Source organism: Pseudarthrobacter sp. NIBRBAC000502772, assembly GCF_006517235.1.
Taxonomy (GTDB): Bacteria; Actinomycetota; Actinomycetes; order Actinomycetales; family Micrococcaceae; genus Arthrobacter.
On record NZ_CP041188.1, the window covers coordinates 3,531,649 to 3,646,991 of the forward strand.

The 115,343-nt window shown below is 64.3% G+C and carries 102 protein-coding genes, 1 other RNA gene and 1 riboswitch (1 of these 104 running past the window's edge); of the genes, 49 read left to right on the top strand and 54 right to left on the bottom strand.

Annotation, left to right across the window (positions count from 1 at the left end; translation table 11 throughout):
* The first annotated feature begins 40 nt into the window (after nucleotides 1–40).
* Nucleotides 41–364, top strand: a complete 324-nt coding sequence (locus NIBR502772_RS16345) for a protealysin inhibitor emfourin (protein WP_141140984.1) — start codon at nucleotides 41–43, stop codon at nucleotides 362–364.
* A gap of 12 nt (nucleotides 365–376) precedes the next feature.
* Here NIBR502772_RS16345 and NIBR502772_RS16350 read toward each other — a convergent pair whose 3' ends face one another.
* Nucleotides 377–1,345, bottom strand: a complete 969-nt coding sequence (locus NIBR502772_RS16350) for a GlxA family transcriptional regulator (RefSeq protein WP_141140985.1) — start codon at nucleotides 1,343–1,345, stop codon at nucleotides 377–379.
* An 81-nt stretch (nucleotides 1,346–1,426) separates the two neighbouring features.
* Here NIBR502772_RS16350 and NIBR502772_RS22465 point away from each other — a divergent pair, with 81 nt between their 5' ends.
* Nucleotides 1,427–1,594 carry a hypothetical protein gene (locus NIBR502772_RS22465; RefSeq protein WP_168223558.1) on the top strand — a complete coding sequence of 56 codons (168 nt, stop codon included), beginning with the start codon at nucleotides 1,427–1,429 and terminating at the stop codon, nucleotides 1,592–1,594.
* 206 nt (nucleotides 1,595–1,800) lie between these two features.
* Complete coding sequence (gene hrpA, locus NIBR502772_RS16355) at nucleotides 1,801–5,766, top strand: ATP-dependent RNA helicase HrpA (protein WP_141140986.1); 3,966 nt, start codon at nucleotides 1,801–1,803, stop codon at nucleotides 5,764–5,766.
* Nucleotides 5,767–5,845: 79 nt separating this feature from the next.
* On the opposite strand, the gene NIBR502772_RS16360 is transcribed toward hrpA, so the two are convergent.
* Genes NIBR502772_RS16360 through NIBR502772_RS16370 form a run of 3 tightly spaced genes read right to left on the bottom strand, consistent with a single transcriptional unit; the run spans nucleotide 5,846 to nucleotide 8,339 of the window.
* Nucleotides 5,846–6,274, bottom strand: a complete 429-nt coding sequence (locus NIBR502772_RS16360; RefSeq protein ID WP_141140987.1) for an HIT family protein — start codon at nucleotides 6,272–6,274, stop codon at nucleotides 5,846–5,848.
* Nucleotides 6,271–7,455 (bottom strand): NAD(P)-dependent alcohol dehydrogenase, encoded by a 1,185-nt coding sequence (locus NIBR502772_RS16365; protein WP_141140988.1) that lies wholly within the window; start codon nucleotides 7,453–7,455, stop codon nucleotides 6,271–6,273. The genes NIBR502772_RS16360 and NIBR502772_RS16365 overlap by 4 nt, the downstream gene beginning before the upstream one ends.
* Complete coding sequence (locus NIBR502772_RS16370) at nucleotides 7,452–8,339, bottom strand: sulfurtransferase (RefSeq protein ID WP_141140989.1); 888 nt, start codon at nucleotides 8,337–8,339, stop codon at nucleotides 7,452–7,454. Before NIBR502772_RS16370 ends, NIBR502772_RS16365 begins: the two co-directional genes overlap by 4 nt.
* A gap of 99 nt (nucleotides 8,340–8,438) precedes the next feature.
* Between NIBR502772_RS16370 and NIBR502772_RS16375 the strand changes: the two genes are divergently transcribed.
* The gene (locus NIBR502772_RS16375) at nucleotides 8,439–9,518 is read left to right on the top strand and encodes a PLP-dependent cysteine synthase family protein (RefSeq protein WP_141140990.1); all 1,080 of its coding nucleotides are present in this window, start codon (nucleotides 8,439–8,441) and stop codon (nucleotides 9,516–9,518) included.
* Nucleotides 9,519–9,522: 4 nt separating this feature from the next.
* On the opposite strand, the gene NIBR502772_RS16380 is transcribed toward NIBR502772_RS16375, so the two are convergent.
* A complete protein-coding gene (locus NIBR502772_RS16380; RefSeq protein WP_141140991.1) occupies nucleotides 9,523–10,179 on the bottom strand; it encodes an MBL fold metallo-hydrolase in 657 nt (218 codons plus the stop codon).
* Nucleotides 10,180–10,288: 109 nt separating this feature from the next.
* On the opposite strand from NIBR502772_RS16380, the gene NIBR502772_RS16385 reads away from it, so the two are divergent.
* On the top strand, nucleotides 10,289–10,771 hold the full coding sequence (locus NIBR502772_RS16385; RefSeq protein WP_246848815.1) for a Fur family transcriptional regulator: 483 nt from the start codon (nucleotides 10,289–10,291) through the stop codon (nucleotides 10,769–10,771).
* Nucleotides 10,772–10,815: 44 nt separating this feature from the next.
* On the opposite strand, the gene NIBR502772_RS16390 is transcribed toward NIBR502772_RS16385, so the two are convergent.
* From NIBR502772_RS16390 to NIBR502772_RS16410, 5 genes are all read right to left on the bottom strand, one after another.
* Complete coding sequence (locus tag NIBR502772_RS16390; RefSeq protein WP_141140992.1) at nucleotides 10,816–11,691, bottom strand: metal ABC transporter permease; 876 nt, start codon at nucleotides 11,689–11,691, stop codon at nucleotides 10,816–10,818.
* On the bottom strand, nucleotides 11,691–12,506 hold the full coding sequence (locus NIBR502772_RS16395; RefSeq protein ID WP_141140993.1) for a metal ABC transporter ATP-binding protein: 816 nt from the start codon (nucleotides 12,504–12,506) through the stop codon (nucleotides 11,691–11,693). The genes NIBR502772_RS16390 and NIBR502772_RS16395 overlap by 1 nt, the downstream gene beginning before the upstream one ends.
* Nucleotides 12,503–13,501 (bottom strand): metal ABC transporter solute-binding protein, Zn/Mn family, encoded by a 999-nt coding sequence (locus NIBR502772_RS16400; protein WP_141140994.1) that lies wholly within the window; start codon nucleotides 13,499–13,501, stop codon nucleotides 12,503–12,505. Before NIBR502772_RS16400 ends, NIBR502772_RS16395 begins: the two co-directional genes overlap by 4 nt.
* A 114-nt stretch (nucleotides 13,502–13,615) precedes the next feature.
* The gene (locus NIBR502772_RS16405) at nucleotides 13,616–14,686 is read right to left on the bottom strand and encodes a hemolysin family protein (protein ID WP_141140995.1); all 1,071 of its coding nucleotides are present in this window, start codon (nucleotides 14,684–14,686) and stop codon (nucleotides 13,616–13,618) included.
* The gene (locus NIBR502772_RS16410; protein WP_141140996.1) at nucleotides 14,683–16,017 is read right to left on the bottom strand and encodes a hemolysin family protein; all 1,335 of its coding nucleotides are present in this window, start codon (nucleotides 16,015–16,017) and stop codon (nucleotides 14,683–14,685) included. Before NIBR502772_RS16410 ends, NIBR502772_RS16405 begins: the two co-directional genes overlap by 4 nt.
* Nucleotides 16,018–16,517: 500 nt before the next feature.
* Between NIBR502772_RS16410 and NIBR502772_RS16415 the strand changes: the two genes are divergently transcribed.
* The 5 genes from NIBR502772_RS16415 (at nucleotide 16,518) to NIBR502772_RS23140 (ending at nucleotide 22,824) form a co-directional block, all read left to right on the top strand.
* Entirely contained in the window at nucleotides 16,518–20,318 is a 3,801-nt protein-coding gene (locus tag NIBR502772_RS16415; RefSeq protein WP_141140997.1) for a multifunctional oxoglutarate decarboxylase/oxoglutarate dehydrogenase thiamine pyrophosphate-binding subunit/dihydrolipoyllysine-residue succinyltransferase subunit, read from the top strand.
* Nucleotides 20,319–20,439: 121 nt separating this feature from the next.
* Entirely contained in the window at nucleotides 20,440–21,039 is a 600-nt protein-coding gene (locus tag NIBR502772_RS16420; protein ID WP_099093407.1) for a GDSL-type esterase/lipase family protein, read from the top strand.
* A 101-nt stretch (nucleotides 21,040–21,140) separates the two neighbouring features.
* Complete coding sequence (locus NIBR502772_RS16425; RefSeq protein ID WP_104061140.1) at nucleotides 21,141–21,983, top strand: DUF4097 family beta strand repeat-containing protein; 843 nt, start codon at nucleotides 21,141–21,143, stop codon at nucleotides 21,981–21,983.
* Entirely contained in the window at nucleotides 21,983–22,594 is a 612-nt protein-coding gene (locus NIBR502772_RS16430) for a PadR family transcriptional regulator (RefSeq protein ID WP_104061139.1), read from the top strand. Before NIBR502772_RS16425 ends, NIBR502772_RS16430 begins: the two co-directional genes overlap by 1 nt.
* Nucleotides 22,595–22,749: 155 nt before the next feature.
* Nucleotides 22,750–22,824, top strand: a complete 75-nt coding sequence (locus tag NIBR502772_RS23140) for a 50S ribosomal protein bL37 (protein ID WP_104061284.1) — start codon at nucleotides 22,750–22,752, stop codon at nucleotides 22,822–22,824.
* 165 nt (nucleotides 22,825–22,989) lie between these two features.
* Here NIBR502772_RS23140 and rsrA read toward each other — a convergent pair whose 3' ends face one another.
* Together rsrA and NIBR502772_RS16445 are read right to left on the bottom strand one after the other, a co-directional pair.
* A complete protein-coding gene (gene rsrA / locus NIBR502772_RS16440; protein ID WP_104061138.1) occupies nucleotides 22,990–23,250 on the bottom strand; it encodes a mycothiol system anti-sigma-R factor in 261 nt (86 codons plus the stop codon).
* The gene (locus NIBR502772_RS16445) at nucleotides 23,247–24,056 is read right to left on the bottom strand and encodes a sigma-70 family RNA polymerase sigma factor (RefSeq protein WP_141140998.1); all 810 of its coding nucleotides are present in this window, start codon (nucleotides 24,054–24,056) and stop codon (nucleotides 23,247–23,249) included. The genes rsrA and NIBR502772_RS16445 overlap by 4 nt, the downstream gene beginning before the upstream one ends.
* 316 nt (nucleotides 24,057–24,372) lie before the next feature.
* Here NIBR502772_RS16445 and NIBR502772_RS16450 point away from each other — a divergent pair, with 316 nt between their 5' ends.
* The 11 genes from NIBR502772_RS16450 (at nucleotide 24,373) to NIBR502772_RS22470 (ending at nucleotide 33,114) form a co-directional block, all read left to right on the top strand.
* Nucleotides 24,373–24,909: a DoxX family protein gene (locus NIBR502772_RS16450; RefSeq protein WP_056343291.1), complete on the top strand. Its 537-nt coding sequence runs from the start codon at nucleotides 24,373–24,375 to the stop codon at nucleotides 24,907–24,909.
* A gap of 6 nt (nucleotides 24,910–24,915) precedes the next feature.
* Nucleotides 24,916–26,316 (top strand): 3-phosphoshikimate 1-carboxyvinyltransferase, encoded by a 1,401-nt coding sequence (gene aroA, locus NIBR502772_RS16455; protein ID WP_141140999.1) that lies wholly within the window; start codon nucleotides 24,916–24,918, stop codon nucleotides 26,314–26,316.
* Nucleotides 26,300–27,415, top strand: coding sequence for a ribosome small subunit-dependent GTPase A (gene rsgA, locus NIBR502772_RS16460; protein WP_141141000.1), 1,116 nt, complete (start codon nucleotides 26,300–26,302; stop codon nucleotides 27,413–27,415). Before aroA ends, rsgA begins: the two co-directional genes overlap by 17 nt.
* 52 nt (nucleotides 27,416–27,467) lie before the next feature.
* Entirely contained in the window at nucleotides 27,468–28,280 is an 813-nt protein-coding gene (gene hisN, locus NIBR502772_RS16465; protein WP_058931973.1) for a histidinol-phosphatase, read from the top strand.
* 159 nt (nucleotides 28,281–28,439) lie between these two features.
* Nucleotides 28,440–28,553: riboswitch (SAM riboswitch) on the top strand.
* A gap of 35 nt (nucleotides 28,554–28,588) precedes the next feature.
* On the top strand, nucleotides 28,589–30,028 hold the full coding sequence (locus NIBR502772_RS16470; RefSeq protein WP_141141001.1) for an aminotransferase class V-fold PLP-dependent enzyme: 1,440 nt from the start codon (nucleotides 28,589–28,591) through the stop codon (nucleotides 30,026–30,028).
* A gap of 121 nt (nucleotides 30,029–30,149) precedes the next feature.
* Nucleotides 30,150–30,908, top strand: a complete 759-nt coding sequence (locus NIBR502772_RS16475) for a class I SAM-dependent methyltransferase (protein WP_141141002.1) — start codon at nucleotides 30,150–30,152, stop codon at nucleotides 30,906–30,908.
* 31 nt (nucleotides 30,909–30,939) lie between these two features.
* Entirely contained in the window at nucleotides 30,940–31,653 is a 714-nt protein-coding gene (locus NIBR502772_RS16480; RefSeq protein ID WP_141141003.1) for a metal-dependent transcriptional regulator, read from the top strand.
* A complete protein-coding gene (locus tag NIBR502772_RS16485) occupies nucleotides 31,654–32,088 on the top strand; it encodes a CrcB family protein (RefSeq protein WP_141141004.1) in 435 nt (144 codons plus the stop codon).
* On the top strand, nucleotides 32,088–32,483 hold the full coding sequence (locus tag NIBR502772_RS16490) for a CrcB family protein (protein WP_141142112.1): 396 nt from the start codon (nucleotides 32,088–32,090) through the stop codon (nucleotides 32,481–32,483). The genes NIBR502772_RS16485 and NIBR502772_RS16490 overlap by 1 nt, the downstream gene beginning before the upstream one ends.
* Before the next feature lie 43 nt (nucleotides 32,484–32,526).
* On the top strand, nucleotides 32,527–32,895 hold the full coding sequence (locus NIBR502772_RS16495; RefSeq protein WP_056343264.1) for a hypothetical protein: 369 nt from the start codon (nucleotides 32,527–32,529) through the stop codon (nucleotides 32,893–32,895).
* A gap of 81 nt (nucleotides 32,896–32,976) precedes the next feature.
* Entirely contained in the window at nucleotides 32,977–33,114 is a 138-nt protein-coding gene (locus NIBR502772_RS22470) for a hypothetical protein (protein ID WP_167349845.1), read from the top strand.
* Nucleotides 33,115–33,118: 4 nt separating this feature from the next.
* Here NIBR502772_RS22470 and NIBR502772_RS16500 read toward each other — a convergent pair whose 3' ends face one another.
* The 14 genes from NIBR502772_RS16500 to NIBR502772_RS16565 form a co-directional block, all read right to left on the bottom strand.
* Complete coding sequence (locus tag NIBR502772_RS16500; protein WP_141141005.1) at nucleotides 33,119–34,099, bottom strand: S1C family serine protease; 981 nt, start codon at nucleotides 34,097–34,099, stop codon at nucleotides 33,119–33,121.
* A gap of 203 nt (nucleotides 34,100–34,302) precedes the next feature.
* Nucleotides 34,303–34,671, bottom strand: a transfer-messenger RNA (tmRNA) gene (gene ssrA, locus NIBR502772_RS16505).
* Nucleotides 34,672–34,758: 87 nt separating this feature from the next.
* Nucleotides 34,759–35,229, bottom strand: coding sequence for an SsrA-binding protein SmpB (gene smpB, locus NIBR502772_RS16510; protein ID WP_056343258.1), 471 nt, complete (start codon nucleotides 35,227–35,229; stop codon nucleotides 34,759–34,761).
* Nucleotides 35,230–35,316: 87 nt separating this feature from the next.
* A complete protein-coding gene (locus NIBR502772_RS16515) occupies nucleotides 35,317–36,723 on the bottom strand; it encodes a M23 family metallopeptidase (RefSeq protein WP_141141006.1) in 1,407 nt (468 codons plus the stop codon).
* Between the two features lie 27 nt (nucleotides 36,724–36,750).
* Entirely contained in the window at nucleotides 36,751–37,665 is a 915-nt protein-coding gene (ftsX, locus tag NIBR502772_RS16520) for a permease-like cell division protein FtsX (RefSeq protein ID WP_104061128.1), read from the bottom strand.
* Nucleotides 37,662–38,456 (bottom strand): cell division ATP-binding protein FtsE, encoded by a 795-nt coding sequence (gene ftsE / locus NIBR502772_RS16525; protein ID WP_141141007.1) that lies wholly within the window; start codon nucleotides 38,454–38,456, stop codon nucleotides 37,662–37,664. The genes ftsX and ftsE overlap by 4 nt, the downstream gene beginning before the upstream one ends.
* A gap of 175 nt (nucleotides 38,457–38,631) precedes the next feature.
* Nucleotides 38,632–39,750, bottom strand: a complete 1,119-nt coding sequence (prfB, locus tag NIBR502772_RS16530) for a peptide chain release factor 2 (RefSeq protein WP_058931963.1) — start codon at nucleotides 39,748–39,750, stop codon at nucleotides 38,632–38,634.
* A gap of 63 nt (nucleotides 39,751–39,813) precedes the next feature.
* Nucleotides 39,814–40,227 (bottom strand): pilus assembly protein TadG-related protein, encoded by a 414-nt coding sequence (locus NIBR502772_RS16535; RefSeq protein WP_141142113.1) that lies wholly within the window; start codon nucleotides 40,225–40,227, stop codon nucleotides 39,814–39,816.
* A 64-nt stretch (nucleotides 40,228–40,291) separates the two neighbouring features.
* Complete coding sequence (locus NIBR502772_RS16540; protein ID WP_246848558.1) at nucleotides 40,292–40,795, bottom strand: hypothetical protein; 504 nt, start codon at nucleotides 40,793–40,795, stop codon at nucleotides 40,292–40,294.
* Nucleotides 40,776–41,198, bottom strand: coding sequence for a TadE/TadG family type IV pilus assembly protein (locus NIBR502772_RS16545; RefSeq protein WP_141142114.1), 423 nt, complete (start codon nucleotides 41,196–41,198; stop codon nucleotides 40,776–40,778). The genes NIBR502772_RS16540 and NIBR502772_RS16545 overlap by 20 nt, the downstream gene beginning before the upstream one ends.
* A 24-nt stretch (nucleotides 41,199–41,222) precedes the next feature.
* On the bottom strand, nucleotides 41,223–41,492 hold the full coding sequence (locus tag NIBR502772_RS16550; protein WP_141141008.1) for a hypothetical protein: 270 nt from the start codon (nucleotides 41,490–41,492) through the stop codon (nucleotides 41,223–41,225).
* A gap of 81 nt (nucleotides 41,493–41,573) precedes the next feature.
* On the bottom strand, nucleotides 41,574–42,515 hold the full coding sequence (locus NIBR502772_RS16555; protein ID WP_141141009.1) for a type II secretion system F family protein: 942 nt from the start codon (nucleotides 42,513–42,515) through the stop codon (nucleotides 41,574–41,576).
* Nucleotides 42,512–43,366 (bottom strand): type II secretion system F family protein, encoded by an 855-nt coding sequence (locus tag NIBR502772_RS16560; protein ID WP_056343669.1) that lies wholly within the window; start codon nucleotides 43,364–43,366, stop codon nucleotides 42,512–42,514. Before NIBR502772_RS16560 ends, NIBR502772_RS16555 begins: the two co-directional genes overlap by 4 nt.
* Nucleotides 43,366–44,589, bottom strand: a complete 1,224-nt coding sequence (locus NIBR502772_RS16565; protein WP_056343673.1) for a CpaF family protein — start codon at nucleotides 44,587–44,589, stop codon at nucleotides 43,366–43,368. Before NIBR502772_RS16565 ends, NIBR502772_RS16560 begins: the two co-directional genes overlap by 1 nt.
* 752 nt (nucleotides 44,590–45,341) lie before the next feature.
* Here NIBR502772_RS16565 and NIBR502772_RS16570 point away from each other — a divergent pair.
* Nucleotides 45,342–47,774 carry a GH25 family lysozyme gene (locus NIBR502772_RS16570; protein WP_371706689.1) on the top strand — a complete coding sequence of 811 codons (2,433 nt, stop codon included), beginning with the start codon at nucleotides 45,342–45,344 and terminating at the stop codon, nucleotides 47,772–47,774.
* 62 nt (nucleotides 47,775–47,836) lie between these two features.
* On the opposite strand, the gene rfbA is transcribed toward NIBR502772_RS16570, so the two are convergent.
* Nucleotides 47,837–48,706 carry a glucose-1-phosphate thymidylyltransferase RfbA gene (gene rfbA / locus NIBR502772_RS16575; protein WP_141142116.1) on the bottom strand — a complete coding sequence of 290 codons (870 nt, stop codon included), beginning with the start codon at nucleotides 48,704–48,706 and terminating at the stop codon, nucleotides 47,837–47,839.
* Between the two features lie 56 nt (nucleotides 48,707–48,762).
* Between rfbA and rfbB the strand changes: the two genes are divergently transcribed.
* The 4 genes from rfbB to NIBR502772_RS16595 are packed head-to-tail and all read left to right on the top strand — an operon-like array spanning nucleotide 48,763 to nucleotide 52,313.
* A complete protein-coding gene (gene rfbB, locus NIBR502772_RS16580) occupies nucleotides 48,763–49,761 on the top strand; it encodes a dTDP-glucose 4,6-dehydratase (protein WP_141141011.1) in 999 nt (332 codons plus the stop codon).
* Nucleotides 49,762–49,764: 3 nt separating this feature from the next.
* On the top strand, nucleotides 49,765–51,180 hold the full coding sequence (locus NIBR502772_RS16585; RefSeq protein ID WP_141141012.1) for a bifunctional dTDP-4-dehydrorhamnose 3,5-epimerase family protein/NAD(P)-dependent oxidoreductase: 1,416 nt from the start codon (nucleotides 49,765–49,767) through the stop codon (nucleotides 51,178–51,180).
* Between the two features lie 2 nt (nucleotides 51,181–51,182).
* Entirely contained in the window at nucleotides 51,183–51,914 is a 732-nt protein-coding gene (locus NIBR502772_RS16590) for a glycosyltransferase family 2 protein (RefSeq protein WP_246848559.1), read from the top strand.
* A gap of 9 nt (nucleotides 51,915–51,923) precedes the next feature.
* Nucleotides 51,924–52,313 (top strand): DUF2304 domain-containing protein, encoded by a 390-nt coding sequence (locus tag NIBR502772_RS16595; protein ID WP_141141013.1) that lies wholly within the window; start codon nucleotides 51,924–51,926, stop codon nucleotides 52,311–52,313.
* Between the two features lie 74 nt (nucleotides 52,314–52,387).
* Here the strand turns inward: NIBR502772_RS16595 and NIBR502772_RS16600 are convergent, their stop codons facing one another.
* Nucleotides 52,388–53,269, bottom strand: coding sequence for a glycosyltransferase (locus NIBR502772_RS16600; protein WP_141141014.1), 882 nt, complete (start codon nucleotides 53,267–53,269; stop codon nucleotides 52,388–52,390).
* A gap of 170 nt (nucleotides 53,270–53,439) precedes the next feature.
* Between NIBR502772_RS16600 and NIBR502772_RS16605 the strand changes: the two genes are divergently transcribed.
* The 7 genes from NIBR502772_RS16605 (at nucleotide 53,440) to NIBR502772_RS16635 (ending at nucleotide 62,229) form a co-directional block, all read left to right on the top strand.
* On the top strand, nucleotides 53,440–54,198 hold the full coding sequence (locus tag NIBR502772_RS16605) for a glycosyltransferase (RefSeq protein WP_058931952.1): 759 nt from the start codon (nucleotides 53,440–53,442) through the stop codon (nucleotides 54,196–54,198).
* Nucleotides 54,195–55,133 carry a glycosyltransferase gene (locus tag NIBR502772_RS16610; protein ID WP_141141015.1) on the top strand — a complete coding sequence of 313 codons (939 nt, stop codon included), beginning with the start codon at nucleotides 54,195–54,197 and terminating at the stop codon, nucleotides 55,131–55,133. Before NIBR502772_RS16605 ends, NIBR502772_RS16610 begins: the two co-directional genes overlap by 4 nt.
* A 39-nt stretch (nucleotides 55,134–55,172) precedes the next feature.
* Entirely contained in the window at nucleotides 55,173–56,213 is a 1,041-nt protein-coding gene (locus NIBR502772_RS16615) for a hypothetical protein (RefSeq protein WP_058931950.1), read from the top strand.
* Between the two features lie 504 nt (nucleotides 56,214–56,717).
* Nucleotides 56,718–57,479, top strand: coding sequence for a hypothetical protein (locus tag NIBR502772_RS16620; protein ID WP_141141016.1), 762 nt, complete (start codon nucleotides 56,718–56,720; stop codon nucleotides 57,477–57,479).
* Nucleotides 57,476–59,449, top strand: coding sequence for a DUF6541 family protein (locus NIBR502772_RS16625; RefSeq protein ID WP_371706691.1), 1,974 nt, complete (start codon nucleotides 57,476–57,478; stop codon nucleotides 59,447–59,449). The genes NIBR502772_RS16620 and NIBR502772_RS16625 overlap by 4 nt, the downstream gene beginning before the upstream one ends.
* Before the next feature lie 66 nt (nucleotides 59,450–59,515).
* Entirely contained in the window at nucleotides 59,516–60,586 is a 1,071-nt protein-coding gene (locus NIBR502772_RS16630; protein WP_141141018.1) for a substrate-binding domain-containing protein, read from the top strand.
* Between the two features lie 92 nt (nucleotides 60,587–60,678).
* Nucleotides 60,679–62,229, top strand: coding sequence for a DUF2142 domain-containing protein (locus NIBR502772_RS16635; RefSeq protein ID WP_168223560.1), 1,551 nt, complete (start codon nucleotides 60,679–60,681; stop codon nucleotides 62,227–62,229).
* 260 nt (nucleotides 62,230–62,489) lie between these two features.
* Here the strand turns inward: NIBR502772_RS16635 and NIBR502772_RS16640 are convergent, their stop codons facing one another.
* On the bottom strand, nucleotides 62,490–62,996 hold the full coding sequence (locus tag NIBR502772_RS16640; RefSeq protein WP_141142118.1) for a GtrA family protein: 507 nt from the start codon (nucleotides 62,994–62,996) through the stop codon (nucleotides 62,490–62,492).
* Nucleotides 62,997–63,245: 249 nt separating this feature from the next.
* On the opposite strand from NIBR502772_RS16640, the gene NIBR502772_RS16645 reads away from it, so the two are divergent.
* Nucleotides 63,246–64,640 (top strand): DUF2142 domain-containing protein, encoded by a 1,395-nt coding sequence (locus tag NIBR502772_RS16645; RefSeq protein WP_246848560.1) that lies wholly within the window; start codon nucleotides 63,246–63,248, stop codon nucleotides 64,638–64,640.
* 56 nt (nucleotides 64,641–64,696) lie between these two features.
* Here NIBR502772_RS16645 and NIBR502772_RS16650 read toward each other — a convergent pair whose 3' ends face one another.
* Together NIBR502772_RS16650 and glf are read right to left on the bottom strand one after the other, a co-directional pair.
* Nucleotides 64,697–66,598 (bottom strand): glycosyltransferase, encoded by a 1,902-nt coding sequence (locus NIBR502772_RS16650; RefSeq protein ID WP_246848561.1) that lies wholly within the window; start codon nucleotides 66,596–66,598, stop codon nucleotides 64,697–64,699.
* A 65-nt stretch (nucleotides 66,599–66,663) separates the two neighbouring features.
* Nucleotides 66,664–67,851 carry a UDP-galactopyranose mutase gene (gene glf, locus NIBR502772_RS16655; RefSeq protein ID WP_141141022.1) on the bottom strand — a complete coding sequence of 396 codons (1,188 nt, stop codon included), beginning with the start codon at nucleotides 67,849–67,851 and terminating at the stop codon, nucleotides 66,664–66,666.
* Nucleotides 67,852–68,097: 246 nt separating this feature from the next.
* Between glf and NIBR502772_RS16660 the strand changes: the two genes are divergently transcribed.
* Nucleotides 68,098–72,108 (top strand): FtsK/SpoIIIE domain-containing protein, encoded by a 4,011-nt coding sequence (locus NIBR502772_RS16660; protein ID WP_246848562.1) that lies wholly within the window; start codon nucleotides 68,098–68,100, stop codon nucleotides 72,106–72,108.
* A gap of 14 nt (nucleotides 72,109–72,122) precedes the next feature.
* Here NIBR502772_RS16660 and NIBR502772_RS16665 read toward each other — a convergent pair whose 3' ends face one another.
* Nucleotides 72,123–72,560 (bottom strand): hypothetical protein, encoded by a 438-nt coding sequence (locus NIBR502772_RS16665; protein ID WP_371706692.1) that lies wholly within the window; start codon nucleotides 72,558–72,560, stop codon nucleotides 72,123–72,125.
* 231 nt (nucleotides 72,561–72,791) lie between these two features.
* Between NIBR502772_RS16665 and NIBR502772_RS16670 the strand changes: the two genes are divergently transcribed.
* On the top strand, nucleotides 72,792–73,040 hold the full coding sequence (locus tag NIBR502772_RS16670) for a WhiB family transcriptional regulator (RefSeq protein ID WP_003804966.1): 249 nt from the start codon (nucleotides 72,792–72,794) through the stop codon (nucleotides 73,038–73,040).
* Between the two features lie 118 nt (nucleotides 73,041–73,158).
* Here the strand turns inward: NIBR502772_RS16670 and NIBR502772_RS16675 are convergent, their stop codons facing one another.
* Genes NIBR502772_RS16675 through NIBR502772_RS16690 form a run of 4 tightly spaced genes read right to left on the bottom strand, consistent with a single transcriptional unit; the run spans nucleotide 73,159 to nucleotide 81,516 of the window.
* Nucleotides 73,159–74,628 carry a sensor histidine kinase gene (locus NIBR502772_RS16675; protein WP_056343739.1) on the bottom strand — a complete coding sequence of 490 codons (1,470 nt, stop codon included), beginning with the start codon at nucleotides 74,626–74,628 and terminating at the stop codon, nucleotides 73,159–73,161.
* Between the two features lie 28 nt (nucleotides 74,629–74,656).
* Entirely contained in the window at nucleotides 74,657–79,510 is a 4,854-nt protein-coding gene (locus tag NIBR502772_RS16680) for an NAD-glutamate dehydrogenase (RefSeq protein ID WP_141141024.1), read from the bottom strand.
* A gap of 57 nt (nucleotides 79,511–79,567) precedes the next feature.
* Nucleotides 79,568–80,875, bottom strand: a complete 1,308-nt coding sequence (locus NIBR502772_RS16685) for a P-loop NTPase (protein WP_141141025.1) — start codon at nucleotides 80,873–80,875, stop codon at nucleotides 79,568–79,570.
* Nucleotides 80,872–81,516 carry a hypothetical protein gene (locus NIBR502772_RS16690; RefSeq protein ID WP_141141026.1) on the bottom strand — a complete coding sequence of 215 codons (645 nt, stop codon included), beginning with the start codon at nucleotides 81,514–81,516 and terminating at the stop codon, nucleotides 80,872–80,874. Before NIBR502772_RS16690 ends, NIBR502772_RS16685 begins: the two co-directional genes overlap by 4 nt.
* A 152-nt stretch (nucleotides 81,517–81,668) precedes the next feature.
* Here NIBR502772_RS16690 and NIBR502772_RS16695 point away from each other — a divergent pair, with 152 nt between their 5' ends.
* The gene (locus tag NIBR502772_RS16695; protein WP_104062208.1) at nucleotides 81,669–81,884 is read left to right on the top strand and encodes a helix-turn-helix domain-containing protein; all 216 of its coding nucleotides are present in this window, start codon (nucleotides 81,669–81,671) and stop codon (nucleotides 81,882–81,884) included.
* Nucleotides 81,885–81,896: 12 nt separating this feature from the next.
* On the opposite strand, the gene NIBR502772_RS16700 is transcribed toward NIBR502772_RS16695, so the two are convergent.
* Entirely contained in the window at nucleotides 81,897–82,469 is a 573-nt protein-coding gene (locus NIBR502772_RS16700) for a hypothetical protein (protein ID WP_141141027.1), read from the bottom strand.
* A 149-nt stretch (nucleotides 82,470–82,618) separates the two neighbouring features.
* Here NIBR502772_RS16700 and NIBR502772_RS16705 point away from each other — a divergent pair, with 149 nt between their 5' ends.
* Both NIBR502772_RS16705 and NIBR502772_RS22850 read left to right on the top strand, forming a co-directional pair.
* The gene (locus NIBR502772_RS16705; protein WP_168223562.1) at nucleotides 82,619–83,452 is read left to right on the top strand and encodes a LysM peptidoglycan-binding domain-containing protein; all 834 of its coding nucleotides are present in this window, start codon (nucleotides 82,619–82,621) and stop codon (nucleotides 83,450–83,452) included.
* 43 nt (nucleotides 83,453–83,495) lie between these two features.
* Nucleotides 83,496–83,963, top strand: coding sequence for an Rv3235 family protein (locus NIBR502772_RS22850; RefSeq protein WP_246848563.1), 468 nt, complete (start codon nucleotides 83,496–83,498; stop codon nucleotides 83,961–83,963).
* Nucleotides 83,964–84,086: 123 nt separating this feature from the next.
* Here NIBR502772_RS22850 and secA read toward each other — a convergent pair whose 3' ends face one another.
* The 7 genes from secA to mtrA all read right to left on the bottom strand — a co-directional run bounded on the left by secA (nucleotide 84,087) and on the right by mtrA (nucleotide 94,416).
* Complete coding sequence (gene secA / locus NIBR502772_RS16715) at nucleotides 84,087–86,825, bottom strand: preprotein translocase subunit SecA (RefSeq protein ID WP_141141029.1); 2,739 nt, start codon at nucleotides 86,823–86,825, stop codon at nucleotides 84,087–84,089.
* Between the two features lie 47 nt (nucleotides 86,826–86,872).
* Nucleotides 86,873–88,138 (bottom strand): winged helix-turn-helix domain-containing protein, encoded by a 1,266-nt coding sequence (locus NIBR502772_RS16720; protein ID WP_141141030.1) that lies wholly within the window; start codon nucleotides 88,136–88,138, stop codon nucleotides 86,873–86,875.
* Nucleotides 88,139–88,170: 32 nt separating this feature from the next.
* The gene (gene hpf, locus NIBR502772_RS16725) at nucleotides 88,171–88,896 is read right to left on the bottom strand and encodes a ribosome hibernation-promoting factor, HPF/YfiA family (RefSeq protein ID WP_141141031.1); all 726 of its coding nucleotides are present in this window, start codon (nucleotides 88,894–88,896) and stop codon (nucleotides 88,171–88,173) included.
* 211 nt (nucleotides 88,897–89,107) lie between these two features.
* Complete coding sequence (locus NIBR502772_RS16730) at nucleotides 89,108–90,010, bottom strand: ComF family protein (protein ID WP_246848564.1); 903 nt, start codon at nucleotides 90,008–90,010, stop codon at nucleotides 89,108–89,110.
* A gap of 119 nt (nucleotides 90,011–90,129) precedes the next feature.
* Nucleotides 90,130–91,848 (bottom strand): LpqB family beta-propeller domain-containing protein, encoded by a 1,719-nt coding sequence (locus NIBR502772_RS16735; RefSeq protein WP_210412309.1) that lies wholly within the window; start codon nucleotides 91,846–91,848, stop codon nucleotides 90,130–90,132.
* The gene (gene mtrB / locus NIBR502772_RS16740) at nucleotides 91,845–93,770 is read right to left on the bottom strand and encodes an MtrAB system histidine kinase MtrB (RefSeq protein ID WP_141141032.1); all 1,926 of its coding nucleotides are present in this window, start codon (nucleotides 93,768–93,770) and stop codon (nucleotides 91,845–91,847) included. Before mtrB ends, NIBR502772_RS16735 begins: the two co-directional genes overlap by 4 nt.
* Nucleotides 93,742–94,416: an MtrAB system response regulator MtrA gene (gene mtrA / locus NIBR502772_RS16745; protein ID WP_056343773.1), complete on the bottom strand. Its 675-nt coding sequence runs from the start codon at nucleotides 94,414–94,416 to the stop codon at nucleotides 93,742–93,744. Before mtrA ends, mtrB begins: the two co-directional genes overlap by 29 nt.
* A gap of 154 nt (nucleotides 94,417–94,570) precedes the next feature.
* On the opposite strand from mtrA, the gene NIBR502772_RS16750 reads away from it, so the two are divergent.
* The 6 genes from NIBR502772_RS16750 to NIBR502772_RS16775 are packed head-to-tail and all read left to right on the top strand — an operon-like array spanning nucleotide 94,571 to nucleotide 100,813.
* Nucleotides 94,571–95,842: a hypothetical protein gene (locus tag NIBR502772_RS16750; protein ID WP_246848565.1), complete on the top strand. Its 1,272-nt coding sequence runs from the start codon at nucleotides 94,571–94,573 to the stop codon at nucleotides 95,840–95,842.
* Nucleotides 95,832–96,488, top strand: coding sequence for a DUF4129 domain-containing protein (locus NIBR502772_RS16755; protein WP_141141033.1), 657 nt, complete (start codon nucleotides 95,832–95,834; stop codon nucleotides 96,486–96,488). Before NIBR502772_RS16750 ends, NIBR502772_RS16755 begins: the two co-directional genes overlap by 11 nt.
* Nucleotides 96,489–96,502: 14 nt before the next feature.
* Nucleotides 96,503–97,756: a DUF4350 domain-containing protein gene (locus tag NIBR502772_RS16760; RefSeq protein ID WP_141141034.1), complete on the top strand. Its 1,254-nt coding sequence runs from the start codon at nucleotides 96,503–96,505 to the stop codon at nucleotides 97,754–97,756.
* On the top strand, nucleotides 97,753–98,754 hold the full coding sequence (locus NIBR502772_RS16765; RefSeq protein WP_104062198.1) for a MoxR family ATPase: 1,002 nt from the start codon (nucleotides 97,753–97,755) through the stop codon (nucleotides 98,752–98,754). The genes NIBR502772_RS16760 and NIBR502772_RS16765 overlap by 4 nt, the downstream gene beginning before the upstream one ends.
* A gap of 11 nt (nucleotides 98,755–98,765) precedes the next feature.
* Complete coding sequence (locus NIBR502772_RS16770) at nucleotides 98,766–100,058, top strand: DUF58 domain-containing protein (RefSeq protein ID WP_141141035.1); 1,293 nt, start codon at nucleotides 98,766–98,768, stop codon at nucleotides 100,056–100,058.
* A 41-nt stretch (nucleotides 100,059–100,099) separates the two neighbouring features.
* Complete coding sequence (locus tag NIBR502772_RS16775) at nucleotides 100,100–100,813, top strand: DUF4166 domain-containing protein (protein ID WP_141141036.1); 714 nt, start codon at nucleotides 100,100–100,102, stop codon at nucleotides 100,811–100,813.
* A gap of 36 nt (nucleotides 100,814–100,849) precedes the next feature.
* On the opposite strand, the gene NIBR502772_RS16780 is transcribed toward NIBR502772_RS16775, so the two are convergent.
* From NIBR502772_RS16780 to mnmA, 7 genes are all read right to left on the bottom strand, one after another.
* Nucleotides 100,850–101,812: a hypothetical protein gene (locus NIBR502772_RS16780; protein ID WP_246848566.1), complete on the bottom strand. Its 963-nt coding sequence runs from the start codon at nucleotides 101,810–101,812 to the stop codon at nucleotides 100,850–100,852.
* Nucleotides 101,813–101,850: 38 nt separating this feature from the next.
* Nucleotides 101,851–102,237: a chorismate mutase gene (locus NIBR502772_RS16785; protein ID WP_058931921.1), complete on the bottom strand. Its 387-nt coding sequence runs from the start codon at nucleotides 102,235–102,237 to the stop codon at nucleotides 101,851–101,853.
* Nucleotides 102,238–102,358: 121 nt separating this feature from the next.
* Nucleotides 102,359–104,074: an ABC transporter ATP-binding protein gene (locus NIBR502772_RS16790; protein ID WP_210412310.1), complete on the bottom strand. Its 1,716-nt coding sequence runs from the start codon at nucleotides 104,072–104,074 to the stop codon at nucleotides 102,359–102,361.
* Complete coding sequence (locus tag NIBR502772_RS16795) at nucleotides 104,071–105,084, bottom strand: ABC transporter permease (protein WP_141141038.1); 1,014 nt, start codon at nucleotides 105,082–105,084, stop codon at nucleotides 104,071–104,073. Before NIBR502772_RS16795 ends, NIBR502772_RS16790 begins: the two co-directional genes overlap by 4 nt.
* On the bottom strand, nucleotides 105,084–106,166 hold the full coding sequence (locus NIBR502772_RS16800) for an ABC transporter permease (protein ID WP_141141039.1): 1,083 nt from the start codon (nucleotides 106,164–106,166) through the stop codon (nucleotides 105,084–105,086). The genes NIBR502772_RS16795 and NIBR502772_RS16800 overlap by 1 nt, the downstream gene beginning before the upstream one ends.
* 93 nt (nucleotides 106,167–106,259) lie before the next feature.
* Entirely contained in the window at nucleotides 106,260–107,900 is a 1,641-nt protein-coding gene (locus tag NIBR502772_RS16805) for an ABC transporter substrate-binding protein (protein ID WP_141141040.1), read from the bottom strand.
* 174 nt (nucleotides 107,901–108,074) lie between these two features.
* Complete coding sequence (mnmA, locus tag NIBR502772_RS16810) at nucleotides 108,075–109,181, bottom strand: tRNA 2-thiouridine(34) synthase MnmA (RefSeq protein ID WP_246848817.1); 1,107 nt, start codon at nucleotides 109,179–109,181, stop codon at nucleotides 108,075–108,077.
* A 252-nt stretch (nucleotides 109,182–109,433) separates the two neighbouring features.
* Between mnmA and NIBR502772_RS16815 the strand changes: the two genes are divergently transcribed.
* On the top strand, nucleotides 109,434–110,675 hold the full coding sequence (locus NIBR502772_RS16815; RefSeq protein WP_141141042.1) for an NAD(P)/FAD-dependent oxidoreductase: 1,242 nt from the start codon (nucleotides 109,434–109,436) through the stop codon (nucleotides 110,673–110,675).
* Here the strand turns inward: NIBR502772_RS16815 and NIBR502772_RS16820 are convergent.
* Both NIBR502772_RS16820 and NIBR502772_RS16825 read right to left on the bottom strand, forming a co-directional pair.
* Nucleotides 110,651–111,883, bottom strand: coding sequence for a cysteine desulfurase family protein (locus tag NIBR502772_RS16820; protein WP_141141043.1), 1,233 nt, complete (start codon nucleotides 111,881–111,883; stop codon nucleotides 110,651–110,653). The genes NIBR502772_RS16815 and NIBR502772_RS16820 overlap by 25 nt on opposite strands.
* 56 nt (nucleotides 111,884–111,939) lie before the next feature.
* Entirely contained in the window at nucleotides 111,940–112,602 is a 663-nt protein-coding gene (locus NIBR502772_RS16825; protein WP_210412311.1) for a metalloregulator ArsR/SmtB family transcription factor, read from the bottom strand.
* Between the two features lie 90 nt (nucleotides 112,603–112,692).
* Here NIBR502772_RS16825 and NIBR502772_RS16830 point away from each other — a divergent pair, with 90 nt between their 5' ends.
* Nucleotides 112,693–113,121: a hypothetical protein gene (locus tag NIBR502772_RS16830; protein ID WP_141141044.1), complete on the top strand. Its 429-nt coding sequence runs from the start codon at nucleotides 112,693–112,695 to the stop codon at nucleotides 113,119–113,121.
* A 9-nt stretch (nucleotides 113,122–113,130) separates the two neighbouring features.
* Here the strand turns inward: NIBR502772_RS16830 and NIBR502772_RS16835 are convergent, their stop codons facing one another.
* On the bottom strand, nucleotides 113,131–113,802 hold the full coding sequence (locus NIBR502772_RS16835) for a hypothetical protein (protein WP_246848567.1): 672 nt from the start codon (nucleotides 113,800–113,802) through the stop codon (nucleotides 113,131–113,133).
* Nucleotides 113,803–113,969: 167 nt separating this feature from the next.
* Between NIBR502772_RS16835 and NIBR502772_RS16840 the strand changes: the two genes are divergently transcribed.
* Nucleotides 113,970–114,932, top strand: coding sequence for a J domain-containing protein (locus NIBR502772_RS16840; protein WP_141141046.1), 963 nt, complete (start codon nucleotides 113,970–113,972; stop codon nucleotides 114,930–114,932).
* Nucleotides 114,933–114,997: 65 nt separating this feature from the next.
* Nucleotides 114,998–115,343: the 5' portion of a tRNA (cytidine(34)-2'-O)-methyltransferase gene (locus NIBR502772_RS16845; RefSeq protein WP_058931909.1), read on the top strand. 122 nt of this gene lie beyond the right edge of the window; the window shows 346 of its 468 coding nt (coding positions 1–346); the start codon lies at nucleotides 114,998–115,000; its stop codon lies off the right edge, out of view.

The following is a 115,343-nucleotide window of genomic DNA, read 5'->3' on the forward strand; positions in this document are numbered from 1 at the left end:
AGCCGGCGGCCAGGCTGCAGGAAAGCCCAGGACCCAGGCCATGAAGATCAGTGTGGAGCGGAGCGGCGGCATCGCAGCCCTGACCCGCGTATGGACAGTGCACGCCCAGACCGCGAGCGCCAAAAGCCAGTGGCAACCCATTGTGGAAGCATGCCCTTGGGACACGGTGCCCAAGACCGTCCGGGCCGCAGCCGCGGAGGTGCAGGACAACCAGCCGGACCGATTTATCTATTCAATCCGGGCGGGCCAGCGGCGGGCAGCGCTGCCGGAGCAGGCTGTCACAGGACCATGGCGTGTGCTGGTCGACACCACCCGGGCGGCAGCCGAGGACAGCCCCGACCGGCGGGGTCCTGTGCAGGCTTAGCTGCGTCTCCAGTCAGCCTGCTGTTACCAGTTGCCCCCGGAACGCCCGTCGGTAGGACTGCGGACTGGTGTCCAGCACCTTGGCAAAGTGATGCCGGAGCAGGACGGGGTGGCCAAAGCCGGATTCCCGGGCAACCTCGTCGATGTTCAGGTCAGTGGATTCCAACAGCTCCTGCGCCCGGAGGACCCGCTGCGAGTTCAGCCAGGCAGCCGGTGTGGCCCCGGTTTCGGACCGGAAGCGGCGGGCGAAGGTCCTGGCTGACATGTGGACGCGGGACGCCAACTCAACGACGGTGTGCTCCTGCTCCAGGTTCTGCACCATCCAGCGCAACAACTCTTCCATCGGCGCCGATCCACAGGCTGGCACGGGCCGGTCGATGAACTGAGCCTGGCCACCGTCACGGTGCGGCGGCACCACCATGTCCCGCGCAATGGCGGCAGCCACGTTGGCGCCCAACTCAACGCGCACCAGATGAAGGCAGGCATCAATTCCTGCCGCTGTTCCGGCGCTGGTGATCAGGTTGCCGTCCTGCACATAGAGCACGTTTTCATCGACCTGCACTTCCGGGTACCGGTTTGCGAGTTCATGGGAATAGTGCCAGTGCGTGGTGCAACGCCGCCCGTTCAGCAGACCGGCGCGGGCCAGGGCAAAGGCTCCGGAACAGATGGACATCACCCAGGCTCCACGGGCGTGCGCGGCGCGCAATGCCTCCAGCACGGATTCCGGAACGTCGTCGTCGCGTCCGAAGGGGGACATGATCACGAGGTCCGCGTCCGCCGTTGCCTCCAATCCCAGCGAAACATTCAAGGAGAGTCCCGATTTCATCCGGACGTTACCGGGTTCGGGTGTGCAGACCCGGAAGTCGAACGCCGGAACGTTGCTGCCGCGTCCTGATCTGTCGATGCCAAAAACCTCGCAGGCGGTGGCGAACTCGAACACAGAGAAGTTGGGAACTACGATGACTGCCACTGATTTGAGCATGCTTCTATTATGGCAGAAATTCGATCTTTTTGGGCATTTCTGCCACTGTTTCTTCACCGTCCACGGGAGCAGCATTGAGTCATGGAAATCTTCGGAATCGCCCTAGTGGTCCTGCTCCTCGTTGTTCTCGCCGCCACCATCTCAGCGCTCCTGCGTGATGGCCGCGGCCACACCCCGCCCATCACCTCAGACCAGCCTTGGTCCGCCCTGGACCTGCCCAGCGTTAACTACACCCTGCGCATTTTCTAACCAGAAGGCATGCCTCAACCCGTCATTGTTAACCCATCCGTACTAACACCAAGGGACCCGGCTCATGTGAGCCGGGTCCCTTCCTCCTGTTCTGATTGAGTGGCGTCCGGGAAGGCGGGAAGGCGGGATCAACGGCCGGGCCGACGGCGGGATTGACGGCGGCAAGCGCGGGAAACAGGCGCCGCCCCAGTAGACTGGCTGCAGCCATGACATTTCATATCTCCTACCCTGCTGAGCTGCCCGTTTCCGAGCGCCGCGAGGACCTGAAGGCTGCCATTGCAGCGAACCAGGTGACCATCATCGCCGGCGAGACCGGCTCCGGCAAGACCACCCAGATTCCCAAAATGTGCCTCGAGCTGGGCCTGGGCGACAACGGCCTGATCGGGCACACCCAGCCGCGGCGGCTCGCAGCCCGCACCGTCGCTGAGCGCATCGCCGAGGAACTCGGTGTGGAGATCGGCCAGGAAGTCGGCTTCCAGGTGCGGTTCACGGGCGAAGTCAGCCGCGCCACCAAGGTCAAGCTCATGACCGACGGCATCTTGCTCGCAGAGATCCAGCGGGACAAGCTGCTGCGCAAATACAACGCCATCATCATTGACGAAGCGCACGAGCGCAGCCTCAATATCGACTTCATCCTGGGCTACCTCAAGCGCATCCTGCCGCAGCGGCCGGACCTGAAAATCATCATCACCTCGGCTACGATCGATCCGGAGCGGTTCGCGAAACACTTCGGGTCCGACGACGAGCCCTCCCCCATCATCGAGGTGTCCGGGCGCACGTTCCCGGTGGAGATCCGGTACAGGCCGCTGTCCCAGCCGGCCGGCGGACCCGCCGATGGCGAAGATGCAGACGCCTCAGATGACGAACTCGAAGAGGACCGCGATCCGCTCGACGCCGTCTGCGACGCCGTTGACGAACTCGCCACCGAGGCCCCCGGCGACATCCTGGTCTTTTTCTCCGGCGAGCGCGAAATCCGCGACGCAGCAGAGGCACTCAACGCCAGGATCCAGTCCAACCGGCGCCTTGCCGGCACCGAGGTGCTCCCGCTGTTCGCCCGCCTGAGCCTGCAGGAACAGCACAAGGTGTTCCACCCCGGCAAAAACCGCCGGATTGTGCTGGCCACCAACGTGGCCGAGACGTCCCTGACGGTCCCGGGCATCAAGTACGTCATCGACACCGGCACGGCCCGCATCTCCCGCTACTCGCACCGCACCAAAGTCCAGCGGCTGCCCATCGAGCGCGTGTCGCAGGCTTCGGCGAACCAGCGCTCCGGCCGGTGCGGCCGTGTGTCGGACGGAATCGCCATCCGGCTCTATTCGGAAGAGGACTTCGGGTCCCGGCCGCTGTTCACGGATCCGGAAATCCTGCGCACCAACCTGGCGGCAGTCATCCTGCAGATGACCGCCATGGGCGTTGCCCGTGGGCCCAAGGACGTGGAGAACTTCCCGTTCGTCGAGCCGCCTGACTCGCGGGCAATCAACGACGGCGTTACGCTCCTGCGCGAGCTCGGCGCCCTGAATGCCGTGAGACCGCAAAACGCACCAGCGGACGCCAAGAGCGGCGGACTCACCGCCGTCGGACAGCAGCTTGCCCAGCTGCCGGTGGATCCCCGCCTCGGCAGGATGATCGTGGAGGCCGGCAAGCGCGGCTGCGTCCGCGAGGTAATGATCCTCGCCGCGGCGCTGACCATCCAGGACCCGCGTGAGCGTCCCACGGACAAGCAGCAGCTCGCTGCCGAGAAGCATGCCCGCTTCCGTGACGAAAACTCTGACTTCACCGGCTTCCTGAACCTGTGGAACTACCTGCAGGAGAAACAGGAGGAACTCTCGTCCACCCAGTTCCGCCGCCTGTGCCGGACCGAGTTCATCAACTACCTTCGCGTCAGGGAATGGCAGGATCTCTTCGCCCAGCTCCGCCAGATGGCCCGCCCGCTCGGGATCAGCCTGGACAACAAGCGCCTTGCCGATCCTGTGGGCAACCACGAGGGCATCCACATGAGCCTGCTGTCGGGCCTCCTCAGCCACATCGGCATCCTGGACGAGCGCAAGCGCGAATACGCAGGTGCCCGCGGCAGCCGGTTCGCCATCTTCCCCGGTTCGTCGCTCTTCAAGAAGTCCCCCACGTTTGTGATGGCTGCCGAACTCGTGGAGACGAGCCGCCTCTGGGCCAGGGTCGCAGCCAAGTTCGATCCCGTCTGGGCGGAGCAGGTGGCACCGGACCTCGTTAAGCGCAGCTACAGCGAGCCGCACTGGTCCACCAAAATGGGCGCGGTCATGGCCTACGAGAAGGTCACCCTGTACGGCGTGCCCATCATCCCGCAGCGCCGGGTCAACTACAGCCGAGTGGATCCTGTGCTGGCCCGCGAGCTGTTCATCCGGCACGCCCTGGTGGAAGGCGATTGGAAAACGCACCACAAGTTCTTCCACCGCAACCGCGCCCTGCTTCTGGAGGTCGAGGAGCTCGAAGCCAGGATGCGCCGCCGCGACCTGCTGGTGGACGACGAAACGCTGTTTGAGTTCTACGACGCCAGGATCGGCCCCGACGTTGTATCCGAACGGCACTTCGACAAATGGTGGAAGGAGGCCCGGCAGCAGAATCCGGACCTCCTCGACTACGACAAGTCATTGCTGCTCAACAACGACGCCGATGACCTGGACGAGGCCGCTTATCCGAAGACGCTGTTGCACAAGGGCTTCGAGCTGCCACTCAGCTACGAGTTCCACCCTGTGGCGCCCGGGTCACCGCCCAACCCGTCCGACGGCGTCACGGCCGAAGTCCCGGTGCTCTTCCTGAACCAGCTCGATGATGCCGCCTTCCGCTGGCTGATCCCCGGCCAGCGTGCCGAGCTCGTGGCTGCCCTGATCAAGTCCCTGCCCAAGCAGGTCCGCAAGAACTTCGTCCCTGCTCCCGATGTGGCCCGGCAAGCCGTTGCCGCCCTGGAATCGGACTTTGATCCGGCCCACGATGAGCTGGAAGCTTCACTGGAACTGGCCCTGCGCCGGATCCGCGGCCACGTCATCCCTCCCGGTTCCTGGAACTGGGACGCGGTGCCGTCCCACCTGCGGGTGAGCTTCAAGGTTGTGGATACCCAGGGCAAGGCGCTGGACGAGGGCAAGGACCTCGCGGCCCTGCAGGAGCGACTGGCCCCGGCAACACGCCGCGCCATTGCTGAATCCCTGGGGGCGACGCCGGGAACCACCGGGCCGCAGTCTCGGGGAAATTCGAAGACACCCGGAAGGTCCGGCGGGAACGTACCCGCTTCGTCGGCTGGCGGAAATGCAGCCGGCAGCGGCACAGGCTTCACGGAACAGTCCGGCCTGACGGAGTGGGCCTTCGGCACGGTGCAGCGGCAGGTCAGCAACACCGTCAACGGCCACATGGTCACCGGCTATCCGGCGTTGGTGGATGAAGGAACATCCGTGGCGCTGCGAGTCTTCCAGACCTCGTCGGAGCAGCTCGAGGCCATGCGCGGCGGTGTGATCCGGCTCCTCGCCCTCCGAGTACCCGCACCGGACCGCTACGTTCTGGAGCACCTCAACAACACCGAAAAGCTGACGTTCAGCCAGAATCCGCACGGTTCCGTGTCAGCCCTCATTGCCGATTGCGCCCTCGCTGCCGTGGACAAACTGACCCCGGCGGAACTCCCGTGGGACCGGGCGTCCTTCGACGCCCTCTACGAGCAGGTCCGGGCAGAACTCATCGATACCGTCTTTAGCGTGACGGCCGTGGTGGAGCGGGTCCTGGCCAGCACCCGGCGGATTGAGAAACAGCTGAAGGGCACCACCAGCCTCGCACTCATCAGCGCCCTGAACGACGTCAGGAGCCAGCTCGAGCAGCTGGTGTTCCCGGGATTCGTAGCCCGCACCGGCTACAAGCAGCTGAGCCAGCTCCCCCGCTACCTTGCCGCCATCGAGAAACGCCTCGAAAAGCTCCCCGGCAACGTTCAGCGGGATGGCCTGAGCATGGCCGCGGTCCAGCGGCTGGAAGACGATTACGACGACGCCGTGTCGGCGCTGCTGCCAGGGCGTCGGGTGGGTGCCGAACTGACGCAGGTCCGCTGGATGATCGAGGAGCTGCGGGTGAGCCTCTTCGCCGTCGAACTCGGAACGGCCTATTCCGTCTCCGAAAAGCGGATCCGGGCTGTCCTTAACAAGGCGCTCGCGCCGGCCTAGGCCGGCAGGAAAAGACCTTGCCGGCCCACGGCTGGCGCGGGCAAGTCCTGGCCGGGCCAAACCGGCGCGAGCGTCAGGCTCAGCCGGCGGGAACGAACTCCGCATAGCCGGCGGCCCGAAGCCCGGCGCGCAGCTTTTCGGCGTTCGCGTCCAGCACCGCGGGATCCGGGTTCTGGTCGGCCGAGGCGAAATCGAAATCAGCCATGGTCCTGGACGGCCACACGTGGACGTGCAGGTGGTTGATCTCGTACCCGGCCACAATCAGCCCCGCCCGCTCGGCGGGAAAGACGTCCAGCTGCACCGCACCGATCCGCCGGGCCACCTCCATCACCTTCGCGAGGGTCTCCGGGGACGCATCCGTCCAGCGGTCCACCTCCTCGGTGGGGACCACCAGGGTGTGCCCGTCGGCCAGGGGACCCGTGGTCAGGAAGGCCGCAACGTCATCCTCCCGCCAGACGAAGCGTCCGGGGATCTCGCCATTGATGATTTTGGTGAACAGGGTGCTCATGCGTCTGCCTTCTCGGCCGGAGCCTGCAGGGTGCTGGTGTCCAGCACAAACCGGTATTTCACGTCGCCTGCCACCATGCGGTCGTAGGCCTCATTCAGCTGGTCTGCGCGCACCAGTTCGATATCCGCCACTACTCCGTGCTCGGCGCAGAAGTCGAGCATCTCCTGAGTTTCGGCGATGCCGCCGATCAGCGAGCCAGCGTACGCGATCCGCCGCCGGATAAGGGCCCCCGGATTCACCGGCGGCATGGCGTCGGAGGGCAGGCCCAGCTGGAACAGCGCACCGTCCACGCGCAGGGTGCGGAAAAACGGATTCAGGTCGTGCGGAGCAGCCACGGTGTCGATAATGAGGTCGATGGTGCGGTCCGCGGCGGCCATGGCATCCTTGTCCCGGGACAGGATCACTTCGTCGGCCCCGAGTTCCAGTGCGGCCGGCACCTTGGCTTCGGAGGTGGTGAAGACCACCACCCGCGCCCCCATGGCCTTGGCGAGCTTCACGGCCATGTGTCCGAGCCCGCCGAGCCCCACCACGCCCACCACGTCGCCTTCCTCCACGTCGAAGTGCCGCAAGGGAGAGAACGTGGTGACGCCTGCGCAGAGCAAGGGGGCGACGGCGGCCGGGTCCAGGTTGCCGGGCACTCGGACCACGTAGCGCCGGTCCACCACCACGGCGGACGAGTAACCGCCCTGGGTGATGGCATCGCCGTTGCGCGGATCCTTGGCGCCGTAGGTCCCGATCAGCCCGATTTCGCAGTACTGTTCCAGCCCGTCCAGGCAGCTCTCGCATTCACGGCAGGAATCAACCATGCATCCGACGCCAACGCGGTCCCCCGGGATGAAGTCGGTCACGGCCGAGCCGACGCGGCTGACGGTTCCGACAATCTCGTGGCCAGGGACCAGCGGATATTTCTGGCTGCCCCATTCACCACGCGTGGCGTGCACGTCCGAGTGGCACAGGCCGCAGAATTCGATGGCAATTTCGACGTCATCTGCTTTGGGGGCACGCCGGGCCAGCGTCAGGGGTGCCAGGCCGCTGTCGGCGGAAGCCGCGCCATAGGCGGCTGCCAGCACGCCGGTGCCGGGAACGGTGTCCAGGTCCGTAGCAGGACGAGCAGCAACAGGATCGTCGTTCGGCAATACGGGGCGGGCAAGGGGCGGCGGTACGGGGCGTCCTGGGGTCATCCTTCGACGCTACCCCCGCGGGCCGCCGCATGGCCACTCGGGCCACTGCCCGTCGCCACCGGCAGGGCCGGATTGTTGGACCATTCCGAGAAGGATCCCGGATAGAGGGCGGCCCGGAATCCGGCGATTTCAAGGGCGGCCACCTCATGGGCGGCAGTCACGCCCGAGCCGCAGTACACGGCCACCGGGACCTCGTCACGGACGCCGAGGTCCTCGAAGCGGCGCCGCAGCTCGCCAGCTGGCAGGAAGTGCCCGGCCCCGTCCACGTTCTCTGTTGTGGGTGCGCTGCGGGCGCCCGGAATGTGGCCGGCACGGGGATCAACGGGTTCAAATTCGCCCCGGTACCTTTCGCCGGCCCGGGCATCCAGGAGGACGCCGGTTGCCGGCCAGTCTGCCGCTCCGGCCGCGTCGATACTGGGCATCCTGCCTCCGACAGGGGACATATCAAAGGAGACACGCCCGACGGCGGCGTCCACGGGTCCGGTGTCTAGCGGCAGTCCGGCGTCCCGCCAGGCGGCCAGTCCGCCGTCGAGCAGGTACACGTCCTGGAACCCTGCGTTGCGGAGCATCCACCAGAGCCGGGCGGCGGCCATGTTGCCGCTGTTGTCATAGGCCACCACAACGTCGCCGTTGTTGATCCCCCAGCGCCTGGCAGTTTCCTGGAATTCCGCGTCCGTGGGCAGCGGGTGCCTGCCGCGGGCCGGGGTGGCCGGCGTCGCCAACTCGGTGGCTAGGTCCACAAAAACTGCCCCGGGGAGGTGCCCCTCAAGGAAGTGTTCCCGGCCGTGCGGGTCCCCCAGCGCCCAGCGGACGTCCAGCAACACGGTTCGCTGGCCGGCGTCGAAACGCGCTGCCAAAGCCTGGACAGCCATCAGTGGACCCATCGTTCTCCTTGCAATTGTGCTTGTGAGGTGTGCAGCCGCTGCTCCAACTCTAGCTGCGGCAGAACGGCCTGCGGGTAGGGCCGACGGTAGGCTGGTCCGGTGAAGAACGCGAGCGCTGACCGGGCCTGGGCTGACCAGGCCATCAGAAAAGTCAATGCGGAAAACAACCGGTCCGCCGATACCCATCTCTACTCGGTACCGCTCCCGCAGCACTGGGGCGTCCAGCTTTACCTCAAGGACGAATCCACGCACCGTTCGGGGAGCCTCAAGCACCGGCTGGCCCGCTCGCTGTTCCTCTTCGGCCTGGTCAACGGCTGGATCCGTGAAGGGACCACCATCGTGGAGGCGTCCAGCGGCAGCACCGCTGTTTCGGAGGCATATTTCGCGCAGCTCCTGGGCCTGCCGTTCGTTGCGGTCATGACCCGCACGACGAGCCCGGAGAAGATCGCGCTGATCGAACAGTTCGGCGGCTCGTGCCTGTTGGTTGACCACGCCTCGGAGGTTTATGCTGCGGCGGCGGACGTCGCTGCCACGTCCAACGGCCACTACATGGACCAGTTCACCTACGCGGAGCGGGCCACGGACTGGCGTGGCAACAACAACATCGCGGAGTCCATCTTCGGGCAGCTGGCGCTGGAGGAACACCCCGTCCCCCGCTGGATCGTGGTGGGTGCGGGGACCGGAGGCACCAGTGCAACCATTGGCCGCTACCTGCGCTACCGCGGCCATGACACGCGCCTTGCGGTGGTAGACCCGGAGAATTCCGCGTTCTACCCCGGCTGGCTGAGCGGTGCGGGTGAGGCCAGCACCGGACTGCCGTCACGGATCGAAGGGATCGGCCGGCCGCGGATGGAACCGAGCTTTGTCCCCGCCGTCATCGACCACATGATCCAGGTTCCCGATGCCGCCTCCGTCGCAGCCATGCGGCACCTGCGCACGGTCGCCGACCTGCATGCCGGACCGTCCACGGGCACCAATCTGTGGGGCGTCTGGCAGCTTGTGGCGGAAATGGTGGCCGAGGGCCAACGCGGCAGCATTGTGTCGTTGATGTGCGACGGCGGCGACCGCTATGCGGGTAACTACTACAATCCCGCATGGCTGTCAGGGCAGGACCTGGACCCCGAGCCGTATGAGGAAGTCATCCGCCGGTTTTTCGAGACCGGCGCCTGGAACTCGTAGCCGATCAGACCTCCACTGATTCCCGCGGGGCAAGGCGGGTGTACTCGGTGCCGTATTTCCGGCCCAGCCGGGCAACATGGGACTCTGCGACCTTCAGGCCCGTTTCGTTGAGCAGCCCGTCGTGGATCTGGAACGCACGCGGGGCCCGGACGGCAATGACAAAATCCACCACCTCGCTGACCTTGCTCCACGGCGCGTGGAGCGGAACCAGCAGCGTCTGCACGCTGAGGCCGTCCGGGATGATGAAAGAGTCCCCGGGGTGGTACACGTTGCCGTCCACCAGGTAGCCGATGTTGGCCACGATGGGAACCTGCGGGTGGATCAGTGCGTGCTGTCCGCCGAAGCTGCGCACGTTGAAGCCGGCCGCGTCAAAACTGGAACCGGGTTCAACCGTGTGGATCCGCACTGCGGCCTGCGGCGCCTCCTCCCGCAGATGGGCGGCCACTCCGGCCGGCGCAAAGACCGCCAGGACGTCAGAGCGGCGCAGTGCGTTGACCATGGCCGGCACATCCACATGGTCGGCGTGCTCGTGCGTGATCAGCACGGCCTGCGCCCCGGCCAGGGCTTCGGCCGTCTCGGAGAATGTTCCCGGATCCAGCACCAGCACCCCGCCGTCCTTCTCAAGCCGGACGCACGCGTGGGTGTATTTTGTCAGCTTCATAGCGCCAGCCTAGGGTCCGGCCCCAACCATGTCCAAGGGCGTCCGGCTGTTCAGCCCCGGCTGGTAATCTTGATGATTGCCACCGTCCCTCAGGGAAGCGAGTACCTTCATGCCGTTCGGCACCAAAGCTGACGCCACGCCGTCGACCGCTGCATCCGGCGCAGGCACCGTTAGTGTGCCCGGCAAGGAGCAGCGCGTCACCAAGCAGCGTGTGGCCGTCAGCGCTGCCCTGGACGAGCTGGATGACTTCGTCAGCACGCAGGAGCTCTACCGCATCCTGCAGAACAAGGGCGTCTCAGTTTCCCTGGCAACGGCGTACCGGATCCTGCAGTCCCTCGCCGACGAGGGCCTCGTGGACGTGCTGCGCAACGGCGAGGGCGAAGCCGTTTACCGGCGCTGTGCCGTGACCGGGCACCACCATCACCTGCTGTGCCGCAACTGCGGGAAGGCCGTGGAAGTGGAGGCCCCGGCGGTGGAAACCTGGGCCGCCCGGATCGCCACCGAACATGGCTACACCGAGGTGGCGCACACCGTGGAGATCTTCGGCCTGTGCCCGGAGTGCACAGCCCTCAGGGCCGCCGGCAAGCTCTGACGGCCTGCGCCGCCGCAACCTGAAGCATCCCGCATATGCCCGTGTCAGCGGGCGTGCACCAGCCGGCCGTTGATGCCCTTCTTGGCCCGGACACTGCCGACGACGCGGCACACCACGTAGATCAGGAATGACAGCGTGGTGACGTAGGGGCTGATGGGGATCCGGCCGCCCAGGGCCAGCAGGATTCCGCCCACCGTGGCCGTGACGGCGAAAACAACGCTGAGCGCCACGACGGCCACGGGAGCGGACGTCACGCGGAGCGCCGCGGCTGCCGGGGTGATCAGCAATGCGAGCACCAGGAGCGCCCCCACCACCTGGATGGACAGCGCTACGCTGACTCCCAGCAGGACCATAAAGATCAGCGCGAGCGTCCGTACGGGCACCCCGCGGGCTTCGGCCAGTTCGGGATCAACGCTGGCAAAGTTCAGCGGGCGCCAGATGGCTGCCAGGGCTGCAATGACCAGCACAGCGGCGCCGGCAAGGACCTGGAGCTGGACGGTGTCCACGGACACGATCTGCCCCGTGAGCAGGCCGAATTTGTTGGCGGCCCGGCCTTCGTAGAGCGACAGGAACAGGATGCCGAGCCCCAGGCCGAAGGGCATGATCACCCCGATGATGGAGTTTTTGTCCCGGGCCCGGACGCCCATCAGGCCCAGGAGCAGCGCCGCCGCCACCGAGCCGATGAGCGAGCCAAACACGATGTCCGAGCCGATCAGGAGCGCAAATGCCGCCCCGGCGAAGGAGAGCTCCGAGATGCCGTGGACGGCGAAGGCCAGGTCCCGTTTCATCACGAAAGTGCCCACCAGCCCGCCCAGCAGGCCCAGCACGGCCCCGGCCCAGATAGAGTTCTGGACCAGCACCAGCAGCTCTCCGTAGTTCTCGAAGCTGAAGATTGCTCCGATGATGCTGTCCGCGTCCATCAGGCCACCTCCCCCACCGTTGCGTGGACATCGGCATGGTGGTGCGTGGTCGCGTCGGGCAGGCCGACGACGACGATGCGCCCGTTGGCGTGGATGACTTCCACGTGGCTGCCATAGAGCTCTGACAGGACCTCGGTGGTCATGACCTCTTCTGGGGTCCCCACCCGGAACCGCCCGCCGGCCAGGTACAGCACCCGGTCAACGTAGTCGATGATGGGGTTGATTTCATGGGTGACAAAAACCACCGCGCTGTTCTGGGCGTGGCACTGCTTGTTGATCAGCGCGCTGACGGCCTGCTGATGGTGCAGGTCCAGGGACAGCAACGGTTCGTCACAGAGGAGGACCTTGGGGTCCGTGGCCAGCGCCTGGGCCACCCGGAGGCGCTGCTGCTCACCGCCGGAGAGCTGGCCCACCGGGACTTTGGCGTAGTCACTGGCGCCCACCAGTTCCAGAAGCTCATCGATCCTCTGGTTTGCGCGGGACATGCCCAGCCGCAGCCCCCAGCGGTGGCCGTCCACGCCGAGCCCCACCAGGTCCCGGGCACGCATGGGCGTGTCCGGAGCAAAGGATTTCTGCTGCGGAATGTAGCCGATCAGCTTGCTGCCCCGCTCCACGGGACGGTCGCCAAGGGTGGCCCGGCCGGACTGCAGTTCCTGCAGGCCCAGGAGAACCTTGAGGAAACTGGTCTTTCCGCTGCCGTTGGGGCCCAGGACGGCGAAAAACTCACCGGGCCTGATGTCCAGGTCGAGATCCTCCCAGAGCAAGCGTTTGCCGAACTGCAGGGACGCCCCGCGGAGGCTGACCACCGGTTTCAACTATTTTTCTCCAAAACTTTGCTGACGTTGTCAACATTGTCCGTCATCCACTGCAGGTACGTCTTGCCTTCGGGCAGGGTTTCGCTGAAGTCAATGACGGGAACGCCGGCTGCTTCGGCTGCCTTTTTCAGCGCCTGTGTCTGGGGTCCCTCTGTCTGCGCGTTGTAGGCCAGGAGCCTGATGTCCTTGGATCCCGCCAGGTCCGTGGCTGCCTTCAGCACAGCGGCCGGAACGTCCGAGCCTTCCTCGATCGCGGCGGTGTAGTCGGCCGGAGTCCTGTTCTCCAGCCCTGCCGCCTCGAGCAGGTACAGCGGGACGGGCTCGGTCACGGCCACGGCTGCGCCTGCTCCGCTGGCCTTCAGCGCGGCGAGCTTGACGGCCAGGCCGTCCACCCCGGCTTTGAAGGTTGCGGCATTGGAAGTGAACAGGGCCGCGGATCCCGGTTCGAGCTCACCCAGTTTTGCCGCCAGAGAATCAGCGAGCTTACCCATGGCATCCAGGCTGTACCAGGCGTGCTCGTTGAACTCACCGTGCTCGTGGTGGTGGCCGTCGGCTGACTCGCTCGCCGCCGACGGCGAATCGGTGTGGCCTTCCTCCGGAGCCAGGCCAGCCACTTCGACGGCCGTGACGATATTGCTGTGGGGGATGTTGCTGTCGTCGGCCATCTTGTGGAGGAAGGCGTCGTAGCCGCCGCCGTTCTCGATCACCAGTTCCGCTTTGGACACCAGCAGCCGGTCCTGCGCGGTGGCCTCGTACGAATGCGGGTCCTGGCTGGTCTTGGTGATGATGGAGGTGACGTTGACTTTGTCCCCGCCGATGATCGCGGCGATGTCGCCGTACACGTTGGTGGACGCCACCACATCGACGACGCCGGCGGATGACTCCGTGCCGGACGTCGCCGACGGTGCACCGCCTCCGGAGCCGCAGGCGGTGAGCAGCAGGCTCACGCCGGCGAGGGCTGCGAGGGACGTTCGGATGGCGGCTGGGTGGCGCACGGAAACCTCAGTTCAGTACAGGGATGGACTTTTGCGTCTCCAAAAAGCTTACCCCTAAATGTGAATGATTCCTATTTAGGATAGCCGGGCCGGTCCCTCGCGGACCCGGCGCGCTCAGTCACCGTTCGGCTCGCCCAGCCTCCTGATGCCGGTGGCCTGCGTGGCGTCCCGGATCTCTCCCACCAGCTGCTCGATCACGTCTTCCAGGAAGAGGACGCCGTGGGTCTGCCCGTCCGCGCCGATCACGCGGGCCAGGTGTGAGCCCGTGCGCTGCATGACGGACATGGCCGTTTCAACTTCGTCGTCCAACGCGAGGTTGGCCAGCGAACGGATCCTGCTCTCGGCGATGGGGTGCTGGTAGTCCGACTCGGGAATGGACAGCACATCCTTCACGTGGAGGTAGCCGGACAGCATGCCATCATCGTCCAGCATCGGGAACCGTGAGAAACCGGTCCTGCTGACTGCTTTTTCAAACTCCACCGGTGTGGTGGCCGCCTTCAGCATGACCAAATCCTCCAGTGGAACCATGATGTCCGACGCCGTGTATTCGGAGAATTCCAGGGCGCCGGTGATCAGGCCTGCATCATCATCCACCAGCCCGTGGCGGGTGGATTCCTGCACGATCGACTGGACTTCTTCGAGCGTGAAGGACGAGTTCACCTCATCCTTGGGCTCAATCCGCAGCAGCTTGAGGATGTGGTTGGCGGACCAGTTCAGCGCGACGATGGCCGGGTTGACCAGCTTCGCAACAAACATCAGCGGCGGCGCCAGCAGCAAGGCAGCCTTGTCCGCCACCGATACCGAGATGTTCTTCGGCACCATCTCGCCGAACGTCACGTGGAGGAAGGTCACCACCATCAGGGCAATCGCGAACGCCGCGACGTCGGCAACTTCCACCGGCAGCCCGACAGCTTCCAGGGGAGCCGCCATCAGGTGGTGGATGGCCGGTTCGGCCACCTGCAGGATCAGCAGCGAGCACACGGTGATGCCCAATTGCGCACAGGCCAGCATCAATGAGACGTTTTCCATGGCGCGCAACGTGGTCTGTGCCCGCATGGAACCGGCCTCGGCCAGGGGTTCGATCTGGCTGCGCCTGGCCGACATCACGGCGAACTCGGCGCCGACAAAAAACGCGTTACCCAGCAGGAGGACAACCAGCCAGGCAATTCCGGCCCAGTCACTCATCGTTCACTCCCGTCTTCCGGAGCAGGCTCCGCTTCAGGCGCCGCCGGATGGAAGGAGATCCGCTCGATCCTTCGGCCGTCCATCCTGGTCACGCTCAGCGTGCCTCCGCCTACGTCGACGGTGTCCCCCACTGCGGCGATCCGGCCCAGTTCACTCATGACGTACCCGCCCACGGTTTCGTAGGCGGCTTCGTCCGGAACGGTCAGCCCCGGGATCTGTTCGGAAAGCTCGTCAGGGCGCAGCAATCCGGGGAAGTACCAGTCCCCGGAGGCGCTCTGGAGCAGTCCCGGGCGTACCTTGTCGTGCTCGTCGGACACTTCACCGACGATTTCCTCCACCAGGTCCTCAAGCGTGGCGATGCCTGCGGTTCCGCCGTATTCATCCAGGACAATCGCGAGCTGGAGGTTTCCCTCGCGCAGCTCGGCCAGGAGGGCATCGAGGTGGATGGTCTCCGGCACGCGGAGCACATCGGTCATGATGGCCCCGGCCTCCAGGTTGGCCCGCCGGTCCCAGGGCACGGCAACGGCCTTCTTGACGTGGACCAGGCCCTTGATGTCGTCGGAGGACTCCCCTATGACGGGGAAACGGGAGTACCCGGTGCGCCGGGCGGCGTCCAGGATGTCCGAGACGGGCTGGTCGGCGTCGATGGTTTCCATCCGGATCCGGGGCGTCATAACATCGGCGGCCGTCCGGGCCGAGAAGTTCAGGGTGCGGGCCACAAAGTTGGCCGTCCCGGCGTCGAGCGTTCCCATGGCGGCGGAGCGCCGCACCAGGGAGGCGAGCTCGGCCGGCGTCCGGGCACCGGAAATTTCTTCCTTGGCCTCCAGGCCAAAGACGTTCAGTACCTTGTTGGAAAAGCCGTTGAGCACCACGATGGCGGGCTTGAAGACGGCCGTAAAGACCAGCTGCGGCCGCGCCAGCGCCTTGCCCACTTGGAAGGACAGCGCAATGGCCATGTTCTTGGGCACGAGTTCGCCAAGCAGCATGGACAGCAGAGTGGCGAGCGCCATGGCGATGACCAGGGAAACGGATGCCGCCGCCACTTCGGGAATACCAACGGCGGCCAACGGGCCCTCAAGGAGGCGTCCTACAGAAGGTTCCATCACGTAACCGGTCAGAAGGGTGGTCAGGGTGATGCCGAGCTGACAGCTGGAAAGCTGGGTTGAGAGGGATTTCAGGCACTTGAGCAGTGGGACGGCACGCGTGTCACCGTTATCGATGGCACGTTGGACCGTGGCCTGGTCAAGGGCAATCAGGGAAAATTCGACGGCGACGAAAAAGCCGGTGCCGGCGATCAGCAGGAGGCCTGCCGCGAGGAGCAACCACTCCATTCAGCATCCCGCCCGAAAGTCGGGAGAAATTGTGTGATGCCGGGGGAAACGGACCGGCGGAGGATGATCGGCCGAAGCCGACGCTGTTTCCATAGGGGCTCCGCCGGGGTGGGCTGACGGAGAATGATGGGCGCGTGTTCGGGGTTTGCCGGCTCTGCGGGTGGACTGCGCGGTGCTGTACGTCGTGCTCCGCTGACAGCCCCCAGGCCGGCACCTAGATTTACTGTCCATAAGAATTTCAGTCTACAGGAGCAGATTGCGCCTTTCGGATGGCCGCACTGAGGTCACGGCGCACCCGCGCCGGGACGGTTGCCGGACGCCACAATCCGCGATCTCCGCGTCATTGCCATGATTTGGGTCACCGTTATTGGCAGTTAACACAGAATGCTCATTAGACTGGCAACGGTCCGGGTTCAGGACGCAGAGACTGGTTCGAATGTTGTGCTGCGGCACCTTGGCGGCCAGAGAGAAATCAAACTCATGGAAGAGGCGTATTTCAAGTGCCAGAGCAGCCTAGCCACCGTCTACCAGAGGAATTTGGCGGAAACGAGTGGCTCGTTGACGAACTGTACGAGCAGTATCAGAAAGACAAGAACACGGTGGATACCAAATGGTGGCCCCTTTTCGAGTCCTTCGATTCAGGCAGCGGTTCTTCTTCCAACGGAAGCACGGCGGTAGCCGTGGCCCACCCAGCAACCCGCGAAATGCCGGCTGTACCGCCGGCACCTCCGGCTTCTGCAACTGCTGCACCGGCAACGTCGCCGGCCGCACAGCCCGCAGCGCCGGCCACCGCCCCCGCGGCGGCAAAGAAAGCTCCCGCTACGGTCGCCCGCGATGGCGCGAAGAAGACCGAGCCCGGAACCGGCGCCCAGCCGATTCCCGCCCAGCTTCCCAAGAACGTCAAGGCACCCACGGCTCCGGAAGAGGACGTGGTCTCCGTTCTTCGTGGCCCGGCCAAGGCCATCGCCACCAACATGGTCACCAGCCTTGAGGTCCCCACGGCCACCAGCGTCCGGGCTATTCCGGCCAAGCTGTTGATCGATAACCGCGTGGTCATCAACTCCAACCTGGCCCGTGCACGCGGCGGCAAGGTTTCCTTCACGCACCTCATCGGCTACGCCGTGATCCGGGCACTCGCCCAGTTCCCCTCGATGAACGTCTACTACGACGAAATCGACGGCAAGCCCAGCGCTATCCAGCCGGCCCATGTCAACTTCGGCATCGCCATTGACATGCCCAAGCCGGACGGCACCCGCCTGCTCATGGTTCCCAACATCAAGAAGGCGGAGACCCTCAACTTCTCCGAGTTCTGGCACACCTATGAAGACCTGATCAAGCGTGCCCGCGCCGGCAAGCTGACCGCTGATGACCACTCCGGCACCACGGTGTCCCTGACCAACCCCGGCGGCATCGGCACCGTTCACTCCGTGCCGCGTCTGTCCAAGGGGCAGGCTGCCATCATCGGAGTCGGCGCGCTGGACTACCCGGCCGAGTTCCAGGGCGCCAGCGAAAAGATCATTGCGCAGAACGCCATTAGCAAGGTCCTCACGCTGACATCCACCTATGACCACCGCGTCATCCAGGGAGCGGGCAGCGGCGAGTTCCTGAAGCTTGTGCACCAACTGCTGCTCGGTGCCCAGAACTTCTACGACGAAATCTTCGAGTCCCTCCGCATCCCGTACGAGCCCGTTCGCTGGAGCCCGGACCTGCAAGTGGACCCTGCCGACCAGATCAACAAGGTTGCCCGGATCCAGCAGCTGATCCACTCCTACCGTGTGCGCGGCCACTTGATGGCAGACACCGATCCCCTGGAGTACGTCCAGCGCAAGCACCCGGACCTTGACGTCCTCACCTATGGGCTGACCCTGTGGGACCTGGACCGTGAGTGGCCCACCGGCGGTTTCGGCGGCGCGCCCATGCTCAAGTTCCGCGACATCCTCGGTGTCCTCCGTGATGCCTACTGCCGTACCACCGGCATCGAGTACATGCACATCCAGGAGCCGGAGGAACGCAAGTGGTTCCAGGACCAGCTGGAGCACCCTTACTCGAAGCCGAGCCGCGAAGAGCAGCTGCGCATTGTGTCCCGACTCAACGCGGCCGAAGCGTTTGAAACCTTCCTGCAGACCAAATTCGTCGGCCAGAAGCGCTTCTCCCTGGAAGGCGGCGAATCCCTCATTCCGCTGCTCGACGCCATCATTTCCGATGCCGCCGACGACGGACTGGACGAGGTTGCAATCGGCATGGCCCACCGCGGCCGCCTGAACGTCCTCACCAACATCGCCGGCAAGACCTACGCCCAGGTGTTCCGCGAATTCGAAGGCACCCAGGATCCCCGCTCGGTGCAGGGCTCCGGCGACGTGAAGTACCACCTCGGTACCGAAGGCACGTTCACATCGGAAAGCGGCAACGAGACCAAGGTCTACCTCGCCGCCAACCCGTCCCACCTCGAGGCTGTCGACTCGGTGCTCGAAGGCATCGTCCGCGCCAAGCAGGACCGTCTGGACCAGGGCGAGGCCTTCCCGGTCCTACCCCTGATGGTCCACGGCGACGCTGCATTTGCAGGCCAGGGCGTGGTTGCCGAGACGCTGAACCTGTCCCAGCTCCGCGGCTACCGGACCGGCGGCACCATCCACGTGGTGGTCAACAACCAGGTGGGCTTCACCACCGCCCCATCGTCGTCGCGTTCATCCACGTACTCCACGGACGTCGCCAAGATGATCCAGGCACCGGTGTTCCACGTGAACGGTGACGATCCCGAGGCAGTGGTGCGCATTGCCCAGCTCGCCTACGAGTTCCGCCAGCGTTTCCACAAGGACGTTGTGATCGACATGGTGTGCTACCGCCGCCGTGGCCACAACGAGGGTGACGACCCCTCGATGACCCAGCCCATGATGTACAACCTGATCGAGGCCAAGCGCTCCGTCCGCAAGCTGTACACCGAGGCACTCATCGGCCGTGGCGACATCACCGAGGAAGAAGCGGAGCAGCTGCTCCGCGACTACCAGGAACGGCTGGAGCGGGTCTTCGCCGAAACTCACGCGGCCCAGACCTCGCCCATCCCGATCATCACCGCGGACTCCGCCGCCGTCTCCGACATTGAGCGTCCCATCGCCCAGCAGGCTGACTTCGGCACCAACGCCCCGGCGTCCACTGCCATTTCTCCGGAGACCCTGGCACGCATCGGCAAGGCCCACGTCCAGATCCCCGAGGGCTTCACCGTCCACGCCAAGCTCAAGCAGCTCCTCGAAAAGCGCGAGCAGATGTCCCGCGAAGGCGGCATCGACTGGGGCTTTGGCGAGATCGCGGCCTTCGGATCGCTGATCATGGAAGGCGTTCCCGTCCGGCTTGCCGGCCAGGACTCGCGCCGCGGCACGTTTGTGCAGCGCCACGCGGTGTTCCACGACCGCGCCAACGGCGGCGAGTGGCTGCCCCTGGGCCACCTCTCGGATGACCAGGCGAAGCTGTGGATCTACGACTCCCTGTTGTCCGAATACGCGGCCATGGGCTTCGAATACGGCTACTCGGTGGAACGCCCGGATGCCCTGGTGCTGTGGGAAGCGCAGTTCGGTGACTTCGTCAACGGCGCGCAGACCATCATCGATGAGTTCATCTCCTCGGCCGAGCAGAAGTGGGGCCAGCGCTCCTCCCTGGTCCTGATGCTGCCGCACGGCTACGAAGGCCAGGGCCCGGACCACTCGTCGGCACGCATCGAACGCTTCCTGCTGATGTGCGCCGAAGAGAACATGATCGTCGCCAACCCCACCACGGCGGCCTCGCACTTCCACCTGCTGCGCCGCCAGGCGTACAGCCGGCCGCGCAAGCCGCTGATCATCTTCACGCCGAAGCAGCTGCTGCGCCTCAAGGCAGCCGCGTCGTCCGTCGAGGACTTCACCACGGGCTCCTTCCGCCCCGTCATCGGTGACCACGAGCCGCTGGCGGCAGACGCCGTCGAACGCGTACTGCTGGTCTCCGGCCGCCTGTACTACGATCTCCTGTCCACCCGGCAGAAGACCGGTGACAAGACCACCGCGATTGTCCGTGTGGAGCAGCTCTACCCGCTGCCGCACGAAGAAATCGCAGCGGAACTGGCCAAGTACCCGAACGCGGAGGTTGTCTGGGCACAGGACGAGCCCGCCAACCAGGGACCGTGGCCGTTTATGGGCCTGAACCTCCCGGAGGCGCTGGACCGGCGCGTCCGCCTGGTGTCGCGTCCCGCATCGGCCTCCACGGCGGCCGGCTCCATGAAGCGACACGCAGCTGAGCAGGATTCACTGCTGAAGCAGGCATTTGCACGGAAGTAGTCCCAGTGGCTGCCCGGCCGGACGTCGAAATACCAGACTCCGGCCGGGCAGTTCTGTTTAATGAAGATGGATCATAGCCACGCCGATTGGCCTGAATCGGCACGGACGTAAAGAGGGACTTGTGGAAGACAGGAAGCTGCGGATCGCAGCTGTTGGAGATGAACTGCTGGCCGGGCTGGGCGATCCCAGGGCCCTCGGCTGGCTGGGCCGCGTGTTGGCCCGCACTCCGCAGGACGGCATGGTCATGGAAGCGTATGCCCTCCCCTGTCCCCAGGAAGGAACGGAGGGGCTGGCTGCCCGCTGGCAGGAGGAGGCCGGGCGGCGGTTCGGTGACCAGCACGAGAACCGCCTGGTGATCGGCCTCTCGGGCCGGGACATCGAGTTCGGCCTGTCCACCGCCCGGAGCCGCCTGAACCTGGCCAACATCCTGGATACCGCCACGCAGAACCGGATCGAGGTGTTTGTGGTGGGCCCGCCGCCCACGCTGGACCCGGTACAGAACCGCCGGCTCGCCGATCTGAACACAGCCTTCGCTGACGTCACCACCAGGCGCAAGCACCTCTATGTGGACACGTTCTCCCCGCTGCTGAACCACGAACAGTGGCGCCAGGACCTTGCGGCCAACACCGGCACGCCCGGGCAGGCTGGCTATGGCTTGATGGCCTGGCTGGTCCTCCACCGTGGCTGGTTCCAATGGCTGGGCATGGACGCCCCCGAGTAAGCATCCCCAACCCTTCCAGTCGCGATATATCTTGACTGCTTCCGGCGGTCCGTTATATCTTGGAATATCAATCACGATATATCGCGGTTTTGGAGGATTTCATGACAGAGGACAGCTGGACCGTCACTGGTCCGCAAACCATCGACGTTGACCACGTCAGGTCGCTAAAGCTGGGCATGGTCCGCGGCCGGTTCGACGTCGTCACCCATGCCGACGCCGTTGCCCGCGTGGAGATCAACGACGTCCAGGGCGATCCCGTCTCGGTGACACTGACGGACGGCCGGCTTGAGGTCCGCCATCAGCTGCACGGCCCGCAGGGCTGGTTCAAGAACCTGATGGGCACCGTCAACCACAACAGCAACAACTCAGCGGTTATCAGTATTGCGCTGCCTGCCGGCGTCGAGGTGGAGGCCGGTACGGTCAGCGGCGATGGCCTTGTGTCCGGAATCAGCGGGCACACGCGGCTCAATACCGTTTCAGGTTCTGTGATGGCAGACGGCACATCCGGGGAACTTCACGTCAACACCGTCAGCGGCGAGGTCATCGCGCGAAACCACGACGGCGTCCTGACCGCCAAGAGTGTCTCCGGCGAGGTCACCGCATCCGGCCGGTTCAGCAACATCCGGGCTCACACGGTCAGCGGCGACATGAGTTTTGACCTGCTCGGCTTTACCCACGACTTCGGTGCCAATTCAGTCTCCGGCGACCTCACCATCAGGCTGCCGCACGACGTCGGGGTGGACATCGTGGCGAAGTCTGCCAGCGGCGTTGTGGTGATTGATGACCAGCAGTACTCTCAGCCCGGAGGCAAGGTGGAAACCATTGCCGGACCGGACGGGAAGCTGATGCTGGTCCGGACCAACTCGGTGTCCGGCAAAACGTCCATCTTCCATGGCCAGCCGGCCCGCAGTGACGACGCAAGCAGCCCGGAAGCGGGGCACTGATGCCTCCGGTGTTCGCCCACGGCGCGCTCCGGCTGTACCTGCTCGCACTGCTGGAGTCGGGGCCTAAGCATGGCTATGAACTGATCAAAGCCCTCAGCGAACGGTTCGGCGGCACCTACTCCCCAAGCGCAGGAACCATCTATCCGCGGCTGGGGAAGCTGGAGGAAGAAGGGCTCGTCGCCACCGAGCCCGTTGGCCGCCGCACCAACTACCGCATCACCGCGGCGGGGCTTGCCGAACTCAACAAGCGCCGGGAGGAACTCGCCGGAGTCGAGAACGACATTTCCGCTTCCGTCCGCCGCCTGGCGGACAACCTGCGGGCGGATATCCGTGCCAACATGCGTGGGTTGCGGGCAGACCTGGCAGCCACCGCAGAGGCGGCCCGTTCCACGGCGCGGGCCGCCGATTTCAGGAAAGCCGGCCGCCAGTCTTCGGAAGGGTTCCGGGAGCTGAAGGAAGCGGAGATGCTGCTGCAGGCATTCCGGGACGACCTGCGCGTGGAACTGCGGCTGCAGGCAACCCGGCAACCGCTCAGCGCCGTCACGCTGGAAACTGTCAGGACCGTGCTGGACCAGGCGCGCATCTCCATCCGCAACTCACTGCCCGGCTGAGCTGCCCGGCCGAGCTGCCCGGCCGAGCTGCCCGGCTGAGCCGGCCGGATCGGTGTTGCCCCCGGTCACAGCCCGTTTCGGTTTCGCCGCGTGTCCCATGGTGTGGGAGACTTGAGGGCAGCTCTTTTGAGTACCAACATTTAAGGAGGCCAGCTATGAGCAAGCGTGCACGTAAACGTCGTGACCGTAAGCGTGGCGGCGCGAACCACGGGAAGCGCCCCAACGCCTAAGCTAAAGCTTGGAAAACGGTTTAAGCGAAGGACCCCGGAAGCCACATGGCTTCCGGGGTCCTTCGTTTTTGCACTGGACTTTCACGCCTGCGGTACTGCTGACGGGCATCGACGCAGCCAGGCGTCCAAGCGGTCAGGTGCCCCTTCAGACGGCTACCGCTTGTGTCAGGCGTCCACCGGGCGGATGGAGTGGATCCGGTCCAAAATGGCGTTCTTCAGGTTTTCCGGAGCGGCCTCGGTGCACGAGCGCTTCACCAGGTTGCGGATCACGCACTCGAGGTCGTACTGCTCGGTGCACTCAGGGCACTCATCAAGGTGGGTCTTGATTTCCGTGATGTCCTGGCGGGTCAACGCCCCGTCGAGGTATTCGTAGATGCGTTGCATCCGGGCGTCATCGCAGTCGCCCAATCCCTGGCAGTCGCTCATTTCCTGTTCTCCTGTTTTGTGGTCGCGGCCGTGTCCTGTGATTCGACGGCGCCTTTGAATCCTCGTTCGGCGGCATAGTCCGCCAGCATGTCCCGCAACATTTTCCGGCCGCGGTGCAATCGGGACATCACTGTCCCGATGGGCGTGTTCATGATGTCCGAAATCTCCTTGTACGCGAAGCCTTCGACATCGGCGAAGTACACCGCCAGCCGGAACTCCTCGGGAATGGCCTGCAGCGCCCGTTTGACGTCCGAGTCCGGCAGGTGGTCCAGCGCCTCAGCCTCGGCCGAGCGCAGGCCGCGGGACGTGTGCGACTCCGCCCTGGCCAGCTGCCAGTCCTCGATGGTGTCCGAGTTCGACTGCAGCGGTTCGCGCTGCCGCTTCCGGTAAAGGTTGATGTACGTGTTGGTCAGGATCCGGTACAGCCAGGCCTTGAGGTTGGTTCCCGGCTTGTACTGATGGAACGCGGAGAACGCCTTCGTGTAGGCCTCCTGGACCAGGTCTTCCGCATCAGCGGGGTTCCTGGCCATACGCATGGCGGCCGAGTAGAGCTGATCCACGTATTGCATGGCATCACGCTCAAAACGGACCCGACGTTCTTCCGCTGATTCGGCGGCCACATCCACAGGTTGCTCGGCGGGCCCAGGCTCAGCGGGCACAGGGACAACCGCTGCAGGCTGCGCGTCTGCCGGCCGCGAGTCACTCCCTGCCGGCGCGTCGCTGCTGGCATTGGCTTCGCTGCTTGTTTTGGCTTCTCGTTCGGAGGCCTCATACATGGCCTCGAGGGCCGGATCCAGGGTGCTCATTGCGTTCAAGTCTACTGTGACGGCCTTGGCGCGCGCCTTACCGTACTCCGGAGGATCGGATTCCAGAGTCTGCAGTGCTACGGATCCGGCGGGCTCCGTCCCGTCCTTCAGTAACCTCAAGGGCAACTCCAGTCTGTGTCAGGCCATAATGTTCCAGGCAAATACCTGCCGGGCAATCCATGATGAGTCAATTCGTCCGGTGTTCGGCGGACCCGCAAACCATAACCGCTGGCGGCAGGCAAATATTCCCCAAAAGTGCAAGACTAGAACGGACTCCGCCGCATCCGGTGCGGTTCGTCCAGCCAGGAGGAAACCCATGTCCTTTGTCCGTACTCTCGCCCGCCCCATGCTGGCTTCCAGTTTCGTAGTCGCCGGACTGGACAAGCTGAAGAACGCCGATGACACCGCCACCCAGCTTTCGCCGCTCCTGCAGAAGGCAGCCGCGTCGCTGCCGTTCCAGGCCGACGAAAAGATGCTGGCCCGGGTGATCGGCGGAACGCAGGTGGGTGCCGGCGTGCTGTTCGGCCTGGGCAAGTTCAGCCGCCTCTCGGCAACACTGCTGACCGTCATCTCGCTCCTGAACACCTTTGTGGAATGGCGCAGCGCGGACATCAGCACCAAGGAAGGCCGAGAAGCCCGCCGGAACCAGCTGCTCAAGAACATTTCCCTCAGCGGCGGCGCCCTGCTGGCCTCGGTGGACACCGCCGGCAAGCCGGGCCTGGCCTGGCGTGCCGAGCACCTCGCCGCGGACGCCCGGAAGAGCGCCGCCGGCGCCCGCAAGACCACCGGCCAAAAGCTTCACAAGGCAGACAAGGCCGTGCGCCGCGCCGTCGAACACGCAACGGGGGCGTAAGGACGGATGACCGGTTCCACCCCGCCCGCAGCCACCGACTCTCACAGCTCCACCGGCACCGTTCCGCACTGGCCGGCCCCCTTCGCCAGCAGGCCCATCAACGCCACCGTCACGGTGCCGGGTTCAAAATCCCTGACCAACCGGTTCCTGGTGCTGGCCGCGCTGGCTGACGGGCCGTCCCGCCTCCGCGCCCCCCTGCATTCCCGGGACTCTGCGTTGATGATCGACGCCCTCCGCCAGTTGGGAGCCACCATCACGGAGGTGCCCGGCGACGGCGCGTTCGGGCCGGACCTTGAGGTCATGCCCCTGAGCCAGGAGGCGCCGTCGTCACGGACGCACATTGACTGCGGCCTCGCCGGAACAGTGATGCGGTTTGTTCCGCCGCTTGCGGCGTTGCGCAACGGCGTGAGCGTGTTCGACGGCGACCCCCACGCCCGGAAGCGTCCCATGGGCACCATCATCGAGGCCCTGAAAGCTCTCGGGGTGGCCCTGACCGCGGACGACGGCGGGACCCCATCGTCGCTGCCGTTCACCGTTGCTGGCACCGGGGAAGTCCGGGGCGGCCACCTGGTGATCGATGCCAGTGCGTCGTCACAGTTCGTCTCGGCCCTCCTGCTGGTCGGCGCCAGGTTTACCGACGGACTCCACCTTGAACACGTGGGCAAGCCGGTGCCGAGCCTGGACCACATCAACATGACCGTTGCCGTACTCCGCGGCGTCGGTGTATCAGTTGACGATTCCGTGCCCAACCACTGGGTAGTGGCACCGGGCCCCATCCGCGCCTTTGACCAGCGCATTGAGCAGGACCTCTCCAACGCCGGCCCGTTCCTGGCCGCCGCGCTGGCCTCCGGCGGCACTGTCCGGATCCCGGACTGGCCCGCCGGCACCACCCAGGTGGGAGACCTCTGGCGCAGCATCCTAGCGGACATGGGCGCGGACGTCAGCCTCGTTGACGGCGTCCTGACCGTCACGGGCGGGCCAGAGATCAAGGGTGCGGATTTTGACGAAACCAGCGAACTCGCCCCTACCGTGGCGGCCCTCTGCGCCCTGGCCAGCGGACCTTCACGGCTGACCGGCATCGCGCACCTTCGCGGCCACGAGACGGACCGGTTGGCCGCGCTGGTCACCGAAATCAACCGCCTCGGCGGCGACGCGGAGGAAACCAGCGACGGCCTGGTGATCCGCCCGGCAAAGCTGCACGCCGGCGTCGTCCACAGCTACGCGGACCACAGGATGGCCACCGCCGGTGCCATCCTCGGCCTCGCGGTACCGGGCATCGAAGTCCAGGACATCGCTACCACTGCCAAGACCATGCCGGAATTCCCGCAGATGTGGGCCGACATGCTGGCCCAGGGCGCTGCTGCCGACAAGCGCGCGGAAGGTCCCACCGGTGGCACGCAGCACTGATTCCTGGGACGAGTCCGACGTCCGGATCCGGCCCAGCAAAAAGGGCTCCCGGCCGCGCACGAAGGACCGCCCCAGCCACGACGACGCCGTCACGGGCCGCATCATCACCGTGGACCGCGGCCGGTACACCGCCGTCGTCGGCGAAGACTCGGGCGACGAGCGGATCATCATCGCAGCCAGGGCCCGCGAACTCCGCCGCTCCCCCGTGGTTGCCGGCGACTTCGTCTCCCTCGTTGGAGATGTCTCCGGGGAGCCTGACACGCTGGCCCGCCTCGTCCGGATCCAGGACCGCAGGACCCTGCTGCGCCGCAGCGCCGATGACACTGATCCGATCGAGCGTGCGGTGGTGGCCAACGCAGATCAGCTGGTGGTGGTGGTGGCCGCCGCAAACCCGGAGCCGCGCACAGGCTTCATCGACCGCGCCCTGGTTGCCGCTTACGACGCCGGCATTGAGCCGCTGCTGCTCGTCACCAAGGCGGACGTCAAGGATCCGGCGGAACTGCTGTCCAACTACGAGCACCTGGACTTCCCGGTGATCATCAGCCGCACGTCGGACTCCGAAGCATCAGGTATCGATGCCCGCTCCGACGACGGCCTCTCGGCCCGCCTGGACAGTGACGCAGTTTCGCAGCTCCGCGCGTACCTCGAAGGCAAGGTCTCGGTGATGCTGGGTCATTCCGGCGTCGGCAAGTCCACCATGGTCAATGCACTCACCGGAGCCGAACGGGCCACCGGTGGTGTGAACGCGGTGACCGGCCGCGGCCGCCACACGTCGTCGTCGGCCCTTGCCCTGAAGCTGACCGGAGCTCCCACCGGAAGCTGGATCATCGACACCCCTGGCATCCGTTCGTTCGGCCTTGCCCATGTGGACCCTGACCGGATCCTGCGGTCCTTCCCGGACCTGGAGCCGGGTACGGATGCCTGCGAGCGTGGCTGCAAGCACAACACCGCTGCCGTCAACTGCGGGGTGGATGCCTGGGTGTCCGCCGGCCACGCGGGCCCCACAGGCCCGGCCCGGCTCGCGTCCCTGCGACGGCTGCTGGGCACGGATCCCCGCCTGGTGGGCCAGGAAACCAAGGAACTGGGCAGCATCGGCTAGACGGAACGCCGATGTCCCCAACACTGCGGCCCTGAGACGGTAGTTTGGAACCATGATCCAACCCGCTTCGAGCTACAACGATGACTTGCGCCTTGCCCATGTGCTGGCAGATTCCGTGGATGACCAGACCATGAGCCGCTTCAAGGCACTGGACCTCCGCATCGAGACCAAGCCGGACCTGACGCCGGTAACGGACGCGGACAAGTCCGCGGAGGAAGCCATCCGCGGCCAGCTGTCCCGCTCGCGTCCGCGCGACGCCGTGCTGGGCGAGGAATTCGGCAGTTCGGGCCATGGCTCCCGCCGCTGGATCATTGATCCCATCGACGGCACCAAGAACTTTGTCCGCGGCGTCCCGGTCTGGGCCACCCTGATCGCCCTCGTGGACGAAGGCGAACCCGTGGTGGGAGTGGTCAGCGCGCCCGCGCTGGGCAAACGCTGGTGGGCCGCCAAGGGTTCCGGCGCGTACATGGGCAAGTCCCTTGCCGCCGCAACGCGGCTCCGCGTCTCGGACGTCTCCAAACTTTCGGATGCCTCCCTGTCCTACTCCAGCCTGGGCGGCTGGAAGGAACGCGGCAACCTGGATGAGTTCCTGGGCCTGACCGAGGACGTGTGGCGCACGCGCGCCTACGGCGATTTCTGGTCCTACTGCATGGTGGCCGAAGGTTCCGTGGACATCGCCTGCGAGCCCGAACTGAACCTGTACGACATGGCTGCCCTGGTGCCCATCGTGGTGGAAGCCGGCGGCCGCTTCACCTCCTTGGAGGGACAGGACGGGCCGTTCGGCGGCAATGCCCTGGCCACGAACTCCATCCTGCACTCAGAGGTGCTCAAGCGTCTGAACCCGAATCTGGACGATCTCCTCTAGGCGCTTTCTTCGAATTATCGACGGCGGACGCCTCCTGAAGGGGGCGTCCGCCGTCGTATCTTCGACAAATGAGGCTGCTCCTCAAACGCGCGTAACAAAGTCCTTAACATTGGGCCGGGCTTCCTTTCTGCAGCGGCGGATGTTCTAGGCTTCTTAACAGGTCACGAGTGCCAGCGCTAAACCCCGGTTTGCTGGCCGGCAACCCTCCATTCGCGGTGGGGTGCCCCGGGTGACGACCAGGCCGGTCCGGAATGGACACGGCAAGCGCGGATTCCCGTTACCGGGAGTCCTTTTAGAGTGAGGTCTCCGTGACAACTGCCACCGTCTCCCCCAGCACTGTTTCTCCCAGCAACGCTGGCCCCGCCAAGGCCGCTGCGTTGTTCAGGGATGCCGCCGCCATTGCCGGCCGCCCCCTCTCTGCCGTCACCGGCGCGGAAATCCAGGCACCGCTGATCCAGGGCGGCCACATCCGGTACGCAAACCTGGACTACGGCGCATCCGCTCCCGCCCTCTCCGTGGTGTCGGCCTACCTCAACGAGATCCTGCCGTTCTACGCCAGCGTCCATCGCGGCGCCGGCTACGCATCGCAGATCAGCACTTCCGTCTATGAGAACGCCCGGGACATCGTGCGCGACTTTGTGGGCGGACGCCCGGACGACTCCGTCATCTTCACCCGGAACACCACCGACTCGCTGAACCTGCTGGCGGGTTGCCTGCCGGCGACGGACGGGCGGCCCAATGGCGATGTCCTCTACCTGGACATCGAACACCACGCCAACCTCCTGCCGTGGCAGGGAGTCCCGCACCGCAGCGTCGTCGCCGCGGACACCATCGTGGGGACCCTCGAGGTCCTCCGCGCCGAACTTGAGCAGGGCAACGTCAGCCTCCTCGCGGTCACGGGAGCCTCCAACGTCACCGGCGAGATCCTCCCGATCAAGGCCCTGGCCGCCCTCGCCCATAAGTACGGGGCGCGGATCGTGGTGGACGCCGCGCAGCTGGCACCGCACCGGCGCATCAATATCAGCACCGACGACGTCGACTACCTCGCCTTCTCCGGGCACAAGCTCTACGCGCCCTTCGGCTCCGGCGTCCTGGTGGGCCGCACCGACTGGCTCGACGCCGGCACGCCCCACCTGGCCGGCGGCGGCGCCGTCCGCGAGGCAAGGCTCGACGGCGTCAGCTGGGCCACCGGTCCGGCCCGGCACGAGGGCGGCTCCCCCAACGTCCTCGGCGCGGCCACCCTGGCCCGCGCCACCCAGGTCATCGCATCCCTGGACCACGACCGCTGGCACGCCCACGAGGCGGCCATCAGGTCATTCCTGGTGGAAGGGCTCGGGAGGATCGACGGCGTCACCGTGCACCAGATCTTCTCGGACACGGACGCCGAAACGGGCACCATCGGCGTGGTGAACTTCTCCGTGGCAGGGTACGACGCCGGGCTTGTGGCCGCGTACCTGTCGGCCGAGCATGGCGTTGGCCTCCGGGACGGCCGCTTCTGCGCGCACCCGCTGCTCAAGCGCCTCGGCCTTCCCTCCGGTTCCCTGCGGGCCAGCTTCGGCGTGGGCTCACGGCTGGAGGATGCCCAGCGGCTCCTTGCCGGCCTGGAGCAACTCCGCCGGACCGGCCTGGGCTGGGACTACGTGGTGGACGCGGGCCGCTGGGTTCCGGCCAACGACACCCGCACGTACCCTCACTGGGCTCCCAACACCCCGGGCACCGCCGGCGCGGCTCCGTGCCTTGACGACTGACTGACGCTTTCCTCCCCTGGTTCCTGACCGGGCTGCCACCTGACCGCCGCCTGACCCAGGGGCTGCGGCCCATGCGGTAAATTCGAAGGATACCGATGGGCACAGTTGAAGGAGGCCGCACGTGGCACGGGGTGGCCCCAGACTTGAGCACGGACGCCGCCTGGAGCTCGGACGGAGTTTCCAGGACGGCGGCGAACACTACCAGCGCGTACGCCCTGGCTACCCTGCCGACTCAGCGGACTGGCTGATCCCTGCCGGGGCCGCGGACGCCGTGGACGTGGGGGCCGGAACCGGCAAGTTCACCGCTCTTCTGCTGGAACGCAGCCTGGCGGTTTCCGCCGTGGACCCGTCGCCCGACATGCTCGAACAGCTGCGGGCCCACTACGCGGCGGCGGACGCGAGGCAGGGGACGGCAGAGGCGACGGGACTCGCTGTCTCCTCGTTCGACGTCGTAAGCGTGGCGCAGGCCTGGCACTGGTGCGATCCGCTGCCGGCGAGCACCGAACTGGCGCGGATCCTGCGGCCCGGCGGAACGCTCGGGCTGATCTGGAACCAGCTGGACACATCTGTTCCGTGGGTGCACCGGTTGTCCCGCATCATGCACGCGGGCGACGTCTACAAGCCCGGGTTCCGCCCGGTGGTGGGGCCGGAGTTTGAAGGCCTCGAGAGCCATGTGACGCGGTGGGAGGACAGCCTCAGCACGGCGGACATCATGGAACTGACGAAATCCCGCAGCTACTACCTGCGCGCCGGCGAAGCCACGCGCGGCAAGGTCCTCGCCAACCTCGACTGGTACCTGCACGAACATCTGGGGCACGCCGCCGACGAGGAGATCAGCCTGCCGTACCTGACATTGACGTGGCGGGCCACGAAGGCGTGACGGGCGCTGACCACCGGGTAGGCTTGGAAACGTGAAGACCAGCGCGCCCTCCTCCTCGATCGAGGACTACGTCAAGGTCATCTACGGCTTCACGGAGTGGCAGGACAAACCCATCACGTCCTCCCAGCTCGCGCAGCGCCTGGGGGTGGCCAATTCCTCGGTCTCGGAGATGGTCCGCAAGCTTAAGGACCATGGCCTGGTGGACCACAAGCCATACAGCGCCATCACCCTGACAGACTCCGGGGTCCGGCTGGCATTGTCCATGGTGCGCCGGCACCGGCTGATTGAGACCTACCTGGTGCAGGAGCTCGGTTACAGCTGGGACGAAGTCCACGACGAAGCCGAACTGCTGGAGCACGCGGTGTCGGACACGTTTATTGAGCGCATGTCGGCAAAGCTGGGCAACCCGCAACGCGACCCGCACGGTGACCCGATCCCTTCCGCGGACGGCACGGTGCTGCTGCCAGCAGCTCATCTGCTCGGCGAACTCGATCCCGGACACACCGGCCGGATCACGCGCATCAGCGACGAGAACCCTGATCTGCTGCGGTATCTTTCGGCCGAGGAAATTGACCTCGACGACGAGGTGGAGGTAGTGGGCCGTAAGCCGTTTGGCGGAGCGCTGGTGGTGCGGATCAGCAACGCCGGCAGGAAGCGGGACTACGATCTCGCGGATGAAGTCACCGCGGCGCTCTGGGTCCACAGCGACCACCCCCACACCGGCTGCACCCTCAGCGACCGCTGAATGACGAGCGCCCGCGTTCCGCACTGGCGGGCATGGCTGGCCGTGGCGGCAGGCGGCCTGGCCGGAACGGAACTCCGGTATGGGCTGGGACTCGCCTTCCCGGAAACCGTGGGGGCAATGCCCTGGACCACCCTGGGAATCAACGTAACCGGAAGTTTTGTGCTGGCTGCCCTCACTACGGTCTGGATGGCCCGGCCGCAGACGGCATTCTGGCTCCGTGCCGGCCTGGGGCCCGGATTCCTGGGCTCGTTCACCACGTTCTCAGCAGTCGTTTTCTCGAGTGACCAACTGTCCAGGGCCGGCGAACATCCCGTGTGGATCGCCTACCTGGGGCTGTCCCTGCTGCTGGGACTGGGCGGCGCGGCCGGTGGCTGGCGGACCGGACGGCTACTCAACGACCGGTTGCAGGGTGACCGGGCGGGGACAGCGCGGTGATGGGCGCTGTCCTGGTGGGAGTGTTCGGCATGGCGGGCGCCCTGCTGCGCTTCGCCGTCGACAGCTGGTTCGCCCACCGCGAGGGGCTCCGCACGGCCGTCAGCCCGAGCGGTAGGCCGCGGCACTGGCCGTGGGCCACGCTCACCGTCAACGTCACCGGGTGCCTGATCATCGGACTGTCCATCGGCATGACCGGACGGCTCGGCCTTGCCCCCGAGTGGCAGACCGCTGTCGCCACCGGCCTGGCGGGCGGGCTCACCACGTTCAGCTCCTGGACCACCGCCACGGTGCGGCTCCTGAGCGAGTCGCGGTTCGGTGCCGCCGCCCTGAACATCGGCGCCAACCTGGCCGCCGGATTTGCCGCGGCGGCTGTGGGCATCGCACTGGCGTCGTAAGGGACTCAAACAGGTTTGTCCCGGTCCCGTATCGTTGACTCTGATGATTAGCAGACGCGACGCGGCAATTGCCCTTGATGTACCGATGGAAATGGCCCAGCGCCATGGCATCCCGAAACGACTGACCGAGGCGGAGCTGGGCGAAATCCTGGACAACCCACCGGCATGGCTGATCCAGTCGCGGGCCAACCGGACCGGCAAGCGTCCGGTCTGGGTGCACCTGGAATGTGCCGTCTGCGGCTACGAGGAAGCGGCCCGGCCCAAAAAATGGTGGCCGGAATTCACATATGTGGTGTGCGAGCACCATGCCCCGGATGAGGTGCCGCCACTGCGGCCGGGCCTCATCAGGAGCGAGTTCGACGGTGTCGGGACCCGTTTCGTGGGCATCGCGGACGTTGCAGTTCCGGACTGATTCGGGCCATTACATTCGGGGCTGAACAGGCGTATTTTACGAAGTGGGACGCAGCCCGTCCCACGTCGTAAGGAGAATGCCATGCCGGACAAGTCACCACACCAGCAGCTGCACAAGAAGCCTGTCAAAACCATCAAGGAAAAACGCGCGGAAAAGAAGGCCAAGAGCCCGGTTGAAGGCCCGCAGGACCCGGTAGCGCACCTGAAGAAGCGCCGGTAGCGGGTTACCCGTTCCCGGCCATCTCTTCGGGCACTGCCACAATGTCCACTTCCTGGCCGTCCCTCAGCACTCGAATCGGCAGCGGCTGGCCGATCGCATCGGCGAACAGCAGCTTCTGCAGGCTCTCGGCGTTGCTGACGGGGCGGCTTCCGGCTGTCAGGATGACGTCACCCGCGCGCAGGCCCCCGCGGTCTGCCGGCGAACCGGCCAGAACCTCCACCACGCGCAGCCCGTCCCGTTGTCCCGTCCTGATCACTGCGCTGGCATTGAGCCGGAAAGGTGTGCTGACCACGCCGAGATAAGCCCGCCTGACACGGCCGTCCTTCAGCAGCGCTGAGATGATGCGCCGCGTGGTGGTGTTGATCGGCACGGCCAGGCCCAGCCCCGCTCCGGCCACTGCGGTGTTAATTCCCACGATGCGGCCGTGCGTATCGGCCAGTGCTCCGCCGGAACTGCCGGCATTGAGTGCTGCGTCGGTCTGGATGACGTCCTCGATCACGCGCCGGTTGCCGCTGGACCACACCGGAATGGCACGGCCCAGGCCGCTGACCACACCCGCTGTAACTGATCCGGCCAAGCCCAGCGGATTTCCCACCGCAATGACCAGCTGGCCCACCCGCAACGTCTCGGCATCGCCGAACTGCGCCGGGGCCACTTTCGGTGCCCTGCCGTGGACCACCGCGAGGTCGGACAAAGGATCCGCCCCCACCAGTTCAATGTCGGTCCGGCTGCCGTCAGCAAAGGCGGCATGGCCTTGATGGGTGCCGGCCACCACATGCGAATTGGTGAGCAGGTAGCCGTCTTCAGTGAAGAGCACCGCCGAGCCTGCACCCATGCGGAACCGGCCGTTACGGCGGTTGCCGGTCATTTCAATGGCCGCAACATGCGGGGTGACCGTCTCAGCCACGCGCATGACTGTCTCCGAATACGAGTCCAGCGGACCGTCGTCGGCCGCTGCAGCATTGGGTTCCCGCGCCTGGTCCATGGCACACCTCCTGGCTTGCGTTGCTGCCCCGGCTTCCAGACCTGCTGCTGCGCCGGAGCTTATTGGGGACAACCACGCGGTGGCGCCCGGTAGTCCCGGAACGGCTACGCCGTGGGTGAACAGGGCACTCAACACGGCGCTTAAATGCCAGAAGACCCGGACGCGGGGTCCGGGCCTTCTGGCAATGTCTTGCGACATTCAAAATGTGGAGATGGGGGGAATTGAACCCCCGTCCGATGTTGTGTTAACAGGGCTTCTCCGGGCGCAGTTTGCGTCGGACTTTCTCGGCCCCAGCCCTCCTGCAAACAGGTGGCTGATCCGGGCCCAGTCATCTAAGAGTCCCGTTTGCCCCGATGACGGAGGCAAGCAGCAGTGGCTATCTAAATGACGCCAGGATCCGGGGCAATAGCAACCTCGGGCTGACGGACTGTCTTACTGCTTAGGCAGCGAGAGCGAAGTCAGTGCGGTTTGATTTGGCACTTATTGGTTTGCAGACAGCGTTTACGAGATAATTCTGCATCCTCGGCCCGCTTCACCTGTCGCGACTAACATCGTCGAAACCGATCATCCCCGTATTTTGTTTTCAAACCGGCTGGGCTGTGCACGCACAAATCCCTGCCGGACTATCTATCATAACGCATGCCCGGCGGAAATCATTCCTACCGGCGGTTGCGTTCCCGGACCTCGCGAAGGGCTTCGCGGTTGTCCTGCTGCTCACGCAGGGTCTGGCGCTTGTCGTACTCCCGCTTACCGCGTGCGACACCGATCTCCACCTTGGCCCGGCCATCGAGGAAGTACAGCTGCAGCGGCACCACCGTGAAGCCGGACTCCCGGATCTTCACGGAGATCTTGTTGAGCTCCTCACGGTGCAGCAACAGCTTCCGACGGCGGCGTGCGGAGTGGTTGGTCCAGCTCCCCTGGTTGTACTCGGGGATATGGATGCCCTCCATCCACAGCTCGTCGTTGTAGAACGTGCAGAAGCCGTCCACCATGGAGGCGTGGCCTTCGCGCAGGGACTTGACCTCGGTCCCCATCAGGGCGATGCCGGCCTCGTAGGTATCCAGCACGTGGTAGTCATGCCGGGCCTTGCGGTTGGTGGCCACAACTTTACGGCCACTTTCTTTGGGCACGGTGGAACTCCTCAGTTCGTGGATCCTGGTTGGCTCCGGCCGTTCCGGCGCGGAGTCATACCAGTGTACGGCAGGCGCGGACAGGCGTTACAGCAGCCGCATCGGGTCAACGGCAGCCCCGTTGAGCCAGGTTTCAAAGTGCGCGTGGCATCCGGTGGAGTTGCCGGTGTTGCCCGAGTAGGCGATGAGCTGCCCCTGGGAAACCTGCTGGCCATTGGAGACCACGACGCTGCTGTTGTGGTAGACGATCGTGGTCAGGGAGTTGCCCTGCACCACACCGTGGGACAGCTTCACCCGCCAGCCGCCGCCATCGGCGGAACTCCAGCCTGAGGAGAACACCTCGCCGGCCGCCGCGGCGTAGACGGGCGTGCCGCAGGCCGCGCCGAAGTCAATGCCGGTGTGGACATATCCGCCCTGCCCGTAGAAATCGATGGTTCCCGGCGGGGTTGACCGCCAGCCGAAGCCGGAGGTGATCGGAACGTCACCGGAGAACGGGTGCCGCAGGCCAAAGGCCGACGGCGATCCGGTCACCGGGGCGTACGGCTGCTCGGCCTGGCCCTGCGCCCGTGCGGCGGCAGCGGCCGCCTCCGCGAGCCGGCGCTGTTCGGCCTCCCAGGCCTCCCGGAGCCTGCGGTCACGTTCGGCGATTTCGTTGGCAACGGAGTTCTGGCTTGCTGCAACCGCCGCCATCTGAGACTGGATACCAGGTTTCGCTGCCTGGAGTTCGGCATCAAGGCGCACGGTGTCGGCGATCAGCTGGTCAACCTGGGCCTTCTTGGCGGCCGCCTCGTCACGGGCAGCCTTCTCCCGCTCCAAAGCGGCATCTGCTTTCGCTTTGAGGTCCCTGATCTCCTCCTCAACGGCTTCGAGCCGGGCCTGCGAATTCACGTTGGTGGCGCTTTGCTGGGACAGCTTGTCCATGGCGGCGTTCTGGCTGCGCATGGCCTGGTCCGCGAGGTCCATGGTGTCGGTCAGGCTACCGCCGTTGTTTGCCCCGAAGAACAGGGTCAGGTTCGACGGGACGCCGCCGGACTTGTAGGCCTGGGTGGCGATCTGGCCGATCAGCTTCTTGGTGTCCGCGATCTTCTGCTTGTCAGCCTCAAGCTGCTGGGTGATTTTGGCTTTGTTCTGCTGAGCAAGGTCAACGCGCGCCGTCAGCGCTTCGACTTCCTTGACCGCACTGGCCACGCGCCCTTGGGCCTCCAGCAGTGCCTGCTGGGCGCCGGGCAGCTGGCCCTGATAGATCACCAGGTCGCCGGCGGCCTTCGCGATGCGTGAGTCCACGAATTCCAGGGACTGCTGAACCCGGGCCGCCTCAGCTTCGAGGGCGGCACGCTTGTCATCGAGCTCATCGGCGTGCGCCACCGGGGCTGACGCACCCATGCTGGCGGCGAGGAGCAGGGCCAGGACGCCGCTGATCAGGCCGGCGCGGCGGCCCGCAGGCCGCCGGCGTTCGGCTCGGTGCCGGGGCGCAGTTCGGTGCAATTCGGTCATCAGGATTCCTTGTTCGGTTTGCACAGCCTAGACCTTCAAATATCTGCGTAAGGTCAAGAGCGACGAAATTCCTGCCAAAGATCCGCCAAGGATCAGCAAGGCGGGCGCAAGAATGAGCGTCTGGCCCGGCGAGATAAACGCCGTATCCGGATACTGCTTGGACAAGTACTCGCCCAGGAAGAAGTGCGCCACCGCCCACAGTGTGCCGGATGCCAGGGCAGCGCCGATGACCGCCGCAATCACGCCTTCAAGGATGAACGGCAGCTGGATGACAAGCTTGGACGCACCCACCAGGCGCATGATCCCGGTCTCGCGGCGGCGGCTGAAGGCCGAGAGCCGGATGGTGGTGGCGATCAGGAGGATGGCACAGACAATCATCACGCCGGCGATGCTGACGGCAACCAGGGAGGCGGCATTCATGGCCGAGAAGAGGCGCTCGAGCAGCTGGCGCTGGTCAATGACCGTTTCGACGCCCGGCTGCGAGGAGAACGTCTCGCTGATGATCTGGTACTTTTCCGGATCCTTCATGTTGATCCGGAAGGACGAAGGGAGCTGGTCCGGCGTGACGGAATCCACGATCGGAGAATTCGAGAACTGGTCCTTGAAGTGCTTGTACGCCTCTTCCTTGGACTCGAACTGGAAATCGTTGACGTATTGGGCCACGGCGGGTGATTCGAGCAGGGTCTGCAGGTTGTCCTGCTGCTCCGGGGTGACCGGCCCGGTGGCGCAACCGGCCGCCGTCGAACCGTCACTGCAGAGGAAGATGGCAACCTGGACTTTGTCGTACCAGTAGCCCTTCATCTGGTTGATCTGGAGCTGCAGCATGCCTGCGGCACCGACGAACGTCAGTGAGACAAAGGTGACCAGGATGACCGAGACCACCATGGAAACGTTGCGGCGCAGTCCGCTGCCGATTTCGCCGAGGACAAAGGCGAGCCTCATCGCTGCTCCTCCCCTGCGCCCGGATTGCGTTCCCCTGATACGGGCGGCTGGGATTCGTCCCGGCCGCTGGCGTCCCTGAGCCGGCGGGACTGGCCCACCACGGGGATCATGGAGGTATACAAAGCTTTGGCCTCGTCGCGGATCACGACGCCGTTCTTGAGTTCCACCACCCGTTTGCGCATCTCGTTGACAATGTCGTCGTCGTGCGTGGCCATCACCACGGTGGTGCCGTTCTGGTTGATCTTGTCCAGCACGCCCATGATGCCCATGGAGGTGGTGGGGTCCAGGTTGCCGGTGGGTTCGTCGGCGAGGAGGATGCCGGGGCGATTGACTACCGCACGGGCGATGGCCACACGCTGCTGCTCGCCGCCGGAAAGCTCATGCGGAAGGCGGTTTTCCTTGCCTTCCAGGCCCACGGTCTTCAGGACTTCGGGGACGGTGTCGCGGATGACGCTGCGGCTCTTGCCAATGACCTGCATCGCGAAGGCTACGTTGGCGAACACGTTCTTCTGCGGAAGGAGCCGGAAGTCCTGGAAGACCACGCCGATGCCGCGGCGGAGCCTGGGCACGCGCCAGCTGGAGATCTTCGCGACGTTTTGCCCGGCGACGTACACGGCGCCCGAGGAGGCCCGGTCTTCCTTCAGTACCAGCCGCAGGAAGGTGGACTTTCCGGATCCGGAAGCGCCGACGAGGAAGGCAAATTCACCACGGTCAATCTCAAGGCTGACATCGTCCAGCGCAGGCCGGGCCGTATGGTCGTAGACCTTGGTGACATTTTCGAATCGGATCATGGCCCTAAGTACCCTGCAGGGCACGGCTGATACAGCCCAGATCTGCAGCCGGCGCACGGGCATTCGTTTGGGGGAAGTAGAGCTCCGGCTCCTCGACTATACGCAGGCTTTTGGCCGGTTTTCGGGGGCTTCGGGGGTGTGTCGCGCGATCAGGCCTACCGGGTAGGCACAGCAGCTACGACTTCTCGGCGTTCCGGTTGTCGGTGCGCCAGCGGATCCCGGCGTCGATGAAGTCGTCAATTTCGCCGTCGAACACGGCGGAGGTGTTGCCTACCTCGTGTTCGGTCCTGAGGTCCTTGACCATCTGGTACGGGTTCAGGACGTAGGAGCGCATCTGATCGCCCCAGGATGCCTTGACATCGCCGGCGAACGCCTTCTTTTCAGCGTCCTCCTGCTCCTTCTTCAGGAGAAGCAGCCGGGACTGCAAAACACGCAGGGCTGCTGCCCGGTTCTGGAGCTGCGACTTTTCGTTCTGCATGGACACCACGGTGCCGGTGGGGATGTGGGTCAGCCGGACGGCGGAGTCGGTGGTGTTAACCGACTGCCCGCCGGGACCGGAGGACCTGAACACGTCCACACGGATCTCGTTGTCCGGTATGTCGATGGAGTCCGTTGATTCGATGAGCGGAATGACCTCGACGGCGGCGAAGGACGTCTGGCGGCGGCCCTGGTTGTCGAACGGGCTGATCCGCACCAGGCGGTGGGTTCCGGCTTCGACGCTGAGCGTGCCGAACGCATACGGTGCCTTGACTTCGAACGTTGCGGACTTCAGTCCCGCCTCCTCGGCGTACGAGGTGTCCATGACTGTGGTGGGGTACCCGTGGCGTTCGGCCCAGCGAAGGTACATACGCATGAGCATTTCGGCGAAGTCTGCGGCGTCCACGCCGCCGGCCCCGGCCCTGATGGACACCACGGCTTCACGTTCGTCGTACTCTCCGGAAAGCAGCGTCACTACTTCGAGTTCCTTCAGGGATTTCCTGATGGACTCCAGTTCGGTTGCAGCTTCGCCCATGGAATCGGCGTCATCCTCGTCCTGGCCAAGCTCCACCAGCACTTCCAGGTCATCGATCCGCGATACCAGCCGGTTCAGCCGCTCCAGCTCGGACTGGCGGTGCGACAGGCGGGAGGTGATCTTCTGCGCCGCGGCGGGGTCATCCCACAGGTCCGGCTCGCCGGCGCGTTCGCTCAGTTCGGCGATGTCTTCCTTCAGAGCCTCAACATCGCTGACTCGCTCGATGGAGGTGTAGGTGGCGCGAAGAGCGCGGATTTCTGCGGAAAAATCAATATTGGCCATGGTTGTTTAAGCCTACGCTATCCGGCCGGAGTGCCGGACTTCTCCTGGCTTCTCCGCTTCCGGTCAGCGCGTGAGCCGGGAACGGGCCGTGGAGGCCGCTTCAATTCTGATGCCAGCAGGCACCAGGAAGTTCACCATCGGCGGGTGGACAACAGCGCTGAGAACCACGACGGCGGTGGACCCGTCAGGGCTGCCGGTCGCCGCTGAAACGGCTAACCCGTCGAACCGGGCCGACGACGGGCTCCGGGCGATAAAGTCGGCCGCAACGCTGCGGACGCGTCCAGGGCCCAGTACGGCTGAGGGGCTCCCGCCCTCTCCCCCGACCTCGCCCAACGTGTAGCTGTCGGCGGCGGCCAGCGAGGCGCCGTCGGCCAGGGACAACAGCCGCTTGTGTTCGAGGTAGACACTGGAGATGCCGATGACCACTGTGACCACCAGGAGGGCCAGCGCGACGTAACCGATGATCATGACGATCATCTGGCCACCCTCACCTGGATCGCCGGCCGTGGCTTCGGGGATCGCTTTGTGCGTCACCTTTGGGTCACCGGAACCTGCCCACCAGTTGCGTGGACGAGGCTTCAACTTCGCTGGCCTTGAGCCTGAAGTCCTCGTTGAATGGCACGAAGGGCAGCGGGACGGTGAGGTTGACCGTCACGGTGATGGCCGTGCCCGCAGCCTGGCAGTCGGCAGGGTCGCAGCGTGTGGATACGCGTGCCTGCCCGGCATCGTGGCCGAAGTCCGCGAGGGCGATGAGGGCTGCCTGTTCGGCGGCAGCCTGGGCAGACTCTGCATCCGGTTGGGCGACGAACACCTTCGCGGCCTGGTCGGCGGCGCCGACCACGGCGAAGGACCCACCCTGGATCTGGCCCACGGTGATGATGAAGTAGACCAATGGGACCATCAGGAGCAGCGCGAGGAAGGTGAATTCGACCACGGCGCTCCCCTCTTCCCTGTACTCGTTGCGGAGCGCCTCGCTGAACCTGTTCTTGAGGCGGGCCCTGATATCCGTTCGGCCCCGGAATCCGTTAGGGCTGGATTGCGGCATGGCCTTGCACCTCCAGCAGGTCCCGGGGGCCGATCAGCCCGATGACGGGCATGGGAGCCTTGATGGTCACTTCGAGGGTCCGCAGGCCCTGGAACATCACTTCGGCAGTGGTGATGTCCTGCGCGAAGTCAGCGTTCAGGGAAGTCTCGATGAGCGTCGCCGCCCGTTCCTGGGCATCTGACGCTCCCCGGTCTGCGAGGGTTCCATACCGCGCCCCTGAGGCTGCCGCGTCGATCAGTGTGTTGCGTACGTGCAGGACCAGGGTCAGCTGGATTATCGCCAGAAAAAACATGGTGAGCAGGCCGCCCACGAGGACGAAGTCCACGACGGCAGAACCGCGTTCTTCCTCGCGCCAGCCCGGCTCAGCGCCGATCCGGGACCGGCACGGTTCCCGGCTGGGCATGCACTGGCTGGCGCCCAGCATGACTTACTTTCCGACCTTGTCCATGGCCTGGTTGAACATCGTTTCGAGGGCCGGGCCGGCGAGAGCCAGCAACGCCGCCACCAAGACTGCTGACATTAAGGTGATCATCACCCAACCGGGTACGTCGCCACGTTCCGGGTGGTCTTGGGCCGGCGCGTCGGGATCTGTCGCGGCGTACCTCAGGCGGCCTGACACAGATTCATTGGTCCGTGCCCACAGGCCGGCCAGCAAAGCGAGGAGCAGCAGGCTGCTCGAGATTCCCAGGTTTTTCATTTCGGTCCCATTCATTGTGTAAATGACGCGGTGTAAGTCATGTGGCGGTTAGGGGATGTGACGGCTTGGCCATGCTCATGGCTAAAGTCCGAGGCTGATGGCCGCGATGCCGGGGAACACCGCGAAAACCACTGTTAGGGGGAGGACACCAAAGACCAAAGGAACCATCATGGCGATTTCTTTCTTGCCGGCCGATTCCATGAGGTCCCGTTTTGCGGTGTCCCGGACGTCCTGGGCCTGAGCCCTCAGCACATCTGCCAAGGGTGTGCCCCGCTCGACCGCGACGATGATTCCGTCGACAAATCTGACGAGCGGCCCCAGATCTGTCCGCGAGGAAAACTCCTGGAGCGCTTCCACCAGCGGTTTCCCCGCTCTGGTCTCAGCAAGAATCTTTGAAAACTCCTTGGCCAGCTCGCCACTGGCACTGCGACAGACGCGGTCCAGTGCACCAGTGGCACTTTCACCGGCACCGACAGCCAGGGCCATGAGCTCGGCAAGACTGGGAAACTCCGCCATCATCCGGGATTCCCGCCTGCTGATCTGGACGCCCAGCCAGAAGTCACGGAAGAGAAAGCCGCCGAGCGCGCTTCCGAGGACGGCCACAACCGCGAGGAACGGACTGAACCGGCCGGCCACCGCGCCCAGCACCACCGCGGCCACGGCGGCGGCGAATCCAGCGGCGGCCCAGAGGAGCTGTTCGGCCCGGAAATCTATGGGTGATTTGTTGATGCCGGCTTGGGCGAGCCTGCGGGTCAGCGCCTTGGACCCGAGGTTCAGCTTCCCCAAGACTGCGAGTCCGTCGTGGAGCAGGGGACGCACGATCCGTTCCAACGGTCCGAATGGCGTGGCGTTCTGTCCGCTGGCCCGCAGCAACCGCGATTCAAGGTTTTGCGATTTCAGCTGCGGATCGATGCGTTCGACGAATGTGAGCGGCCGCATAAAGGGCAACCGGACGAAGAGTAGCCACAGGCCCGTCCCGAGGACGATGCCGCACACAATCGCAGCCGCCGAGATCCCGTTCATCGCAGCACCCGTTCGTCCTGCGGAAGGGCGCCGATGCGGAGCATGATGGAGTAGCAGACCAGCGACACCACGAGCCCGCCAAGGAGGACGCCGGCTCCCATGGGCGTGTTGTAAGCGTTCACGGCTTCAGGCCTGGTGGCCAGGAGGAGCATAACGATCCAGGGAGCGGCAACCGCGAGCCTGGCGGCGTTGACAGTCCAGGACTGCCGGGCCTCGAGCTCGCTGCGTGTCCGCGCATTTTCCCGGAGAAATTCCGCAAGGGTGCCCAACAGTTTCCCCAGGTCCGAACCGCCCACTTCACGGGTCAGCCTGAGTGCCTCGACGATCCGGTCCGCCACCGGGTCCGCCAGTCGGTCCTTGAGTTTATTAAGAGATGCATCGAATTGCCCGCCCGCGCGGTAGTCGGCACCGAAGTCCCGGAAAACATGCCGAAGCTCCTCGGGGCCTTTCTCCCCCAGCTGGATCAGGGCCTCCGGCAGTGAAAGCCCGGCGCGGATGGCCGAGCGCAGGTGGTCCACCACGTCCGGCCAGAGCTGGCGTAGGACAGCGGTTCTCCTGTTCGCCCGCCACCGGACAATGCTGACGGGCAACCACGCGCCGAAGAGTCCGAAGCAGACGGATATAGGCCATGACCGGCTGACGACAAAGAGGATGAGAGCCACAAATATGCCCAGTCCCAGGCACGACGCGACGAGGCCCGTCCCGGTGACCTTTTCGATTCCGGCGGACGCCAGCAGGTCCTCGAGGCGGCTGACCCGCGGGCGGCGCTTCAGCGCTGCCGGCTTTTCCCAGAACGACCACCAGATCAGGAAGAGCCCGGCGCCCGCAAGCACCCCTACCAGAGGCGCCATCAGCGCGGCTCCAGCAGCGCCGCGACGTCGTACCCTGCCCGGGAAAACTTCTCCGCCGCGGGCATGGAGTTGGCCCGCGGCTGCAGCTGGCCGTCCTCCATGGCGAAAACCATGGAGGATTCGATGATGCCGTTTTCCACTCGCCGGCCGAGGGAAAGGATCTCGGTTACTTGGCGGCGGCCGTTGGCGTGCCGGCTGCAGTGGACCACGAGGTCGATGCAGGATGCCACAGTGGGGACAACGAAGGCAGACGAGATATTTTCACCGGCGAGTAGCGGAAGGGTGCAGATCTTGGTCACAGCGTCGTGGGCTGAGTTTGCATGGACGGTGCACATCCCCGGAAGTCCACTGTTTAAGGCGATCAGCATGTCCAGGCTTTCCGCTTCCCGTACCTCTCCCACCACGAGTCTGTCCGGGCGCATCCGGAGGGCTTCCTTTACAAGCCTGCGCAGTGGGATCTCGCCTTCGCCTTCGAGGTTAGGCTGCCTGCATTGGAGTCCGACGACGTCCCTGAGCGGGAACTGAAGTTCGAAGATTTCCTCGACCGTAATGACGCGCTCACGGCTGCCGATGCTCGCGGCCAGGCAGTTGAGCATGGTGGTCTTGCCCGCCTGGGTTGAGCCCGACACGAGGATGTTCAGTCCGCTGGACACCGCTGCACCGAGGAAACGGGCAGACTGAGGTGTCAGGGTTCCAAGCTCGACCAGGTGCTCCAGGCGGCTGGCCTTCACCACGAACTTGCGAATATTCACGGCCCAGTGCCTGCGGGTGACATCTGGAATAACTACGTGGAGTCTCGAACCATCAGGCAAGGCTGCGTCCACGAAGGGCGATGACATGTCCAGGCGGCGGCCGGAACTCTTCAACATGCGTTCCACGAGATCGCGGACCTGCTGGTCCGTGAGGCTGAGTGAGGTCAGTTCCGACTCGCCGTTCCTGGCGACGTAGATTTCGTTGGGCGCGTTGATCCAGACTTCCTCGATGGTCGGATCGTCCAGCAGCGGCTGGAGGACACCGAAGCCGGCCACCGCGTCAAAGACAAACCTGCGTGCGGCCTCCAGCGGACCAATCGGAGGGAGCGGCCCCATCAGGGCCCGTTCGTCGTAGTCGCTGACAGCCGCCTCGACGAGACGACGGACCTCGCCCGCCTGCCGCAGCGGATCAAGACCCCGACGGCGGATCAGCTCGCGGACTTCATCTTCCACGATTCGCACAGCGTCCAAGTTGTTCCCCAATACAACTGCCGCCCCCGGCGGAGGCAGTTCAACTGGGTACAGCCTAGGGACGCTACACCACGCCGCCAAGTCACATGAGGCGGCCTGTGGATAACAGTGACGCATCTTTCACATTGGCAACAGCGGAAACTCTGGTTACTACAGACACTGCGGTGTTAGGGTAGGCGCGTTAAGTCTCGATACAACCAGTTCAGCGTCTCCTGAATTGCAACCCACTAGTGACGCGCTTAAGTTCGCGCCTCATTGTCTCCGGAGCCAAAATGAAGCGGAACCAGCCCAACAATCATCGTCCCCTCCTGCAAGTCTTCGGGACAGCAGTCTTGGCTGCCGCTCTGGTGGCGGGCCCCGGACTAGTGGGCGTCGCTTTCGCTGTTGAACCTAGCCCGACGCCCACGCCGGAATCAAGCGCAACAGCATCGCCCAGCCCGGCTCCGATAGAGACAACGACGGCCCCTTTAACGACAGCGACGGCCACCGCTGCTCCTTCGGCGGCGCCGACGGTTGCTGAGAGTTCAGAGGCAACCGCCGCACCGAACGCTGAGTCCGCCACCGCGAAAGCCGCAATGGCTGAGGCCGCGGGTCCCGGCGGCGCAGAGATGGGACAGCGTTCCGCCCGAGTGACAGCGTCATCCTCGAGCACAAGCTTCAAGAAGCTCAGCACCGAGGCCCTCGGAACCGAAGCCACGTGGATGCCGACGTTTGGCGTCCAAGGACTCGACGTCAGCAGCCACCAGCCCAGCGTGGACTGGCAGCAGCAGTGGAACATGGGTGCGAGGTTCGCCTATGTGAAGGCGAGCGAAGGAAATTACTACACGAGCCCCACCTACGCTTCGCAATACCAGGGCTCGCGGAATGTCGGCATGATCCGCGGGGCATACCACTTCGCTATCCCCAACTGGTCCTCAGGCGCAGACCAGGCCCGTTACTTCGTGCAGAACGGTGGAGGCTGGACCGCCGACGGATACACATTGCCCCCAGTGCTGGACTTTGAGTTCAACCCCTATGAGGGCCGGACAATCAACGGTTTCTATTTCGGCAACACGTGTTACGGCATGTCGCCAGCTCAGTTGGGTTCATGGGTCCGCGACTTCGGCAACACAATGCTGTCGCTGACGGGCCGCCTGCCTGCTATCTATACCAATACTTCGTGGTGGCGTCAGTGCCTGGGCGATCCTGCAGGATTCGGGGATTCCCCATTGTGGGTTGCGGCCTACCCGAGTTCACCGACGAACAACGCCGGTCCTGTGCCTTCAAGTTGGAGTACCTACAGCATCTGGCAGTACAGCAGCACCGGGCCGTTCGCTGGCGACTCAAATGTGTGGAACGGGGACTATAACAGCCTGCGATTGTTCGCTGGGAGCGGTACTCCGCCTGCGGCAACCCAGCAGATCGGTGCTTACCGAACCTCCCATCCTGGATTGGGCAGTTCGACCACTCCCATCGTCTGCGGCCTTGCGAATGGTGGCTGCTATCAGGGCTTCCAGGGCGGAACAGTCATGTGGTCCAACTCCTCCGGAGCGTTCGCAGTGACCGCTGGGCCCATCGCCGCAGCCTGGCAGGCCGCGGGGGCCGAAGGCGGTGCGGCGGGTTATCCAACCAGCGAGGTTACCTGTGGTTTGAAAGACAATGGCTGCTTCCAGAACTTCCAGGGCGGGAGCATTCTTTCGTCCTCGACCTCTGGCGCTGCCTTGATTCAACCCGGCGCGATTCGCGACTACTGGGCCAAGAACGGGTACGAAAACGGCCCTCTCGGTTATCCAACCAACAACACAACGTGCGGCCTTCGCCTCTCCGGCTGCTTCCAGTTGTTCCAGGCAGGTTCGGTCCTCTCAAGCGGTGCCAGCGGGGCCCAACTTGTAAAGTCCGGGCCGATCCTTGACGCTTGGTCCCGCGCCGGATATGAGAACGGGCTCCTCGGCTACCCCACTGCCGACGCCACCTGCGACGCTTCGGGGTGTACGCAGAACTTTCTGGGTGGAGTGGTGGCGTGGACCGCTGCTTCAGGAGCTTGGCCCGTCTTCATGGGCATGGCCGACTCATGGAAGTCAGCCCGTTCACAGTCCGTGGCCATCGGTTTCCCGGTCGGTACCGAGGTCTGCGGCATCCGCGGCGGCGGCTGCTTCCAACTTTTCCAGGGCGGCGTCCTACTCTTCTCACCTGCAACTGGTGCGTTTCCCGTCACAGGGCGGATTCTGGACGCCTGGCAAAAATCAGGCTTTGAGAACGGCTCGCTGGGATACCCGACGTCCTTTCCAGTGTGCAGCCTTCCCGACAGCGGATGTCTGCAAGCATTCGAACATGGCTCGGTGACGTACTCAGCTTCTACACCGATTCAAACGGTGTCCGCCGGTGCAATGCGCGACGGGTGGAACACGTACGGTTCCGTCACAGGTTCCCTTGGCTACCCCACGTCCCCCAAGTACTGCGGTTTGACCAACGACGGCTGCTTCCAGATGTTCGCCAAGGGCGCGCTGATGCATTCACCGTCAAGCGGCGCGCACCCCAGTCTCACGGGACCGATCCGGGATCTTTGGCAGCGGGAGGGCTTCGAAAACGGCCGGCTTGGCTACCCGGCGTCGACCGTCCTGTGCGGGCTGCGGGACAGCGGCTGCTTCCAGAACTACCTCGGCGGTTCAGTCATGTGGTCGCCAGCCACCGGCGCGCAGTCCTTGCACTTTGGTCCTATCCGGGACGCCTGGGTCCGGTCCGGCTTCGAGAATGGCCCGTTGGGCTATCCAGCCAGCGCACAGATCTGCGGACTGCGCAACGGCGGCTGCTTCCAGAACTTTGAAAAGGGAACCGTGATGTGGTCACCGCAGACCGGCGCGCAATTACTGACATCGTCACCGATTCAGGCGCGCTGGGCCCAGTCTGGTTTTGAGTCCGGGTCGTTGGGCTATCCGACCAGCGGATCCGTATGCGGGCTGCGTGACGGAGGCTGCTTCCAGAACTTCGAAAAGGGAACGATCATGTGGTCCACCTTGAGCGGAGCCCATCCACTGATCCCAGGACCAATCCAGCAGGCCTGGGCAGGGCAGGGGTTCGAAAACGGCGCTCTCCGCTATCCCACGACGCCCCAGACATGCAGCACCGACGGGCAAAGCTGCACTCAGTCGTTCCAGGGCGGCAGGATCGAATGGACCGCGCTTGGCGGGGCGAAGATCAAGCCGTAGAACCAAAAACCCGGAAGGCGGGACCCACAAGGGTCCCGCCTTCCTGCGTTTTGAAGCAGGGCCTAGCGGCCGTGTTCGAGGAGGTCGAGAAGATACTGCCCATAGCCGCTCTTGACCAAAGGCTCTGCGCGCTGGCGGAGGTCGTCATCGTCGAGGAATCCCAAGCGCCAAGCAATTTCTTCGGGAGCACCGATCTTCAAGCCCTGCCGGTTCTCCGTCGTCCGGACGAAATTCGATGCATCGTTGAGGTCGTTGAAAGTACCGGTATCCAGCCAGGCGGTCCCGCGGGGAAGAATTTCAACCTGCAGCTTGCCGCGCTCAAGATACGTGCGGTTGACGTCGGTGATCTCAAGCTCACCTCGAGGAGACGGCTTCAGGTTCTCTGCGATCTCCACGACGTCGTTGTCGTAGAAGTACAGGCCCGGCACTGCATAGTGGCTCTTCGGCTGCGCCGGCTTTTCTTCAAGGGAGATCGCTTTACCGTTGGAATCGAACTCCACGACACCGTACGCCTTCGGATCAGCGACCCAGTAACCGAACACCGCGCCGCCGTCGATGTTTTCAAAGCGCCTCAACTGCGTGCCCATGCCGTGCCCGTAGAAAATGTTGTCGCCCAGCACCAGCGCCACACTGTCGTCACCGATGTGCTCCTTACCAAGGACAAATGCCTGGGCGAGGCCGTCCGGAGATGGCTGCTGCTTGTAGCTGATCGATACGCCAAAGCGGGAACCGTCGCCCAGCAGACGTTCGAACTGTTCGGCGTCGTGCGGAGTAGTAATGATGAGAATGTCCCGGATGCCGGCCAGTAGCAGCGTCGACAGCGGATAGTAGATCATGGGCTTGTCGTAGACAGGAACGAGTTGCTTGCTGACGCCCAGAGTGATGGGGTGTAGCCGAGAGCCGGTACCGCCGGCAAGTATTATTCCGCGCATGCCCCCCATCTTTCCCTTCGCTAAGAGCCGCGGCAAATCCGGTAGTCTTGGGGACTATGCAGCGACTTCTTGTTACCGGTGGTGCCGGGTTCATTGGTTCGAATTTTGTCCACTACGTTCTTGAAAACACTGACGATCACGTCACTGTGTTGGACAAGCTCACCTATGCTGGCAACATTGAGTCCCTGAGGGGTCTCCCGGAGAGCCGTTTGACGTTTGTTGAAGGTGATATCTGCGACGCCCGGCTGGTGGACGAACTCGTGGCGGACTGCGATGTGGTTGTCCACTACGCTGCCGAGTCGCACAACGACAATTCCCTGCACGACCCCCGGCCGTTCCTGGACACAAACATCATCGGGACCTACACGCTGATCGAGGCCGCCCGGAAGCACAACAAGCGGTTCCACCACATCTCCACCGACGAGGTCTACGGCGACCTGGAACTCGATGACCCGGAGCGGTTTACCGAGGACACCCCGTACAACCCCTCCAGCCCGTACTCCTCCACCAAAGCCGGTTCAGACCTGCTGGTTCGTGCCTGGGTGCGTTCCTTCGGGCTGCAGGCCACGATCAGCAACTGCTCGAACAACTACGGCCCGTACCAGCACGTGGAGAAGTTCATCCCGCGCCAGATCACCAACGTGATCGACGGGATCCGCCCCAAGCTCTACGGCAAGGGCGAGAACGTCCGCGACTGGATCCACGCCAATGACCACTCCTCGGCCGTGCTGGCGATCATCGAAAAGGGCAAGATCGGCGAGACCTACCTCATCGGTGCCGACGGCGAGAAGAACAATAAGGAGGTCGTCGAGCTGATCCTCAAGCACATGGGCCAGTCCCCGGACGCCTACGACCACGTCGTGGACCGCCCCGGCCACGACCTGCGATACGCCATCGACTCCGCCAAGCTCCGCGACGAGCTGGGCTGGGAACCGAGGTTCTCCAACTTCGACGCCGGCATCGAAGACACGATTGCCTGGTACCGGGACAATGAAGACTGGTGGCGGCCGCAGAAGGCCCAGACCGAAGCCAAGTACAAGGAACAGGGCCAGTAGTCGATGTCGATCGAGTTCTCCAAAAAACTAAACGCCCACAACACCCCGATTCCCGGCGTCGTCCTCTACGACCTTCCAGTGCACGGTGACAACCGTGGCTGGTTCAAGGAAAACTGGCAGCGGGAAAAGATGCTGGCGTTGGGGCTGCCGGACTTCCGCCCGGTGCAGAACAACATTTCGTTCAACGAGAAGGCCGGCACCACCCGGGGCATCCACGCCGAGCCGTGGGACAAGTTCATCTCGGTTGCCACAGGCAAGATTTTCGGCGCCTGGGTGGACCTGCGCGAAGGGCCATCGTTCGGCGCTGTCTTCACCACAGAACTCGATCCGAGCCAGGCGATCTTCATTCCCCGCGGCGTTGGCAACGCCTTCCAGACGTTGGAAGACAACACCGCGTACACCTACCTCGTCAATGACCACTGGTCGGCGGACGCGCAGGGACAGTACACCTTCCTGAACCTGGCCGACGAAACCGCTGCCATCGAGTGGCCGGTGCCGCTGGATCAGGCGGAGCTTTCGGACAAGGACAAGGCGCACCCCCGCCTGCACGACGTCACGCCCATGCCGCCCAAGAAGATTCTTGTGTTGGGTGCTAACGGCCAGCTCGGCAAGGCCCTCCGGGACCTGTACGACGGCGATACATCAGTCGAGTTCGTCAGTCGCGCAGAAATCGACCTGACGGCTGAAGACTCCCTCGCCACGGTCAACTGGAAGAACTATTCGACGGTCATCAATGCCGCCGCGTTCACTGCAGTCGACAACGCTGAAACCCCTGAGGGCCGTGCGGCCGCCTGGAGTGTCAACGTGACAGCGGTGGCGCGACTGGCCCGAATCGCCGTAGAACACGACCTTGCACTCGTCCAGGTGTCGTCCGATTACGTCTTCGACGGGACGGTGAAGACTCATGGCGAGGACGAGCCGCTCACGCCGCTGGGAGTCTACGGCCAGACCAAGGCCGCCGGAGACGCTGTTGTCAGTGTTGTACCGAAGCACTACATTGTGCGGACGAGTTGGGTCATCGGGGATGGCAGCAACTTCGTCCGCACGATGTCTTCGTTGGCTGCCCGCGGGATCAACCCTTCCGTTGTCGACGATCAGTTCGGCCGGCTGAGCTTCACAACCGACATCGCCGCCGGCATCCGGCATCTGTTGGAATCCGGGGCGGCGTACGGCACCTATAACCTCACCAATGACGGTCCCGAGCAGTCTTGGGCTGACATTGCAGCAGATGTGTACGAACTCTCCGGAGCGTCGCGGGAATCAGTGACCGGGGTGTCCACTGACGTGTATTTTGAGGGCAAGTCGGCTTCGCCGCGTCCCCGTCACAGCAGTCTGGCACTGGACAAAATCAAAGCGAGCGGTTTCGCACCCGACATGTCCCGCGCGCGCTTGGCCGCGTATCTGAAGGACGGGGTCTGACAATGGTTGCGCAAATACGCAGACATGACACTTTGGTGATCATGCCCGCCTGGAACGAATCCGAAGCCATTGGTAACACCGTCCAGGAGGTTTTCACCTTCGGGCCGCCCTGCGACATCCTCGTCGTTGATGATGGCTCCCGGGACAGCACGGCAACGGTGGCCCGCGAAGCTGGGGCCACCGTCATTCAACTTCCTTTCAACATGGGAGTGGGCGGCGCAATGCGGACAGGGTTCAAGTACGCCAAAAAGCATGGCTACGAGCGGGTTATCCAGGTTGATGCTGACGGTCAACACGATCCCCGAGACATACAAGCGGTCCTAGATGGTTTGGCCCACGCTGATATCGCAATCGGTGCCCGTTTCGCTGACAAAGGTGAGTACGTTGTCAAGGGTCCCCGAAAGTGGGCCATGAACGTGCTGGCATGGACTATTTCTCGAATTGCCGGAACTCGTTTGACAGATGTCACGTCGGGGTTTCGTGCCGGGAACACTAAGGCGATCCGTCAATACGTTGACCACTACCCGGCCGAATACCTCGGCGACACCATTGACTCCCTCGTGGTCGCGATCCGCTCGGGATGCACTGTCCATCAAGTTGGCGTTTCCATGCGTGAAAGGCAGGGGGGTGCCCCGAGCCACGATCCACTGAAGGCTGCGATCTACCTCGGTCGCTCCGGGCTGGCGTTGATCTTCGCCTTAACACGCAAAAAATCCGAACCATCATCCAACTAGGAACCTGTTATGTCGCTACTCATGGGATCCATCGTCGTCGTGGCGATCCTCTTTTTCGTTTTTGAGATGCTTCGGCGGCAAAAACTGCGTGAAAAATACGCAGTTCTGTGGATCATCATCGGACTCGGGACTCTCTTGCTGTCCGCCTTCCCAGGGCTGCTGGAGCTTGCCAGCAGGCTAGTGGGGATCCAGGTTCCCGCGAATCTTCTCTTCATCATGACGCTGGTTCTTTTGGTCGGCGTTTGTCTCCACCTCTCCCAGGAGCAGTCCCAGGCCGAGGACGAGGTCCGCATACTCGCCGAGGAGGTCGCAATCTTAAGACAGGACATGACGGAACTCCGGCGGCAACTGGACGCTTCAGCTTCCTCCGAGGGCACCAACGGAGCGGCCACTAAGTGAAGTTCCAAAACGTGCACTAAAGAATGAGGCGGCCATACCCAATCGGGATGGCCGCCTCGTTCATTATTCCATGGTCAGCTCACGATGTGCTTAGCGAGTCGCGGCAGGGAATCAAACCTTCCACGGGCAATGGCCTTCAGCACGAGAGAGCCAGCGTTCAGCCGTGACGTTGTGTGGAACGCGGCCGCCAGGGAGGCCTTGTTCCAGCCCAAGTCCTTGAAGCGCTTGGCTTGCAGTTCAAAGAAATTGCGCTCCTCGTCAAAACGTCGACCGTCCATAGCACGGACGGACGAATCTGAGGCCGAGTGGCGACGGTAAAGGAACGACAGGGTCGGATCAATGATCATTGATCCGCCTTCTGCGGCGATGTCCAGCAGCAGAGCCAAATCCTGTACAACATCCAAGCCTTCAGTGAAACCAATGCGGGTCATTGTTTCCGAACGCCAAGCAAGCGACGGGAAGTATGCCCAGTCGGCACGGACAAGGCTCGTGGCCATGGCCTCCCCCTTGAGCTCCATACGTTCGCTTGTCTTCGGAGCGTACAGCTTCTTGACTGCGTCCACGAGAGGATTGCAGGCGATGCCCTTCTCGTCAATGACCTGGACCCCGGGCTGTACGACATCGGCATTCGGATAAGCCGAGAATGCACCCACCACAATATCGAGATAGTTCGGCAGCATGATATCGTCGGCGCCCATGATCACGACATAATCGGCCTCGACCATGGTCAGCGCCTTACGGTAGTTGCCATTCGCGCCAAGGTTCTGCTCATTCTTCAAGTACGTCACGCGCGAGTCAGTGATGGTCGCGAACCACCGCTCGGGTTCCGGATCCGGATACCCGTCATCAATGACGACGAGGCGCCAGTCCTGGTTCTCCTGATTCATCACGCTGCGCGCGGCGAGTTTCATCTGATCGACATCGCCGTAGTATGGCAACATTACGTCAACGGTCATGGACCTGAGGTTCCTTCCGTAGTTTCCGCCCGAAGCACTCGGCGGCTGAGTCCCCTCGATTATAGTTGACCGCCCCGCGTCCAGTTCGATTCGTCTGCCTTGCTAGACTGCTGAAGGACCGGCCCCGCCCCGCCGGCGCATAACGGGGGCCTAAACAGAAAGCAATCCTGATGGACCCCACCCCCGGCGTGACTCCACGTGTGAGCGTATGCCTGGCCGCCTACAACGGCGCCACCCACATCGAAGAACAGATCAAGTCCATCATCTCGGAGTTGGATACCCACGACGAACTGATTGTGGTGGACGACAAATCGACCGACCACACCGCGGACATCGTGCGTGGCATCCAGGATGACCGCATCCGAATCATCCAGGCGGCCGTCAATGCGGGGTATGTCCGTACCTTCGAAAGGGCGCTAGGCGAAGCCCGCGGGGAGTTCGTGTTCCTCTCCGATCAGGACGACGTTTGGATCCCAGGCCGCGTTGAGGCCATGATCTCTGCCATGGATGGCAAAGACATGGTCGCGAGCAACTGCGAGCACTTCGACGGCCCACTTGGAACATTCCACGAAATCCGCCTCCGGGCTGAGCACTCCGAACATTCCGTGCGCAACCTCATCGGAATCGTCGTCGGATACCGCCTGCACTGGGGGTGCGCAATGGCTGTCCGCAACAAGATTCTCAACCAGATCCTGCCTTTCCCGCAGCACATGGCGGAGTCACATGACCAATGGATCGCCATGGTCGGCAACGTTAACCGTTCCATCACCTACCTCGAAGCAGACACTATTCGTCACCGCCTGCACGGTGAGAATCTCACGCCGCGGGGAATCCGCTCGGCGTCGAAAATCGTCCGCGCGCGTGTGGCTTTTGTTCGAAATGTCCTCGAAGCGGTCCGGCGCGCACGCCTGGCAGCAAGGGCAGCATGACGGGCAGCGAATCGTCGGACAAGGTCCGGCAAAACTCGGAGGTCTGCGCTGTTGTCTCCGCGTTCAATCCCGGTCCGGAAAACGTCGAGAATATCAAGTGGCTATTCCGCTTTGTGAGCAGGGTTGTCATCGTCGACGACGGCTCTCCTCGTGACGTCACCGACACGATGTCCGCTTTCGAGCAACTGGGGGCAGTCGTCGTCCGCCTGAACACAAACTCCGGTATCGCGAAGGCCCTCAACACCGGGATCCAGGAAGCACGCAAACGCTGGAATCCCGAGTGGATCGTCACGATGGACCAGGATTCCCGCTTCTCCGGGGATTACATCACCGCCGCCTTGGCGACCGCCCATGCTTCTGATCACCCTGACACTCTGGGCATGGTCTGCGCCGAGTCCCACAATCACGCACCGCTTCCTACGCTGGGAGGCACGCGTGAGCCGGAAGTCTTCGACCCCATGACGAGCGGCAGCATGATCCGTTCTGAAGTCTTCGATGCCGTGGGCTACTTCGATGAAGACTTCTTTATCGATTGCGTAGACACTGAATTCAACGCCCGGCTTCGCGACCACGGCTTCCGTTCGCTTTCCGGTCGCGGCTGCGACCTCGAGCACAGCCTAGGTAATGCCAGGCCCATGAAAATCTTTGGCTGGCGGGTCCGCATAGGGCAGAAGAAGCTGAACGTTTATTACCACCCTCCGTTCCGTGTCTACTACATCACCCGGAATTCCTTGGTAATGGCCCGTAGGTTCGTCGGAAAACAGCCGGCATGGGTGCTTCGTCGCTTGTACATGGAGGTACAAAGCCATATCGTCCGCTTCGTATACGGTCCCAACAGGCGAAAGCACCTCATCGCGGCCATGGCGGGAGCCAAAGATGCCTGGACCGGCCGCATGGGTAAGATCGATGACGCCCTTGCCTCCCGTTTGCGCTAAAACCGCGCCAGATCAGCTATCGAAGATCGAGAGAATACCGTGAGCAACGCACGCAAGATATTTGTCCTCTACCACCGCGGTTTGCGCACCGGAGGCCCCGAAGCACTGCATCAGCTGGTGTCAACACTCCGGGAGTTGGGGCAGGACGCCTATCTCGTGCCCCACTACACCACCGCAGCTACACCCCGCGTCGCCCAGTACTCCATCTATGACGCGCCGGAAGCCGACACGATCGAAGACACTGCGGGCAACATCGTAGTGGTGCCCGAGACGTTCATCGAAGACGTGTTCGCGTACAAACACGCCAAGAAAATGATTTGGTGGCTGAGCATAGACAATGCGCTGACTTTCATGGGCGAACGCCTCTGGCAGCGGACCACCGGCGGCCTGCCGACAAAGATCCGCGAAACGTGGGTGCCGTTCCTGCGCATGCTGAAGCACGGGGACACCCCCTTTCAAATGCGGCAGCGGCGTGACATCGTGCATCTAGTGCAGTCCTCATATGCGTGGTCATTTATTGCCAGCCGGCTGAACACCGTCCCTTCACTGCTTTCTGATTTCACTCCCCACGATGAATTCGGCCCAGCAAATGAAGCAAAACGCAACCCGCGGCTGGTGACCTATAACCCGGCTAAGGGCGCCCACATCATCGACGCCGTCAGGAAGGTTTGCGATCCTGGAATTGAATGGTTGCCGATTCAGGGCATGACGCGCTCAGAAGTCGTCAGCACCCTGCAGACATGCGGTGTCTATCTGGATCTCGGGCATCACCCCGGGAAAGACAGAATGCCCCGCGAAGCCGCACTGTCTGGAGCTTTGGCAGTTGTCGCGCGACGCGGCTCGGGAGCATACTTCGCTGACGTCCCGATTCCGTGGGAGCACAAAATCATGCCGGACGACAACGAAGTTTCGGCTACTGCCGCCGCGCTTCCCCGGCTGATGGACAACCTCTCGGAGGAGATCCGCAAGCAGGATGCCTACCGTTCTGCGATAAAGGCCGAACGGGAGCGCTTCCGGAAGGAAGTGACCGACATTTTCATCGATAACCGACTCGGCAAGGACGCATATGACTACATGTAGTATGCAGCGCGCCCACCCCGGAGTTTTCCCAGCATGATCAAGAGGATTGCCGCGTTTGCGGGATTACCGCTCCTATCTTCGCTGGCATCCTTCATCCTGCTTCCGATAGTTGCAAGGGTCGGCGGGGCGCCGGTATGGACTTCACTTGCGCTCGGCCAAGCCATTGGGGCCATCGCCGCGATCGTCGTCGGTCTTGGATGGTCCCTCACCGGGCCAGCAGCCGTCGCATCCTCTGCGGATGAGACTGTCCGGCGCCGTCATTACGCCGTGAGTTTTGCAACACGTTCACTGATGTTCCTCGGTACTATCCCCCTCATGTTTGTTGCCTTGGGCCTCGCCGGGGATCCTGCCAACTTCTGGCTGGCCTTCCTCATGGCCTGCGCTCAGGCGGCTTCCGGCCTAACGCCCGCCTGGTACTGCATCGCGACCGGCCACCCCGGCAGGATCGCCAAGTACGACGTCATACCCCGAATGGTCGCAACTTTGGGTGTAATCCCCATTCTCTTGACCACCGGACAGACAATCATCTACCCAGCAGCTTTGTTGCTGTTGGGTCTTGCCGGGACGTTGCTCTTCAATGCGCATCATGCACACAAAGACGATTTCCAGGACCTTTCCTTCGGCCGGATTATCCGCGAGATTTGGGCTCTTCGTGCTGGCGCAGGCATCACTCTGGCGGCTGGATCCTATGCTTCAACGCCTATCATCATCGTCCAGTTCATGGCTGCCTCCGGCGGGCTGGCAGCGTTTGTCTCGGCAGAAAAGCTATACCGAATCGGGCTGCTGGCCACGGCAGCGCTTGGAAACAGCCTGCAGGGCTGGGTCAGTGACTTTGCAGGCGACCATGCCCGCCGCCGGAAATACTCGCTGGTTGCCCTGTCCGGACTTGGACTGGTGGGCTGGCTGTTGCTCGCTGTTGCCGGTCCTTGGGCAACGGCGCTGCTTTTCAGTGAGGCGCTGGCCGCAGACTTCTGGACCTGCTTCTGGTTCGGGCTGTCATTTCTCTTGGTCTGTGTAACCAGTTCGACTGGTGCGCATTGGCTGGTCCCTGCAAAACGCATGCGGACGGTCCTGACCAGCACTATTGCCGGTGCCGTCGTGGGCGTCCCTGCCATGATCGTTCTGGCCGACTTGATGGGCGGCCCAGGCGGCGCCCTCGGACTCGCCCTTGGTGAAATCGTTGTCACCGCTATCCAGATGCTGGTCGTCCTGCGCCTACTCAAGGACCCCGACACAAACACCGCGTCGAAGCAGGCGGCTTCATGACGTGGCTCGGCTTCCTGCCGGTGGTCCTGGTGGCCGTCCTGTTGATCTATCTACCGGGCGCGGCCATTGGGGCGTGCCTTAAGTTCAGGTTGGGTGCTGTGATCGGCATGGCGCCGCTGCACTCGACGGCGGCTGCTGGACTCGCCGGAGTCATCGGCGGCACGTTGGGAGTCCCGTGGAACATTGTGCCGTACCTTGTCCTGTGCGCCATATTGGGCGGACTTTCGCTCCTCCTGACACGCGGTATCGCCTGGCCGGTGGCCAAGGTTTCATGGCGGAGCTGGCTGGCATTCCTTGCCGTGATGATAGCGCTGGCTCTCATTGCCTGGCGATTCATGCAGCTGGTCGGTTCCCCCGGAAACCCGGCCCAAGTGTTCGACAACGTATTCCACCTCAACGCAGTCCGCTTCATCCTCGATACCGGCGACGCATCGTCGTTGACGCTGGCGTCCGTCCAAGGTGTCTCAGGTCTGGACGCTGTATATCCGGCGGCTTGGCATTCCATGGCCGCCCTCCTTGTACAGTTGACGGGCATTGACATCCCGACTGCACAGAACGCCTTGAACTTGGTTATCGCTGCAGTGATCTGGCCCGGCTCTTGCCTGTTTCTGGTGGCTACCACCATTTCCCGCCGACCGGCAGCCCTGATTCTGACTTCAATTATGGCCACCGCCCAAGTGGCGTTCCCCTATCTAATGATTGTCTGGGGCCCGCTGTTTCCCTACGCGTTGGCTGTGAGCATGTTGCCTGCCGCGATGACCGCCGTCATGGCTCTATGCGGACGGTCAAGGAGCAGATCGGCGTCCGGGATTACGTGGGCTGCCTCGCTCGTTCTCGCTATAGGAGGACTGGCGTTTTCCCACACAAGTTCCATCAATTCTCTTCTCGCCATATCCACTCCTATATTGCTGTTCCTGTGGTGGCAACGGGCCAAGAGCCTGACCCCTTGGCGGACCCCGAAGCTCCGCCAGGGCCTATTCGCCTTAACGACGATCTTCGTGCTCGGCTTGGCCGTCATTTCCTGGCTGAAACTCCGTCCGGCCCCGTACGATAACTGGGGACCCACGGTGAAGCCAGGAGCGGCCATAGGAGAAGTTCTAACCGTTAGCCCGATGCAGCTGGCGATTCCCGCCGTCGTCGTATCAGTTCTTTCCATCAGCGGCCTCTACGTTGTGCTCCGATACCGCAACTACCTGTGGCTGGCCGCTTGCTACGGTGTAGTTTCTGGACTTTACATCGTTGCCGCAGCGGCCCCCACCGGTGCCATTCGGGACGCTATCGTTGGCACGTGGTACCAAGACACTTATCGGCTGGCGGCCCTTCTGCCATTGTTTGCAACCCCATTGGCGGTACTTGGCGGGTTGCACCTTTGGGATCTGTGGCGGGGGTCCCCGGCGGCCACCCGGTTGACATCTGGGCTTGAGAAACGCTTTTCCATACTCCGCGAACGAGGCACTTCCGTCGTGGCGGCCGCAGCCGTCGTCGTGGTCACATTGTTCGCTACATTTGTGGGACCCACCTCGCACTACATTTCCGGTGCTTCCACGGTTTATCGGTTCGATGCGCAGTCGGACATGCTGACTCCGGATGAGCGCGCCCTGCTGGGCCGGGTCGCTGATCACGTTCCGCCTGAATCCGTTATTGCCGACAACCCTTGGAACGGGAGTTCGCTGGCTTATGCCTATGCCGGACGTCGCGTGCTGACGCCCCACCTTTTCGCCGGCAAAGACCCTGTCCGTGAGCTCATCGACCAACGGCTGAAGTTGGAACCCGCTGATCCTGTGGTGTGCGATGCGCTTCGTCGCACGCGAGTGGGGTTCATTCTGGACTTCGGCAGCAACTACATGATTGATCTGGAAGGATCCAACGACTTCCCTGGCGTTACTGATATTGGAAACGTTGCCGGCTTTGAATTGGTGGATTCCGAGGGACCCAACGCGAAGCTATATCGGATTACCTCGTGCACGTAATGGGGTCGGGCGGGTCGCCGTTGCGTGCTTATGTCAGCCGTTGTGGCACAGTACCACTAGGCTGGAGTGGTGATTTCTGTTTCTAGGCGAACTGTCAGGCTCTGCGTTGCAGCCACGATGGCGGGGATGCTCTCCCTGTCAGCGTGCTCACAAACTCCTGCAGGCATGGTGCAAGGTGCCCTCACCGGAATCGGTGGCCAGTCTGCCCAAGGTGCCGTCAGCGCCTGGAGCGTCTCGTGGAGCAGCCAGGTCAAGGGCGCATCTGTCAGCTATTCTCCCGACGGCGCCGGCGCAGGTCTGAAGGCTTTCAGGGACGGCCAGGCTCATTTCACTGCGAGCAGCAGCTCTTTATCCGATGCCGAATCAGCGGCGGTTTCCGGGCTCTGCACGTCGGCGGGTGCACTTTCCATTGCAGCCGGTGTCCTGCCGGTCGGAGTTGCCATCAAAGTCGACGGAATCAACGACCTTGTGCTGGATGCTCCGACGCTTGCAGCGATTCTGCGTGGAGACATAGACCGCTGGAACGATCCGCAGATCGCTGGATTGAACGCCGAACAGTCCCTGCCAGACCTGGAGATCAAAGTCATCGCCGAAGAGGGCCCGTCGGAAACAACGCGCGCCGTGAACACGTATCTAACTAAGTCACCCGGTGCGTCGTGGACTCCGCCCCAGCCTGACCGCTGGCCAACGGGGGTGAAGGGACTCACCGGTTCGCAGCCGCGGGAGCTTGCAAACAAGCTGGACGACACTGAAGGCGGCCTGGCGATACTCGATGGAAGCATCATCGGTAACCGGTTCGTCGCCACTCAGCTGATGTTTGATGGGCAGGCACGGAAGATGGACGCAGCGTCAGTGGTAAATGCAGTCGCGGCAGGCAAGGTAACGACGACGCCGCGGTCAGTTACCCAGACCCTGGAAGACACCGCCGGCTATGGACTGGCGACCGTGATCTACGTCAGTGTTTGCCGGCAATATGTGGAGGAGCCCCTCAACCGCCTCACGCGGTCCTTTGGCGAGGCACTGCTCGGCGAAAAGGCGCAAAAGGATGCCAATTCCTATTCCTTTGTTATGTCACCGAGCAAAAAAGCCATCACTGAGGGCCTCGCGCTCGTACGCACAGTTGGAGACGCGCGATGAGCACCAGCAGGGTGCCTGCAAAGGGCCATTCAATTCCGAGACCCTTACGGACATTCGCCGTTCTGACCGGACTTTTCGCCGTACTCTTAGGCTTGTGGTCCGCTGCCACGCCGCTGATGGGCTTCCCCGATGAGCCCGCGCACACCATCAAGGCCGCCGCGGTTGTGCGGGGCCAGGTTCTGGTTGAGGAAGGAACTTCCTTTGGCCACGGCGTCCACGTCAAGGTTCCCGACTACATCGCAAACCTGCACGGTCAAGGGTGCTACAAATTTGATCGCGGGCAGGCGGCAGACTGTGCTCCGCTGGTCTACGCGGACGACACGTACACGAACATCGGTGTTACCTCGGCCGCGTCCTACAACCCTATGTACTACTGGCTGGTGGGACTCCCCACCCTGGTCATGTCCGGTGCCCCCGCAATCTATGCAATGAGGCTCATCAGCGCCTTGTTTTGCGCCGTTTTCTTCGCTGCGGGATTCACGGCCCTGACTGAGCTGCGACGGCCCCAGTTTGCCGTGCTTCTGGCTGCGCTCGCCACAACGCCCATGGTCCTGTTCCTCGGTGGAGGAATCAACCCCAATTCAATGGAGATTGCCGCCACCATGGCTGCCTTCTCGGGGTTTGTAGTGGTCTTGGACAATTGGCGCAATACCAAACTCGTGATTCCCGCACTGGCAACAGTTGCCGCGTCCACGGTAGTTCTAGCCAATGCACGCCAGATTTCCCTGGTCTGGCTCTTGTGCGCACTTGTGGCAGGGGTCTGCTCGTTCAAGTTCCGTCGCACCATGCAAGTGTTCCGCGACAAGCGCGTCCTCATCGCTGTTGCCCTTACCGTACCGGGAACGCTGCTGGGACTCCTCTGGACCTGGATCGCTTCCAATGGCCCGGCAAATGTGGGCGTGGCTCCCGACGGCATAGCCAGTCCGCACCCAGATGCCCCGCTCTACCGGGGATTCATGATCATGCTAGACCGCACATACGACTTCTTCCCCCAGTACATCGGAGTCATGGGCTGGCTGGATACGCCCGTCCCGGAACTCGTGACGCTAGTTTGGAGCGCCCTGATGGTCGTGGCTCTCGTTGCTCCGTTCTGTATCCGGCCCCTGCGGACCTGGACGGGATACTGGGTATCCCTGGCCATGCTGTATATCGTCCCGGCGATTCTTCAAACTGTCTTGTGGCGCTCAATGGGATTCATCTGGCAGGGTCGATACACTCTCCCTTTGGTGGTTGTCCTTTTCATCACGGTTGGGCTCGGACTACGACGGCTGCGTTTCGCAGACAAGGGCATGGCCGTCAAAGCAGCGAGGGTCATCTTCTGGCTCGTCGGTGCATGCCACGCGCTGGCATTCGTGTATGTCCTTCGACGCTACGTTGTAGGAATCAGCGAACTGGCGAACTGGCAGACTCTGTTCTCATCCCCCCACTGGCAGCCTCCGCTCGGCTGGTTAGTGTTGGCTGTCCTCTACCTGTGTGCGACGGCCGCCGGAATGGAGATCTTGTTCCGCTACCTTTACCGCGGGCAGAGCCTGTTTAAACGGTTCACCGCAAAGCGATCCCTTCGAGGAGGCCCACGCGACAGGACTGCCTCGCAAACCCATGATTCGCCGGCTGGCTCCGACGTTAGCGCAAGCATCAAATAGGCAGCCGTGCTGCGGCGGTGCCGCATGGCAACAGCGACTGAACTGCGAACGTCACCTCCCCGTGACTCACATGGATAGGGGCCAGGGTCGCAATCGATTGATTGATACAGAGGCAGCAGTGGCTACATCGTTGTCCGGAGCTGAGCACCATTAGTCTGGCAGAACGTGTGCCAGCTGGTGACGATTTGTCTTGGTGCGGGGCCGCCCATATTCCTCACCACGATGCACGACCGAAGTGTCCAATGAGGCAGTGCATTCGGCTACTCGGAGGTATTCGCTGAATCAACGCAAGCTCTTGTGTCTGAGCGTTCGCCAGTCTTGAAAATCCAGTGGCGATACAGAAGGTAATTCCAGACTGTCGTCAGGACTGTAGCTGTCACTTTCCCAGCTACGTAGGACCAGCCTTGTGAGTCAAAACCTGTGACAATCAAATCGCTGACGACGATGTTGAAGAAAACGAGGAGCAGGTACTTGGCAGCGCTTACCCCTCGGTGATTAGTCGCGCGGAATGTGAACAAGCGCTGGAGGAGGAAGTTAAAGACCAAGCTAGTTACAAAGGCTATGGGCGTAGCGATCCAAAGATCGACGCCGACACCTCCGTGCAAGATCGCCAAGATGCCGAGGTCCAAAGCGAAGGACAGACCGCCAACAATAAGAAACCTGACAACGGGACTCTCCGCGAGAATTCTTAACGGGCGCCTTAGCCTTGTCGGCAACCTTTCCTCAAGCTTGTTTCGCCATAGAGTTCGTGCGATCGGACTGCGCATGTGAGTGGTGTCTCCCGGGTAGAACGGAGCATACAAACCTGCCACGGCTGACCTCCACGTATTGTTAAAGCTACCATGCAGATATTCACGTCCCGCGGGCCGATGACCACCCGACGTATCCGTTCCACTCCCGGCACACCGCCGTCCCCCGTCATAGTTCTCTTCCTTTCATGGCTTTTGCTCGGGGCCACGGGCAGCATATGGTCCTTTGCATCACCGCTCATGTCTGCCCCTGACGAAACGGCACACGTGATCAAGGCGGCCGCAGTTGCCCGGGGTCAATTTGCCGGTAACAGCTCGGGAGTCCAGGGCGAGGCGCTGACGGTGCAAGTCCCCAAATACATCGCCGAGCTCAGCAACTACAACTGCTTCGCAACGCGCTCCAACGAGACCCCGGCCTGCTCCCCGCCCATTGGTACAGAGAGCAATCCCGTCCCAGCCGATACGTCTGCGGGCAACTACAACCCCGTCTACTACGTGATTGTTGGCCTGGGCAGCCTCGGGTTGACTGGCGAGCCAGCACTCTACGCCATGCGGCTAATCAGTTCCTGGCTGGCGGCGTTTTTCCTTGCCGCAATTTTCTATGCGGCCGCATCGATGCGCCGAAGCCCATACATACTGGTTGCTTCGACCGTCGCAGTCACGCCTGCAGTTCTGTTCCTCACCGGTTCAGTCAATCCGAATGCCCTGGAAATAGGCACGGCGGGAGCCTTCTACATGGGTCTTTGCCTCATGCTCGAACAGCGGGCACGACCTCAGCCTAACCTGTTGGCCGCAGTTATTGTGACAGCTTCGGGTGTTCTTCTCTCCAACACAAGACCGCTCTCCTTCTTGTGGATCGCAGTAGCACTTGCGGCCGCCCTTCTCGGAAATAATCTGTCCTCAATACGCAAAGTGCTTACAACAAGGTCTTTCCAGCTCTCGGCGTTCTTTGTTGGTCTGTCCTGCATCTTCGCTTTGTGGTGGAGCATCACTGCACGGAGTCTGGACAGTCTCTTCGCTGGGACATTGCCAGTTCCTGCCGACGAGGCGGCACTGCTTATGCTGGACCGGACGTTCGAGTCTATGAGGGAGTATGTCGGCGTACTCGGTTCATTGGATACCGAGCCCCCTACGGCAGTTGTCTACACTTGGGTCATCGCATTTGGCTCGTTGCTGTTACTCGCCTTCAGTGCCCGCCCCAAACGTCTCCGTTGGCCGGTTGCACTGCTTGCCCTCGCAGTTTTAGTCATCCCGCCCGCGCTCCAGGCTGCTTCCAGCGAGAGGCTGGGCTTGATCTGGCAGGGCCGTTACGCGCTGGCACTGGTTGTGATGCTGATGCTGGCCGCAGGCGTTGCAGTACGCTTCCGACCGTTCAGGGTAACCCCCTGGGCAGCCTCCATCATCCGTTGGAGCATTGTTCTCGGCGTCGCGGCTCACACCTACCTCATGCTGGAGGGCTTCCGCCGGTACACGGTTGGCATACATGGAGACCACGTCAATTGGAGCGAAATGTTCGACCCCGAGTGGCAGCCGCCATTCTCGTGGCAAGGTCTAACGGTCGCTTATATTGTGATCCTCTCCGTTGCTGGCGTTTGTCTCTACCGTTTGCTGACAACTCGCCAGACCCCAGCTCTCAGCGGCCGGACTACTTCCGAGCGTTAAGACGCGCGGCGTCCCCACAACAGTGGGGACGCCGCCTTCATACGACCTGCCTAGACTTAGCGATCCAGGCCGAAGGTCTTCCGCCAGGCTTGCATAGAAACCAGCTCCGGAAGCGCCGAGCGGTACGCCTCCGCGAGTGAATCCCACGTCTTGTACAAGCGTGCGTGTTGGCTCCCCGCCCGGGCGAGCATAGTCCGCATTTTCCGTGGGTCGCGTTTGTACCAGGAGGCTGCGGTGCCCTCGGCGTTGGACACCACCACGGAATCGTAGTGAGCCAGACGGAACCAGCGATTGTCCACATGGGCAAGATGATTTTGTGGCCTGGTCAGAGCCTCCGCAGATGGCCTGCTGACCAGCTGGCGCGCCACGGTCGTCAGGCCCCATTTGACCATGTCTTTCTTAGCGGGCATTCCCACTTGGGACATAGTGGAGGGTCCCCCGCCCAGTGAGGGTGCCGGGAAGTCGTCAAGATCCTCCCGCATCTCAGCATCCGAGTATTCGGACCGCATCCGCATGATCTCGGGCAATTTTGTAGCCAGTGACGGATGGAGATGCCCAGGCCCCTCGAACAAGTCCGCCATCGCCTTGAGACGGCTTTCTTCGGTGAAGTACTGCATGGAGACCAGATGCTTTATGTCGGATTGGAGTGACTCACGGATAACCGCGCCACCTTTGGCGTACGGGCTGTGCAAGAGTGCCGTGATCAGCCGGTTACGACTATGGAAATATGCTTGCCAACCGACCAGATCATCCTTGTCAATCCACGAAATATGCCACAGCGCAGCCCCCGGCAGGGAAACCGTTCGAATGCCTGCTGCCCTGGCGCGGAGGCCATATTCTGAATCGTCCCATTTGAGAAACAGCGGAAGTGGCAGCCCTATCTTCTTGATGACCGATGTCGGGATCAGGCACATCCACCACCCGTTGTAGTCAACATCGAAACGGCGGTGCATCCAAGGTGTCTGACGAAGGTTAGACACACTGAAATCGTGTCGCATCTGCATTTCCTGGTGCGGCTGATCAGGCGAAATGCTGCGAGCGTCTATAATCTCGCCCATCGAATACAACGTGCTTCGGCTGTAGAGGTCGAACATGTGCCCGCCGACAATGGTCGGGGACTTGCAATGGCCTGCAAATGTCATCAGTCGTGCGATGCTCTCAGGCTCCAGGACAACGTCATCGTCCAGCAGCAGGACGTAGTCACTGCCGTTCTGGACGGCCTCGTACATCCCTCGTGCGAATCCGCCAGAACCGCCCAAATTAGCCTGATCGATGATGCGCAACTTCTCGCCGATCCTACTGGCCAATTCTTCGAAACCCGGTTGATCAGCGACCTTATTCGTTCCTTGGTCGACGATCAGTACCTCACGCGCCAGATCCAGAGTTTCGGGATGATCCGCAAGGATCCGGGCATTTGCAAGGCAAAAGTCCGGTTTGTTCATCGTCGTAACCTGAATTGTCAAGCTCTGGGCGGGTCCGGCTGTTGCCGGCCCCTCCCACCGCGCGCGGTCCAAGACCAGATCCTGTTGACTTGAGGCCAGGTCAAACCAATACCAGCCGCCATCCCCGAATGGCTTCAGCGACAGCAGGAACTCGGTAGAAGATTCCCCTTCGACCCGGGCTCCGTCGACACGCTGAATAGTCCCCCGAGCATTGGACTTATAGACGGCGATGGTGCCATGGCCATGGGTCTCAACCACAAGCCGCACCTCACGGACCTCGGTCCACCGCCGCCAATAGCCTGCTGGAAAGGCATTAAAGTACGTGCCCAACGAGAGCTGCTCCCCCGAGCGCACCCTGATTGAGTGCCGGGACATAACGTCGTCAAAGTGCACCTCGCGTGGGCTTGAGCCGACGAGATGGAGTTTATCTTCCGTGCGCTTCGGGTTGCGGGCGAACTCATCGCTCTCATTTATGCGCACGCCTGCCGCCGGGCCGGCGTCGGCATAGAGCGACAAGGTGTCTACGCCTGACTCCGGGGGGAATATGACCCTTTGGAGCGTCGCCCAGCCCGGCGCTTCACTCACGCGTCTACGCCTCCGCTTTCAAGCTTCGCTCCGCCTTCAAAATGCGGCCGGATCTGGTTATCAAACATGGTTAGGGCCGAGCCGATGGCCATGTGCATGTCGAGGTACTTGTAGGTGCCCAGTCGTCCGCCGAAGAGGACGTCCTTCTCCGCAGCAGCGAGGTCACGGTACTTCAGCAGCCGTTCCCGGTCCGCGGCGGTGTTGATCGGGTAGTAAGGCTCGTCGCCCTTTTCGGCGGCACGCGAGAATTCGCGCATGATGACGGTCTTTTCCGTCTGGTAGTCGCGCTCGGGGTGGAAGTGGCGGGGCTCAATGATCCGCGTGTAGGCCACCTCGGCGTCGTTGTAGTTCACCACCGACGTTCCCTGGAAATCGCCGACGTCGAGCACTTCCTTTTCGAAATCGATCGTGCGCCACGAGAGGTCGCCCTCTGCGAAGTCGAAGTAACGGTCCACCGGACCCGTGTAGATCACCGGGATGTTGCCGACGACCTTGTCCTTGCTGTATTCGTGCGACTCGTCGAAGAAGTCGGTGTTGAGCCGAACTTCGATGTTCGGGTGTTCCGCCATCTTTTCGATCCAGGCCGTGTAGCCGTTCGTCGGGAGGCCCTCGTACTTGTCGTTGAAGTACCGGTTGTCGTAGTTGTAGCGCACCGGGAGGCGGGAGATGATGCCCGCGGGCAGGTCCTTGGGATCGGTCTGCCACTGCTTGCCGGTGTAGTGCTTGATGAACGCCTCATAGAGCGGCCGTCCGATGAGCTGGATGCCCTTGTCGTTCAGGTTCTGCGGATCGGTCCCGGCGAGTTCGCCAGCCTGTTCCTGGATCAGGGCCTGCGCCTGGCCAGGTGTCAGGTTGGCGCGGAAGAACTGGTTGATAGTGGCCAGGTTGATGGGCAGGGAATAGACCTCGCCCTTGTGCACGCCATAGACCTTGTGGACGTAGTTCGTGAAGGTGGTGAACCGGTTCACGTACTCCCATACACGCTCGTTGGAGGTGTGGAACAGGTGGGCGCCGTAGCGGTGCACCTCGATCCCGGTCTGCTCTTCCTTTTCGCTGTACGCGTTCCCACCGATGTGGTGGCGGCGGTCGAGGACGACCACCTTCAAGCCGAGCTCAGTGGCGGCCTGTTCTGCGATTGTCAGGCCGAAAAAGCCAGACCCTACGATGACGAGGTCAGCGGTCACAAAATCTCCTGGTTCGAATGCGGGCAGCGCAATGTTGCGCATTGTCTGCTGCACCAGCCTACCCGAGACCCCCTCGTGACCTACTAATCCGGCAGCTCAGCCCTTATCCACATACGGCACCTCGCCCCACGACACCGTCCCGCGTGATGGCTAGCTTAGAGACAAGCTGACCGTTAGGACTCGCACATCATGCCGCTGCACTGCACGCTCGTTCGGAGCCCGGGCGCAGCTCTCCAGGAACCACCCGTGGAGCTGACCATCGAGGGTCCACACGGGGCTGCCGGTGCGGAACTGCAGGCCGCGCTGACGGCAAGATTCGGGACCGGGATGGTGTCTATCGACAGCCAGCACGTGGCTGACCTCACGCTCGGAAAGCCTCCGCTTGTCAACGGAGCCACGCTCGTCGACGGGGCGGACCTCACAGCGCGCAGGTCGCGGCAGCGCACCTCTGAGGCTCCGGCGTCACTGGCGTTGGCGGTCCACAGCGGTGCCGGCGCGGGGACCGTTGTGCCGCTGCGGCGGGGCACCTACACCATAGGCCGCAGCAATGCCGATATCCTCATCCCAGACGCCGACCTTTCGCGCGCCCACTCACGTCTGGTGGTCACCGAGACAGCCATCACGATCAATGACCTGGACAGCGCCAACGGCACCGATGTGGACGGCGAGCGCGTGCGGAACGCCGTGATTTCGACCGGCTCCAGCATTCGTTGCGGCAACTCCACCATGTCGTTGGTGTTCCTCGAGCGTTCCGGTGACGGACTGGCCGACGCCGGGGTGGATGTCCACGAGCCGTTGGTTATCAGCCGGCGCGACGATCCCACGAACCGCGCGGCACTTCTTCTGACGGCTGTGCTGCCGGTGGTCATCGGCGTGGGCCTTGCCGTCATGACCGGGATGTGGATGTTCCTGGCCTTCACGGCCGTCTCCGCGATGTCCATCCTGGTGCCGGTGATCGGCGGGCGCCGGCAACGCCGCGAACTCGCTGCCGCGGTCCGGGCCGCGGTCACCCAGGACCAGGAACGACGACGGCGGGCCGCGCCGCCGCTCTCGGACCTGACCATCGGGGATACAACAGGGAGGGACCGTGCCGGGTCGGTTTCCAAGGAGGCCATCTGGCTGCGGCTGGGCCAGGCCATCCAGCCGACCAACCTCCGGTTCGAGCCCACGGATCCGGGCCGCGCAATTCCTTCGGCCGGTACACTGCCACTCACGCTCAGTCCGGCCAGACCCCTCACCACCATCCGCGGGCCACGCGCCGCCGTCGACGGGCTGGTGCGCTCACTCCTGATGCAGCTTGCCGGTTATCCGCAGGGCCGGAACACCCGGGTGGTCGTCCATGGCAAGGCGGAGCATCTCCCCCTCGCCGCACGGTATCTGGACGGTGTCATGCTTTCCAGTAACTCCAGGACCATCGGAGCCTTGCTCGAACGCGGCTTCGAGCCTGCCCATGGACACGGACTGCTCCTTCTTATGGACGGCACGGAGCTCTCGGCCAAGATCACCGCCACGGCATTGGAATACGGTTGGCAGGTCATCCATGCCCCCGAAGACGGGTCAGCGCTGACGAATGCTGACGTGGAACTCGGTGAACGCTTGTCTGTGTTCAATGACGGTGATGACAGCATCCGATTCGCTCCTGATCTGGCGCCCGTTGACGTCTTCAACAGGTTTTGCCGTCGACTGGCGCGGGAGGCAAACCAGCCCGTCGGTGCGGGACGGTCCATCCCCACGTCCTGCCGGCTCGCAGAGCTGCTCCCCCAGTCCACGCCCGAAACATCCAGGCGGTGGTCAGCAAGCAACAGCTTGCCCGGGCTTGCCGTTCCCATCGGGCGCGGTCTCGACGGTGTCCGGACACTCGATCTCCAAAACGACGGACCCCACCTGCTGGTCGCCGGGACCACTGGCTCAGGAAAATCCGAGCTCCTGCGCAGCATCACAGTTGCTCTCGCCCTCAGCTACGCGCCGGACCGCATCAACTTCCTCTTTGTGGATTTCAAGGGCGGCTCCGGACTCGGACCCCTGACCGGGCTCCCGCACTGTGTGGGTATGCTCACCGACCTGAGCAGCCATGAGCTCGAACGTGCCCTGCAGTCCCTCCGCGCCGAAATCAAATTCCGGGAACAGAGCCTTGCGGCAGTTCAGGCACCGGACTTGACGTCATTCCGGGCAACGTCGGCGGGCCGCGCGTCGCCGCTCCCCCATCTCGTAATTGTCATAGATGAATTCCGGATGCTGGTGGAGGATGCCCCCGAATCGCTCCGGGAATTGATGAGGATCGCCGCCATCGGCCGTTCCCTGGGCATCCACCTGATCATGGCCACACAACGGCCCCAGGGCGCGCTGACGGCAGACATCCGCGCCAACGTCACCACCAGCATCGCGTTGCGCGTCCAGTCGGAGATGGAATCCGTGGACATCATCAATTCGAAAGCCGCGGCCGGGATCAGCGTCGATACTCCGGGCCGGGCTTACCTGGCCCGCGGAACGGAGGCCCCGCTGGAGTTCCAGGCCGGATCCCTGACAGCCGGAGCCATCCGATCCGAACCCGCCGGCATCTCGGTATGGTTGGCCTCCGAGTACATCAATGCCCCTGCAGTGCTGGGGGGTTCCGGATCCACCGGCCATGAACCGACGCCTGCCGAGGCAACCGCCCCGTTGATAGCTTCCATGTCAGCGTTGTGGGAGACCATGAACCGTCCGGCCATCCGGAAGCCGATTGCTGCACCGCTCCCCTGTCTCCTCCCCGAACCTGCAGGCTCGACTACCCCCGGGAGCGTTGAAGGTGACGCTGACGACGATGGCGCCAATGACAGGAGCAAGGCCGACGCCGGTGCCACCAACTGGTCCGTAACGCTCGGCCGGATGGACCTGCCCGCCGAACAGCGAACCGCACCCTTGATCTGGGAACCTGCCGGCCACGGACACCTTGCCCTTGTTGGCGGACCGGAATCAGGAGTGCCTGAGGCCATCCGGCTGGCAGTCCTCGGCTTGGCATCCCACGCCCGGGAATCCCACTTGTATGTGCTGGACCCGGACAGTTCGTTCGTGGGGTTGGCTTCCCACTGCCGGGTGGGCGCCACGGCAGGACTGCACGAGCTTCGCCGTGCCGTACGCATCCTGGAGCGTCTGGCACGGGAGCAGTCGCTCCGGCTGGGACGTCCCGCCGCTGACGACGACATACCGCTCGTGCTCGTGATCGCTGGCTGGGGATCCTGGCTCTCGGCCTTACGTGCCGGGCCGTTGGCGTGGGCCGAGGACGTTCTCCATGACCTTGTCCGGGATGGAAACCGGGCCGGTATCACGGTGATCATCTCGGGACAGCGGGAACTGGTCACTTCCAGGTTCTTCGCAGCCGTACCCAACCGGGTGTACTTCCCGACCGGATCCAGCGACGACAGCCGGATTGCCTGGCCTAAACTGCCTCCGACAGCGCCCGCGGTGGGAAGGGGCGTCGCTGTGGGCGCACTGTCGGGTGGAAGCACTACAGTCTGCCAGTTCTACACGGCTGCCGGCGCTGAGGCCGCAGATCCGCGGGTAGCCCAAGCACCGGAGCCCTCCCTGCGGCGCCGACCATTCCGGGTGGAGTCCCTGCCGGCCGTGGTTCCCGCGGCCCAGATCCTGAACCGGGCGGCCCCGCAGATCCCGGCTGAACTGAAAGGCAGGATCCCACTGGGGCGGCGCGTCCTCCGCATCGGCGTGGGCGGCGACGAACTTGAACCGATATCCGTCCGGGCGCCTGCGGGTGGAGTGCTGGCCGTGCTGGGCGGCCCTTCGTCTGGCAAGTCGTCTTTTCTTCGGCTCCTGCCAAAGGTTAACCCTCAAGCAGGACCGTGGCTTATGCCGGAGCAGGACACCGACGCGGGTGCCTATTGGTCCGGGATCCTGCGCCAAGCCACCACGGGCGGTCTGGAACGGAACTCGGTGGCATTGGTCGACGATGCTGACCTGTTGCTGCAGGACGTCAGCCGTGACCTTGCCGACCTCAACACGCTTGGAATCACGGTGGTTATGACTGCGGGATACAGTCCGATACTCGCCCAGCGGGTTCCACTGGCGCTCCAGGCACGCAACCTGGGCTGCGGCATCCTGATCGCGCCCCGGACCTTTATGGACGGCGACCTCTTAGGGGTCCGCTTCGAGGCGGAACCCAACCCGCCACCGGGACGGAGCGTTCTCATCCAGAACGGCCGCGCCACCGCCGTCCAGCTGGGCTGGGTACCGCCGGATCAGCTGAAGGACGGATTGGCCGCCTAAAGTGCCGGCGATGCCTAGAACGCCGGAGGCGAATCGCCTGTCCGGGATGCGTAGCTGATGACGCGTTTGTCGAACAGGAGCACTATGGCCGCAAGCGCCGGCACTACCATGGCGATCCCCGCCCAAATAACGCCGCCGGTAAGGGTCGGGACGCCGATAGTAAGGACAAACAGCTGGGCGACCAGCGCCGCTGCCCGCGTCCACCGGCGGCCACGGAACAGGAAGTGCCCCACCGAATAGAGCCAGGCGGCGAAAGCAAGCAACAGGCCCAGAGTAAATACGGCTCCCCAAAAAGACAGGACCGGTGCACCGGTCAGGAGTTCGTAGCCGTACCAGGTGGCGGCAACCAATAGCGCGGTGGCCTCGGCGGCAACAACAAGAGCTATTGCCACAATGCCGCGCGGGCGCGTGGATGGCGACGGATCTGCAGGGTTCGTGGGGGGTCTTGACACACTGGCACCTTACCGGAGATAGTCGGACAGTGGCGGGGGTCGGCAATGCCCGTGTGATGTATCGCTCAGGTATCCGGGGATTTCAGGCTGTATTACCCCTTGTTTACACAGCGTTAACATGACAGGCTTGACTGAGATGACCAAGGGGGCCCCTGAGGGCCCTTTTCCTTTGTAGCTACTAGTGAATTATTTCACAAAGAGCTTTTCCCAGAATTGGAGCAACTGATCAGCATGGATTGGCGTAACCGCGCGGCGTGCCTCGACAAGGACCCGGAACTGTTTTTCCCCGTAGGAAACACAGGGCCTGCCCTCCTCCAGATTGAGGAAGCCAAAAGCGTCTGCCGCCGCTGCCCCGTCGTTGACACGTGCCTCCAGTGGGCTCTCGAGTCCGGCCAGGACGCCGGCGTCTGGGGCGGCATGAGCGAAGACGAACGCCGCGCCCTTAAGCGCCGCGCCGCACGCGCCCGCCGCGCCTCCTAGGCCCGGTCCTTAACGCCCTAGCACCAACAGCCTCACACAACGATGGCCGCAACCCTTTCGGGTTGCGGCCATCGGCGGTTAAGTCAGAGACGGTTAAGTCACGCGCAAGGTCCCCGGGCTACCTGGCCGCCAGGCTCAGGCGGATCTGGACAGCCGTTCCGCCGCCGTCGCGCGGGTGCCACGCGATGGTGCCGCCCAGCTCACTGGTGACCAGCGTGCGGACAATCTGCAGCCCCAGCCCCTCGACGTGCGGCGTATCCGGCAGTCCCACACCGTCGTCGGCAATGGTGACGGTCAGCAGTTCCTCGCCGTCTTCCTCTTCGGAACGGTCCGCGATGAGCCACACGGTGCCGGTCCGCCCTTCGAGCCCGTGCTCGACGGCGTTGGTCACCAGTTCATTGATGACCAGTGCCAGCGGGGTGGCGAAGTCGCTGGGCAGTTCCCCAAACAGTCCGGACCGCTCGGTCTTGACCTGCTGCGATGGCGAGGCGACCTCTGCGGAAAGCCTGAACTGGCGGCCGATCAGCTCGTCGAAGTCAACGCTCTGCGCCAATCCCTGTGAAAGAGTCTCGTGGACCAGCGCGATGGTGGCCACGCGGCGCATCGCCTGCTCCAGGCCCTGCTTGGCCTCGTCGCTGACCATCCGGCGGGACTGCATACGCAGCAGGGCTGCAACGGTCTGCAGGTTGTTTTTCACCCTGTGGTGGATCTCGCGGATGGTCGCATCCTTGGTAACGAGTTCCATCTCCCGGCGCCGCAGTTCGGACACGTCCCGGCACAGCACCAACGCACCAAAGCGCTGCTGCTCATCCCGCAGCGGGATGGCCCGCAGCGACAGGCTCACACCACGGGATTCAATCTCACTACGCCATGGCATCCGCCCCGTCACCACCAGCGGCAGCGTCTCGTCAACCAGCCGCCGGTCCTTCAGCAGGCCGGCGGTCACCTCCGCCAGGGAACGGCCTTCCAGCGACTCGCCGTCGCCCAGCCGCCGGAAAGCCGACACCCCGTTAGGGCTTGCGTACTGCACAATTCCTTCGGCATCGAGCCTGATCAGGCCGTCCCCCACACGAGGCGCGCCGCGGCGCGAACCGGTGGGCGAGGCAAAGTCAGGCCACAGCCCCAGCGTTCCCATCCGGAGAAGATCGTAGGCGCACTGCCGGTACGTCAACTCCAGGCGGGACGGCATCCGGGAACTGGACAGGTCCATGTGGGTGGTCACCACAGCCAGGGTCCGGCCGTTGCGCACCATCGGCACAGCCTCCACCCGCAACGCCATGTCCGTGCTCCAGTTGGTCTCACTCGACCGCTCGATGGCGCGGCTGCTCCAGGCCTTGTCCACCAGCGGCTGCAGGTCCTGCCGGATGGGCTCGCCCACAAAGTCGCCGTGGAACACGGTGTGCGTGGTGGACGGCCTGACGTGCGCCAGCGCCACATAGCCGTGATCCGGGTGCGGGAACCATAACGCCAAGTCGGCGAACGCCAGGTCAGCGACCATCTGCCAGTCGCCCACCAGGAGGTGCAGCCATTCGGCATCGCCCGGCCCGAAATCAGCGTGTTCCCTGATGGGGTCCGTAAAGATTGCCACTGCACCTCCAGTTGCGACGCCGGGATTCCTAGCGTCGGACGATTGACCTCAAGAGCCTCAATGCTACCGACAGTGAGGCCATGTCGTCGGCCTCGAGCGAGTTGACCTCGTCAAACATGCTCTTTGCCCTGCCCAGCTGCTCGGCATTCTGGCGTTCCCAGTCCTTCAGCCTGTCCTCCGCGGAGTCCCCGGACGCCGTCGACTCGAGTACCGCCGTCGTCATGTCCGAGACGGTGGAATAGAGGTCATCCCGGAGTGCAGCCCTGGCCAGTGCCTGCCACCTGTCCTGGCGCGGCAGGCTGCTGATCCGTTCCAGCAGCCTGTCAGCGTGGAAGCGGTTGAACACTGTGTAGTAAACGGCCGCAATCTCCTCCACCGGCTCCTTGCGGGCATGCACGATCTTGGCGATGTCCAGCAGGACAAAGCTCTCGAAGAGCTCCGCCCACCGGAGGGCAAGCCCCTCCGGGAGTTCCCAGGCACGCGCGGTCTCCAGCCAGTCCGCAACGCGGTCACGGTCATCACCACGCAGGTAGTCCAGGAGCCGGGCCCGCATCGGGTCCAAGAGCGGCTTGAACTCGGCCACGGTGTCCGCGATGGGCCGGGACGTGCCGCCCTGCGCCAGCAGCCACCGGACAGCGCGGTCCAGCAGACGGCGGATGTCCAGGTGCACGGTGCTCCAGTGCTCTGTGGGGAACGACGCCGGCAGGCTGTTCAGCTCCCCCACCATGGTGTTCAGGTCGAAGATCTCGCGGAGCGCCACAAATGCCTTGGCCACGGCCACTTCCGTGGCCGAGGTCTCCTCCATGGTCCGGAAGGCGAACGTGATGCCGCCCAGGTTGATCATGTCGTTGGCCACCACCGTGGCAATGATCTCGCGCCGCAGCGGATGGGTGTCCAGTTCGGCGTCGAACCGTTCGCGCAGCTGCTGCGGGAAGTACGCCCGCAGCGTCCTCCGGAACCACGGATCGTCGGCGAGGTCGCTGTCACGCAGCGCCGAGGCCAGCTCGATTTTCGCGTAGGCCGCCAGTACCGAGAGCTCCGGCGACGTCAGCCCCTGGCCCTGGCTCAGGCGCTCCCGCAGGGTTTCGGTGCTGGGCAGCGCCTCGAGGTCGCGCTTCAGGTCAGCCGATTTTTCCAGCCAGTCCATGAGTCGCTCATAACTGGGGCTCCACTCGGCCACCCGCATCCGGTCGTTCAGGAGCAGGATGTTCTGGTCCACGTTGTCCTCGAGGACCAGCCGACCCACCTCGTCCGTCATGGAGGCGAGGAAGCCTGCCCGTTCCTCCGGGGTCAGTTTGTCCGCAGCCACCATCCGGTCCACAAAGATCTTGATGTTCACTTCGTGGTCGGAGCAGTCGACGCCGGCCGAGTTGTCGATCGCGTCAGTGTTCAGGATGACCCCCTGCAAGGCGGCTTCGATGCGGCCGCGCTGCGTCATGCCCAGGTTTCCGCCTTCGCCCACCACCTTGACCCGCAGGTCCTTGCCGTCCACGCGAATGCTGTCGTTGGCCTTGTCACCCACGGAGGCGTTGGACTCTGTGCTGGCCTTGACGTATGTTCCGATCCCGCCGTTGTAAAGCAGGTCGGCGGGGGCGAGCAGGATGGCGCGGAGAAGCTCCGGCGGGCTGAGCTCGGTGGTCGCCTCGGGCAGGCCCAGGGCCGCCCGGACCTGCGGCGAGACCGGAATGGACTTGGCCTGGCGGGCGTACACGCCGCCGCCTTCGCTGATGAGGGATTTGTCGTAGTCGTCCCACGAGGACCGCGGCAGTTCGAACAGCCTCCGGCGTTCCACGAACGACGATTCCGTTTCCGGTGCGGGGTCAAGGAAGATGTGCCGGTGATCGAACGCTGCCAGCAGCCGGATATGCCGGGACAGGAGCATGCCGTTGCCAAACACATCTCCTGACATGTCGCCCACGCCCACCACGCTGAACGGCTGGGTCTGGGTGTCCACGTCGAGCTCGCTGAAGTGACGTTTGACCGACTCCCAGGCGCCACGGGCCGTGATGCCCATGGCCTTGTGGTCGTAACCCACCGAACCCCCGGAGGCGAACGCGTCACCGAGCCAGAACCCGTATTCTGCGGCCAGCCCGTTGGCAATATCCGAGAAAGTGGCCGTCCCCTTGTCCGCCGCCACCACAAGGTAGGAATCGTCGTCGTCGTGCCTGACAACGTCCGACGGCGGCACTACAGTTTCGCCCTCGGCTCCGGTGACGAGGTTGTCAGTGAGGTCCAGCAGGCCCCGGATGAACGTCTTGTAGCTTTCAACACCCTCCGCCATCCAGGCGGCACGGTCCGCGGCAGGATCGGGCAGCCGCTTGGCGAAGAAGCCGCCCTTGGCCCCGGTGGGAACGATGACCGCATTCTTGACGGTCTGAGCCTTCACCAGGCCAAGGATCTCCGTCCGGAAATCCTCGCGCCGGTCAGACCAGCGCAGGCCACCGCGGGCCACCTTGCCGAAGCGCAGGTGGACACCCTCAACCCGCGGGGAATAGACCCAGATTTCGAACATCGGCCGCGGGAAAGGCAGGCCCTCAATCCGGGCAGGATCGAGCTTGAAGCTGAGGTGCGTTTTGTACTGGTAGTAGTTGGTGCGGAGGGTCGCCTCGATCAGGTTCGCCAAAGTCCGCAGCACACGGTCGGCGTCGAGCGTTGCCACCTCTTCAATGGCAGCTGACAGCTCGCCGCGGACTTTCTCCTGCGCCGCAAGGCGCCCAGTCCCACTCAGGGCGGGATCGAACCGGGCCGCGAAAAGAGCCGTCAGGGCCTTGGTGACATCGGGATTGGCGAGCAGCGTGTCCGCCATGAAGCCCACCGAGTTGGTGTTCCCCATCTGCCGCATGTACCGGGCATAGGCCCGTAGGACCGTGATCTGGCGCCACTGCATCCCCTCACGCAGCACCAGCCGGTCAAAACTGTCCGACTCAACGGCGCCGGATACGGCGGCACCGAACGAGTCAGCCAGCAACTGTCCCGTGGCCAGCGGATCAATGCCGGCAGGGTATTTAAGCCCGAGGTCATAGAGGAAGAAGTCCCGCTGGTCAGCCGTCTCGATCTCAAAGGGCCGCTCATCCAGCACCTCGAGTCCCAGATTGTGGAAGAACGGCAGGATCTGGCTCAGGCTCTTGGGCTCCAGCATGTACAGCTTGACGCGGGCATCCTCCTCCAGGACTTCACCGGCGCCCTTGGGCAGGTACACATGGACGCCCGGCCGTTCCTGCCTGGCACCGGCCGTGCGTTCGGCTTCGGCCCCGTATTTCTCGAACCGGGCGATGTCCTCCAGCGCGTCTTCGACCTCGTAATCCACCCGGTAGCCGGCCGGAAAAGCCTCCGACCAGATCGCGGCGAGCTCCTTCGCGTGCTCATCGGCGCCACGTTCGCGGAGGACTTCGGCGATGCCCTCACTCCACGAGCGGGCCGCCCGGACCAGCCGCGCTTCTAGCTCGTCGGCGTTGAAATGGCTGAGCTCGCTGCCCTTGGGCAGGCGGATCCGGAAGAACAGGCGGGCGAGGGCCGATTCGGTCATCCGCGCTTCGTAGTCGATTGACTCAGCCTTGAACGTGGTCCGTAATTCTTCCTCGATGCGGAGCCGGACATTGGTGGTGTACCGGTCACGCGGAAGGTAGACCACCGCGGACATAAAACGGCCGTAGATGTCCGGCCGGAGGAACAGCCGGGTCCGCCGCCGCTCCTGCAATCTCTGGATGCCGGTTGCGGTGGCCGCCAGGTCCTCGGTCTCGATCTGGAACAGCTCGTCGCGGGGGTACGTCTCCAGGATCCCCAAAAGGTCCTTGCCGGAGTGTGAGTCAGGCGGGAAGCCTGCATTGCCCAGCACGGCGTCCACTTTTTCGCGCACGACGGGGATGTTCCGGACGGATCCGGCGTAGGCACTGGTTGCGAACAGGCCGATAAAGCGGCGCTCGCCGTTGACGTTGCCAGCCGCGTCGAAGCTCTTCACGCCAATATAGTCAAGGTACGCGGGGCGGTGGACGGTGGACCGTGAGTTTGCCTTCGTGATCACCAGCGCCCGCTTTTCGCGGGCCTTTTTTCGGCCGGCGTCGGTGAGATGCTGCATATGCGGCGCGCCCGGCTTCGCCCGGAGCAGTCCGAGACCGCTGTCTTCACGCAGTTCCAGTACATCTTCACCGTCGACGGTGACCAGGTCGTACTCACGGTATCCAAGGAAGGTGAAGTTGCCGTCGTCGAGCCAGCGCAGAAGATCCTGCGCCTGCCGCAGTTCGGCAATCTGGGCCGGGTGGGACACCTGGTCGAGGCTCGCGGCAATCTGTTGGGCCTTGTTGCGCATCTTGGGCCAGTCTTCGACGGCGGCGCGCACGTCTCCCAGGATGCGGTCCAGCCCGTCCAGCAACGACGCCTTTGCCTCGTCGGACACGCGGTTGATTTCCACGGCGATCCACGACTCCATGTGGGAGGCGTTTTCGCCCTGCGCGATGAGGTGCGACAGCATCGGCATTGCCGCCGTATCACCGCTGGAGAGTCCGATGTGGGACGGAACGCGGTCGACTTTAACCAGCTGTCCCGTTTCCCGGTTCCGGGTCACTACGAACAGTGGATGAAGCACAAGCCCGATGGCGGCGTTCTGGCGCACAAGCTCCGCGTTAACCGAGTCAACGAGGAAAGGCATATCGTCCGTCACGATATAGACGACGCTGCTGTCCACCTCGTTGACGATGGAAACCTTCGCCTGGCCCGGCTGCCGGTTCGCGGCGACACCGCGGTGGGTTTCCGCCCGGCTGGCCAGCGCCTCGGGGGAATAAGTCCGGGCATCCTCTTCGGCCAGATGCTGGTAGTAGTCCGCGAGGAATCCCTCCCGGTCACCAATGGCCAAGGCTTGATCCTCCACGCTGGATCCAGACGACATCAACAAACGCCTCCATCACAAGTTTGATGCTGCACCGTCGCAGCTCCTACGGCGAGCCTAGCCCTTTCGGCGACGCCTCGGTGTGGAAGAAAATACAGAGGATCGTGAAGATCGCTGGACAGGTGCACAAACCAATTCAGCGATCGCGTGCCTGAGCTTGGAATCCGGCGCCGTTTCGAGCAGCAGAGAGCCGCCTAGCAGCGCCGCATCAGCTGCGGGGCTGTCCGCCGGAAGGAAGACCGCGATCTGCGACGACGGACCATACCGTTCCCACGCATCCTTCAGCTGGCGTTCCGGGGACCTCCCCACCGCCGCCGCCCGGACCTTGTTCATCACCACAACAGGCGACACCTGCGGGACTGCCAGCTCGAGCTCCGCGAGTCCGCGGACCAGCCGGGGAACCCCCACCGGATCGGCGGCCCCCACGGCATAGACTGTGTCCGCCAGTTCCAAGGTCCGCAGGGTCGCGGCATTCCGGCGCGGAGCCATCGTGTCGAAGCTGAGTTCCTCGTCCGCCTCCAGGCAGAAGCCGGTGTCCACAACCACGACGTCGGCAACCTCCTTGGCGCGGTCCAGCACCAGCGACAGTGCTGCTGCCCGTAGTTCGGTCCACCTGTCCGCCCGGGTGATCCCGGTCAGGACCCGGAAAGTTCCAAGCTTGGTGGTGACCGGTGTGGCCACTTTCAGCAGCGCATCGGCGTCGAGCAGTCCCTGGTCGGCAAGCCGGCAGGCCTGCGCGATCCCCGCAGATTCATCCAGCAAGCCCAGGACTGCGGCGATGCTGGCCCCGTAACTGTCGGCGTCGACGAGGAGCACGGACTTCCCATCCGCAGCCAACTCCCCGGCGATGTTGGCCGCTACAAAGGTCCGGCCGGGCGAACCGGCGGGACCCCACACGGCAATGATCTTGCCCGCCCCGGAGGCCGGCGGCACGTCCGCCTGGTCGACAGGACGCTGACGCAGCGCAGCACTGGTATCCCCCAGCCCACTCCCGAACGTCGCATCCTTGGCGGTGCCGGTCAGCTGGGCAACCGCCTCGGCAATCCTGCCGGCCAGGGCGGCAGATTCCACTCCCGTCAGCGCAGACGCCACACCGATCCCACGCAGTCTGGCGGCCTCGTCGGCGTCATCCGTGAGGGCGATGATCGCCACGCCCACGGCGCCGAGCCGGTCAACAAGCGAAGCAGTCAGGCCCTCGCAGCCATCGGCGACAACCGCCGCCCGTGCCAGGCCGCTCTGGCAGGCGGCCAGCAGTTCTGTCAGTTCGGCGCAGCGCCGGACCACCGTGACGGGACCGTGCAGCCGCTCCAACCCGCCCACCACATCCTCGCGGGACTGGCCCACCGTGACTACGGGGATGCTCATGAGGCCCCGCCGCCCGGGTTCCACACCACTGAAATCTTGGCCTGGTTCGCCTGGGCGCCGAGGATGGCCGGCATCTGGCCGTCGGCAACCAGCACCAGCAGCACCGTATTGCGGGAGGATCCCAAGGCCGTGGAGCCGGCGGTCACCTGTGCAATTTCCGCGCCGGGCAGCAGGAGCTTCGGCTCACTGAAGCCGTTGCGGGCATCCGGCAAGGCAACCCAGACGTCCACCCGGGTCCCGGCAACCGCCTGCGGCGGCAGTGGTTCCTCAATGGTCACGGCCACGGGCTTGCGGTCCAACGAATCCACAGTGGCCAGACTTTCCTTGGGCACCAATTGGTTCTTGCCGATTCTTTGGACTGCGACCAACCCGTCGGGGAGCCCTGCTTCAACGGTGACGTAATGCTGTTCGGTCTCACCCAGGCGGACCTTGGCGCGGACCACATTGTCCGCGGTCAGCTTCTCACCCACCGCAATGGAGTCCCGGGCGGCGTAAACCTCGGTGGTCTGATCAGCGCTGCCAACCAGCGAGATCACTCCCACCACCGATGCCAGGACCAGCAGCACGCCAACCAGCAGCCGGGGATCCTTCCACGACGGCGGTTTCAGCCTGGCACCTGCAGTAACAGCATCGTGGCTCATGCTCTTCTCCCCCTAGCTCCGGTCCAGGCGGCTGGCTGCGTCCGGACACCTCATTGTTACGGCATGGGCCCCGGAACAAAAGTCAAAAGACCAAACAACATCAAACTGTGGATAACCGCACCAGATGACGCCTTCAATGGCAAAATGGAGCTATGCCCAGATTCCTGACTCTCGCCGATGTTGCTGAACAGCTGCAAATCAACTCGCCGGCGGCCTATGCCCTGGTCCGCAGCGGAGAACTGAAGGCCATCCAGGTGGGTGGGCGCGGGCAGTGGCGCGTCGAGGAAAAGATGCTGGAGCAATACATCGAAGAGCGTTACGCCGAGGCCAGCCGCATGATCCAGGAAGCCAAAGCCAAGCAAGGGTGATCCGGCCCGCGGCTACAGTTCCCCTGCACTCCGTGACCGCAGGGCACCCAGCGCCGCAAACGGTATCGTGGCTACCTGCCGAACCTGTGATGCACGCCGGGACTCCCCGGGGCTGACCAGCGCCAGGTCCAAAAAGTCACTGCCCACGCGGTCGATGACTCCGGCCAGCCCGGTATCCCTTTCCGGCGCGTGGCGCAGAGTGACTGCAAGTTCGGCCCGGTCCCGCGCCAGGCCCCGCAGCGCATGCGCCAATCCGATCCGGCGCCGCACCTGCGAAGTCTCGGCCACGGAGCCGCGGCCAAGGCCCACATACCGTGCCACCGCGCCGTAAGGGACCAGGACCTGGTGACGCAACTCGTTCAGGACCAGCGCATCGGCGCCGGCATGGCTCAGGGTTCCTTCGAAGGCGCGCCCACACGCCAGGTACACGGCCACGTGGCTGTTCAGGGAACCCCGCAAGCGGTCAGCCAGAGCGACAGAGGCCGTTTCCGCTCTTGCCCGCTCAGAGATCTCGGCATCGATGGCCAGCCGCTCGCCCTCGGCGAACTGTGCCTCCATATCACTGAACAGAGCATCCCAACGCATGGGGCCAAGCGTAGGGTGCGGGTTTGTTCGCGGTCAATTCACCAACGACTTCACTCCAGTCTCTGGACAAATCCACCAGAGTTACGTCAAACTGATGCTAGATACATCAAACTGCATCAAACTGCATCAAACATAAGATGGGAAACACCATGACGGCAGGTACAGCACGCGGGCTCCGCGCAGACGCCGTCATGGCGGCGTCCATCCTCCTGTTGGGATTCTTCCTCTGCGTTGCCGGCAGGGGCATGGTGGGCCGATGGCAACTGTCCACAGCACGCCGGCAAGGCCCGGACTTCGATGACCTACTCGGTGCCGTGGCTGTCGCCGCAGGGCTGGCCATCGTGGCGTGGTGGATCTTCTCGATGGTTTTGGCGTCAGCAGCTGCCGTCCTGGACACGTGCGGCAGGCGGCGGGCCGCCAACAGGGCCGGCAAGTGCTGCCCGGCATTTATGCGCCGGCTCGCTGTGGCCGCACTGTCGGTGCAACTACTGTCGGCACCGCTGGCTCACGCAGCCGTCCCACCGGCCGGACCCGCCTGGGTACCCACGCAGGAAGTGGCGGTCCAGGACGTGCCGGTCCACGGCGCAGCCATCCAGGCCCAGTGGTCTCCCACAAGCGGCCACCGGCAGCTCCCGGAACCGGAGGGCAAACACCCCGCAGACACGGGAGGAAAGACCACCGAAACTCCTGCGGCGGCGGTCCGGCCAGACTGGCGTCCCAGCCCGCCGGTCCCGGACCCCGGCCTGCTGGCGGCCCAGCCCGTCCGGGCGGAACAGGGCCCACCGGCGTCATTGAGTGAGGTCACGGTACTGGCGGGCGACACACTCTGGGACATCGCCTCCCGCCACTTGGGCCCGGCAGCTTCGGATGTGGATGTCGCCTTGCACTGGCCCCGCTGGTACGAGGCCAACAAATCCCGGATCGGCGAAAGCCCGCATGTCCTGCTGCCCGGGCAGATTTTGAAAGCACCTTCCACGGCCTAACCGACGTTCCGATATTCATCAGCTCACGATTAAGGGGAATCACATGTACGCAGTTACGCCAATCCGCTCCGCCACGGTCAACCCGGGCGGCGCGGCAGCAGTCCGCCAGGTTCCTCCGCGCACCATTACCGCGCCGGTCGTGCCGCTGCGTGCGGCAGACGAAGCCGCCGAAATCCTGGCGATCACACGCAGTACCGTGCAGGCGGCCATGGAAGTCCTCGCCGGCATCCGGCCGGTCCACCAGCTCGCCCGCCGCCTGGATCCGCGCTGCCTTGCCGTGCTGCAGCACCGTGCGGCCTTGATCCGCCGCGAACAGTCGCGCTCTGCCTCGCCCTCGCTGGCCCGGCTGCACAGGAACTCCATCGTGCGTTCAGTCCGCGCCTGCGAAGTCGTTCCGGGCATCTATGAGGCAAGCGCCGTAGTGGTTGATGACATCCGGGCACGGGCTGTAGCGGTCCGGCTTGAGCGCAGCAAGCAGGTCTGGCGCGTGACCGAGTTTATGGTCGGCTGAACCGCTTGCCCACGAATGCAGAAGTGCCCGGAGCTGAGGCTCCGGGCACTTCCAGTGTCGAACTATTTCAGCGACGATCTATTGCAGTGCCGACCTATGGCTGATCAGTCTCGATCCCTGCTGTCAGCGGCGCTTTTTCTTGGCCGGACGCTTGGTGGCGTCCTGCGCTGCAGCCTTTGCCGGATTTCCGGACCGTGAAGAGACACGACCCTCCACCCTGGTCTGGGATGCGCCGTCTTCGCCGGGAGCCGTGTACTGCAGCTGGGCCGGCTTCTCCGGCGCTTCCAGGCCGGCAGCGTGGATCTGCGGCTCAACGTGCTCGGTGTGGCCACCTGCTGCGTCGGGCACCACCACATCCTGGGCTGGAGTCACCTCAACTTCAAGGTTGAACAGGAAACCGACGCTTTCCTCGCGGATGGCCTCCATCATGCTCTGGAACATAACGAAGCCCTCGCGCTGGTATTCCACCAGCGGGTCACGCTGTGCCATGGCGCGCAGGCCGATGCCTTCCTTGAGGTAGTCCATCTCGTACAGGTGTTCCTGCCACTTGCGCCCGATGACCGAGAGCACCACGCGGCGTTCCAGCTCGCGCATGCTTTCTGAGCCGATGGTCTCTTCCCGGGTCTGGTAGACCACACGGGCGTCGGAGAGCAGCTCCTCCTTGAGGAATTCAACAGTGAGCTTGGACTTGCCGCCGGCTTCCTCGATGATCTCTTCCGCTGTGACGCTGACGGGGTAGAGCGTCTTGAGGTTGGTCCACAGCTGGGTGTAATCCCAGTCGTCGCCATTGCCTTCGGCCGTGGCGGAGTCGATCAGGGCGGTGATGGTGTCCTCCACGAAGAACTGGACCTTCTCGTGGAGGTCGTCACCTTCGAGGATCCGGCGGCGGTCACCGTAGATGGCTTCGCGCTGGCGGTTCAGGACGTCATCGTACTTCAGGACGTTCTTGCGCTGCTCGGCGTTGCGGCCTTCAACCTGGCCCTGGGCAGACGCGATGGCCCGGGAAACCAGTTTCGATTCCAACGCCACATCATCCGGGACCGAACTGTTCATCAGCCGTTCGGCCGCGCCGGAGTTGAAGAGCCGCATCAGGTCATCGGTCAGGGAGAGGTAGAAGCGTGATTCGCCGGGGTCGCCCTGGCGGCCGGAGCGGCCACGGAGCTGGTTGTCGATGCGGCGGGACTCGTGCCGCTCAGTTCCCAGGACATACAGCCCGCCGAGGTTCAGTACTTCCTCGTGTTCGTCCTTTACGGACTGCTTGGCCGCTTCCAAGGCAGCCGGCCACGCGGCCTCGTATTCTTCGGAATTCTCTTCCGGGTCCAGCCCGCGCTTGGCCAGATCGGCCACCGCAGTGAATTCGGCGTTGCCACCCAGCATGATGTCAGTGCCGCGGCCTGCCATGTTGGTGGCCACCGTAACAGCACCCTTGCGTCCTGCCTGCGCAACGATGGCCGCTTCACGGGCGTGGTTCTTGGCGTTCAGGACTTCGTGCCTGATGCCTTCCTTGGCCAGCAGCCCGGAAAGGTATTCGCTCTTTTCGACACTCGTTGTGCCCACAAGGATCGGCTGGCCCAGTTTGTGACGCTCGGCAATGTCCTTCACGACGGCGTCGAACTTCACTTTTTCATTCTTGAACACGAGGTCCGACTGGTCGATCCGCTGCATGTCCCGGTTGGTGGGGATGGCCACCACACCGAGCTTGTACGTCCCCATGAACTCGGCGGCCTCAGTCTCGGCCGTGCCGGTCATGCCTGCCAGCTTGGAGTACATCCGGAAGTAGTTCTGGAGCGTGACCGTGGCCAGGGTCTGGTTTTCGGCCTTGATCTCCACGGCTTCCTTGGCCTCGATGGCCTGGTGCATGCCCTCGTTATAGCGGCGGCCAGCCAGGATTCGGCCAGTGTGTTCGTCAACGATGAGCACTTCGCCGTCGAGGATGACGTAGTCCTTGTCCCGCTTGAACAGTTCCTTGGCTTTGATGGCGTTGTTCAGGAACCCGATGAGCGGAGTGTTCGCGGATTCGTAGAGGTTCTGGATTCCCAGGTAGTCCTCCACTTTTTCGATGCCGCTCTCCAGGACGCCGACGGTGCGCTTCTTCTCGTCCGCCTCGTAGTCCTCGCCGGCCTTCAGGCGCTGCACTACCTTGGCAAATTCGCTGTACCACCGGTTGGTGTCGCCCTGGGCAGGACCGGAAATGATGAGCGGCGTGCGGGCTTCGTCGATGAGGATGGAGTCGACCTCGTCAACAATGGCGAAGTTGTGGCCACGCTGGACCAGTTCTGACTGGTCCCACGCCATGTTGTCGCGCAGGTAGTCAAAGCCGAATTCGTTGTTGGTGCCGTAGGTGATGTCCGCGGCGTACTGCTGCCTGCGCACCGCGGGATCCTGGTTGGACAGGATGCAACCGCTGGTCAGGCCAAGGAAACGGTAGACCCGGCCCATAAGGTCTGACTGGTATTCGGCAAGGTAGTCGTTCACCGTGATGACGTGGACGCCATTGCCGGTGAGGGCATTAAGGAAGGCGGGCGCGGTGGCCACGAGGGTTTTGCCTTCGCCGGTCTTCATTTCGGCGATATTGCCGAGGTGGAGCGCGGCGCCACCCATAAGCTGGACGTCAAAGTGACGCATGCCCAAGGTGCGGGATGAGGCCTCACGCACGGCCGCGAATGCCTCCGGGAGGAGATCGTCCAGGTGCTCGCCGTCCCGGTGGCGGGCGCGGAGGTGGTCAGTTTCCTCGCGGAGCTCAGCATCCGTGAAGGTTTTGAACGAGTCTTCGAGCGCATTGATGGAGTCGGCATAGTTCCGCAGTTGCCGCAGGGTTTTTTTGTCACCCGTGCGGAGAAGTTTTTCGATAAGTGATGCCACGTGAAGATACTCCCAGTCTTATGCTGCCGAATTCTGGCGTTTTTAGTCTACGGGAGAGACACAGGCCACGCGGCCGGTGTTCCCTGAGAGCGGAGCGGACCGGCGCGGTGGCGCAGGGCGGCGCCGAGGGACTCCGCCAGGTCCCCGATCGGGCTGACCACAATGTTGTCCAGCTCCAGCCATTCGGCCATCAGTTCCAGCTCGGCGGCGAGCTCGACGGCGGTCCCTGCCGGTGCGTCCGGCTCACTGTAGGCGGACCTGACCAGCAGATTGCCTGCCGCACGGTCCGCCTTAAGGTCCACCCGCGCCACGATGGTGTCACCCAGGAGAAAGGGCAGGACGTAGTACCCGAAACGCCGGAGGTGCGCGGGCGTGTAAATCTCGATCCGGAAATGGAACCCGAAGAGCTCCTCTAGCCGGCGCCGCTCGAAGACTAGGGAGTCAAAGGGGCTGAGCAAGGCCCGCCCTGCCGCCCGCCGCGGCATTGTGGCGTCGGCATGGAGGTATACCTTCCGGTCCCAGCCGGCGACAGCGACCGGCTCCAGCCTCCCTATGCTGACCAGATGGTCCACAGAGGCGGCGGCCGCCTTGACGGGTGTACGGAAGTAGTCCGCGAAGCACTTCACGGTTCCGATGCCATGGGCGCGCGCGGCCGCGTCGATGAGCCGATGCATGGCCTCAACAGTGTCCGGCGTGGTTTCGAGGGCCAGCCGCCGCGGCAGCACCCTGGCCGTCAGCGTGTACTTTCGCTCGAACTGTTCGGTTCTGGATGCCGCGGAAATGGTGCCCGCCTCGAACAGGTCTTCAAGCACGCGCTTGACGGCGTTCCAGTTCCATCCCCAGTTGTCGTCCCGCCGGTCCTCCACGTGCCCGATGTTCACCGTCAGTTCCGCCGCCGTCATGGGCCGCCCTGCGGCGAGGGCGTCGAGGATCTTTCCTGCCACCGCGTCGCGCAGGTCCGGGTCGAGGGCGGACGCACCCACCCACGTGCGTTTCTGCCACAAGCGGAGGTCATGGAAGTGCTCGGGCCGGATGAAGCTGGCCTCGTGGGCCCAGTACTCCATCATGCGTCGGGGAGGCGAGCTGGCCATCCGCTGAAGGATGGTGCGGTCGTAGTTGCCGAGCCTTGAAAAGAAGGGCAGAAAGTGACTGCGGGACAACACGTTGACGGAATCGATCTGGACAAGCTGGATCCGGGCAAAGGTCCGGCCCACCGTCCGTGAGGTCACGGGGCCGGCGGGCCGTCCTTTGTCGAGTCCCTGAGCTGCCAGGGCGATCCGCCGGGCCTGGTTAAGGCTCAGCGTCGCTGGCACATCAGTCCTTTCATTGAGGGGTGTAAACCGCCCTAGACTTTTGCGGCGTCGTCATCGGAACGGTAGGCGAGGATTTTTTCTTCGACGGCCGTCTCCCCCGGTTCGCATTCGTGGTCCAGGGTGATCACCCCGTACGTCCAGCCACGGCGCCGATAGACCACCGAGGGCGTGTTGGTGGCCTTGTCCACAAACAGGTAGAAATCGTGGCCCACGAGCTCCATGTTGTCCACAGCATCGTCAAGGGTGAGGGAGGCCGCAGGGAAAACTTTGCGCCGGATCAGCACCGGGGAGTCCCCAGCCGGGATGTCGTTCTCGACCTCGTAGGGCGATCGTTCAACAGGTGCTGCCTGGGTTTCGCTGCGATGGCTCGCCTCGACATAAAGGGGCTCGCTGGTACTCGCGGGTTCCAGTGATGCGGTGGCTTCACGTACTGCCTTGGGGGTGTGGCGCCCGTGGTGGACCTTCTTGCGGTCCTTGGCGCGGCGGAGACGTTCCAGCAGCTTGGTGTAGGCGAGATCGAACGCAGCGAATTTGTCTGCGGCGCTGGCTTCGGCACGGATTACGGGTCCCCGGCCCAGGACCGTCACTTCAACGGTGAGCTGGTCGCCGGTCTGGCGCGCATTCGTTTCCTTGGAAACCTTCGCGTCAACCCGCTGGACCTTGTCGCCAAGTGACTCGATCTTAGAGATCTTCTCACCGGCGTATTCGCGGAAGCGGTCTGAGACCGTCAGATTTCGTCCGCTGATCATAAACTCCATGGTGCCCTCCAAATGACTTCGGTGACACGACGGCGGCACATCCCACGGGCCGATCTGCTTGACAGTCGAGCCCCTTTCCGAGCCGCCATCGAAAGGTACAACTTGTTCTTGGTACCCACAACCGACGTTAGTTCATAGCCACCTGTTATTCATCCTTTCTTCGTTTATTTTTTTCTAAGACGGGCGGCGTTCCGCCAGCTCCCGGGGCGGGCTATTCGCCGCCAGCTGAATCCGGCGGGCGTGTCGCGGCAAGGACCACTGCACCCACCACAACGGCACCGCTGAGGTGCAGTGCGCGGGCGGCTTCGGCGAGTGTGGCCCCTGTGGTGAGGACGTCGTCGACAATGATGCAGCGGCGTCCGGCCACCCGCGCGCGCTGGCCTTTCGGGACCTTCATGGACCCCTTGACCCGGCTCGCCCTGGCCCCGCGGCCGAGTCCCTTTTGGCCTCCAGGCAGCCGCTCCAATGCGGCGCGGCGCCGGGATTTCCGGATCACGTCCACCACCGGTGTACCGCGGATGGTGGTCCCCCGGCGCAACTCTGCGAGCAGGAGATGGACCGGGCTGAATCCCCTCTTGATGTAGCCGGCCGTGCTGCTGGGCACCGGAACCAGGCAGACGCCGTCGACGCCGGCCACGGACGCGGCAATGCCCTGCCCCAGTCCGCGCGCCAGGACTGACGTGAGCTGGTGCTGGCCATGGCTCTTGAACGAAAGCACGGCCTGCGCCAGCTCCTCGCGGTACACCCCGGCCGCCACCACGGGAAGGATCAGGCCGCCGTCGACGTTCATCAGGGCCGGCGCCTGCTCCTCTGCCCGGAACGGGTGCCTGGTCAACAGGCGGACGTGGCGTTCGCACATGACGCACAGGGCCAGGTCCTCCGCTCCGCAGCAGACACAGTCCACAGGGACGGCAAGTGCCAGCAGCTCCGCGGCGGCCACGCCCATCTGGTCGGCGGCCCGCAGCCAGCGGCCGCGGTGGCCGCCGCGATGCTTGGCGGACTGCAGCGGAGGCGGCAGGAGGTCCGGATCCAGGCTTGCCGCATTTCTGGCGGGACTTCCCCCGGAGCGGCCCCCACCGCGGCCCCCGGACCGGCGCGCAGTCCCGTGGCGCACAGTCCCGTGGCGAGCAGGCGGGTGGCGGGCAGGAGGACATCCGGGCTGAACTTCGGTCACACCCCATGGTGGCCTGCCGGCCGTGGCCCCGGAACCTCCGGTCCGCGCTATGTGGAAAGCTACCCAGGGAATGAGGGGTCGATGGGGCCCTTCAGCTGGGGCGACCAGCCGTTGCCAAGCCGCTGGAAGATGCCCTCGGCCGATTGGCCGTAGATTTCCTCCAGCCCGTTGCCGGCGCTGAGCCACACCAGGCCGGGCCATGGCGCCAACTGCTGGGGTTGTCCGGAGGTGAGGGACAGCAGCTCCGGCGTGACGTTCGAACCTGCCGAGGCTTTCATCACGGCAACCGTGGTGTCGTTCACCCAGACGCCCTGGTCCGGGTCACCGGAAGCCACCAGGGTGATCGGGGCAGTCAGTTCCCGGGGTGTCCCGTCGGCGTTCCGGATGATCCCGGCAATCTGCACCTTCGTCTTGCCGTTTTGTTCCGAAATGACCAGCGCCCGGACGCCCTCGCGGGAGATCCTCAGCTCCTTGACGGTTCTTCCGGCCAACCACGACGGCGTGAGCGTAACGGTGGGAACGGCGGCACCTTCGGCGACTCCGACGGGCCGGTAGGCCACCACCTCAGTACCGCCGGTAGCTCCAGGCCCTGCGGCCCACACCCAGTCATGAATGCTGAAGGACGGGTGCGTAATGGTGCTGCGCGTTGTCAGCGCACGGGCGGGCTGTCCCGGCACCATGCTGTAAAGCGTCGTCCGGCTTTCGTTGAGGAAGGCAACGGTCTGGGACACCGGGGATTCCGACGGGTAGCGGGGCCCGAGCGATGAAACTGGCTGCATATCCGGCAGCGGGGACACCCTGTTGTTTTCGTAGCGAACCAGTTCATTGCCGCTGACGGCGATTTCGCGGACCGGCACGTTTTTGTCCCGCACCGGGGGCAAAACCGAACCGTTGTCTTCGACGCGGACCAGGTCCTGGTTGGCATGCAACTCCACATTAACGACGTCGGGCTGGCTGCGGAACGTGAGCGAAAGCTGCGTCTGCATCCGGAGCCTGTCCTCTGTGGACGCCTCGGTGAGTTCCTTGGCCGTGAGGTCCACCTGCGCGGCGCCGGACACCACCGGAACCGATTCGCGGGCGAGTTTGATGCCGGACGGGAAGGCGCTCACCACCGCGCCGCGAAGGTACGGCGCGGGGCCGGCCAGCAGGGCACTGGTCATGGCTTTGACGGTCTTGTTCTTGATGAACCAGCGGACGTCAGGCACGGCATAGGTGAAGCTGGGATCGTAGAAGTAGATGGGGTAGGCGCCGTAGATGACCTTGAAGGTTTCCTCCGGGATCGCTGTTCCGTCCGGGATCGCTGAGATCCGCCATTCGCCGTCCACCTGGGTGAGAGTGGCCGGAATGTTCTCGATGGTGCCTTCGGGCATCTGGGTGGCGATGCCGTCAACGTCCACGCTGTACGCAACGTCCAGCTGGTAGTTGTAGACGTTGTCGACGCCGGTGCCCACCACTTTCGCCTCGCGGTACACAAGCGCGCGCTGGTCGGGTTTCCAGGATACTGACGCTGCCTGCGTCAGGTATTCGCGGGCCACCGCGTAGTCCCCCTCGTATCCGGTACCGGCACGGTAGAAGTAATCAATGATGTTTTCCGGCGTGGCGCCGGGCTGGGGCGCGGCCGGGAGGAACACCGGTGCGTTGACGTTGCCGGCGCTGCCTTCCGCGCTCTTCCCCACCGGCCCGGCCGTGGGAATGCGCGCGCAGGAGGCCAGGACCAGGACAACGACGAACAGCACAACGCTCCTCTTCAGCATTGCCCGCACTTTTCGTCCCGTCATGAAGACTCCTTCGGTGTTGCGCCCGTCCCGGCAGGGGTGCGCCCGGCGCCCTGGCCACGCCCGCCGCCAGCGGGGACCTCAGGCGCCCCAGTGGGGCCGGGCCCCAGGACCAGCACGTTTTTCGAGTGTGGGACGTCGGGGAGGATGATGTCCTCCGGCTCAAGCTGCACAGGTGAGCGGTCGATCTCCTCGCCCTGGCGCAACGGAATGGTCAGCCGGAAGTTGGCTCCTCTACCCTTGTTTCCCCATGCCTGCAGCCAGCCGTTATGGAGTTTGGTGTCTTCCATGGCGATGGACAGGCCCAGTCCGCTGCCTCCGGTGGTGCGGGCCCGCGCGGGATCCGCACGCCAGAACCGGTCAAAGACCCGGGCGGCCTCGGCCGGGGTCATGCCGATCCCCTGATCCCGGACTGCAACTCCCACCGCTGACTGGTTGGCTGCGACAGTCACGGTGACCGGCCTGCCTTCGCCATGCTCCACTGCATTCAGGATGAGGTTCCGCAGGATCCTGTCGATCCTCCTGGCGTCCATCTCCGCGACAATTCCGACGGCCGGAGCCCGGAGGATGATCTCCGAGCCGTATTCGGCCGCGACGGGCGCTGCCCCGTCAATGACGTGGGCGATCACCTGCAGGATGTCCTCGGGCTCGGCGTCGAGCATGGCCACGCCGGCGTCGAAGCGGGAGATCTCGAGCAGGTCGGCCAGCAGGGACTGGAACCGCTCCACCTGGTTGTACAGGAGTTCGGCCGAGCGCTTGTTGATGGGGTCGAAGTCGTGGCGGGCGTCGTACAGCACTTCCGCGGCCATCCGGACGGTGGTCAGGGGCGTGCGCAGCTCGTGGGAGACGTCGGAGACAAACCGCTGCTGCATCTGGGACAACATGGCCAGCTGGGTGATCTGCTCCTGGAGGCTGGCGGCCATGTGGTTGAACGATGCCCCGAGGCGGGCAACCTCGTCTTCGCCTTTGACCACCATCCGCTCCTGCAATTGGCCGGCCGCAAGCTTCTCCGACACCAGGGCAGCGTGGCTGACGGGGCTGACAACGTTGCGGGTGACATACCAGGCGATGGCCCCGATCATCAGAACCAGCACTGCGCCGCCAGCCAGGAGGACGCCCTGGATTTCGTCGAGCGTCTGCTGGGCGGTGTTGACGTCATAGATCAGGTAGAGCTCATACACGGTCCCGTTGAAGGTCACCAGGTTGCCCACGGCGATCCCCGGCCTGTCCTCGGTGCCTACCGGAATCACGGTGGAGGCCCAGTACTGGTCCTTGCCTGATGCCTGGACCGCCGTACGGAGTGCAGGCGGGATGACGCTGACGGTCAGCTGGTCCGACGCCCGCGACTCCACCCAGCGGTTCCGGGGTTTGGTCTGTTCGGGCTTGGCTTCGAAAACGTAGCGGCGCTGGATAACGGAGCCGCGGCCTTCCACGGCGTTCAAAGTGTCGTAGACCAGGGTGATGACGCTGGACTGGTCGGTGACCTGGGCGCCGTCGAACGTCTCCTGGACCTGTTTGACGTAGTATCGGGTCTCGGATTCGGCCTGGGTGAGGCGCTCCTGGAACAGGTTGTTGGCGATCTGGTTGGACAGGTAGGCGCCCACGGCGCCAAAGGATGTCACGGCCAGCAGCAGCGTGGTGAGGACTGTCCGGAACTGCAGGGACCGTCGCCAGCGTCGACGCATGGCCCGCCCGGCGAAACGGACCGCAGGGAAGAAACGGGTCACGCCGAGGCGGACAAGGCGGCCCACCCGTAGCCCCACGATTACTCCACGGCGCCGCCAGATCCGCGCCCGGAATGGCAGTGTTGCCAGCTCCGACGGCAGCGCATCCGTGTGCTCCGGGCCCTTGGCTGCGGGAAGGTCCGGGGCGCGGTGTGCTTCTGGTCCTGAGGGCTCAGGAACCTGCTTTGTAGCCGACACCACGAACCGTCAATACAACTTCGGGAGCTTCCGGATCCCGTTCAATTTTTGACCGGAGGCGCTGGACGTGGACGTTGACCAGCCGGGTGTCCGCCGCGTGGCGGTAGCCCCAGACCTGTTCCAGCAGCAGCTCACGGGTGAACACCTGCCATGGCTTCCGCGCCAGGGCTACGAGGAGGTCAAACTCCAGGGGCGTGAGGGAAATCCGCTCATCGGCACGCTTCACGGTGTGGCCGGCCACGTCGATGGTGATGTCAGCGATCCGCAGCGTTTCAGGCGCCTTCTGGTCGCCGGGCCGCAGGCGGGCACGCACGCGTGCCACGAGTTCGGCGGGTTTGAACGGCTTGGGTACGTAGTCGTCTGCGCCGGACTCAAGGCCGCGGACGACGTCGGACGTATCCGACTTGGCCGTGAGCATAACGATGGGCACGTCCGATTCGGAGCGGATCTGCCGGCAGACCTCGATGCCGTCCACACCGGGCAGCATCAGGTCAAGCAGCACGAGGTCAGGCTTCGATGAACGGAAAATATCCAGCGCCTGGCTGCCATCGGCGCAAAAAACCGGCTCAAAGCCGTCGTTGCGCAGAACAATCCCAATCATTTCGGCCAGCGCTTCGTCATCGTCAACTACCAGAATGCGTGCCTTCATAGTTATATATTCCCTTATTGAACAGGGTTTGTCCTGTTGAACGGCCTTACGGCATGGCGCCACGCTATGACGCCCGACGCCGGAACTATAGGCTGGCAACACGCGGACAGTCCCGCGCGGGGGAAGGAACAGGGTGCCACACCAGGATCCGAACATGCAGCAGCCGCATCCTGCCGGCGAGGCTGGGAAGGGCCAGCCGCCAGGGAACCAGCCTCCGTGGGGGCCGCAGCCCGGCCCGGCACAGCAGCCCTGGGGCGGCCAGCCGGTTTGGGGCGCTCCTCCGGGTGGCCCGCCGGCTTGGGGCACTCCGCCGCACAATCCCTACGGCGGTCCGCCGCCGTACCAGCAGCCGCGTTATGTTGCCCCGCCCAAACCCGGCATCGTTCCCCTGCGGCCACTGATGTTCGGCGAGATCCTGGATGGCTCCTTCCAGGCGATCAGGCGCAATGCCAAAGCCATGCTGGGCGCCGCGCTGCTGGCGCAGACGCTCGCCGCAGTAGTCACGGCAGTTCTCAGTTCATTTTCCGCCACGTCCGCGGCGTCACTTGAAGCCTGGGCGGCGGGCCTGACGGAGCAGGACCTGGTCCCGCTGGTGGTGACCTTCGCGTCCGGGATCCTGCTCGTCTCGGTGCTCACCGTTTTTCTGTCCGCGGTGCTGCAGGGCGCCATGGTGGTTCCGGTCGCCAGATCCGTCCTCAACCGCCCCACCGGCTTCAGGCAGATGTGGACCCTGGCGCGGTCCCGCGCTGGTGCCCTGATCCGCCTTGCGGCCCTGCTGGTGGGCGGCGGGCTCCTCGTTGCGCTGCTGTTTGTGGCGCTGGCCGTGCTGCTGGTCAGCACTGTCGGCGGAGTGGGCGCCCTGATCCTCGTCCCGCTGGGGCTGGTGTGCTTTGTGCTGTACGTATGGGTCTACATCAAGCTAATGGTGGCCCCTGCCGCCGTTGTGGTGGAGGAACTCGGTGCGATGGCCGGCATCCGGCGCTCCTGGGAACTGACACGCAGCAATTGGTGGCGGCTCCTGGGCATCACGCTGGTGGTGGGCATCATGGTGGGGGTCATCGCCCAGGTCGTCACGATTCCCGTCACACTGCTCACCGGCTTTTACACCGGCGTGGTCTCACCCCACGGCGGTTCCGACCAGGCCATGACGGCGGCCGTGGTGGCGGGCGTTGCCACCGCGGTCGTTACCGCAGTGGTCGCCGCAGCGGGTTTTGCCTTCCAGACCTCCGTGATGGCGCTGCTCTACCTCGACCTCAGGATGCGCCGGGACGGACTGGATATCGCCCTGCTCCGGCTGCTGGAATCCGGAGCAGATCCCGACGGCGTCCCGGGCCGAGGCGTTCCGGTCTACCGGGCGGGACCCGGCCAAAATCCGCTGCCGCCCTATGGGGCACCGCCCGGCGGGACATGGCCGGATGGCCGCTGAACCACCGGTCCTGCCTGGCCGCGACGAGGCCCGCCGCTGGGCCGAAGAAGAACTCGCCAAGCCGGAATACCGTGACGCGGCCCCCGGCTGGCTGGACAGTGTGTGGGCGGACATCCTGGACTGGCTGCGGTCCCTGGACGGCGGCTCCGGCCCGGACACCACCGTGGCGGCGCCGTGGATCGGTGTGGCCATCGCCGTGCTGATCGGCGCCGCGGTCGTCCTGGCCCGCCCGCGCCTCAACGCGAAGGCCAGGCGTGCCGGAGACGTGTTCGACGTCGGCACAGCCGTCAGTGCCGAGGCCTACCGCGGGCGCGCGGCTGCCGCTGCCGCAGCCGGCAACTGGAGTGCCGCCGCCGTGGACTGTTTCCGCGCGCTGGTGCGCACAGCCGAGGACAGAACACTTTTCGACGCGCGGCCGGGCCGGACCGCGGACGAGGTGGCGCACGAACTGGCCACCGCGTTTCCGTCAGAAGCCGGCCACCTGACGGAAGCCGCGCGAACTTTCGACGGGATCCGCTACGGAAATGAGTCCGCAGGCCAGGCTGACTATGCCGCGGTGCGCGAACTGGACATTGCCCTGCAGTCCCTCACGCCGGCCAGCGCCGCCCTGCCCGCTGAACGTGACGAACCGGCGGTTCCGCGATGACGCAGGGTCCCACGATGCAGAACCCTTCGCCGGATCTTCTGGCGCCCAAACGTCCGACGTCGGGTGCACCGGAGGCGCAGCCGGGTTCCGCCCCGGCACTCCGATCCGGTTCCGGGTCCGGCGCCGGCTTCGTTTCCCGCGCCCGTGCCTGGCTCCGGCGGCACCGCGGCGGGGCAGCGATCGGCGTGACGGCCGCCGTCGGACTGGCGGTGGTTATTTCCACCCAACTCGCGCCAAAGGGCGATTCCCTGCCCTTATCCGTGCATAACGCCGGGCCGGGCGGCGCCAGGGCGGTCAGCGAGATACTGGGCCGCCACGGTGTCGAGGTCCAGGATGTTGAATCCTTTGACTCCGCCACGGCAGCACTCGCGGGCCGGCCGGGTGCCACCCTCCTCCTGTACGACCGGAGCGGATTCCTGGACCAATCCCGGCTGGACGAGCTGACCGCACGTGCGGGACGCGTAGTGCTGGTGACGCCGCGGCTCGGCACGCTGAAGGCACTCGATACCGGCATCAGCCAGGCCGGTGTGGTGCCCGAGTCAACGGCGCTCCTGGAACCGGGCTGCGATCTCACCGATCCCGCGGCGGCAGGTGCTGTCTCCGGAACCGGCGGATTCCTGTACGACGGCGGCACGGTGTGCTTCAGCCCGCACGGAAGCACCGCCGGGCTGCTTGCCCGCACGGATGATGGCGGCCTGACCGTCCTGGGCAGCACCGCCCTCCTCAACAACGGCGGGCTTGCCGGCCACGGCCATGCCGCACTGGCCCTGCGGACGCTGGGCGGCTCAGCGGTCGTTGTCTGGTACCTGCCCGGACTGGGCGACGCGGCCGCTGCGGAGTCAACGCAGACACTTGATGAACTCGCCCCTGACTGGGTGGCATTCCTGGGGCCCTGGCTGGTCTTTGTGGCCGTGCTGGCCATTGTGTGGCGCGGGCGCCGCCTCGGCCCGCTCGTGTTTGAACCACTCCCCGTGGTGGTCAAGGCCGTGGAGACCGCAGAAGGCCGCGCACGCCTTTATCAGGATTCCCACGCACTGGACCGGGCACGGGACAACCTTCGGGCCGGCACCCTGGTCCGCCTGGCGCAAGCCCTTCGAGTGGGATCCCAGGCCACTGCCGACGACGTGGTGCAGGCAGTGGCCCGGCACCTGGGCCGGCCGGAAAGAGATATCAGCGGCCTGATCCAGGAACGCCCCGGTACCGCAACCAGGCTGGTGCAATGGTCACAGGAACTGGACAAACTAGAGAACGAGGTCAGGACCCGATGAACGAACCGTACGGCGCCCCGCAGATCATGGACTCCTCTCCGCGGACGCTGGATCCCGCCCGGCAGGCGCTCCTGGATGTCCGCCACGAGGTTGCCAAAGCCGTGGTGGGCCAGGATGCCACCGTCACCGGACTCCTTATCGCGCTGCTTTCCCAGGGACACGTTCTCCTCGAGGGCGTGCCCGGTGTGGCCAAGACACTCCTGGTCCGCGCCCTGTCCGCCGCGCTGAGCCTGGACACCAAACGCGTACAGTTCACCCCTGACCTGATGCCCGGCGACATCACCGGTTCCCTGGTCTATGACTCGCACACCTCGGAATTCAGTTTCCGCGAGGGGCCGGTCTTCACCAACATCCTGCTGGCCGACGAAATCAACCGGACGCCCCCGAAGACGCAGGCTTCCCTGTTGGAGGCCATGGAAGAGCGGCAGGTCTCGGTGGATGGGGTGTCCAGGCCGCTGCCGGCGAACTTCCTGGTGGCGGCAACCCAGAACCCCGTGGAGTATGAGGGAACCTATCCCCTGCCCGAAGCTCAGCTGGACCGGTTCCTGCTCAAACTCACCATGCCGCTGCCCAGCCGGACTGACGAGGTGGAAGTGATCCGGCGGCACGCGGCCGGCTTCAATCCCCGGGATCTTGCTGCCGCCGGTGTCCGGGCGGTGGCCGGCGCCGAGGACCTCGAACGGGCGCGGCAGGCCGTGGCCACCGTTGCCGTCGAACGGGAAATCATCGGCTACATCGTGGACCTGGTGCGCGCCACCCGGCAGGCGCCGTCGTTCCAGCTGGGCGTCTCGCCCCGCGGCGCGACTGCACTGCTTAATACGGCCCGCGCCTGGGCCTGGCTGTCTGGCCGCAGCTTCGTCACGCCGGACGATGTCAAGGCACTGGCGCTGCCGTGCCTGCGCCACCGGGTGGCCCTGCAGCCCGATGCCCAGATGGACGGGGTCCGCGTGGACGATGTCCTGGGCAGCATCCTGGCGTCCGTCCCGGTCCCCCGCTGATTCGCTTGCACATGGCACTCTCCGGACGGTTCGTCGTGCTGGCACTGCTGGGCCTGGTGCCGGTGCTGCTGTTTCCTGGCGGGGGAACGGTCCTGGGCGTGGTCGTGGCACTCGCTGCTCTCCTGGGCCTGGACCTTGGCCTTGCCGCTTCCCCGCGGGCCATCATCGTCACGCGCGCCGAGCCCGGCAACGTGACGCTGCACGGCACGGCCGCTTCGGTCCTCACGCTGCGCAACAGTGGCCGGCGACGCCTGCGCGCCACTGTCCGGGACGCGTGGCAGCCGTCTGCCGGGGCTGTGAATCCGGTCCAGGACCTGGACATCCCCGCCCAGGAAAGCCGCCGGATGACCGTCCGGCTACAGCCGGTCCGCCGTGGCGACGTGGGCGCCCGGCACGTCACTGTGCGCTCCCATGGACCCCTTCGGCTCGCGGCACGCCAGCGCACGTTTGACTGTTCCGGCCTCCTGCGGGTCCTGCCGCCGTTCCATTCCCGCAGGCACCTCCCCTCGAAGCTCAGGAAACTCCGCGAACTCGACGGCAAGGCCGCCGTGCAGATCCGGGGTGCCGGCACGGAATTCGACTCGCTGCGCGACTACGTCCGCGGGGACGACGTCCGGTCCATCGACTGGCGCGCAACCGCCCGCCGGTCCGCCGTCGTCGTCCGCACCTGGCGCCCGGAACGCGACCGGCGCGTGGTGATCATGCTGGATACGTCCCGCACGTCAGCGGCGAGGATCGAGGACGAACCAAGGCTGGATACCGGCATCGAAGCGGCGCTCCTGCTGGCGGTCCTGGCCGAGCGCGGCGGTGACCGGGTGGACTTCCTGGCCTACGACCGACGTCCGCGGGCAAGGGCCGGTTCCGCCACCACCGGCAACCTCCTGGGGCAGCTGGTGCAAGCGATGGCGCCCCTCGAGGCGGAACTGATTGAGCTTGACTGGTCCAGCCTCCCCGGCCAGATCCGGGCGGTTTCCGCCCACCGGTCCCTGGTGGTGCTGCTGACCTCGTTGGACGGCGGGGCACCGGAGGAAGGGCTCATTCCCGTGGCCGCGCAGCTCGCGCAGCAGCACGTTGTGGTGGTGGCCGCCGTCCGTGATCCCATGCTGGGGCGGATGCTGCGGGAGCGTGAGAACGCCGCCGGCGTGTTCCGGGCGGCAGCGGCCGAACGCGTTCTGCTGGAACGGGCGGCGGTCAGCGCCGAACTCCGGCACCACGGGGTGGAAGTGGTAGATGCGGAGCCACACCAGCTGCCGCCGCAGCTTGCCGACATGTACATCCGGCTCAAGGCAGCCGGTAGATTGTGAGTCGCTGCAGCGCCGCTGACGGCACCGTCCAGGAGGTCACCATGAACGTCCCTATTTACCGGCAGGCCCTGGGCGAGAACTTCCACCGGCTGCAGCCTGAGCTGCAGGAGTACTTTTCCCTGGCGCCCGGCTCGGGGCACTACGGCGTCGGGGAGGGTGTGTTCGACGTTGTGGGCTGCCGGCAGGCGTGGCTGCGGCCGCTGCTCAAGCTGACCTCCGGGGAGGAGGCGTTTTTCCCGGATTACGGGGAAGTCATCCCCTTCCGGATTGAAAACCATGCCCACCAGGATCCGTTCGGCCGCTCCAGCCTGACTGCCCGGCGGGAAATCCGTTTTCCCGGGCACGTGCGGATATTCCAGGACACCACCAGCCTCGTGGATTCCGACGGCGGCCCGCGGCTGGTGGACTACCTGGGCCGTTTCCGGCGCATGGTGACCGACCTCAAGCTCAGTGTGACGGCCGAGGGTAGGCTGCGCGGCGTTTCCGAAGCGTCGCGGCTGTTCCTGGGCCCCCTCCGCCTGCCGCTGCCGGCCACGGTGGATGCCAGGGCTTACGCCGAGCAGTGGTGGGACGGCGCCGCAGGCGAGCACGGACAGCACCGGATCCAGGTCAAGGTCATCCAGCCGCAGATCGGTCTGGTCCTGGTCTATGCGGGCAGGTTTGACTACCGACTGCGTCCCTACATCGGCGGCAGTTCGGCGCAGAGTTTCCTGCCCCGCTACGCCCAGCCGGACCGTTGGGAGAACCGGACGTAGAAGTCTTGCCCTTGGGTCCGCCCAGCAGTGGGCCGATCAGCCGTGTGCGCGCTGGTTCAGTCCGTCGGCCACCTGGGTGAGCCGGCCCAGCACTGCTTTGGCGGTGGCCGGCGTGTGGCCGGCCAGTCCCGCCGAGGGGGTGACCCGGATACTGTCCAGGGACGACGCCGGCAGCCCCAGCTCGTGCCATGGCCGCCAGACGGACTCTACGACGTCGGCCACCCTGGGCAGCGTGCCACGGCTAAGGTCGAGGGCGCCGGCCCAGATCCGCTTGCCTGCCTCCACTGCCGTGGCCAACTGCTCCCACTGCCGTGTGGTCAGGGCCCTCAGCGGTACGGCCACGCCGTCGGCGCCGGCGGCAATGATCCGGCCGATGGGGGCCTCAATTTCAGGCACGGAGACAACGATTTCGGCGGCGCCCGCCTCACGGAGCGCCTCGATCACCACCTGCCAGGACTCGGTGACCTCCTGGCCACCCACCGCCCGCAGCGTGCGGTAACCGCTCGACGTCGGAATGGTGCCGGCCAGTACGGCGGCGATATCAGGCTCGTCGACCTGGACCACCAGCCGCGCGCCCGGAACGGCGCTGGAAATCCGGGACAGGTAGCCGCCAACCCCTGCGGCCAGCGACTCGGCAATGTCCCGGCGTGCGCCGTAATCGATCAGCGCCCGTTCGCCGTTGTGCAGGTGCAGCCCCGCGGCAAGACTCAGCGGTCCCAGCAGCTGGACCTTGAGTTCGGGGGCGCGGGTGTCCTCGGCGCCGGCAACGTCAGCCAGGACGTTGATGTCGGTGGACAGGGCCGACGCGGCCCGGCGGAAATCCTTGCCCGGACGGTCCACCAGACGCCAGCCGTACGGCTGGACATCGACGGCCATCTCAACCAGGAGTGCGGCCGTCCGCCCCAGGGCGTCGGAACCGACTCCCCGATCCGGAAGCTCCGCCAGGAACGGCAGGTGCGGGCTGCCGAGCTCGCCGCGGACAATGCGGGCAGCCTCCACGGGGTCCTCCCCCGGCCAGGGCCCAAGCCCTGTGGCGGTTACTTCCACTCTGCAGCGGCCTGGTGGTCCTCGGCGATGGCTTCATGATGGCGGATGACCTCGCCGATGATGAAGTTCAGGAACTTCTCCGCAAACGCGGGATCGAGGTGGGCATCCTCCGCCAGCCGCCGGAGACGGGCAATCTGGGCGGATTCCCGGCCCGGATCCCCCGCCGGGAGCCGGTGCGCGGCCTTGAGGAAGCCCACTTTCTGGGTGGCCTTGAACCGTTCGGCCAGGAGGTACACCAGGGTCGCATCGATGTTGTCGATGCTGGAGCGGATGGACAGCAGTTCCGCCATCACCGAGTTGTCCACGTGGCCTGCCAGCGAACTCGCGGCGGCATCGTAGGTGTCGGTGTCGGGAACATCGTGGTTTTGCTGCGTCATGGTCCAAGTCTATGGGGCGTCCGCGGAAATCCTTCCGGTGTTAAGCGGCGGACGGACACCCCGCCTGGTGCGGCGGGATGTCCGTCTGGTGGCGCCGCGACTGAAGAGTCGCCGGTGGTGCCTACTGGGCAAGCAGCGCCCGGTGCGCTTCCCGGCGTCGTGCCTGTTCGTCCGGATCAGGAACCGGCAGCGAGGCAATCAGCCGTTTGGTGTAGTCGTGCTGCGGTGCGCCCATCACCTGGCTACCGATGCCCTGCTCCACCAGCTTGCCCTTGTACAGGACGCCCACCCACTGGGACAGGATGTCCACCACCGCGAGGTCGTGGCTGATGAACAGTGCCGCGAACCCGAACTCGGCCTGGATTTCCTTGAAGAGTTCCAGGACTTTCGCCTGCACCGAAACGTCCAAGGCCGACGTCGGCTCGTCAGCGATCAGCAGCCGCGGGTTCAGGATCAGTGCCCGCGCCAGCGACGCCCGCTGGCGCTGCCCGCCGGACAGCTCGTGCGGATACCGCTGGGCGTACGACGCCGGCAGCTGAACTGATTCAAGCAGCTCAGCAACGCGTTTGCGCGCCTGCGCCGGGCTCGGGTTGGTGTGGATGATCATGGGCTCCGCTACGCAGTCGCCGATGGTCAGCTGGGGGTTGAAGGACGCAGCCGGATCCTGGAACACAAAGCCAATATCCTTCCGAAGGGGCTTGAACGTCCGCTCCTTGAGGTTCAGCATCTCGTAGCCGAGTACCTTCAGGCTGCCGCCCGTGGTCCGGTTCAGGCCCGCGATGGCCCGGCCGATTGTGGTTTTCCCTGATCCGGATTCGCCCACCAGTCCAAAGACTTCGCCCTGGGACACGGTGAAGCTGACCCCGTCCACGGCCTTGAAGGCCGGCGTTCCCAGCCTGCCGGGGTACTCGATGGTCAGGTTGGTTGCCTCCACCAGCACCGGCGAGCCCTGGTGGGCGCGTTCCAACAGGCCCTCCGACGCCGAGTTCCGGCCCAGGTGGGGCACGGCGGCCAGCAGCTTCTTGGTGTAGTCCTGCTTGGGTTCGGCGAACAGCACCCGCACCGGCGCTTCCTCCACCACATCACCCTGGTACATCACCACCACGCGGTCCGCGAGGTCGGCCACCACGCCCATGTTGTGCGTGATCAGCACGATCGATGTGCCGTACTTGTCCCGGAGGTCCCGGAGCAGCTCCAGGATTTCGGCCTGGACGGTGACATCCAGGGCTGTGGTGGGTTCATCGGCCACGATGAGTCCCGGGTTCAGGGCCAGCGCGGCGGCGATCACCACGCGCTGCTTCTGGCCGCCGGAGAACTGGTGCGGGTAGTAGTTGACCCGATGCTCCGGATCCGGGATCCCCACTTTGCGCAGCGCCTCAATGGCACGGGCCTTGGCGTCCTTGGCCGAGACCCGCTTCCCGCCGGGACCGCCGGCATGGGCACGGATGCCCTCAGCAATCTGCCAGCCCACGGTGAACACCGGATTCAGGGCCGTGGAGGGCTCCTGGAACACCATGGCCACATCGCGGCCGCGGATCTGCCTCAGCTTCGCGGCGCTGACGCTGATCACGTTGTTCCCGTTGATCAGGACGGCGCCCCCGCTGGTGGCGGTCTCAGGCAGCAGCCCGAGGATGGTTTTCGCAGTCACGGTCTTGCCGGAGCCGGATTCACCCACGATGGCCAGGACCTCGCCGGAGCGGACGTCCAGGCTCACATCCTTCACGGCGTAGACGTCTCCGCCGTCGGTGGCGAACGTGACTTTGAGGTGGTCGATCTCCAGGACCGGCTGCTCTGCCGGCCTGGACTGGTCAGACACCGGATCAATATTGATGGTCACAGTCCTCTCACATCCGCTGCGATGGCGGCGTTGGCGGCGGCGGTTGATGGTCCCGGGGCGCCCTTGGCGCCGGCAGCCTTGCGTCCGCGCAAGCGCGGATCGTTCAGGTCATTGATGCTTTCTCCTACGAGGGTCAGTCCAACCACCGTCAGGACGATGGCCAGGCCGGGGAACACACCGGTCCACCAAATGCCTGAGGAGGCGTCGGACATCGCCTTGTTCAGGTCAAAGCCCCATTCCGCCGCGGAGCTTGGCTCGATACCGAAACCGAGGAAGCCCAGGCCTGCCAGGGTGAGGATGGCTTCGGAGGCGTTGAGCGTAAAGATCAGCGGCAGGGTCCGGGTCGCGTTCGAAAAGATGTGCCTGCTGATAATCCTGGCGCTTGAGGCGCCAACAACCTGGGCGGATTCCACAAACGGTTCAGCCTTGAGCCGGATGGTTTCAGCGCGGATCACCCGGAAGTACTGCGGTACAAACACTGCCGTGATGGCAAAACCGCAGGCGAGGATTCCGCCCCAGAAGCCAGACTGTCCCTTATTGATGGCAATCGACATCACGATAGCCACGAGGAGTGTCGGGAAGGCGTAAATCGCGTCAGCAATCACCACCAGCACCCGGTCCAGCCAGCCGCCGAAGTAGCCACTCACCAGTCCAAGGAACACTCCCAGGAAGATGGACATCAGCACGGCAGCAACTATCACCGCCATGGCTGTCTGCGATCCCCAGATCATCCGGGACAGCACATCGTATCCGCCCACGGTCGTTCCCAACAGATGCTTGCCACCGGGTTCGGCCTGCGCCGGGAACGAACCGGCGTCATCGGAAATCTGGGAATACCCGTACGGCGCCAACAGCGGCGCAAAGATCGCAGCCACCACAAAAACTGTGCAAAGAACGACGCCGATAAGCAGCATAGTGCGTTGCAGGCCAACGCTTTGGCGGATGTGGGACGAGACCGGAAGCCGGTCCAGCAAGGACTTCTTTTTCGGTTCCAAAACTGTGGTACCCATCAGTACCTCACTCGCGGATCAATCAGGGCGGCGGCAATATCCACCGCGAAATTGGTGATCGCCACAATGACGGCCAGCAGCATCACGATGCCCTGGACAGCCACAAAGTCACGCGCGGTAAGGTACTGCGCCAGCTGATAGCCGAGGCCCTTCCATTCGAAGGTGGTTTCGGTCAGCACCGCACCGCCGAGCAGCAGGGCAATCTGTAATCCCATCACCGTGATGATGGGGATCAGCGCAGGCTTGTAGGCATGCTTGGTCACCAGGCGGTATTCACTGACACCTCGGGAGCGGCCTGCCTCAACATAGTCCCTGCCCAGCGTGCCGATCACGTTGGTGCGGACCAGACGGAGGAAGACGCCCGCGGTCAATAGGCCCAGCGCGACGGCCGGCAGGACTGCGTGGTGGACGATGTCGCCGAAGGCTGCCAGATTGCCGCTGCGAAGGGCGTCCAGCCAGTAGACGCCGGTGGGCGCTGCCAGCCGGCCCATCGCCAGTTCCGTTGTGGTGGATGCACGGCCGGCCACGGGGAACCAACCCAGTCCCACAGAAAATGTCAGCTTCAGCAGCAGGCCGGCAAAGAAGACAGGGGTGGCATAGCAAAGGATGGCGAACATGCGCAGGACAGCGTCCGGAACCTTGTCGCGTTTGTGGGCGGCGAACATACCCAGCGGTATTCCCACAAGCAACGCCACCATCACGGCGTTGATGCTCAGTTCCAGGGTGGCTGCACCAAATTTCGCGAGCATCTCGATGACGGGCCGGCCATCTGAAATAGTCCGGCCGAAGTTTCCGGTGGCGATGTGGCCAAGGTACTCGATGTATTGGATGAACAGGTTCCGGTCATAGCCGGCCTGGTGAACCAAGGCGTCGATTTGTTCCTGCGGGAGGCGTCCGCCCTGGGCTGCGGTAATGGGATCGCCGGTGATCCGCATCAGGAAGAAAACGAGTGTGACGAGGATGAAGATCGTCGGGAAGATCAGCAGGAAGCGAATCAGGATATACCTCCCGAGGCCACCTCCCGCGGATTTGGATATGGGGGCCGCCACCGTTGGCGGCGGCGCATCTATCAAAGTGGCCATGCTGAACCTGCTTGGTCTGGAAATCGAAAATGTGGAGCTAACGCGTAGGAGGCAGGACCGGCCGGCCCCACCCCCTACGCAGGTATTTAGCTGTTACTTGGAAACGGTGCCGAGCCGGAACTTGAACGACGCATCAAGTGTCGAATCCACGCCCTTCACCTTGGTCCCCGAAACAGCCACCTGGGCCCCTTGCAGCAACGGCAGGGTGGAGATGTCCTTGGCCAGCAGATTCTGGACCTCCTGTATGGTCTTCTCACGCTCTGCCTTATCAGCTGTCACAAGCTGCTTGGCGATCAGCGTTTCGACCTCGCTGTTGGAGTAGTGGTTGTTCATGAAGCCACCGCGCACAAAGAAGGGTGTCAGGTAGTTGTCCGCGTCGCTGAAGTCCGGGAACCATCCCAGCTGGAAGACGGGGTAGCTGTCTTTCTTCGACGCCGAGTTATACGTGACCCACTCAGTGGACTGAAGGTCCACGGTGAACAGACCGCTCTTCTCCAACTGGTCCTTGACCATGGCGTATTCGTCACCGGATGACTTGCCATAGTGGTCAGGGTTGTACTGCAGTTTGATCGTCACCGGGCCGGTGATGCCGGCGTCGGACATGACCTTCTTGGCCTTGTCCAGGCTGGGTTTGCCGGAGCCATCCCCGTACGCCTGCTTGAAGGATTCGTTGGCGCCCACGAAACCGGACGGGACGTTGGACCACATCGGCAGGTACGTGCCCTTGTAGACCTGGTCCGAAATGGCTTGGCGGTCGATCAGGTTGGCAGCGGCCTGGCGGACGGCCAGCGCCTTCTTCGGGTCAGCTTCGGGAGCCTTGGCCCCGTACGGCATGGTGTCGAAGTTGAAGACGATGTACCGCATCTCGCCGCCGGGTCCGACATGGACCGTGACGCTGGAGTCCTTCTTGAGGTCATCGATGTCCGTCGCGCTCAGGCTGCGGTTGGCAACATCGATCTGCCCGCCTTTGACCTCCAACTTCATGTTGGTCTGATCGGTGTAGTACTTGATGGTGGCCCCTGCGTTGGCGGGCTTGCCAAGCACTCCCTTGTAGTCCGGCCAAGCCTTCAGGCTGACCAACGTGTTCTTGTTGTAGGAGTCGATGATGTACTGGCCGTGGAAGGCGTTGGCCTTGACAATTTCCTCGTCGCTGAGGAGCTTGTCTGCCGGGAAAACTTCGTCGTCAACGATCGGGGCGGCCGGGCTGGTCAGAATCTGCGGGAATGTCTGGTCGTTGGCATTCTTCAGTGTGAAAACCACGGTGCTGGCATCAGGTGTGGCAATGGAATCGATGTTGGACAACAACGAAGCCGGACCGTTGGGATCGTTGATGGCAGTTTGGCGATCAAAGGAGAACTTGACGTCTTTGGAATCCAGCACGTGCCCGTTGGCCCATTTGAGGTCACTCTTGAGTTTGACGGTGAATTCGGTGGGCTTGGTGAAGGAGGACGATTCGGCCAGGTCCGGCACGGGGTCGGCACCACCGGGCTTGGAGTTCAACAAGAAGGAGTAGATCTGGTTCATCACCATGAACGAACCGTTGTCGTACGAGCCCGCGGGGTCCAGTGCGGTGACCTTGTCTGTGGTGCCGTACGCAATGACGCTGCTGGCATTCTCCGATGCTGTGCTTCCACCGCCGCCGCCACCCGAGGGGCCCGTGCAGGCCGTCAATGCGAAGGCGGAAACGCCTGCGAGCGCAATTGCGCTGCGCAAGGCTTTTGTGCTCTTGGTCATCTGTGAACTTTCTGTTCGATGAGTACGCGCTCGCCGCCCGCAAATGGGTGTCTTGGCTTGAGCGGGCAGCGCGCTGTCCTGATGCCTAGATTCAACCAGACGCCGGACTCATCAACCGGCTTTTTTGTGAGTTGAGACACAAAATTTACCTGACCAGGGTAAATTTGCTCCGCCTCAGAGCTCCGCGCGCTGCAACGACCGGGCAGCGTCGATGGTTGCCTGGCCCAGGACGCGGCTGCCCTGGTAGAGGACCACTGTCTGGCCGGGTGCCACACCGCGCAGCGGATCGGTCAACGTGACCAGCAGCTGGGGTGCACCATCGCCCGGCAGCATTCGCGCAGTTGCCGGCACGGGGTCCCCGTGGGCGCGGACCTGGGCATAGCAGTCAAACTCGGCGCCCGTTTCGATTTCAGCGATGGGCAGGCCGGCCCACGAGACCTTGATGCCGCGGATCTCGTCAATGGCCAGCAGCGCCTGGGGCCCCACCACTACCTTGTTTTCCTTGGGCCGGATCTCCAGGACGAACCTGGGCTTGCCGTCCGCTGCGGGTGTGCCGAGCTTCAGGCCGCGGCGCTGTCCCACGGTGAACGCGTTGGCTCCCGGGTGCTCCCCCACCTTCGTACCGGTCTCGTCCACAATGTCGCCGGGGGTCATGTCAATCTTTTCGGCGAGCCAGCCGGCGGTGTCGCCGTCGGGAATGAAACAGATGTCGTGGCTGTCGGGCTTGTTGGCCACTGACAGTCCACGGCGCTCGGCCTCGGCCCGCACCTCAGCCTTGGAGGGCGTGTCAGCCAGCGGGAACATGGAGTGCTTGAGCTGCTCGTGCGTCAGGACACCCAGGACGTAGCTCTGGTCCTTGGCCCAGTCCGCGGCCCGGTGAAGTTCGGGGTTGCCGTCGGCGTCCTTGATGACCTTGGCGTAATGCCCGGTGCAGACGGCGTCAAAGCCCAGGGCGATGGCCTTCTCCAGCAGGGCGGCAAACTTAATCCGCTCGTTGCAGCGCATACAGGGATTGGGGGTCCGCCCGGCAGCATACTCATCGATGAAGTCCTGGACCACGTCTTCCTTGAAGCGCTCCGAGAAATCCCAGACGTAATACGGAATGCCCAGCACATCGCAGGCACGCCACGCATCGCGCGAGTCCTCGATGGTGCAGCAGCCGCGGCTGCCCGTCCGCAGGGTGCCGGGCATCCTGGACAGCGCAAGGTGAACGCCGACGACGTCGTGCCCGGCCTCAACGGCACGTGCTGCGGCAACGGCGGAGTCGACTCCACCGCTCATGGCTGCTAGAACTCGCATGCTGGCTTTCTTTAGGGTTCGGGGGATGCCGGCAGAGGGCGGCCGCCGTTCAACCGGCCGCCGCAGAAATAGCACAATGCCTGCCGCACCAGTCTATCGCCACGCCGAATCCTCCCCAAAAGACCCTTGACCCAGCGGGCCTTCACTTCTAAAGTCAGAATTAACAGTTTTAGACTTCGAGCACACCGGCGGGAATCGGGCGGACATGGCTGAGGACATTGCTACTGAGGGGACATTGTGATTGCCGGCGGCGGCCTGGCCGGGGCCACCGCCGCCAAGACGCTGCGGGCGGAAGGGTTCAAAGGCCGGGTCACGATCATCGGCGCAGAGCACCATCCTCCGTACCTGCGGCCGCCGCTGTCCAAGGAGTATCTGCTGGGCAAGGCCGCCGAGGACGCCGTCCCGGTGGTGCCGCCAGGCTGGTACGCGGAGAACGACGTCGGACTCCGCCTGGGTGCCCGCGTCACGGGCATCCGGCCGGACGCCAGGACGGTGGAGCTGGACGACGGCAGCACGCTGGCTTACGGTTCCCTGCTGCTCGCCACCGGGGCGGCGCCCCGCACCCTCCGCCTGCCCGGAAGCGACCTGGCCGGCGTCTCCACCTTCCGCACCCTGGACGACAGCCGTCGGTTGCGCAGCAGCCTGGCGGCAGGCGGCAGGAACGTGGTGATGGTCGGCTCCGGCTGGATCGGCATGGAACTGGCTGCGGCTGCCGCCACGTACGGCAACAACGTCACGCTCCTCGGACTGGAAGAGATCCCCTTGGCCGGGGCCATCGGCCCTGAGCTCGGGCGGTTCTTCCGCCGACTCCACGAAGCCAACGGCGTGAGCTTCCGGCTTCCCGCCTCGGCACGGGAAATCACCGGCCTCGGCGGCGCTGTCACCGGGGTGGTCACCGATTCCGGAGAGGCGCTCCCTGCGGACATCGTGGTCATCGCCGTCGGCGTGGTTCCCGAGACGGGCATCGCGCAGGCGGCTGGCCTGGCCCTGGACAACGGGATCCTCACGGACGCGTCCCTGCGGACCAGCGCGCCCGGCATTTTTGCCGCCGGCGACGTCGCCAACGCCCTGCACCCCTTCACCGGCCAGCACCACCGCAGCGAGCACTGGTCCAATGCCCTGAACGGCGGAAAGGTGGCCGCCAGGGCCATGCTCAGCCAGGATGCAGTACTGGGCACCATCCCCTACTTCTACACCGATCAGTACGACGTCAGCATGGAATACTCGGGCTTCCCTGCCCTGGCGGCGGGCGCTGAGCCGGTGATCCGGGGGTCACTGGAGGGCAAGGAGTTCATCGCGTTCTGGCAGCAGGATTCCAGGGTGGTGGCCGGGATGAGCGTCAACTGGCCGCGGAAGCCACAGCCTGGCGCGCAGAAGACCATCAAGGCCCTTATCTCGGCCAGGACCCGAGTCACAGCGGAGCGCCTGGCCGACAACTCCGTTGGGCTCGATCAGTTCCTGCCGGAGGACGCCTGACGCGCTACCGTTCCCGCAGTCTGGATCGAGGATTCATGCCCGGCCATCCCTGCCTGGCGGGCGCGTTGGTACGCGCCGGGGAGGGCTGCCAGCAAGGCATCCACGTCCGCGTCGGTTGAGGTATGTCCCAGCGTGAAGCGCTGGGCGCCGCGGGCTGTCTCCTCGTCCAGCCCCATGGCCAGCAGCACGTGGGACGGGCGCGGGACACCGGCCGTGCAGGCGGATCCCGTGGAGGATTCCACCCCCACCAGGTCCAGCAGGAACAGCAGCGAATCACCTTCGCAGCCAGGGAACGTGAAATGCGCGTTGCCGGGCAGGCGACCCTCCCCCGGGGCGCCGCGGAGTGCAGCTTCGGGCACGCGCTGCAGGACGCCGTCGATGAGCCTGTCCCGCAGGGCCGCGATCCTCGCGGACTCGGCGGCAAGCCGTGCGGTGGCGGCCTCGGCGGCAGCAGCGAAGGCGGCGATGGACGCAGTGTCCAGCGTCCCGGAGCGCACGTCGCGCTCCTGGCCGCCGCCGTGCTGCACCGGAGTCAGCTTGACGGCCCGCCCCAGCAGGAGGGCGCCGACTCCCACCGGTCCGCCGATCTTGTGCCCGGAAACGGACATCGCGTCCAGCCCGGAGGCCTTGAAATCAACGGGCAGCGAGCCGAAGGCCTGCACGGCATCCGAATGGACCGGCACTCCGGCGGCGTGCGCCAGCTGCACAATCCTGTGCACCGGCTGGATGGTGCCCACTTCATTGTTGGCCCACATGACCGTCACGAGCGCAATGGTCCCGGGGTCCCGGGCCAGCTCGGCGGCGAGGACGTCCAGGTCCACCACACCCTGGCTGTCCACGGGAAGCCACGTGACAATGGCACCCTCGTGCCGCTCCAGCCATTCCACGGTGTCCAGCACGGCATGATGCTCGACGGCGGAGCAGAGGATGCGGCGCCGTGCCGGGTCTTCGCCGGAACGGGCCCAGTACAGGCCCTTCACAGCAAGGTTGTCCGACTCGGTGCCCCCGGACGTAAAGATGACCTCGGAGGGATGGGCGCCGGCCGCCGTCGCGATGGCTTCCCTGGCGTCCTCCACGGAGCGGCGGGCACGCCGGCCCGAGCCGTGCAGGGACGAAGGATTGCCAGTGCGGGCAAGTTCCCGGGTCAGGGCTGCCAGCGCCTCGGCGGAAAGTGGCGTGGTGGCTGCATGATCGAGGTAGACGGGCACGCCTCAATTCTAGCGGTGCCCCGGGCGGCACACCCGCGGCCCCGGCCCATCAGGTGTCAGGGCGGGGTGATCCTGGCGCAGCACTGGCCAGGCTCGCTGTTCGGCGCTATGCGTTCCTCCGGCTCCCCGCACGCCGCAGCCGCGCCCTGCAGAAATGCTCCATTCATGGCGCAGACCACTTCCGGGTGCCCGTCCGAGAGGCGATGGAACGGGCAGTTCACCAGCACAAAGCCGCCCGCGCCGTCAGGCCTGGGCTCGTAGCCCTCCCCCGCCATGAAGTCCGTCAGGCTTGCGGCGCCGGCGGCCAGCGCCTGGCCCTTGCCGTACGACGCGGCCAGCAGGGAGTTGCCCACGGCTACGCCGGTCGCTGTGGAGTGCTCGATCGCTGCGACCAGCAGCTCAGCCGCGAGGTCATAGTTGCGGTCCGGCACGGAAACACCGACTTCACTCGTTGATTGCCGGTACATCTTGGCCGGCCGCCCGGAGCCAGGACCTGACTTCCCGGCAGCCTTGTGGAATTCCACCGCCAGGAGTCCATCCTGGACCAGCCTGTCAAGGTGGAAGGACGCCGTGCTTCTTGGCAGGCCGAGGGCCAGCGCAGCCTCATCGCGCCCGACTGCGGCCTCGGAAGCGGCAACCAGTTCAAAAAGCTGCCGGCGCTTGTCGTCGCCCAAGGAAGCCACGGCCGCCATGCGGCGGCCCCACGGAAGTCTGCGCACCCTGTACCCCTAACTCTAAAAACAACATCCATTGCTTAATGGTGCTAATCTTTCTAAAATAATCATACCTACTTTTAGAAGGAGTCCACCATGACAACCAACGCGAAAATCACCGCAGGCAGTCGGCTACAGGCTATGGCACCGGACAGGCAGGCCTTCTTACTGCTGCGCACCGTATTCACCGTCGCACCGATTCTCTTCGGGCTGGACAAGTTCACCAACATCCTGACCGACTGGACCATCTATCTCGCGCCGGTTGCCACCTCCGTGGTGCCGGTGTCGGCGCAGACCTTTATGTACATCGTCGGCGTCGTGGAGATCGCCGCCGGCATTGCAGTGGCCGTCCGGCCCCGGTTCGGTTCCCTGCTGGTCGCCGTCTGGCTGCTGGGCATCATCATCAACCTGCTGGTCCTGGGCAGCTTCTACGACGTTGCCTTACGGGACTTCGGCCTGCTCGTGGGCGCGCTGGCCCTGAACCGACTTTCCCCCGCCGGGTCCTGGCGCAGGCACGGTAAGTAACCGACACAGCTAGTTCGACGGCGGAACCATACGGAGGCGTTCTGCGACGTCGGCCCGGGCGGCTGCCAGTGTGGCATCGTCCGGGCAGGCCACCGAAATGTAGACCGACGATGCCGCGGCGCCGAACACCCGGGCCATAACAGCGGTGGCCCTGACGCCCGCTTGGCCGGGTTTCTCCAGCGCCAGCACCTCAGCCGACGGCCCCGGCTTGCCAACCTCACCGCCCCACCGCAGCGTCGCTGTCTTCAGATAGCCGGGCAGGATGGTCGGATCCAGGTACGTGAAGAGGCCAGCAGTCGACTCCTTGTCGTCCTGAAGCGCCAGCGGGGCCTGGTTTGTGCGGACCTTGGCCGCCACCAGACAGCCGTCGGACTTCACGAATTGACTCTCGCCGGCCACGTTCTCCTTGACCTGCTGCCAGCCGGGTGCATCCTGGAGTCCGTCCGAGATCCCCACGGGGACCCCGGCGGCCAGGGAACCGCCAGCGGAGAACGGCATGTCCTTTGCGGCAACCGCTTCTGCGTCATGGCCCGGGGTGATGGTAGGGGTGGCCAGGGCGGTGACGGTTGGCTCCACTTTCGGGGCGGCCGGATCGGGAACGTCAACACTGCAGCCTCCCAGTGCTGTCACGCCGAGCAGCGCCCCCGCCACGAGTACAGCCGCCTGCGCCTTCACGTCCACCCCAATATGTTCGCCCGGACGGCCCGCCTGCCGTCATCCTTAAAGAGTCTAGACGCCGGGCCGCGGGAACCACTGGGGCGTGCGCAGACGTTGTGTGGGCAGGCCGTAAACTGGGGCCCACCGGGCTGCATGCCGTGGACTGGCCAGCGAAGAAAAAGGATGAGTGCTTGACCGAGAGCAGCAACTCCTACTACGAGGTGCTCCGCGTCGCCGTGACGGCCACCGACAAGGAGATCAAGGTGGCCTACCGCCGGGCCGCGAGAAAGGCCCATCCTGACCATGGCGGGGACGCCGCCGCTTTCCGGCAGGTGACGGCAGCATACGAAACCCTGATAGACCCGACGCGCCGGAAGGCCTACGACCGCTCATATGCGGCAGGAACGTCCCGCAACACCGACGATTCCGCCGCGGGGCCGCACTTTGATGCGCCGGCGGCGGGCAGCCATGCCTCTGCCACCGTGCACCGGACCACCACGCCCCGGAACACCGCGGGTGACCCGCCCCTGTACGTCCCGCCCTACGATGCTGCGGCCTTCGAGGCGTCCGGCATGGTGCCGCTCATCCCGTTCGCCCAGGCCAGCCAGCAGGTCCACGGGATGCCGCGCAAACGGGGTATTTTTGGCGCCGAAGCCCGAATCCAGCGCGAACTGCGCACGGTGCAGCTCATCACCCGCCAGGTTCTGCCCGCCATTCCTGCGGCCCGGCTGGTCAACGGCCTGCAGTCCCCGGCCGATAACAGCCACATCGACCACGCACTCCTGTCCGGCTACCGGCTGGCGCTGATCGGTTCCATGCTGCTGCCAAAGGGCGCCTACGCCTGGGACGGGCAAACCCTGAGGCACGGCGGACGTTCCATCGCGCCGCCGCAACTGGCCCACGTTGTCCGGGCCATGCAGGATATCTTCCCGGAACTGAACGTCACCGGCTGGACAGTCATCCACAGCGCCGACGGCAACCTCCACGAACCCGTCATCGACCGCCACCGGCGAACAGCCGGCACCTCCGAAACCATCCAGGTGGTGAACGCGGCGGGCCTGGTCCGCGGCCTCAAGCACTTCCTCTCCTCCGGCCCCACACCCAACACCGTTAATGTGTCCGTGCTGGCCAGGCTGCTTCGCGGCATGCACTGAACCGTTGCATGCACCGGGTTCGTGCACTGAACCGTTGACCCGGATTGGTTGACTAGGATTGGACCGTGTTCCGAATCCTCTTCCATGCCCCCGAAATCCCCGGCAACACCGGCAATGCGATCAGGCTGGCAGCCATAACCGGCGCCCAACTGCACCTGGTGGAACCCCTCGGCTTTGATTTCTCCGATGCCAAGCTCCGGCGCGCCGGCCTGGACTACCACGACCTCGCCGTCGTCACCGTCCACAAAAGCATCGAGGACGCCTGGCGCGAGCTGCAGCCGGAGCGTGTGTACGCCTTCACCTCGGACGGGACCGCCAGCTATGCGGACATCGCCTACCGCCCCGGGGACGTCCTGATGTTCGGCCAGGAATCAGTGGGCCTGCCTGAACACCTCAAGAGCGATCCGCATG

Bases quoted from the DNA above. Each gene is read 5' to 3' on its own strand.
- NIBR502772_RS16345 (WP_141140984.1), top strand. From the start codon at position 41: ATGAAGATCAGTGTGGAGCGGAGCGGCGGCATCGCAGCCCTGACCCGC.
- NIBR502772_RS16350 (WP_141140985.1), bottom strand. From the start codon at position 1,345: ATGCTCAAATCAGTGGCAGTCATCGTAGTTCCCAACTTCTCTGTGTTC.
- NIBR502772_RS22465 (WP_168223558.1), top strand. From the start codon at position 1,427: ATGGAAATCTTCGGAATCGCCCTAGTGGTCCTGCTCCTCGTTGTTCTC.
- hrpA (WP_141140986.1), top strand. From the start codon at position 1,801: ATGACATTTCATATCTCCTACCCTGCTGAGCTGCCCGTTTCCGAGCGC.
- NIBR502772_RS16360 (WP_141140987.1), bottom strand. From the start codon at position 6,274: ATGAGCACCCTGTTCACCAAAATCATCAATGGCGAGATCCCCGGACGC.
- NIBR502772_RS16365 (WP_141140988.1), bottom strand. From the start codon at position 7,455: ATGACCCCAGGACGCCCCGTACCGCCGCCCCTTGCCCGCCCCGTATTG.
- NIBR502772_RS16370 (WP_141140989.1), bottom strand. From the start codon at position 8,339: ATGGGTCCACTGATGGCTGTCCAGGCTTTGGCAGCGCGTTTCGACGCC.
- NIBR502772_RS16380 (WP_141140991.1), bottom strand. From the start codon at position 10,179: ATGAAGCTGACAAAATACACCCACGCGTGCGTCCGGCTTGAGAAGGAC.
- NIBR502772_RS16385 (WP_246848815.1), top strand. From the start codon at position 10,289: ATGCCGTTCGGCACCAAAGCTGACGCCACGCCGTCGACCGCTGCATCC.
- NIBR502772_RS16390 (WP_141140992.1), bottom strand. From the start codon at position 11,691: ATGGACGCGGACAGCATCATCGGAGCAATCTTCAGCTTCGAGAACTAC.
- NIBR502772_RS16405 (WP_141140995.1), bottom strand. From the start codon at position 14,686: ATGAGTGACTGGGCCGGAATTGCCTGGCTGGTTGTCCTCCTGCTGGGT.
- NIBR502772_RS16410 (WP_141140996.1), bottom strand. From the start codon at position 16,017: ATGGAGTGGTTGCTCCTCGCGGCAGGCCTCCTGCTGATCGCCGGCACC.
- NIBR502772_RS16425 (WP_104061140.1), top strand. From the start codon at position 21,141: ATGACAGAGGACAGCTGGACCGTCACTGGTCCGCAAACCATCGACGTT.
- NIBR502772_RS16430 (WP_104061139.1), top strand. From the start codon at position 21,983: ATGCCTCCGGTGTTCGCCCACGGCGCGCTCCGGCTGTACCTGCTCGCA.
- rsrA (WP_104061138.1), bottom strand. From the start codon at position 23,250: ATGAGCGACTGCCAGGGATTGGGCGACTGCGATGACGCCCGGATGCAA.
- NIBR502772_RS16445 (WP_141140998.1), bottom strand. From the start codon at position 24,056: ATGAGCACCCTGGATCCGGCCCTCGAGGCCATGTATGAGGCCTCCGAA.
- NIBR502772_RS16450 (WP_056343291.1), top strand. From the start codon at position 24,373: ATGTCCTTTGTCCGTACTCTCGCCCGCCCCATGCTGGCTTCCAGTTTC.
- aroA (WP_141140999.1), top strand. From the start codon at position 24,916: ATGACCGGTTCCACCCCGCCCGCAGCCACCGACTCTCACAGCTCCACC.
- hisN (WP_058931973.1), top strand. From the start codon at position 27,468: ATGATCCAACCCGCTTCGAGCTACAACGATGACTTGCGCCTTGCCCAT.
- NIBR502772_RS16485 (WP_141141004.1), top strand. From the start codon at position 31,654: ATGACGAGCGCCCGCGTTCCGCACTGGCGGGCATGGCTGGCCGTGGCG.
- NIBR502772_RS16490 (WP_141142112.1), top strand. From the start codon at position 32,088: ATGGGCGCTGTCCTGGTGGGAGTGTTCGGCATGGCGGGCGCCCTGCTG.
- NIBR502772_RS16495 (WP_056343264.1), top strand. From the start codon at position 32,527: ATGATTAGCAGACGCGACGCGGCAATTGCCCTTGATGTACCGATGGAA.
- NIBR502772_RS22470 (WP_167349845.1), top strand. From the start codon at position 32,977: ATGCCGGACAAGTCACCACACCAGCAGCTGCACAAGAAGCCTGTCAAA.
- NIBR502772_RS16500 (WP_141141005.1), bottom strand. From the start codon at position 34,099: ATGGACCAGGCGCGGGAACCCAATGCTGCAGCGGCCGACGACGGTCCG.
- NIBR502772_RS16515 (WP_141141006.1), bottom strand. From the start codon at position 36,723: ATGACCGAATTGCACCGAACTGCGCCCCGGCACCGAGCCGAACGCCGG.
- ftsX (WP_104061128.1), bottom strand. From the start codon at position 37,665: ATGAGGCTCGCCTTTGTCCTCGGCGAAATCGGCAGCGGACTGCGCCGC.
- ftsE (WP_141141007.1), bottom strand. From the start codon at position 38,456: ATGATCCGATTCGAAAATGTCACCAAGGTCTACGACCATACGGCCCGG.
- prfB (WP_058931963.1), bottom strand. From the start codon at position 39,750: ATGGCCAATATTGATTTTTCCGCAGAAATCCGCGCTCTTCGCGCCACC.
- NIBR502772_RS16535 (WP_141142113.1), bottom strand. From the start codon at position 40,227: ATGATCGTCATGATCATCGGTTACGTCGCGCTGGCCCTCCTGGTGGTC.
- NIBR502772_RS16540 (WP_246848558.1), bottom strand. From the start codon at position 40,795: ATGCCGCAATCCAGCCCTAACGGATTCCGGGGCCGAACGGATATCAGG.
- NIBR502772_RS16545 (WP_141142114.1), bottom strand. From the start codon at position 41,198: ATGCCCAGCCGGGAACCGTGCCGGTCCCGGATCGGCGCTGAGCCGGGC.
- NIBR502772_RS16550 (WP_141141008.1), bottom strand. From the start codon at position 41,492: ATGAAAAACCTGGGAATCTCGAGCAGCCTGCTGCTCCTCGCTTTGCTG.
- NIBR502772_RS16555 (WP_141141009.1), bottom strand. From the start codon at position 42,515: ATGAACGGGATCTCGGCGGCTGCGATTGTGTGCGGCATCGTCCTCGGG.
- NIBR502772_RS16560 (WP_056343669.1), bottom strand. From the start codon at position 43,366: ATGGCGCCTCTGGTAGGGGTGCTTGCGGGCGCCGGGCTCTTCCTGATC.
- rfbA (WP_141142116.1), bottom strand. From the start codon at position 48,706: ATGCGCGGAATAATACTTGCCGGCGGTACCGGCTCTCGGCTACACCCC.
- rfbB (WP_141141011.1), top strand. From the start codon at position 48,763: ATGCAGCGACTTCTTGTTACCGGTGGTGCCGGGTTCATTGGTTCGAAT.
- NIBR502772_RS16585 (WP_141141012.1), top strand. From the start codon at position 49,765: ATGTCGATCGAGTTCTCCAAAAAACTAAACGCCCACAACACCCCGATT.
- NIBR502772_RS16590 (WP_246848559.1), top strand. From the start codon at position 51,183: ATGGTTGCGCAAATACGCAGACATGACACTTTGGTGATCATGCCCGCC.
- NIBR502772_RS16595 (WP_141141013.1), top strand. From the start codon at position 51,924: ATGTCGCTACTCATGGGATCCATCGTCGTCGTGGCGATCCTCTTTTTC.
- NIBR502772_RS16600 (WP_141141014.1), bottom strand. From the start codon at position 53,269: ATGACCGTTGACGTAATGTTGCCATACTACGGCGATGTCGATCAGATG.
- NIBR502772_RS16605 (WP_058931952.1), top strand. From the start codon at position 53,440: ATGGACCCCACCCCCGGCGTGACTCCACGTGTGAGCGTATGCCTGGCC.
- NIBR502772_RS16610 (WP_141141015.1), top strand. From the start codon at position 54,195: ATGACGGGCAGCGAATCGTCGGACAAGGTCCGGCAAAACTCGGAGGTC.
- NIBR502772_RS16625 (WP_371706691.1), top strand. From the start codon at position 57,476: ATGACGTGGCTCGGCTTCCTGCCGGTGGTCCTGGTGGCCGTCCTGTTG.
- NIBR502772_RS16640 (WP_141142118.1), bottom strand. From the start codon at position 62,996: ATGCGCAGTCCGATCGCACGAACTCTATGGCGAAACAAGCTTGAGGAA.
- NIBR502772_RS16670 (WP_003804966.1), top strand. From the start codon at position 72,792: ATGGATTGGCGTAACCGCGCGGCGTGCCTCGACAAGGACCCGGAACTG.
- NIBR502772_RS16680 (WP_141141024.1), bottom strand. From the start codon at position 79,510: ATGTCGTCTGGATCCAGCGTGGAGGATCAAGCCTTGGCCATTGGTGAC.
- NIBR502772_RS16685 (WP_141141025.1), bottom strand. From the start codon at position 80,875: ATGAGCATCCCCGTAGTCACGGTGGGCCAGTCCCGCGAGGATGTGGTG.
- NIBR502772_RS16690 (WP_141141026.1), bottom strand. From the start codon at position 81,516: ATGAGCCACGATGCTGTTACTGCAGGTGCCAGGCTGAAACCGCCGTCG.
- NIBR502772_RS16695 (WP_104062208.1), top strand. From the start codon at position 81,669: ATGCCCAGATTCCTGACTCTCGCCGATGTTGCTGAACAGCTGCAAATC.
- NIBR502772_RS16700 (WP_141141027.1), bottom strand. From the start codon at position 82,469: ATGCGTTGGGATGCTCTGTTCAGTGATATGGAGGCACAGTTCGCCGAG.
- NIBR502772_RS16705 (WP_168223562.1), top strand. From the start codon at position 82,619: ATGACGGCAGGTACAGCACGCGGGCTCCGCGCAGACGCCGTCATGGCG.
- NIBR502772_RS22850 (WP_246848563.1), top strand. From the start codon at position 83,496: ATGTACGCAGTTACGCCAATCCGCTCCGCCACGGTCAACCCGGGCGGC.
- hpf (WP_141141031.1), bottom strand. From the start codon at position 88,896: ATGGAGTTTATGATCAGCGGACGAAATCTGACGGTCTCAGACCGCTTC.
- NIBR502772_RS16735 (WP_210412309.1), bottom strand. From the start codon at position 91,848: ATGACGGGACGAAAAGTGCGGGCAATGCTGAAGAGGAGCGTTGTGCTG.
- mtrA (WP_056343773.1), bottom strand. From the start codon at position 94,416: ATGAAGGCACGCATTCTGGTAGTTGACGATGACGAAGCGCTGGCCGAA.
- NIBR502772_RS16750 (WP_246848565.1), top strand. From the start codon at position 94,571: ATGCAGCAGCCGCATCCTGCCGGCGAGGCTGGGAAGGGCCAGCCGCCA.
- NIBR502772_RS16755 (WP_141141033.1), top strand. From the start codon at position 95,832: ATGGCCGCTGAACCACCGGTCCTGCCTGGCCGCGACGAGGCCCGCCGC.
- NIBR502772_RS16760 (WP_141141034.1), top strand. From the start codon at position 96,503: ATGCAGAACCCTTCGCCGGATCTTCTGGCGCCCAAACGTCCGACGTCG.
- NIBR502772_RS16765 (WP_104062198.1), top strand. From the start codon at position 97,753: ATGAACGAACCGTACGGCGCCCCGCAGATCATGGACTCCTCTCCGCGG.
- NIBR502772_RS16770 (WP_141141035.1), top strand. From the start codon at position 98,766: ATGGCACTCTCCGGACGGTTCGTCGTGCTGGCACTGCTGGGCCTGGTG.
- NIBR502772_RS16775 (WP_141141036.1), top strand. From the start codon at position 100,100: ATGAACGTCCCTATTTACCGGCAGGCCCTGGGCGAGAACTTCCACCGG.
- NIBR502772_RS16785 (WP_058931921.1), bottom strand. From the start codon at position 102,237: ATGACGCAGCAAAACCACGATGTTCCCGACACCGACACCTACGATGCC.
- NIBR502772_RS16795 (WP_141141038.1), bottom strand. From the start codon at position 105,084: ATGGGTACCACAGTTTTGGAACCGAAAAAGAAGTCCTTGCTGGACCGG.
- NIBR502772_RS16800 (WP_141141039.1), bottom strand. From the start codon at position 106,166: ATGGCCACTTTGATAGATGCGCCGCCGCCAACGGTGGCGGCCCCCATA.
- NIBR502772_RS16805 (WP_141141040.1), bottom strand. From the start codon at position 107,900: ATGACCAAGAGCACAAAAGCCTTGCGCAGCGCAATTGCGCTCGCAGGC.
- mnmA (WP_246848817.1), bottom strand. From the start codon at position 109,181: ATGAGCGGTGGAGTCGACTCCGCCGTTGCCGCAGCACGTGCCGTTGAG.
- NIBR502772_RS16830 (WP_141141044.1), top strand. From the start codon at position 112,693: ATGACAACCAACGCGAAAATCACCGCAGGCAGTCGGCTACAGGCTATG.